The organism is Solibacillus daqui (assembly GCF_028747805.1).
Classification (GTDB): domain Bacteria; phylum Bacillota; class Bacilli; order Bacillales_A; family Planococcaceae; genus Solibacillus; species Solibacillus daqui.
On record NZ_CP114887.1, the window covers coordinates 636,544 to 751,886 of the forward strand.

A 115,343-nucleotide genomic window follows, 5' to 3' on the forward strand; every position below is an offset into this window, starting at 1 on the left:
AAGAGGCACAGCTTAATATTGATGAAACCAACGTAGTGATTAATTTAATCGGTTCGTTAACAAGTACATCAAGCTCTTATATGGACGATGTAGCAAAAGCAGCCGCGGCATATAAAGCACTCCCTTCTAGCATACGTAAGCAGGTGACTAATTACGATGTGCTAAAGCAGGCAGAGAAAAATATTAATGAGGCACAAAAGGTAATAAAACAAATTGGCGCGTTAGACCTGAATGCCAAAAATGCAGAATCCAAAGTGAAATCTGCAAAAAAAGCATTTGAAAAACTATCGAAGGAACAACAGTCATTAGTAAGTAACTACAATATTCTACAAGCTGCGATTTTAGAGTTTGAGCTATAGCTTTTTCGTTGAATATATGTAAAAATTTGATATTATTGAAAGAGCGTCCTTCTATTGATGAAGAGACGTTCTTTCTTTTTATAATATAATTGTATAAGATAGTTATTTGAAAAGGAGTGGTTAAGTGAAAAAAATATTATTAGCTAGCTCATTTGCGGTATTATTTTGGGGGAGTGTGCAAACACAGAGTTTAGCAGCGACAACCTCTTTTAGTGATGTACCTGCAAAGCATTGGGCGGCTACTACTATATATGATTTTGTCGCAAAAGGGTATATGCAGGGCTACGAAGATGGCACATTCAAGCCAAATCAAACAACTACACGTGGGGAAGCGGCTGTTATCATTGCACGAACGATGGGCATTGATTTAACGACGGACTTTAAGCCAAGCTTTCAAGATGTTCCAGAAACGCATCCATATTATAAACAAATAAGTAAATTAACTGAATTAGGCGTGTTACAGGATAGTTACTTTTTTTATCCAAATGCCCAATTAAAGCGTTCAGAAATATCGAAAATGATTGCACTTGCATATGGGATCGAAGTGGACAATCAAAACAAATCGGGATTCAAAGATTTGTCTAAAAATTTTTGGGCAAAAGATTATATTGAATCATTAGCTGATGTGTCAATCGTTCAGGGGATAACTGCCAGTAAATTTGAACCAAATCAATATGTAACACGTGCACAAATCGCATTACTGACAAAGCGCGGCATGGCATTTAAAGGACAGCTCGAAAAGAAAGACGTAATCTATGATTTTTTACAAAAAGATTATATTTCAACGGTTAACCATTATAAAAATTGGGAAACTAAAATTTTTTCTCTCATAAATGATATTCGTTTAAAGAATAATTTGTCGAAGCTATCAATCGATCAGGACTTAACACAGATTTCGATTATAAAAGCAAAGGATATGGTGAAACGCAATTATTTTGAGCATTATTCACCATTCTATGGGAACCCATGGGATTTAGCGACGTTATTTGATTATGAATATATTAGTTTTGGGGAAAATATTGCTCGGAATTTTACGTCAGCACAAGCAACTGTCGATGCGTGGATGAAATCACCAAAGCACCGTGCCAATATATTAAATAGTCAATATGAGTATATGGGCATCGGAATCGAGAAAACAAAAAGTGGAAAATATTACATAGTTCAACATTTTTCTGCTAAATAATTTCCCAAATATTAGACTGTTATATTACAAAAACATTACACAGGATAATTGCGTGTTGATTATTTTCTGGTTTAATCAATAAATTTCTGCTTCGTGTTATAAATTTCTTCGGTTGTGTTATCGGAGTATATCTGATGAACTGTTACAGAAGTGAAAAATTATAGCATAAAATTATGTGTTACTCTATTTGTAGGTTAAATAAACCTTATTTTTCGGAGGGAGTAACATTTAACGTGAAGAAAAAAATTTTACTGCCGATTTTCGCAGCATTTATGATTTTTGCTGGAACGGCTACTACAACAAACAATTCTGCAGAGGCAGCATCAATTTCAGAATTAACAGCAACAGCTTCTAAATATATCGGTGTACCATATGTATACGGAGGAACAACAGCTCAAGGGCTAGATTGTTCAGGTTATACAAAACTAGTATTTAAACAATTAGGCTATACATTAAACCGTACAGCTGCGATGCAATATAAACAAGGTACTTCAGTTTCAAAGGCAAACTTACAAGCAGGGGATTTAGTATTCTTTAATACATCTGGTGGCGTTTCACATGTAGGTATTTCATTAGGTGGAACTAAATTTATCCATGCTGGTGTAAGTACAGGCGTTACAGAGGCTGACATTAACACAGCATACTGGAGCAAGCGCTATGTTGGTGCCAAGCGTGTAACAACTTTTGGTGAAAATACAACTGTAGCAGCTGGTGAATCGAAAAAAGAGGAAGTAAAAGACGCTGCAATTGATTTTACTGTATATGCTTCACGTGGTGAAGTAGCATTACAATTAGCTGAAGCATTAGGTCTTGATACATCAGATACAACTTCTGTATTCCCAGATGTAAAATCGTCTTCAAAATTTGCAGGGGCAGCGAAGGCATTATATGAGTTAGGTGTTTTCACTGGTGATGAAAACGGTAAATTTAATCCTGGTTCACCATTTACACGAGCTCAAATGGCAAAAGTCTTAGTTGCTGCATATAAGTTAGAGTTACAAGAACAACAATTAAGCTTTACAGACGTACCAGCTTCACACTGGGCTTCAAATGATATCTCGATTTTAGCTTCAAATGGCATTACAAAAGGTTTAGGTGATGGCACATTCGGTGTGAGTAATAATGTAAAACTAGTAGACTTAGCTGCATTTATCGAGCGCGCTCAAAATAAATAACCAACATAAGTTTTATTATGATAGCTACATAGCTAGATGAAAATAATAAAGTAAAAGGGACATACTAGTTAATTGCTAGTATGTTTTTTTGTTTAGATATAGAGTATATGACGATTAAGTTATCAAATCTATTATACTCACATTGAGCAGATTCCCTTCTGTATTAAGTGCAGTGCTACTTATTTTGGCGGTCTACTGCATGGTGGCATATAGCATGTTAGGTCCACCGAAATAACTTTTTGCTTTTTGAGATTTATAAAACGCCCGACGGATTTCCTGTCGGGCGTTTTATCGTGGGTAGTATTAATTTGCTTGGAATTTTGTTACTAAGTCTGAGCGTACCCATACGTAGCGGCTTGGTGGATTGGCATCTGAAATAATTTTGTACCATACATAGCCATCAGCAGCTTGTGTTTCATCAACGATTACTACAGGATAACCGAAAGTCTTCGTTTCCCCAACATTTTTTGCTTTATATGTAAATACTTTTTCAGAGTCAGTTGTAGCCTCCGCACGTGTATTAACTAAATCACCATTATTAACAACGAATGCTAGTTGAGATGATTGGGAATCTTTTTTACCTAAACGATTGTCGATACGATACATATGGCCAGCAATTTTACTACCCCAGAATGGATCTGAAGCATAGCGGACATTCATGCCAGAAGTCTTATTTCCTGGAGATGCTCCGTTTGCATAACCACCAGACTGTGGCACATAGTTTAGATTTGTATATTGATTGATAAAGGCACGTACACTATCGTCGCGTGAGGCAAATGTTGTACCTAGTGCAGTGTTAGAATCATACACTTTGATACCGAAAATATTATTCTTTTTCAATGCATTTTCACTTATTCCATAGTTACTTTCATGGATAGCAGTTGCTAGGATGAAAAGGGCATTAATGTTATATGTTGCTTCAACTTCTTTTAATAAGGTACCTAGACCGATTAGTCGTGAATCGGTTAGTACATTTTCATAGCCTGGTAGAACTTGGCGTTCAGTTAATAGCGTCATAATAATGTTATCAAGCTCTTCTGCCGTGTAATTTGTATGTTGGCGAATTGAGGCAAATTGGAAATACGGGTAGTATGTTCCGACTTTTGCCGTTAATAAAAAGTCACTATAGAAATTGACACCGTCTTGGCTATAATAATTCACGCCTGTTTTCATAAAGCTTGGTGCAGGTCCTATTGTATAGGCACCATAATATTTTTGTGTAATATGGTTGAATGTGTTGTGATGTAAGATCCCATCTAAAACAAAGTAATACGAAGATTTTCCATTTAACAAGCTAGAAGGAGTTAATGTAATCTCGTCCATTTTAGCATAGCCCTTTGTATCGGCTAAGCGGACAACGGCGTATTTATCGGTACTAGCGTAATATTTAAACTCGCTTCCTTCAACAGCACCAGTTAGTACAGTTTTAAAGTTTGGGTCTGAGTAAATTGTAACCGTATTGGCTGTTGTATCAGCTGCTGATGCAATACCAGCGGGCATGTTAATGATTTTTTCGCCTTTAAAGATTAGGTTTAAGTTAGCTGCCTTTTGAGCTTCAACTGCTTGTTCGTAGGAATAATAGCTTGTTGGGTTTTTTGTCACAACACCATTGTTAATTTTACCGATATAGTAATTTGATGCATCCACAGGTGGTGTTACAGGTGGTTCTTCACTATTTTCACTATACTGGTCAATTATTGTTTGCATACGATATAAAAACGCTGCAGCTTGAGCAATTGTAGCGGAACCCTTAGGCTCGAAGTAAATCCCTTTAGCCGTTTGTGACCCACGAATAATATTGTAGTATACGTTTGTGGCAACAGCTGGTTTAAATTCATTTCGGATTTTATCATTGTCTTTAAACGTAAGAGGTGCCCCATTTAGTGGGACCTTTCCGTACGTTAGTGTACGTAATAATAGTGCTGACATTTGTTCGCGTGTAATTTTGTCATTCGGGCGGAAAGTTCCATCAGGATAGCCGCTTAAAATACCTGCCCCAGCAGCTGCTTGAATTTCATTTGTTAATGTTTGACCGGCCTTTAAATCTTTAAATGTATGCGTGGATGATTCTGGTAAATTAAGTGCGCGTGTAATATATGAAGCGAATTCGCCACGAGTTACAGCACGATTCGGATTGTAATTTCCATTAGCGTCAGGTCGAATAACATTTAAATTAGACCAATATGTCAATTCATGTACCATGGGATGGTTGTCAATATCATTAGCATTAGCAAATGAAGGTGACAGAATTGAAAATGATATGATCATTAATAATGTTATACCGAAGCTAAATATTTTTTTTATCACAAATCAACACTCCTTTCGATACTATAATTTTAACAAATTATGAATCCATATAATAGCAACAAATAGACCTATAGGACTCTTTCAAGTATATACGATAAGAATTTGTCAATATTGCAAAATAATTATTATTAGCTAATAATATAAAAATACTACTAAAAATGAGATAAAATGTTATTTTTATGCCGTAATCCTTTATTTTGAAAGATAATTATTATATAATAAATGTGAAATTATTGGAAATTATTCAGTACTAAACATCTGAAAAAGAGATAAGGTGGGGAAGTATGGCTAGAGGACGTCGAGTAAATTCAAGCGGAGAAAAAAGTAAAAAATTATTATTAGAAAAAGCAATTGAGCTTTTTTCTACACATGGGTATCATCAAACAAAAATTAGTGATATCGTAAAAGCGGCTAGTTTAACACAGCCAACGTTTTATTTATATTTCCAAAGTAAAGAATCATTGTTCAATGACCTCAATGAAAAATTTCGAAATGATTTAGTTGAGATTTTTTCTAACACTGGTGAGGCTGTTAGCACCGAAAAAGAGGTTACTATGGTAATTGAACAGAACTTAAAATGCATCTTTGATTATTTTATTGAAAATCCAAGTTTAACAAAGATAGGTTTTTATGAAGGTGATCAATCAGCGGTAGTGAAGCAAATACTTGTTTCAAAACTAGAAAATATGATTAATGAAGACCTTAAAGATTATACAATTGTAAAGAGCGTGAATTCCAATATACTTGCACAAAGCATAGTTGGATCAATGGAGCGTTTAACATTAACGAATCTGTTAACAAATAAATCGAATCCTGAAAAGCTTGCTGAAGAAATTAGTAAGATTTATTTTGTAAACGAACATAAGCTTGTACACCAATAATTACATATGAAATAAAAAGAGTTTGTTAAAAGTTGAAAAACTTTTGACAAACTCTTTTTCACTATTTCGTTGTTGTTACATGTAAATAAACACCTGTTTTTAAGCTTTGGCCATTGTCCGTTTTCACTTTAGGATGAATGATCAGCATATATTCTTTGCCTGCATCTAACGGTTTTTTTGGCGTCACTACTAATTGCTCGTTGGATACGTTAACTGTTGATTCTATTGAACCGCCACCAAGGGCCACTAATTCAACGGCAGTTGGATCGAGCTTAGTAGTAATAGATTTCGAGAATTTCACGGTAAACGATTTGTTTAAAGGAACATTTTTTTTGGCTTTCATTTCTTTATAGTTTATTAAACCACTAGCAATTGTATCGAAATGAGCTTTATAGATGGCATTACCAGTTGTTTTGACGTGTGGCTTTACACCAGTGTGGTTAATGACTGTACCTTTTGGACCGAAAAAATGCCCGACTGTAAGCTTTAGGAAACTGCCATCTTCAAGTTCAAAGAATCCTTGCATTGCCCCTTTTCCATAAGTTGTTTGTCCGTATAGCTTTGCCGCATTTTGATCTAATAGGGCAGCTGCTGTCATTTCAGAAGCACTTGCACTATGGGCGTTAATTAGTACTTTTGTATTTTCAGGGAATTGTGTTGTTTGCTTTAATGCTCGAACGTTAGAAGTGACTGATGCCTCTTGTAGCTTGTAGGCATAGGTTGCGTTAGGGAACATACCTATTAATTGTTCGGCCGCTGATACGTAGCCACCACCATTATTTTGTAAGTCGAAAATAAACGCTTTAGCCCCTTTGTTTTTCAAATCACGAATCGATTTTGCTATTAAACTAGCCGTGTCATTTGAAAATGAATTTAATGAAATATACCCTACATTTCCGTAAAGCATTTCAGCTGCTACGTTTGGTAATGAAAAAGCTTTACGCACAAGATCTTTCGTTAAAATTGTGCCATCCTCACGTAAAATTGTTAGGGAAACACTTGTATTGGCAGCTCCTTTAATGCGCGCAGAAGCTTGCTCGATCGTTAATGCAGCTGTAGGGGTACCATCGATGGTCGTAATAATATCGCCAACTTTTAAACCTGCAAATTTTGCACTACCACCATCAATTACCTGTGTAATGTTAATCCCATTATCCACTTTTTCAATAACAACGCCAATTCCAACGGATGTTAGTTCAACACCACTTATAAAACTTTCAAATTCTTCAGCTGTAAAATAAGTCGAATATGGATCAAGCATATCCATCATTTCATGGATGCTTGTTGCTTGGTCAAGATTGCCATCAATATCCCCGACGTAGTTGTCTTTTACGATATCGCGTACTTCATCGATAGAAGCACCAAATGCTGTAACAGGGATTGAGATGCATAGTACAAATAGCAATAATGCTGTTAGCTGTTTTTTAAGCATAATTTAGCCCGCCTTATAATGTTATTTAAGGAAAAATTCCTTGTTTCTACTATTATATATACTTATTTTATAGAAATTACCTAGTTAAGTCCAATTCGAATAGGGAAATGTTTGGAGGATAGTTTTGAGGTGTTGAGTAGTAGCGTGGCAACTACGAAATTGAATATATAACTCAAATAAGCGTTTGATGGAGTAAAAAAAGCATAGCGAAATTTCCGCTACGCCTTTTATCTTCTAATTTTATTTACGCTTTACAATATACATAATATAACCAATTACGCCACCGATTAATGCTGGAACAACCCATGCAATGCCTTGCTCGTAGAATGGGAAGATGGATAAGAAATTGTCATAAGCCTCAATTTCAAAACCAGCTTGCTTAATGCCATCATATAGGGCAACGACACCTGTGAAAATTAATGCAACGCCATAAACGCTAGGTGCATGATTGAATAAATTGCCGAATAATGCAAATACCATCAATACAATTGCAATTGGGTAAATTGCTACTAGCACTGGTAAAGAAATTTGAATTAAATCCGCTAAACCGAAGTTAGAAACGGCGAATGAAAATACCGTGAAAATGACTAAGTACACTTTATATGAAATTTTCGGGAAAATCTTATGGAAGAATGTCGCATTGGCCGACAGTAAACCAACAGAAGTTGTTAAACAAGCTAAAATAATAACTGCTGATAAGATAATATTACCCGCTTGCCCGAAAAGCTGTTGCGCTGCCAGTGAAATAATCGTACCGCCATCATCGTGAAAGCCAATTGCCGAAGTACTTGTTACCCCGATATAACCTAAAGATACATAAACAAACGCTAAGCCCGCAGCGGCAATAATACCTGCGAAAATGGTAATTTTAATTTGTGCTGCTTTTTCTGTTACACCACGTGCAACTAATGATTGAACAATAACAATCCCGAATACTAACGAGGCTAGTACGTCCATAGTTAAATAGCCTTGAATGAATGATTCACCAAATGCGTTATCAATATAAGTGCCTTGTGCTTGGCCAATTTCACCCATAGGCGTAATGAGGGATTTAATTGCTAGTAAGCAAATAATGATTAATAATGCTGGTGTTAATATTTTACCTACACGGTCAACGATTTTTGATGGATTGAACGCTAAGTAGAATGTAAGTCCAAAAAATAATAAAGTTGTAATAAATAGTGGAATCCAACTTTCTTTCATTCCTTCAGATAAAAATGGTGCAATACCAATTGAAAATGAAACGGCACCTGTACGGGGAATCGCAAAGAATGGTCCAACTGATAAATAAACAATCGAAGTGAAGATAATTCCGAAATAAGGATTAACACGACCTGCTAAAACTTCTAAATCGCCACCGTTTTTTGCTACTGCAATGATACCTAAAAGAGGTAAACCTACCCCAGTAATTAAAAATCCAATCATTGATATCGCAATATTTTCCCCTGCCATTTGACCTAACTGTGGTGGAAATATGATATTACCTGCACCAAGAAACAGTGCAAATAACATGAAACCTACCGCGATATTTTCGCGGAAAAAACTTTTGCTACCCATGTTAAGAAAAAACTCCTTTAAAATTGAAAATACAAAACTTTCTAAAAATTTAAACCTTGCAACAAGACGTAATTCTATCATAAAAAAGTTGGAATGAAAAATGAAAAAATTGTAAAAAATACGAAATCGTCAGAATTTATGTAATTTCGATAGAATTAAACTCTATTATACTAGAAAGATGGTATGGGAAATTTTTGTTTATATAAGAATATTAATAGTAAATAATCTATCTAATGGCATGTTGTGAACATGATAGTAAATTAAGTAAAATGGATTTGAGAGTATAAGTTTCACAGAGAAGGAGGAGTTTTCAATATGAAGAAAGCTATAAAAGTAGCGCTAACAGGAGCGGTACTTTCAGGTGTATTATGTTCGGCGTCATTAGTAGAAGCATCATCTTATATCGTACAAAAAGGGGATACTCTATCAAAAATTGCGAAAGCTCACAACACGACAATTCAGCAGTTGAAACAATGGAATCAATTATCAGGGGATCAAATATACATAGCACAGTCCTTAGTTGTTACTAAATTAGGAAGTTCAAACAATGGTGGGACTTCTAATACTGCTTCTGAAGAAATCAAGCAAGATGTGCAAAAGTCCCTTTCTCACAAGGTGATAAAAGGGGATACACTATCAAAAATTGCAAAGAAATATAGCACAACTGTTGAAAATATTATACTATGGAACAATTTAAAATCCGATTCTATTAAAGTAGGGCAGAAGCTTATGATTAATAAAGATACGGATATAATTGATGAAGCACCGACAGCAAATGAAGTCGAGGCGGAGATTAATTTTAAAGAAACAGCTGATGAAGCAATTGAAAAACAACTAAATAGTGAAAAAACAGCAGCACTTTCTATATCAAAGGCCAATACAGAGTTGTATACAAAAGCGCTTGAAATTGCCATGCTAGCTATTGATATACCATATAAATACGGTGGTAATACAATAGAAGGTTTTGATTGCAGCGGTTTTATAAGCTATGTATATAACAATGCTGGGCTTAAGTTAGAGCGCAAATCAAGCCTACAATATTTTGAACAAGATACACAAAAGGTACAACAACCATTACCGGGGGATATCGTATTTTTCAAAAATACTTATATTCCAACGATTTCACATATGGGAATCTATATTGGTGGTGACCAATTTATTCATGCTGGTACAAAGGGAATTAACATTAGTAATGTCAATGAAAAATACTGGAATGAGCGTTTTGTAGCGTACAAACGTTTAACTACCGTAAAATAATGTGAAACTTTGCTCGGTGGGGGTTTTCCTCATCCATAAACGGGCATTAGCTTTCACCAATCGGGCTTTTAGGGGCAGTGGATAGCCCTATTAACGGTCTCATGACAATTGCCAGTTTGAAGTGGGCGTCTGCTGTCCCTTAATGCGAGATAAACGAGTTTGTGCCATAAGCTTTTAGTGGGACAAGCAAAAGTAGGTCGACTATGTTTTGAGTAAAAAGACATAGTCGATTTTTTTGTAGTAAGGAAAAGAAAAGTTTTTCAATGTAATCTATATAAGAAAAGATAGCAACTCGTGCATTTTTTGTGTGATTTGTTATTTTTTTACATTGGTACTTACGACTTATGTTACAAATGTTACAAGAGATACTTTGTAGTAGGGTTAAATTGTAATTTATTAGATTATATTTTAATTGATAGAGCATACAAATGTTGATATATCGGGGTTTTTAAGTGTTGTTTAATAATTACAGTTAAGGATAAGTGTAACTATAATGTTACATAACTGTAATGTTATAAAGTGGAATCTCGTGTTAACCTAATATCAATCAAGTTTTCAGAAAATTTATTGGAATGGTTGGAGGAACACGATGAACTACATTAAATTAATACGTAATACGGTACTAACTTTGGCAGCGGCATTCGTCATCTTCTTCTCACCAGTGCATGAAAACGAAGCTTCTGCTGCATCATATTCTATAGAGGAATTAGATAAAATATCTTCAAAATATATGGGTGTGCGTTATTCATATGGTGGAACAACTTCAAATGGCTTTGACTGTTCAGGTTATGTTCGCCAAGTGTTTAAAGAGTTAGGTATTACTTCACTAGATCGTACATCTGCAGATATGTATGCCCAAGGTACAGCAGTGAAGAAAAGCGACTTACAACCAGGTGATTTAGTATTCTTCAACACTTCTGGTAATCGCGTATCACATGTAGGAATTTACATTGGCTCAGGCAAGTTTGCCCACGCTTCAACTAGTAAGGGTGTTATTAAAACGAGCATTAATGACAAATATTATTGGGCTAACAAATATGTTGGCGCTAAACGCATCGCAAATTTCCAAACAAATAGTCAAATCGCTGCTTTAGAAGATGATTCTGACGTAGATAACACACCAGAAACTGACACAGAATAATAAATTTTTCTTACAGATAATATATCAAATCTCTCGTCCTTTTAATTAAAAGGAGCGAGGGATTTTTTGTTGTGAGATTTTACATAATTTTTTTTATCAAAAGAAAGTAGGTAAGTCATTAACCTGTAGTGAAGATACTCGATCAAAAGAGTATCTTTACTACAAGTATTTTTTTATGGATATAGACTACAAAAAAACAGCAATCCAAATATTGGAGTGCTGTCAAAATAACTATTGAGGTACGCGTGCTGTCCAGCGAGATAGGTCTGCGCCTTCAGCTGTAACAAGCTGTGCTGGGAAGATGAACGTCCAAGGTTTTGTAGTATTTGGTTGAACGGATAATACAGGATCTAAATTGAACGAACCCTTTGCTACAACGACTCCGCGTGCATCCACGATTTCAAGTGGCAATTGCTCTAAGTTAATCGCTTTATCATGACCGTTACGGATGAAGATTGAAGCGTGTAAACTATTGTCATCATTTAATTTTGTTTGTAAACCTGTAAAGTTAACTTCTGTTTTACCTAGCTTCGGTAACGTTTTGACGATTTCAGCTAATTTTTCTTGCTCTTTTTCTGGTAGCTGCTTTTTCCAAGTGTCATCTAAATCTAATTGATGACCGCGTAATGAAAGTAAGTTAAATGAAATTTTCCAGCCTTCTTTAGGAATTTCCTCACTCGTAATTGTTGATTTAGGGAAGTTGAAAATCCAAGGGCGCGCACTTTCAGCTGGAATGACACCAAGCTTTTTGAAATCAAAGTAGTGAGACGCTATACGGTTGTCATCTTTGTCTAAAACTAATAGCTCGATATCACCAAGCTCGATCGCTTCTGGTAATGAAGAACGGAAGAATGCTTTAACATTCCAAGAGCCATTTGCTGATACAGGCTCAATGTTAATTGCCGAAAGTGAAAGTTGATTTGGTTTTAATGGTGCTAAATCGTTTGCTAAGAAGTTGAACACGTATTTTTGTTCTTGTGGCACATTCCACTCTGGATGGAATGATAATTTCGTTACAACATCACGATTTGCGTCCTTTTTTGCTGTTTTTGCTGTTGATTTTACGACTGATGATGAATCAACTGCACTGTCTTGACCGACTTTATCGCCTTTTTTAAATAAATCGAATAAACCCATTTTTTATTCCTCCACGTTCATCGTAATGTTTTTCATAAATGTTACAAGCTCTTCAACAATTTTGCGACGTAGCTCTTGATAGTTTTTCCCGAATAGTTCTAAGCCTTCACGTTGGTAAATGCGCATCGGGTCTTCTTGTTGGTAATGACGTAAGCCGATACCTTCTTTTAAATGCGCCATCTGCTCTAAGTGACGAACCCACATATGGTCGATGAAGCTAAGCATTACTTTAGGAATAATGGCCATCATTTGCTCGTTTTGCTCGAAGCTCTCGATAACGGTCTTTAGTTCTTTAACGGATGAATCTAGAGAATCTAAAATTTTCGTTACTTTTGTTTCATCGCGGTTTACTGAAACCGATGTGATAAACAATGAATTGACCGTGCGCTCGATTTTATCGAAGTCCCACTCAATAACATCTTTATCCTCTGGAGCATTTTCACGAACGGCAAAATCAACTGTTTCGTACATCATTGTTATTAAATGTTCTAAGATGCCTTCGTTTTTTAGCACTTTATCACGTAAACCATAAATAACACGACGTTGATCATTAATCACGTCGTCGAGCTTTAAATTGTATTCACGCATCGAGTAGTGAGCGCCTTCAACAATACGCTGTGTACGGTCAATGAGCTCAATAACATCTTTGTTTTGAACGCAACCAATTTCGTTTGTTGTCAATTTTTTGCGGAACTTTTCGACATCGTCTTTTGCAAAGCGTTTGAACATATCGTCTTCAATCGACAGGATAAATTGACTTTCGCCAGGGTCACCTTGACGACCAGAACGACCGCGTAATTGATTGTCGACACGGCGAGATTCATGTTTTTCTGTACCAATAACGAAAAGACCGCCAAGTGACTCAACACCCTCACCTAATACGATATCTGTACCACGACCTGCCATGTTTGTTGCAACAGTAATACGTTTCTTTTGACCGGCTTCAGATATTAATTCAACTTCTTGCTCCACTGTTTTGGCATTTAGAAGTTGGAATTGGAGGCCATATTTTTTTAAATAGCTCGCTACTTTTTCGGATTGTAGAATAGAAGTGGTTCCGACTAAAACCGGTTGACCTAGTTCATGGCGACGTAATACTTCCTGTGCCACATATTCGTATTTTTGCTCGATCGTCTCGAATACGATATCGGTTTGGTCCATACGTTTGCGCGGACGGTTCGTTGGGATTTGAATCACGTGCATGCCGTAAACTTCTAGAATCTCCTTTTCTTGCGTTTTCGCAGTACCAGTCATCCCTGATAATTTCGGGTACATACGGAAGTAGTTTTGAATCGTTACTTGAGCTTGTGCTTTGTTTTCTTCAGTGATTGTCACGCCTTCTTTCGCTTCAATCGCCTGGTGTAAGCCATCTGAAAGTGAACGTCCTTCCATAATGCGGCCAGTAAACATATCGACAAGTTCGATTTTATCTTCACGCACGATGTAATCAACGTCGCGCTCAAACATGACATGCGCACGAACGGCTTGGATTACATAGTGGTACAGTGTTTGGTGCTCAAGATCGTATAAGTTATCAACACCAAACGCGGCTTCAACTTTTTCAATCCCTTGATCTGTTAATGAAGTTGCCTTCGTTTCATCATCAAAGTCATAATCTTCATCTACTTTGAAGCGTTTTGCTAACATGGCAGCGATGCGGTGCAATTCTTCATTTGCCCCCATTTTACCAGCAATGATTAATGGTGTTTTCGCTTCATCGATTAATACCGAATCCACCTCATCGATAATAGCGAAATGGTATGGACGCTGAACTTTGTCGCCAATTGTATGCGCCATATTATCACGTAAATAGTCAAAACCAAATTCCGTACCAACACCATATGTGATATCTGCATTGTACGCTAGTTTTTTATCGGCAGGCTCCATCATTGGTACGTTCAGACCAACTGTTAAGCCAAGGAAGCGGTGAATTTGTCCGATTAATTCGAAGTCACGCTTTGCTAAGTAATCATTAACTGTGATCACGTGAACTCCTTTGCCTTCTAATGCACGAACGTAAGAAGGGAGTGAGGCAACTAAAGTTTTACCTTCACCTGTAGGCATTTCAGCAATATTTCCTTCTGTTAATACAAGACCACCAATTAATTGCACATCAAAATGGCGCATGTTTAAAACACGTTTAGATGCTTCACGCACGACAGCGAAGGCATCAGGGATGATGTTAACTAGCGCTTCGCCGTTCTCTAAACGTTCTTTGAATGTAAATGTCATATTGCGGAGCTCGTCGTCCGTCATTGGACTATAAGTTGCTTCAAGCTTGTTAATTTGGTCTACAGTTTTGTAGTATTTTTTTAGCTCTCGGGCACTTGTTTGCTCCGTATTGCGTTTAAAAATTGAGAACATATTTTTACTCTCCTTTAAAATTGGCTACTTCAATATAGTAGACACTCCATTATTTTATCAAATTTTGAGCATAATGACTACTAGACAATAGGTGATTCATAGGTTAATCTCCATTTGTTGGGTATTATTTGGATTTTATTGAAACGATTGCATAGTAAATATAGCTATATTTTATAATTTGTCCGTGCTATAATTACTTTGAATAAAAATGTATATTTTTTTATGAAACATCAACTTACACTAAAACGTTGTAGTAGTTGAGACTACAAATATTAAGGAGGAGCGACATGATTTACGTGTCTTTAATCGTGGCCTTTGTTGCTGCTATTTTACTTACTCCGCTTGTGAAGCGTTTAGCGTTTCGCCTTGGCGCTGTAGATGCCCCAAACTATCGAAAAGTACATGCACGCATTATGCCACGTCTAGGTGGATTAGCGATTTACCTTGCATTTATGATAGGAATTTTATTTTTAAAATTTGTTACAAACTTCGCAAGTGACTATTTATATGCAATCTTAATCGCCGCTACAATTATTGTCATTACAGGTATTGTTGATGATATGCGCGAAATTTCAGCAAAAGCAAAGTTAGTAGGGCAGTTTGCTGCTGCGTGTATCGTAGTATTTGTTGGCGATATTCAAATTAATAATATTAACTTACCATTCGGTGGTGAGCTTGACTTTGGTTGGTTAGGGATTCCACTTACGATTATGTGGATTGTAGGGATTACAAATGCGATCAACTTAATTGATGGTCTTGACGGTCTTGCTGCAGGTGTTTCAACAATTGCACTTATGACATTAGCTGTAATGGCGATGATTATGGGGAATGGTATTGTTATTGCAATGGCGGCCATTTTGGCTGCTGCTACAATTGGTTTCTTATTCTTTAATTTCCACCCTGCGAAAATCTTCATGGGGGATACGGGTGCGCTGTTTTTAGGTTTCATGATTTCGGTATTAGCACTCCTAGGGTTTAAAAACGTAGCGGTCATTTCGTTTGTTATTCCTGTAATTATGCTAGGAGTTCCGGTTTCAGATACATTCTTTGCGATTGTACGTCGTTTACGTAGTGGGAAAAAATGGTCGGATCCTGATAAATCCCACTTACACCATCGTTTATTAGATTTAGGATTCTCACATCGCCAAACAGTGTTGATAATCTATGCAATGGCGGCTATGTTTGGGGTTGCAGCGGTTATTTTCTCAATGGCAAAAGTATGGGGTGCGATTTTATTAATCACGGTCATTCTAGTAGCAATTGAGTTATTCGTAGAAGTTATCGGACTTGCTGGTAAAAACTATAAACCACTGTTGAATTTAGTGAAGATATTTAATAAATGAAAAGATCGAAACAAGTAATTAGTTGCACTAATTACTTGTTTTTTTATATGCATAAAGAAGCCCAATCTCACATTTTCGAGAGATTGGGCTTTCGTTTGTTTATTGTGTTAGTGAATCTGAATCATCTTCTGTATAAGCAGAATCAGATTGTGTGCCGGTACCTGAATAGTTTGTTGATTCAGGGTTTAAACCTAAATGGCTTTGTAAGATATTGCTGATTTCATCTACGCTTTCATCGTCTAATTTGTAATAGTAAGTACCTGTAGACATATCATCATAGCCTTCTAATGTTAATGTGTCGATACGTGGCATACCAGCTGTTAAATAGCTGAAGAACGATCGCATTTCATCGAAGGTCATGTCTGTTTTCATATTTGAACCAACAGCAGATAGGATATCATCGTATTTTGAGATAGATGTGAAAGATGCTGATTTTTTAGCAATGGCTTTAATAATTTCTTGTTGGCGTTTTCCACGCTCGATGTCACTATCTTGCTTACGAGTACGTGCCAATGCTAATGCTTCGCGGCCATCTAATGTTTGAAGGCCTGCTTCTAAGTCGACTGTCTTTTTGTCGAACTCATCCATTTCAAGCATATCGTATGGTACTTCGACTTCGATACCGCCTAAAGCATCGACAATATCGATAAATGCATTGAAGTTCATGCGTACATAGTAGTCGATTGGAATATCAAATAGTTCTTCCACCGTTTCGATTGAAGCAAGTGTTCCACCAAAAGCATGGGCATGAGTGATTTTATCTCGATAGCCAACATGTGGTATATAAACATAAGAATCACGTGGAATACTTAATAGTTTTACAGTTTTTGTTTTGTTGTTTAATGTTGCTAATAATAGGGCGTCTGAACGAGAGTTTTCTGCACCTTGATCGCGCTTTTCGCTATCATCGACCCCTAAAATTAAAATAGAGACATTGTCTTGCTTTGGCTCGACTTTTACATCTCGCTGCTCGGATTGTTCACGATTTTCAAGCTCCTCGTAGGCACCATTAGCTGCGTGTTTTGCTTGCTTTGTTAAATAAACGCCATATGCTGTGGCACAAATTGTTAGCGAAAACGCAACGAGAATAGCTACTTTTAAAAATAACTTGAATTTCGAAGAGCCGCTCTTTTTGTTTTGCCTGTTTCTCATAAAGATTCTCCTCTTAAAATATGAATAGTTTTCTATATACATAGAGTATTTTGAATTTAAATAATAGTAAGAATAAAGGGTTTAATATAAGGAATAATAGTTTCAAATCCTTTTTATTATACTACTATCCACTTATGCAGTAAAGTTTTCGACAAAAAAGAATGACATAAAGACCTATTATTTTTAAAATTCGATAAATAGTGATTCCTCTTTTGTGATAACGGCTTGTCCATTTGTTAATTCGGTAATCCACTCCATAAATGTTGCTTCAACCTCTTTTAACACGTGAACAAAAATTTCTACATTGTCTGTGTAGTCGATATCGCGAAGTGTGTAGTCGGAATTACGAATTTCATTTTCCAATTTACCTAGCCAAACATAGTCAATTGCAATTTTCATGACATAGTGTAATTTGCGCTCGACAACTTGAGCTGCCACAATACCTTCTGTTGTGGCATTGCCATAAGCACGAATTAACCCACCGCCGCCGAGTTTAATCCCCCCGAAATAACGGGTAACGACTACAACTGTGTCTTTTAGTCCTTGCTTTTTTAAAACTTCTAACATAGGGACGCCAGCTGTTCCACTCGGTTCCCCATCATCATTTGCTTTTTGAATTTGATCATGCTCCCCGATTAAATAGCAGGAGCAATTATGCGTAGCGCTAGCATGCAGTTTTTTTATTTTTTCGATGAACAGTAGGGCTTCTTGTTCGGTTTCGACACGTTCAACGTATGTTATAAACCGAGATTTTGAAATTATAATTTCAGATTCGCCATAACCTTTGACAGTAAAATAGTTATTTCTCATTAAAAATTCTCCTTAAAATTACAATAAATTACTTTTTTTGTAGTTACAATATATCTTAAAAAATGATTTAATAATGCTATAATAGTAGTGAAACAAATAGATAGCAGTAGTTATTATTTTGGTCGAGTAGGGTGGGGATAGTATGTTTCAAGATGATCAGATAGATATAGCCTCGCTTGATATGATTTTTAATCGAATGTTAGAAACAATTACAAATTCTAAGGACGATATATTTATTATAAGCGAACAGAGCCGAAGAAGCTTTGAAGATATGCAACAAGAGCTCGAAATCGTTCGTCAAGAGATTAAAATTATGATTGATGAAACCGATAGTTCAGAGAAACTACTTCAATTATCGAAGCATCGATTAGTTATTGTTAGCAAAAGCTTTAACGATCATTCGGAAGAACAGATTCGTGCAGCTTATGAAAATACAAATAATTTACAACTTAAAGTGTCGTTATGCAAGGAAAAAGAAAAACAATTACGTGACAAGCGAGATGATTTAGAAAGACGACTACGTGCACTTTATGATACGATTGAAAGAGCAGATCACATTGTCAATCAGGTAAATGTCGTTATTAGCTTTTTGACAACTGATTTAAAAAATGTGGGTGCTGCACTCGAGCAAGCTAAAATCAAGCAAGACTTTGGAATTCGTATTATAAAAGCTCAGGAAGAAGAGCGTAAACGATTATCACGTGAAATTCACGATGGGCCAGCTCAAATGATGGCTAACGTTTTAATGCGCTCAAATTTAATTGATCGTATTTTTCGTGAGAAGGGCGCCGACAAAGCACTGCAAGAAATTCAAGATTTAAAAATAAACGTCCGCAACGCACTGTCAGAAGTCCGTCGAATAATTTACGATTTACGCCCAATGGCACTTGATGATTTAGGCATAACACCAACATTAAAAAAATATTTATCAACCGTTATGGAATATAACCCAGGCGTTGATATACAATTTATGTCCTACAATAATGAACGCCGTATTTCGTCGGATTATGAGGTAGCGATTTTCCGTTTAGTGCAAGAATGTGCCAATAATGCAATAAAACATGGCAAATCTTCATTAATACATGTAAAAATCGAGTGGCTACGTGACGAAATAAATGTTGTGGTAAAAGATAATGGTAAAGGCTTTGATACGGAAAACGTTCGAGAAGGCTCATTTGGTATTATAGGCATGAAAGAAAGAATTGATTTATTAAGAGGTAACATGAATATTAGCAGCGTTGTAGGTAAAGGCACGACTGTTTTAATAAAGATTCCTTTACCAATCGAAGAGGAAGAAACAATATAAGTAGACTTAGGGGGTATTACCATGACAAAAATTATTATTATTGATGACCACCAATTATTCCGTGAAGGCGTTAAACGTATTTTAGATTTTGAAGATACGTTTGAAGTTGTCGCTGAGGGCGATGACGGTACAGATGTAGTGAGTCTATACGAAAGAAACCAGCCAGATGTTGTGTTAATGGACATTAACATGCCGGGGAAAAACGGTGTAGAAGCAACAGCAGACTTAATCGCGGAATATCCAGATGCAAAAGTAATGGTGTTATCAATTCACGATGACGAATCTTATGTTACACATGCATTAAAATCAGGTGCATTAGGGTATATGCTAAAAGAAATGGATGCAGATGAAATCGTAGAAGCGATCAAAGTTGTATCAAACGGTGGCTCTTACCTACATCCGAAAGTAACGAAAAACCTAGTAGCAGAATTCCGTCGTCTATCTGAGCATGAAAACAAAGGGAATTTCCACCAAACAGAAATTCGCCGCCCATTCCACTTATTAACGAAGCGTGAATGCGAAGTGCTACAGTTATTAACAGATGGTCAATCGAACCGTACAATCGGCGAAACATTATACATCTCAGAAAAAACAGTAAAAAACCATGTTTCAAGCATTTTACAAAAAATGAACGTAAACGACCGTACTCAAGCAGTAGTAACTGCCATCAAAAACGGGTGGGTAGAAGTTCGATAATTGAATTATTTACAAATAAAGGGTTTGTCTGGAAAATGATTTCTGGACAAGCCCTTTGCGCCGAGGATGATGAGAATTTATTCTGAACACCTCGCCTACAGCGGATAATTAACATATGAGTGGAGGACTGTCCTAAAAGTGATCACTTTTAGGACTGTCCTTTTTTCTTTTCAAAAATTGTGCTACATAAATAGGTTTTATTTTGCCATTCTATTACATACGCATAAATCCCCAGAAATCGTCTCTATTTTGCATGTATGAAACATCTGTGAACTTCTGGCGTCTTATTGTGTGGTAAGTATGTTTTGACAATTCGAGATATCGAATTTTTAATATTTGTGTGCTAAAATGTTGTGCGGGAGGTTAGTAAATATATGAAAAATTGGTTAATGGCTGTCATGGCAATGTTCCTGTTGACGGCTTGCGGCGATGAACAAGAGGCATCACCAGAACAATTACAAAAAAAGATTGAAGATGGAACGGTAGGCTTTGAGGTTACGGGAGATTCGATTCAAGAAGCCGAAAATATTCCAGCAGATGAAAAAGAAAAGATAATTTATGCGTTTAATGAATACATCAAAGCCTTTAATGACAAAGATTTAGACCGTTATAAAAATATTATTTCCAAAAATGCAGAAGGCTTTAATTATGATGAGGATGTAAAGGCGGTTTCGGAAGTATTTCAGCAATATGACGTCAATCGTACTGCTGAAGATATAACGATTGTGAAATATAGCAAAGAAGATGCGCAAGTATTTTCGAATTTAACGACAAATACAAAAGAGCTTGAAACTGGAGCAGAACTATCGGGTACAGGTCGACAAGTAACGGTATTTGTAAAAGAAGATAGCTGGAAAGTTTCGAGTATTTATTATATTGGAAATGAATGATCGATGAGCAATTTCTAAAACATCCTAATCGAGTTTTCGGTGGGATGTTTTTTTGCGATAATTTCCCTGTAGAATTAAGCTTTGTTGGATATGACAAATGTCATTTTTTCATTCACATTTACATACAGATACGGTAATATAGTGGACATAGGAGAGTGGGGAAGCGATGAAAACAGCAATTGTTACAGATAGTACAGCCTATTTGACGCTTGAAGAACGTCAGCGTCTTAATGTTTATATGATTCCTTTAAGCGTTAATATAGAAGGAACAATTTATGATGAAGAAATCGATATCACAGCTTCTGAATTTTATGATCGTGTACGTGGAGCTAAGGAATTCCCTAAAACAACACAGCCACCGATTGGAAAATTTGTAGAGCTTTATGAAACATTAGCAAAAGAGTATGATGAAATTGTAACAATCCATTTATCAAGTGGCATTAGTGGTACTTTCCAAGGTGCGGTACAAGCAAGTGATATGGTAGAAGATGTAAATGTTTATGCATTTGACTCGGAAGTTGCGGCTTATTTACAAGGTTTTTTTGTAATAGAAGCGGCGAAAAAAGCAGCGGAGGGCGCTTCTGGTGAAGAAATTATTGCGCATTTAGAACTTTTACGTCCAACACGCGAGGAATATATTGTTGTGGATGACCTGCAGCATTTACAGCGTGGAGGTCGTTTATCGGCAGCGGCGGCATTAATTGGTGGGCTACTACAAGTAAAACCGGTATTAACCTTCCAAAACAAAGTCATCGTTCCATTTGAAAAAATTCGTACGCGTAAAAAAGCATTACGTCGTGTAGAAGATCAACTTGCAGTAGCAGTTGAAAAGCACGGTGCACTGCGAGCTACGGTTATACATGGAAACTGCGAAGAAGAAGCGGTTGAATTGATGAATAGCTTAGCTGAAAAATATCCAACTGTAGAGTTTACATTAAGCTACTTCGGCCCAGTTATCGGTACGCACTTAGGTGAAGGTGCGATGGCAATGGGCTGGATCAAAAAAATATAGCACTCACACAACAGTCACTACGGAAGTTTTGTAGCGGCTGTTTTTTGGTTTAGAAAAATGGATTTACTGGAAAAGTTCATGCAAACTAGGTGATTTCGCACGCAAAGTCAGAAAAACGCACTTAAGTTAGGTGATTTCGCACGCAAATTTAGAAAAACGCACGCAAGTTAGAGAATATCGCACGCAAAATCGGAAAAACGAACACAAGTTAGGGAATTTCGCACGTAAAGTCAGAAAAGCGCACGCAACCCCGGTAAATTGCCCATTTCGACCCTTTTCATTTGGTAAAAAGAAATTTTATCGCAAAGGATTCCCTGAAATGGATTTCTATTTTATGCTTTAAGTGAGGTGATGTACATGCAGAAATCTAAGCATTACTTATTTATGGAAGCGCTTGTTCATAGAATTCATGCGCATGACGAGGAAGCGTTGCGATTTCAAGAAGAATTCTATCGATTACAAGCAGGACTAGCCGGTGAAATGAAGTTAAAAACGACACTCGCAGACTATTTTATTAAATCGGATTACGAGATTTTGTATAATTTTGAATGTATTAATCCACGAGGTTTTACGCATCAAATCGATGCGCTACTGATTACACCACATTTTATTATCATTTTCGAGGTAAAACAAATATCGGGTGGTCTTTTTTATAAGCCTGCAGTTCACGAATTTTATCGTGTTACCGAAAAGGGAGTCGAAGAAAATTTCCCCAATCCATTCGATCAAGCGTATCGCCATCGATTGTTTATTGAACAATTTTTGCAGCAACATGCACTTAAGCCGCCCGTGCTATATTTAGTCGTCATCGCAAATTATCGCGCAAAACTCGATATCGCATTTGAATCGATGCCAATTATCCATTTGAGTAGCCTACCTAAATATCTTGAATCCTTATTCGAACGTTATCCAACCACTACGCTCGTCCCTCACCAAATTAGCAAGCTTTTTAAAAGTATCCAACAGCATCTCCCAGCCCGCCGTCAAATTGAATTAAGTCGTTTGAAAACAGGTGTATTTTGCCGACATTGTGAAGCACTTGGTCCGATGATTTTTTACCATGGCTCCTGGCATTGAAAGTATTGTAAAACAAAGTCTACCGATGGCATCCTCGATGCGCTACAGCATTATCGTATTTTAATTGGTCCGCATATTACGAATCACGCATTTCGAAACTTCTTAGGTATTAAAAGCAGATATGCAGCTATTCGATTGCTTTCTAAATTAAATGTGGAAGCAGTTGGACAAGGGAAAAGTCGCTATTATGTCATTCCAGAGGATTTGCTTTATGGGGATTAAGGGATGGTAAACCGCACGCAGATTGAGAAGATCGCACATAAACAGTCGGAAACCGCACGCAAATTGAGAAAATCGCACGCAAATTCAAAAAACCGCACATAAACATCTATAATTCGCACGTATTCATCCGAAAACCGCACATATCCCCTGCCACTGCCATACAAGCACCCCCAAACCACTCAAAAGGAGGATTCACTTGAAGCATAAAAAAATTCATTCAATCCACCTCAAAAAGGAGATATCTCCTCGCTTTATTACCTACTACGGCGTGATTCCTGAGCCAAAAATCGAAAATTTCTTCACTGGTCGTATATGGTCACGTCATAATACACCGTTCCCCCAAGCGATAATCAATACTTATATTACCCACAATTACTTCGCAAAAATACCAGCCGTCACTACAACCCCAAAGTTAAAGTGCAACCGCTGTTTAAATGAAACTCAACATAAATTTATTTCCTTCCACTGTGCAAAGTGCCAGCAAATTTGTCATTATTGCCGTCATTGTATTACGATGGGACGCATGTGTAGCTGTGAAGAACTCATTACGTGGGCTGGGCCAAGCTATTCTGTTAAAAAAGCTGCGCCACATTTTACATGGACTGGAAAGCTAACACCACAGCAACAAAAAGCAGCACATGCATTAAATGAAAGCCTTCAGCAAAAACGTAATCATCTTATCCATGCGGTCTGTGGCGCGGGGAAAACCGAAATTCTATTTGCGGCAATCCACAAAGCGCTCCAACAAAACAAAAGAGTTTGTGTTGCGACGCCACGGACAGATGTTGTGCTCGAATTATACCCTCGTTTTCTACAAGTTTTTCAAAATATTACGATTCACGCGCTATATGGGGGAGCTGAGCCAAATAGCCAATTTGCGCAGCTTGTTCTAGCAACAACGCATCAGCTGTGCCGTTTTGAACAGGCATTTGATGTGATGATTGTTGACGAAGCAGATGCCTTCCCGTATACGTATGACCAGGCATTGCAAAGTGCAGTGTTAAAAGCTAAAAAGCTAGATGCACCAACTGCTTTTGTGACAGCCACGCCATCAACTAAATTACTCAACCAACGACAAAAGGAAGGCTGGGGATACTCATTTATCGCGCGCCGCTTCCACAGTTTTTTATTGCCTGTCCCACAATATCAGCCTCTTTGGAACTACGAAAAAGCATTCAAGAAAAATCGAATCCCGCAAAAACTTCTTCATTGGGTAAACAAGCGTCTCGAAAACAACGAGCCATTTCTTATTTTCTTTCCAACAATCGATTTAATGGAACGAGCAGTATTGCTATTTCAGGCGATTGAACAGACAATCGAGAGTGTCCATTCAGAAGACCCAATGCGAAAAGAGAAGTTACTTCAGTTGCGTAACGAACAGCGTAAAGGATTACTAACAACTACGATTTTAGAACGTGGCATTACAATCAAAAATGTACAGGTAGCGGTAGTAGGTAGTGAAAGTCCAATTTTTACTGCAAGTGCACTCATTCAAATTAGTGGGCGTGTTGGACGTAATCCTCAGTTTCCAGATGGTCAAATTGTCTTTTTTCATCATGGCATCACGTTGGAGATGGATCGTGCGTGTAAAAAAATACGGGAGATGAATTGCTATGAATAAACCGATTACGCACTGCTTATTATGTGAACGTGAATTACAAGGGAATGTTGGATGGAAAGAGCTATTAAAAAAATCGCTACCAAAAACAATATGTCATCGCTGCGAGCAACGTTTCGAAAAAGTCGAAGAGCAAACAAATCCAAACATCACCACATTATTTCATTACAATGACGCCATGAAAGATTATGTACACCGCTATAAATTTCTCCATGATGTTGTACTTGCACATGTATTTAACACAGCACTCCACGAACATTTGAAAAGTGAAAGACGCCTCATCATTCCAATTCCGATGCATGAAGAAAGTTTAAAAATCCGCAGCTTTGCACAAGTAGATGAACTATTAAAAGCAGTTCATATCCCATTTCAGCATCATCTCACTAAACAAACTGATGAACAGCAGTCAAAGAAAACAAGAGCACAACGGTTAGAAACAGTTCAGTTGTTTAGTGTAAATAATCCAAGTCTAATAAAACATAAAGATATTTTATTAATTGACGATATTTACACTACAGGTACTACATTACAGCATGCCAAAAATGCATTGCTAGAAGCAGGCGCAAATACAGTAACCGGATTTGCATTAATCCACAGTTAAAATTTGTGGGATTACTCATATCAAATAAGTTTGAAAAGTTGTCAATGTAAATGAAGTAATATTATGTATAATAATAAGTAAAAAGGTTCGACTTTTTATTAAGGTGGGGTTGGAATGGCAGAGTTAAGAAATTGTCCGATGTGCCAAGAATTCTTTAATTACACAGGCTTACGTGAAGTATGTCATAAATGTGCACAAAAAGAAGAGGATATGTATCAAGTCGTCTATCGTTTTTTACGGAAGCGTGAAAATCGCGCGGCCAATATTGATCGCATTGTAGAAGCAACAGGTGTAGAACGTGATTTGCTATACAAGTGGGTGCGTAAAGGGAGATTACATCCAGCGACTTTCCCAAGCTTAGGCTATCCATGTGATAACTGCGGGCATTTAACGACAAAGGGTAAGTTATGCGATAAATGCCAAGGGGAATTAAAGGCTGATTTACGCACGTTTGAAGCAGCAAAAGAATTCCGTGAAGATGTAGTGCGCCGAGATCGCGGTACTTATCACGCAGATAAACGATAAAAAAGTGCTAAAGCGGAGTCTTATTTATGGGACTTCGTTTTTCTTTTTAGTAAAATGGGAGGAGAAGTAAGTTATAAGAATTTGCTTTAAAAACTTTTGGTCCGTAAATTAGGAAATTTTTTAGAAGGCATAAACAATTTTATGCCGCAGTCGAAATATATAGTAGAAAGAGCATTTGAGGGGAGGCATACACATGAAGATCAATCCATTAGGTTTGCAGGCGATTAATTCATATAAAAAGCAAGCACGCACAGAAAAAACAGAGAACGTGCAAAAATCATTCGCCGATCATATCGAAATTTCATCAAAGGCAAAAGTAATGCAAGCGACGAACACGTATGCAAATGAACGTGCAGAGCGCATTAAACAACTAAAAGCCGATATCGATTCAGGCGAGTACAAGGTAGATGCAAAGCAAGTCGCAGCAGACATGCTAAAATACTACCGCCGCTAATCTTCAAATTTTTATTGTAAGGGAGCATAAAAATACATGTCAATTGCCACAATTGTTGCGACGCTAGAAAAGCTTGAAAAAATGCACAAGAGCCTACTTGAACTAGCGCTAGCAAAAACAGAATATATTAAGCAAGGTGATATGGAAAAGCTTGATCAGCTCATTAAAAATGAACAAGCACATGTAGCGGCTATTGATACGATTGAGCAACAGCGTCAAGTGATGGTAACGGATTACCTACGAGCAAAAGGAATTGCTCTCACTGATACACCATCTGTTGCCGAGGTGATTGAAGTTGCTCAAGCAAGCGAGCCGACAGAAGCGTTAGTAGCTGTACGTGAACGTTTAGTAGAGCTACTAGGTAAATTAAAAGCTCAAAATGATTTGAATCAAAAAATGGTGCTGAACTCATTGCAGATTATCAATATTACACTAGATGCGATGCGCCCACAGCCACGTTCAGAACAGTTCAACTATTCTGGTGCAGAAGTGCGCGGTCAATCCGATATTTCACGCCGCTCATTTAATGAATTTAAAGCCTAATCGCATGTTCTTTCCTGCGAATGTAGCAGGGAGGGCATGCGATATTTTTGTGAGTAAAAAGACGGGAATTTGTCCTATTTTCGGGCAAATTCCAATTTTTTAACGAAATTTTATTCAAAGCATTACATAAATTGTCGAAATAAATACTAACGAAGAACGAAAGACAAGAAGGAGGCTATTTTCATGCGCTCAACTTTCATGGGACTTGAAGCAAGTAAACGTGGGCTTTTCACGCAGCAATCAGCCCTTTATACAACAGGCCACAACATTTCAAATGCCAACACATTAGGCTATACACGCCAACGCGTAAATTTTGAAACAACACCAGGATTCCCAGGGTCAGGACTAAATTCACCAACAACAGCGGGTCATATCGGTACAGGTGTCCAAGCCCATTCTGTACAACGTATGCGTGATGAATTCGTAGACCGCCAATTCCGCCAAGAAACAAATAAGTTAGGTTACTGGCAATCGACTACAAAGGCAATTTCTCAAATGGAAGATATTATGTCAGAGCCATCTGAATTCGGTCTGAACCAAGCGTACACTGAGTTTTGGAAGTCAATGGAAGATGTTGTTGATAACCCAAAGGACACAGCAGCTCGCCAAGTAATGCTTTCGAAAGGGCAAGGTTTAGCAGATTCATTTAACTATATTGATAAGCAATTAAAGCTGATTCAAGGAAATCTCGGAAATGAAATTAACGTTAATACCAAAAACGTCAACTCAATATTAAAGCAAATTGCCGATTTGAATAAACAAATTCAAGCAGTTGAGCCAAATGGATATATGCCGAATGACCTTTATGATGAACGAGACGTTTTATTAGATAAATTAAACGAATTAATTCCGGTTTCCATTTCATTCGAAAAATCAGGTGGTAATGCTCTGGACATCGCAGAAGGAAGCATGACGATTAAGTTTAAGCCTGAAAATGGTCAAGAAATCGTCCTTGTACAAGGGAGAGATTATGCCCATTTAAATGCAATGGACTCAAAAGGGAAAGAGATTAATGGCGATGTTGATGACGCAACAACTGACGGCTATAACGAATTCCAAGGCTTTGCAATTTCGGGCATTGGTCACCCACCAACACCAACAACAACAGTAAATGTGACGTATGCCAATTTAGAGCCAAGTAAAGGGAAATTAGCCGCTTTAATTGATTCATTTGGTCATAGTGGTGGCAAGGGGACTTACCCAGAAATGTTTGAAAAGCTAGATCTATTAGCAAAGACATTTGTTGAAGAATTTAATAAAGTCCACAATAACGGTGTTGGATTAGATGGTTCAAAAGGCGATTTCTTCTCTGGTACAACAGCAAAAGATATTAAAGTTGTGATTACAGATCCAAAGCAAATCGCTGCATCTGATACGAATGGCGAAGAAGGTAACAATAAAAATATTTTAGAGCTATCAAAGCTCCAAGCGGCAGTACAAGGGAGTTTACAGGGCGGTACATTCCAAACATACTATAAATCATTAGTAGGGGATTTAGGTGTTAAAGGGGAGCAAGCGACTACGTTAGAATTTAACTCGGGAACGCTCCAATTACAAATCGCAAATAATCGAGCTGCTCATAATTCAGTTTCACTTGATGAAGAAATGACGAATATGATCACATTCCAGCAAGCCTATAATGCCAATGCACGTATGATTACAGTAATCGATGAAACATTAGATAAAATTATTAACGGCATGGGTCGAGTAGGACTATAATAAGTAACTAAAACTAAATAACTTCTAATTTTTCTTTGAAAGGGGAATAACAATGCGCGTCACACAATCAATGTTATCGAGCAATATGCTTCGTAACTTAAATGTAAGCTATGGAAAAATGTCGAAATACCAAGAACAATTGACTTCAGGGAAAAAAGTTAATCGTCCATCCGATGACCCAGTAATTGCAGTAAAAGGAATGGGCTACCGCGTAGATTTAGATAAAAATGCACAATTCCAACGTAATATTGGTGAAGCGCATAGTTGGCTAGACTCTACGGATGAATCTCTTGGTCAAGTTGGCGAGGCACTGAAGCGTGTGAAGGAATTAATCGTTCAAGCTGCGAATGATACGAATACACCTGAAGACCGTCAAAAAATTAATGCAGAAATTTCGCAAATTAAAAATCAAATCCAAGATATCGCAAATTCAAAGGTTGGCGAGAATTATATTTTCTCAGGAACACATACAAACCAACCTTTATATAAAGATGGTGCACCCAATCCGGACGCTACATTAACAGCGAAGGGTCTGGGTGAAAAGATTGAAATTAATGTGTTTGACGGCATTAAAATGCAGATTAATACATCAGGTATTGATTATTTTAAAGAAATAGATGGCTTCATGGGGACAGTGGAAAAGATATTAAATGACCCGACGATGACTGGAGACAAAATTGGGGATGCATTGGGTGCAGAGATTACAGATGGCACGAGTAAGATTCCTGGTTTAGATGCAATAACTGAAAAAACACTAACATTACGTGCTGACGTCGGTGCACGCCAAAACCGTGTTGAACTTATGGAAAATCGCTTATCACTTCAAGAAGTAAACGTAACAAAACAAATGTCTCAAAATGAAGATACGGATTATGCTAAAACGATTACCGAAATGGTAACAACTGAATCAATTCACCAAGCATCATTATCAGTAGGCGCGAAGATTATTCAACAAACGCTAGTAGATTTCATCCGTTAAATTTCATAATTCACAAAGCGTTTGGATCATTTCCAAGCGCTTTTATTAAAAGGGAGGGACAAGGATGCGATTCCCGCAAATACAAATTTCAAAAACTGATATTCAGATGGATTATTCGATCACGAAGCCGCAGCAGCGAATCCAGCAGCCACAAGCCGATTTGAAAATATCCCAGCCCGCTGCAACATTGGAAATCAACACGACTAATGCGAAATTAGACATCAATCAAGACCAGCTCTGGCGTGATTTAGGAATGAAGCCGACAGGGGAACTCATAAAAGAATATGCGCAAATGGGCCGACAAGAAATGCTAAAAGGGATTTCGAGACGTGTCGGTGAGGGCAATCAAATGATGGGAAGTGCCGGGAAAGATCAAGGACGAGCAACAATCCAAGGTATTGCCAAGCAAAATCATGGTCCGAAGCGTGCCGGTCCGTACAATATCAAATTTATCCCTTCGTTTAATGCGGTAAAAGTGAATATTACACCGGGGACAACAGACGTAAATATTACACGAAATGCTCCAAAAATTGACGTTCAAGTGAACAAGCCAAAAATGGACTTCACGTATGGTGATGTTCGTGGCAGAATGATGGTAAGACCAGATATAGAAATTGACGTTATCGGTTAATAAAAGGAGACCTGTATATGATTATTGAGACAAAGCTTTTAGGCGAAGTTGAAATTAATGAATCTGAAATTATTACATTTGAACAAGGTTTACTAGGCTTACCTGAATACAAAAACTATATTTTACTTTCTTTAGATATAGATTTACCGCTTGCGCTATTACAATCTACAGAAGTAGCATCAATTGGCTTTGTAATAGCATTCCCATATGCGTTTAAAAAGGATTTTGAATTCGATTTATCAGAAGAAGATATTCAAGATTTAAAAATTGCTTCAGTCGAAGATGTTATCACGTATGCAATTGTAACACTAAAAGAATCCTTTAAAGACTCAACAATCAATTTATTAGCTCCTTTAGTTATCAACACAAAAACAAATACAGCAAAGCAAATTGTATTACAAGACAACAGTCAATATTCTTTACAATTTCCGTTGCAATTAGAAATAGGAAGTGCTATATAGTGTTAGTTTTGTCGAGAAAAAAAGGCGAATCAATTATGATTGGTGACCAGATTGAAATAAAAGTGCTAGCAATTGATGGCGATCAAGTAAAATTAGGAATTGTCGCACCAAAATCAATTAAAGTACACCGCTCTGAAATATTTGAAGCGATTCAGGAGCAGAATAAGGAAGCGCTTGGTAATGATAATGTACTTACAATTTTAAATAACATGAAATGATAATAAAACCATTTAACCATATCTTCAAAGGTTGAGTGGTTTTTTGTGTAAAAATGGGTGGGGAACTAAAACTATGAAGAATTTGATGGTTACATTAATATCAAGTACAAATATTTTAAATCTTAGGGGAACAACTGTGCCGATATGAAACCACAGTTTATGAAGTAAAGAAAGTGTTGGATCTCACTAATTAAAAATATTAAAATGCGAGTAACCAAAGGTATATTGGATCAAGGGAATTATGAAACAAAAGGAATTTTATAGCTGAAATATTAGTAAGATAGAAAACCTTACATAATAAATTTGAAAGACTTATTATTGAAGTGTAACAGTAAAATGTTAATTGAATGAAGTAATGTTTTAGATATAGGGGGAACAGATGGGAAATATAAAAATAGAACTTGCTAAAAGCGGAGAAAAAAATTTAATTGTAAATAACATAAATTATTATAGTACATATAATCCGAAAAAAGATGTAAGTAAATATATTGCAAGTAAAATCGATAAAAATTGTGTTAGATATATAGTGATTGGTTTAGGATTAGGCTACCATATAGATGAATTATTAATTCAAGATGATAAGGAGATTATTGTTTTAGAAACAAATCAAGACATAATGAATTATTTAAATGAAAACAAGATTCTGGACAAATACAGAAATAATAAAAGAATTAAATTTGTAGCAAATTTTAAGGACCTTCATTTAACTATCAAGGACTGTTTAATTATCATACCTGCATGGAAAAAACATCTGCAGGATGAAAAGGTTAAATTAGTTATCGAACAATTAGAGTTCGAATTTGCAAAGGGACAAAATCGAGATTTAATGCTTGAAAATTTTTCGCGAAATATTGTAACTAATTGGAAAACGATAAAGCCTCTAGAAAATCAGTTACACTTAAAAACTGCTATATTGGTTGCAGCTGGCCCAGATTTGGATAACCAAATCGATTTCTTAAATAGGGCTCAAAATAAGGCATATATCCTTTGTGTCAGTGCAGCTTATCAAACGCTTAAAGAACATAATATTAGACCAAATGGAATTGTAGCAATTGATCAAAGAGTAGAGTATTTACTCCAATTAGGAGACAGTAATATACCTGTTCCACTTTTTGCATTATCAACAGTTCATCCGAGTTTCACTTCAACTAATAATGAACTATTTTTATTATTCCAAAGAGGGTTAGACTTTGTTGAACAGTATGCAATTGAATTTGATACTCCATTAATTGAATCGCACGGTTCGGTTGCAACAGCAGGGCTTAGTTTATTGCAATATTTAGGGGCAGAACAAATTATATTCGTTGGGCAAGATCTAGCAATGCATGCTAATAAATCACATTCGGCTTATTCAACTTCAAATTATGTAGTTCCTATAGCTTCACGTTATAAAACCAAAAGTAATAGCGAGAAAGATGTAGAAACTCAATTACAATGGCTTATTTTTAAAAGACATTTAGAAAAAATGATAGAAAATACACCATCAATACAATACTTTAATACATCGTACAATGGGGCAAAAATTCGAGGGGCTGAATATAAAAATTCAGCTGAAATCATAATATAAAAAATTTTTAAAAAAACTATTAAACATTTCAAATTGCTAACGATATAAATATTGTAAGGCAGAGGTAAACTCTCGCCAAGCTTTCCCACAAGGATGTGGGTTATATAAAAACAAATTCAAGGAGGAATTCTATCATGAGAATTCAACACAACATTTCAGCTTTAAACACACACCGTAACCTTACTTTCAACAACACTCAAGCGTCTAAAAACCTTGAGAAGTTATCTTCAGGTTACAAAATCAACCGTGCTGGCGATGACGCTGCAGGTTTAGCAATCTCTGAAAAAATGCGCGGACAAATTCGTGGTCTTGATATGGCATCTAAAAATGCTCAAGATGGTATTTCTTTAATTCAAACTGCTGAGGGTGCATTAAATGAAACACACTCTATTTTACAACGTATGCGTGAGTTAGCAGTACAAGCTTCAACTGACACAAATGAATCAGTTGACCGTGATAAATTACAAGCAGAAGTTGCACAATTAATCGAAGAAATTGACCGTATTGCTTCTACAACTCAGTTCAACAACATGAACTTATTAGATGGTTCATTCACTGGTAAAGCAATCCACATCGGTGCAAACGAAGGACAAAAACTAGACATTTCAATCGGAAATATGAATTCTACTGACTTATCTGTTAGTGGTGTTGATATTAGTACTTCACGTTCAGATGCAGATGCAGCAATTACAACAATTAACGATGCATTAAATACAGTATCTGAACAACGTTCTAAACTTGGTGCATGGCAAAACCGCCTAGAGCACACTATCAACAACTTAGGTGCTTCTAGCGAAAACTTAACTGCTGCTGAATCTCGTATCCGTGATACAGATATGGCAAAAGAGATGATGGGCTTCACAAAGAACAATATCTTAATGCAAGCTGCACAATCTATGTTAGCGCAAGCTAACCAACAGCCACAAGGTGTATTACAATTATTAGGTTAATATCTAATATGGAAACGACTTCCCATTGGGAAGTCGTTTTTTTATAGTTAAATTACTGGAATCATATGCGATAATACAAGAGAGGTGAATCTTTCATATGAATATAGAAATAGAACAAACAAAATCGGGTGTAATGACTATGAAAGTGAATAATTTTTACTTACACAGTAAATACAATCCTTTAAAAGAAGCAAAGACTTTTGTAGAAAAAAATTATAAGGTTGGAAAAACTATAATATTATACGGATATGGTTTAGGGTATATTGAAGATTTTTATAAGAAAGTAAGAAAACTAAATGAAAAAATAATTGTTATCGATCCATTTTTGAAAATTGATAAGATAAATGAAATGAATGTGTTTTATATAGATTGTGAAAAGGTTAACCACCTATCAAGCTATTTAGAGAATGCATTAACAGATACAGATTCGGGGCTAGTAGAAATAATTTATTCACCTAATTATCGAAATATCGATAAGGATAAATATGATGAAACGATGGAGATAGTTTCAAATAGTTTGAAAGCGAAAATAATAAATTATAACACCATTCAATCTTTAGCTTGGGTGTGGTATGAAAATTTCATTGATAATCTAAAATTTGTAATGCAAGATACTACAATTACAGAACAGTTTGGCAAGTATTCTTGCCCTGTAGTAGTAGTAGCGGGAGGTCCCTCATTAACAAAACAATTGCCATTATTAAAAAGTATAAAAGGAAAATGTCTAATCCTTAGTGCGGGGTCGACTATTAGAACATTATTAAAGCATGGTATTGAACCAGATTTTATTGTAAATGTTGATGGCGGAGAAAAAAACTTGGAACATTTTGAACAACTGGAGGATAGTAAAATTAATTATTTGTATGGATTGCAATCAACTGCAAAAATACGAGGAAAATTTTCTGGAGAATGTTTTTATTTTTCTCCTATGTCTGAGCCATTAAGCAATAAATTTATAAAGCGATATATCCCAAATATAAAAAAAATTGAGGGTGGCGTGTCAGTTGCTACTTATACAACAGCAATTGCAGCATATTTATCAAGCGGTCCTATTGCATTGATTGGACAAGACTTGGCCTATACAAATAACCAATCTCATGCAGATGGGAACGCCCAACAAGTAATAAAATATTATGAAGAAGATCATTTTTACAAGAAAATTACAGGGTATTATGGAGATGAAGTATTTTCAGATGCAACACTTATCTCGATGAAAGATAATCTTGAAAAAGTATTAAGTACATTTAGTGAGAAAAGAAATAATTTCTATAATTGCACAGAAGGGGGAGCAAAAATTAATTTTATCGAGCAAATTCCGTTTGCAACGTTTATAGAAAAATATATTCAAGAAAATATACCTTTAATAGAGGGAGATTTTTATAAAGAAGAATCTATAGATAATTATAAGAATTTCCTTCAGAAGGGGATACAACTTATTAATACTAGAGAATTAGGAGTTAATAAATGTATTGTATCGCTAGAAAATAATAATAATCGAACAGACCTTTTAAAAAGCGAATTAAATAAATGTAATAAAGTAATTGAGGAATTAAATTTACAGGGAATTGTAAATCAAATACAACTAAAAATAAATAAAGAATTTAGACCAATTTCACACGAGACAATAGAAGAGCAAATAGAATTGTTTATTCGTAAAAATAAGTTTATGTTTAAAGAATTATTAGAAATGCTAAAGAAGACTAGAGAAATCTTCAACCAACAACTAGAAAAATTATAAAGGTTAACCCTCTAAATTATTTAGAGGGTTTTTAGATTGATAAAAATATTGAAAATAGATAGGGCGTTATAGCTTTACTAAACCACATAAATGGACACTATATTTCTTACACTATTTGCCGATATAATAAAAGAAACTTATACATATTACAGATAGAAGGGTGCCATAAATATGCAAGAACTTATTTTTGAAACAATGGAAAGCTATAATAATTATATTAACGCCGTTACTAAGGGATCATTAGAAATAGCTGATAAATTGCGAGCTGAAAATTTAGAGGAAGCGTTACCAATGATTAAAGATTTTTCCGAAGGATTATTGTGGTTAATCGATGTTAATCAAAAGCTTTTTAATTTAGGCTACTCCGCACAATTAGAAATGGATGATGTACAAGAATATTTAATTGAAATTAATGATGGTTTACAAAATAAGGACTACGTATTAGTAGCCGATATGTTTGAATATGAAATTTTACCTTATTTTGAACAATTAGAGCAGTACACTTTCTAGTGTGATAAAAGTTATACGGAGTTTTTTGTTTTTGAAACCGAGATATATTGAAAAGCATTATATAACTAATTTATAAGACAATTACGATAGCTTAGTAGTTTTAAACGAACTGTAAAAGGGATTGTTGCTAAAAGTCATAGTTTTTGGCACAGCCCTTCTTTTAATACTGTCCAGACAAGCCAAATAATAAAAAAGAGTATTTAACATAAAAGGATATTTGGAGGAAATGCAAATTGACAGAGGTTTTAGCAATTATTCCTGCTAGATCAGGTTCAAAAGGGATACCACATAAAAATATACGTGATTTAGATGGGCAGCCGCTAATAGCCTATTCTATTCAGCATGCATTAAATTCAAAATTAATAACACGTGTAATTGTAAGTACAGATAGCCCTGAATATGCTGCGATAGCAAAGAGCTTTGGGGCAGAAGTTCCATTTATAAGACCGAAAAATATATCGGGAGATTTAGCACTAGATATCGAAGTGTTTGAGCATGCACTAGAATATTTAAAACAAAAGGAAAATTATGTTCCAGAGCTTGTTGTTCAGTTACGTCCAACATATCCTATTAGACAGGTTCAAGATATCGATAAGATGATTGAGTTACTAATAGATAACCCTAATGGAGATTCTATTCGTTGTATTTCACAAGTAAATGAAACGCCGTATAAAATGTGGTTTAAAAAGGAAAACGGGGAAATACAACCAATACTCCGGGATTTAAATGAAGCCTACAATATGCCGAGACAAAGCTTACCTGTTGTATATTATCAAAATGCCTGTATTGATGTAATCTGGGCATCCGTTATTATGGAGAAGCATTCTATGACTGGGGAAGTTATCTTAGGATATGAAATGGATGAAAATTTTGATATTGACAGTGAAGAAGATTTCTTTAAAGCAGAGCAATATTTAAAGCTTAATAAAGACAAAAAAAGATTTGTATTTGATATTGACGGTGTAATCGCACAATTTAACAAGGAATTAGCTTATGAAAACTGTCTACCAAATAAAAAGATGGTTGATGTTATTAATATGCTTTATAAAGAAGGACATGAAATTATATTATTTACTGCAAGAGGTTATGTGACAAATAAGGATTGGCGAGATGTAACGGAAAAGCAAATGAAGGAATGGGGACTTCAATATCATGAACTTCATTTTGGAAAGCCAAATGCTGATTTTTATATTGATGACAAAATGTTAAATATGTTTGATTTAATGAATAAATATTTAAAAAGATAGGATGAAACTAATGAATGTATTTAAAGATTTAATCATTTTTGAAATGGCGAATAGTCATCAAGGTAGTGTAGAGCATGGCATTAATATTATAAAGGAAATGGGTAAAATTGCGCGCAAATATAATGTGAAAGCGGCGGTGAAATTACAATATCGCGATATTGATAGTTTTATCCACCCAGATTTTAAAGAAAGAACAGATGTAAACCATATCCCTCGCTTTATGAACACAAAATTAACATTTGAACAATTTTGTGAGCTGGTTGAAGCTGTGCGTGAAGAAGGTTTAATTTCTATGAGTACGCCATTTGATGAGCAAGGTGTTAAATGGTGCATCGAGCAGGGGTTAGATATTATTAAAATAGCTAGTTGTAGCGCAATGGATTGGCCACTACTTGAGGAAGTTGCTAAATCTGGAAAGCCATTAATTATTTCTACTGGTGGAAAAACACTTTCTGATATTGATAAAATTTATAACTTCTTCACACATAGAAATTGTGAATTTGCGTTACTACATTGCGTGGCAGAATACCCAGCGCCAAATGATCGTCTACAATTAGATTTTATAGATCGCATGAAAAAGAGGTATCGTAATGTCCCAATCGGCTATTCAGGACATGAAAATCCAGATGACAATATTGTTTCTATGCTAGCAACAGCAAAAGGCGCAACAATTTTTGAACGTCATGTAGGTCTACCAACAGCTGAAATCAAGTTAAATGCTTATTCAATGAATCCAGAGCAGGCAGATCGTTGGGTGAAATCTATTGTCGATGCAAAAGAAATTTGTTCTTTAAAAAAAGAGGATACAAAATATATTAGTCAAGAAGAGTTAGATTCTTTGAATTCTTTAATGCGTGGTGTATATATTAAAAATCCTATTAAAATAGGTGAAGCTATCTCGAAAGAAGATGTCTACTTTGCAATGCCTATACAAGAAGGACAAATGAGTAGCGGAGATTTTTATGAAAGAATAATTGCAACGAAGGATTATGTTGTTAATGCCCCACTAAAAGAAAAAAAGTATATATCTGATATAAAAAGTGCACGTAGTGTTATTCATGATGCAAAGGGTATGCTTTTCGAAGCTGGAATTGCATTAGGGAATGATTTTGAAGTAGAGCTTTCTCATCATTATGGAATGAAAAATTTTAGACAAACAGGTGCTGTCATTATAAATATTGTAAATCGTGAATATTGTAAAAAGCTCATTATTGTTCTTCCAGGGCAAAAGCACCCTCGCCATTTACATAAGGTAAAAGAAGAAACATTTCAGCTATTATATGGTGACTTAGATGTTGAAATAAATGGAACACAAACTTTAATGCAGCCAGGTGATATGAAGACGGTTTTACGTGGCCAAATCCATTCTTTTTCGTCCAAGTCAGGAGCGATTTTTGAAGAAATTTCTACAACACATGTAAAAGGTGATTCATATTATCAGGATAAAGCTATTGCTAAATTAGATTTGATGGAACGTAAAACAATAATTAAAGAATGGTAAGCATATTTTTGAAATGCAGCTTTTAGTGAAATTAAAAAGAGGGATGTTAATATGAAAGAAATTTCAATCGATAGAATTTTTGCTATGAAGGAAACTTGTAATGAAATTTCAAAGCTGATTTCCCAAAATAAATTGGAACAGGCACTCAATGAGCTTCAAATGACCAATGAATCAGAAAAAACAGAAAAATATTATGAACTATTAAGTACAGTGTTCATTAAGACTAAACAACCTAGTCAAGCAGTAGCATGTTTAAAAATAGGTCAGCAACAATTTCTAAATTCAAAAACACTTTACTATAAATTATATGAAGCTTTTTGGTCTTTAGGAGATTATGAAGAAGCTACATTTTCTTTGGCAAGGGTGGTTCGCATATCATTTGATGAGGAAGAAAGACTTAAAGAAACAGAGAAACTAAAAAAGATTATACCTCAACTGTATCGATTGTTGGGTGATGATAAAACCAAACAAATTATCGCTGAGGCAACTTTAATCATGGGTGAGGGTGACGAGCGGGCATTCCCTATTGATAAAGATGCAAAAAGTTGGGTTAATAGGACGCTTATAGATAGTAAAGGGAAAAAATATTTAGTGAATATTTACAAAGGATATATGGCGAATGATTTAAATTTAAATGTCCGATATTTTTTGAAAACAGAAATAATCCAAGGGACAAATCATCGTTACGCTAAATTGAAGTTAAATAAGAGAAGTATTTTGCCAATTTCAAGTGATTTAAATGAAGCTTCTATTGAAATTACAAAAACTGGTGGCGAGCCATCTATTATAAACGCTTCGAATATGCAAAGTAATCGACTGAACTATCTTCAACTTGACGTAGGAGAGTATAAATTAAAGAGTAAGCAAGAATTTTTTGTCGGAAAGCCGATTCAAAATGAGTTTACAGAAAAAAATAAGTTAGTGATTGTTTTATATATTGATGGTCTATCTCAAAGATTTTTAGAAGAGTATGGGCTGGATGCATTGATGCCTAATACCGCACAATATTTTAAAGAAGGCTATTGGAATAAAAATTGTTATACAACAAGTGATTGGACCTTTCCAAGCGTGGCAAGTATCTTTACAGGACAATCGGTAATAAGGCATAAAGTATATCACCCAAATACGAATATTGATATACATAAAAGAGGAGAGATGTACACAGGGAAATTCAAAGTGCATGGTCTATTTACAACACAAATAAATAATAATTGGCGTATTACACCGAGTAGTGGATATATGGAAGATTTCGATCGAATCATTTTTCAACATTTCCGTGGAGGATTTGCAATTGCCGAAGTGTTAGGTGAAGCAATAGAACATCTATCATCCCTCCCGAATAACGACCATTTTTTATGGCTTGGAATTGAAGATTTGCATGATATTGCGGATGGATTCAATCAAGATTTATATCAGCAAACGCATTTAACCTTGGAAGAACGGCTAATGAATGAAATGGCGGAAGTCTCAGTAAATGCAGAATATAGTGCAGATAAGTTGATAAAATATAAAAATCAATTAAACCGAATTGATTTATATTTAGAGAGTTTTTATCATTATTTGAACAAAAATCACGAAAAAGATGATGTATATATTTCAATTATTTCAGATCATGGGCAAGGATATATTGAAAATAATGAAGAGTTTTTAAATGAGGGTAGAAGAAAGGTACCGTTTCTATTTAAAGGACCAAATGTTCCGAATAAAATTAGTGATGAATTAATGGCAATTACAGATTACTTCCCAAACATGCTAACAGCTATTGGTGCTAATGCGGAGCTAACACATGAAAATGATGCCGTTATATTAAAGGATTTTGGTGGAACTGGTCGAGATATGGCTATAACTGAAACCATTCATCCTGATAATCCATATCGCATTGCTATCACAGACGGAAATAGTATTTTCCGGTTACATACAGTTGAAAAAGCTGAAAAAGACGGGCTAATACATTTAGAAAAGGTAAAAGTAGAGCTAGTGGACAAAGAAACTGAACAAAATATTATGAATAAATATCCTGAAAAGGTTGAAGCGTATATTGAGTTTGTAATTAATCGTGTGAAGCATTTCCAATATATATAATAGAGGTAAAATACTAATGAAAAAAACGACAAAGCTAAAGCAAATGCTTCATTCAAATGAGTTAGGTTTTTTAATGGAAGCACATAATGGATTATCAGCTAAAATTGTTGAAAATACAGGATTTAAAGGGATATGGGCGAGTGGATTGTCTATTTCTGCTGCACTGGGTGTACGAGACAATAATGAGGCATCGTGGACACAAGTATTAGAAGTGATTGAATTTATGAGTGATGCTACTAATATCCCGATTCTTTTAGACGGGGATACAGGATATGGGAACTTTAATAATATGAGGCGCTTAGTGCGTAAGCTTGAACAGCGCGGCATCGCAGGGGTATGCATTGAGGATAAATTATTCCCAAAAACTAATTCCTTTATTAATGGTGAGGCACAGCCTTTAGCTGATATCGATGAATTTTGTGGGAAGATTAAAGCAGCTAAAGATGCAGCAACAGATCCTGATTTTATTGTAGTAGCCCGAGTTGAGGCATTTATTGCTGGATGGGGACTAGAGGAAGCCGTAAAGCGTGCAGAGGCTTATCGTCAAGCTGGTGCTGATGCTATTTTAATGCATAGTAAACGAGCGGATGCAACAGAAATTAAAGCGTTCATGGAAGTTTGGGACAATCGTCATCCTGTTATTATTGTACCGACAAAGTATTATTCAACACCGACAGAGCAATTTAGCGAGTGGGGTGTAAGTACTGTAATTTGGGCGAATCATAATGTTCGTGCAGCGATTAAAGCAATGGAGCAAGTAACACAAAAAATCTTTACTGATCAAAGCTTAATAAATGTAGAGGGAAATATTGCTTCAGTGAGTCATATTTTTGAGTTGCAAGGAGCAGAGGAGCTAAAAGAGGCAGAGAAAAAATACTTACCTGCATATGGACAGCAAATTTCGGCTGTTATATTAGCTGCATCGCAAGGTGAAGATTTTGATACTTTAACAACACAGCTCCCTAAAACATTACTATCTGTAAATAATAAGTCTATTTTTGATTCGCAAGTAGAGTTATTTAATGAGGCAGGTGTGAAGGATATAATAGCTGTTCGTGGCTTTGGTAAAGAGCATTTTAAACAATCAAATATTACATTTATTGATAATGATTGTTTTAATGAATCAAAAGAGCTATATTCCTTAAACTTAGCCTTAAATAATGTGAAGGACAGTATGATTGTATCGTACGGAGATATTTTATTTAAACCATTTATTTTAAATGAGCTATTAACATCTGAATCAGCTATAACAATCATCGTTGATTCGGATGTAGATTATACTAAAACTGGATATAAAGATTATATATTGGCAACTGAAAAATATGATAGAAGAAAGTTTAATCAAAAAGCGTTTTTGAAAAATATGTCAAATGGAATTAATTCTGAGAACGTTGATGGGGAATTTATAGGACTGTGTAAATTTACAGCAACAGGTTTAACATACTTAAAAAATGCTATCCGTATTTTAAGTGAAATAAAGCCGTTAGAAGAAATTCGCTTTAGTGAAGTACTTACTTATTTAGCTAAAGAACATGCTGTGTCTATAAAATATATTCGTGGTTCTTGGATTGATGTAGATAATGTAATCGAACTTCAAAAAGCAGGAGAAATTTAAATGTTATCAATGGAGAATTTTGGAGATAAGTTAGAGCAGCTTGGTTTTAATTTTTATAGTGGTGTTCCATGCTCTTTTTTAAAGCCAATGATTAATTATTCAATAAACAAAGGCCAGTTTGTAATGGCTGCAAATGAGGGAGACGCTGTAGCGATTGCTGCTGGAGCAACTTTAGGTGGGGCTAAGAGTATCTTTTTATGCCAAAATTCCGGTCTTACAAATGCGGTATCTCCTTTGACATCTTTAAATTATACATTTGAAATTCCTGTACTGGGCTTTGTAAGTTTACGTGGGGAAGCTGGGGTAGCAGATGAACCACAGCACGAGCTAATGGGAACGATAACAGATAAGCTATTAACGATAATGAATGTACAAAACGCCATTTTATCGACGGACGAAACAGAAGCGCTTTTACAATTAGAAGAAGCGAACAAAATAATTGAAAATGGACAGTCCTTTTTCTTTATCGTAAAAAAGGATACATTTTCTTCCGTAAAATTACTACAGCAGGAGCAAGGAAATGGTTCGAAGCCAAATATAAAAAGAAGTAATCGTTCGTGCCAAAGTGTAAAGCGCATTGAAGCATTAGAAGCTTTACAGCAAAATATTGATGCTCGAACAGTTTTGTTAGCTACTACTGGGGTAACAGGGCGAGAGTTATTTGAACTAGGACATAAAGAGAATCAATTATATATGGTAGGTTCAATGGGGTGTATTAGTTCGCTTGGATTAGGATTAGCGTTAATGAAGCCGAATTTGAATGTCATTGCGATTGACGGAGATGGCTCACTTTTAATGCGCATGGGCTCATTAGCTACGAATGCATACTATAAACCAAAAAACTTATATCACTTATTACTAGATAATGGGCTACATGAATCCACAGGTGGACAAAAAACAGTTTCTACTAATATTGATTTTCTACAAATTGCTTCTGGTGCAAACTATGATGTAGTAGAAGAAATAAATACTTTAGTAGATTTAGAACAATCTTTAACTAATTGGTCTACAGATTCGAAATTAACATTTGCCTATATGAAAACAGAAAAGGGCATAAAAGAAAATTTGGGCAGACCAACTGTAACGCCAAAAGAGGTAAAGGAGAGCTTTATGAAATTTGTGGAGGGATATACAAATTGAAAACAGCCGTTATTGTAGCCGCGGGTTTATCAAGTCGACTTTATCCATTAACTAAAACAACGCCTAAATGTTTATTGCAGGTAGGAAAAGAGAAGATTTTACGCCGTAACTTACGCTTACTTAAGCAACATGGAATCGAAGAAATTATTATTGTTACAGGTTATTTAAAGCATTTAATTGAAGATGAAGTAAAGAACGAGGCTTTAACTGTTTATAATCCGTTTTATAAGCATTGTAATAATATGGGGTCTTTATATTGTACGAAAAATTATTTGAATAACGAGCCATTTCTATATTTACATGGAGATGTTGTATTTTCAGAGACATTATTACAAACATTTTTAGAAAATATAGATGCTAATCATTTTATGGATTTAGCGGTGGATTTTAAAGAAACAGATGAAGAAGCGATGAAGGTAGAATTAAATAAACATAACTGTTTAATTCGTTCAAGCAAAGAAATTTTATCGCATGACAGCAAAGGCGAATGGATTGGTTTAGCTGCTATTCATCAACCTAAAGTATTATTTGATGAAGTCGAACAAGTTTTGGTTGAGGAGCATTTAACAGTTTATGATACTTATGCCTTTACGAGACTTGCCCAAAAAGGAAGGGTAATAAAGTGTCATTCTATACATGAGGAGCCATGGATGGAAATTGACTTTGTTGAAGATTACGAAAAAGCGAGGGAATTATTTCAATGAACAAACCATTTTATAATCCGGTAAAGATAGAATTTGGTAGAAACTCACTTGAATTTTTACCTCGATATATTGAGGGAAGAAAAGCGCTTTTGCTTACCTCTAAAGGTTTTGAAGAACGTGGTGTGGTAGCCAGTTTGGAAGAAAAAAATCCAAATATTATATTTACTATTTCAACAGTACAACCTAATCCTACAATTATCCAGGTCGAGGAAATTCGAAAACAAGTAGAGTATGAACAGATCGAAGTAATTGTAGCATTAGGTGGGGGAAGTGTAATTGATGTGGCAAAAGCTGTGGCCCCTTTTGCTAACAATAAAAGCCTGATGGAGCTTCTGATAAATGGTGTACCAAATGATATACATATTTTGCCTATTATAGCAATACCGACAACGGCTGGGACTGGCTCTGAAGTAACAATGTGGGGAACCATTTGGGACGATGTTAACAAAAAGAAATATTCGATAATGGATGAGCGTTTATACTGTGAGGCGGCTATTCTAGATCCAATGCTGCATATAACGATTCCATATGATATAACAATTCAAACAGGTCTAGACGCACTTTCACATAGTTTGGAAAGTATTTGGAATAAAAATAATAAACCAATCTCTACAATATATGCGAAAAGAGCGATAACAGAAATACTAGAAGTTTTACCCTTAGTAGCGGATGATTTAAATAATATTGCATTTAGAGAAAGAATGCTACTGGCTTCTTATCATGCAGGGCTTGCATTTTCTAACACTCAGACAGCGATTGCTCATGCAATTTCATATTATTTAACGCTCGAAAAAGGCATCCCCCATGGTATTGCTGCGAGTATAACGCTGCCGACGATATTAGATGTATATTTAAAGGATTCTTCTATAAAAAACAACTATGACTTTATAAATGAAGCATTAAAAGAAAAGGTAGAAAGGTTATTTTTAGAACTTAATATTTCATTGGATTTAAATACTTATAAGATTAATGAAGTAGATATTGATTATATAGAACATTCTTTGAGGTCTATTAGTAGAGCTCAAAATAGCGTACTCAACCAATTACTACTCTTCTCGGAAATAAAGTTACTTCTTAAAAATGAACAGGAGAATAAGTAATGAAGAAAAAGAATATTATTATAAATTTATTAACAGATACATTGCAGGAAAAGGATTTTGAATATATATCAAAACCATTTCAAAAGAATTTCGATATCTTCAATTTTCAATTTTCAATTAATGGAATTTTCCCGGATATTCTTTATGCCATATTAGAAGAGCTAAAGAAAGAAATAAATATTAATGTAAAAAGGGATACGATTATTTTCCAATCAAATATCCCGGATTTAGCACATTTTACAACTAAATTTTATTCTGAATATGTAGATGCTGTAATTATTTACCCTATAAAAACAGCTTATATTTATACAGATAATATCATGATGTCGCCTATAATGAAGGCAGACTCTAATAAGTTAAGATTGAAGCATGTCTATATGCATTTCATACCTACAATCGATCAGGAATATTTAAAGTTTTTAAATGAATTTGATTTATTTAATGATGTTGAAACTATTGAAAAGTTTGAATTACCGTTGGCTAAGAAGTTAATCAATAATTTAGCCTTCAATTTAGAGGAATCGATATATGCTAGCCAAGTACCACAGCCTAAAAATACAATAAATCTTATTTGTAGTTTACAGGAGCCTTCTTTACAAAAATCGTATGAATATTTAATTACGCCATTTGCATTTTTCTTAGCATTTCTATATGTAGAAAAAGCGATTGAAAATGTAAAAATTAGAAGGGAATTATTTGGGGAATTATTAAATGAATTGATATCTAATAGTGAATTACTCCAGGAATTTAGAGGGGATTTATTATTGTATTTAGAGAATTACAAAAATCAACTTGCTTTGAGTGAGTTTGCAACATTAAATTACTTGAGTATTTTGTTAAAAGATACAAGAGCGTATATGCGTCAATATGAGTATTTAAAGGGAAATATAAATAAAATTGAATTAGGACAGGCCCATGCATTAATTACAAATAGTTATTTTTATGAAACAAGGTTAAATGTACAAAGGTACAATACTCTATTTAAAGATAGATTAGAGGTACGGGCGGAGATTGTAAAAAAAACGCAAGATATTATAGAACTTCCACGACAAGTACAAAGAGAATCAAATAATATTGCAATAGTTGCTGGACAATTATTGAGTTTAAACCATTCGCCAACAAAATGGGCATTAGATTATGCAAATAATTTAAGAAAATTTAATCCAGCATTAAACATCAAGATTTTTGTTGAGGATTGGGCGAACTATTCTCCTGATGAATTAGTATGGAATGTTTCTTTTTCTTCAGCGTTTTCCTCATCTGCTTCACAGATTCATAGAGAATATTTAAACGATTCTATTGAAGTTTACTATTCAGATGCAACGTTAGCTAGAAAAGAAAGAATAGAAAAGGATATAGATGCAATTTGTAATTTTAAGCCAAGTGTAATTTATAAAATGGGTTCAAAATATAATTTAGCCACAGATTTGTTGTTTGATTATTATCCAATTATTAGTCATACGATGGGTGGTCCCGAAGATTCAGACTTTGTAGATATATTTACAGGTGGTTATACAGAAACTGACATGCAAGAACTATATACAAATTTAAATATAACAAATCAGTTTTATTTAAGTCATAATATTGGGATTGAAACTCCAAAGAAAAATATACTTAAATCACGTATAGAATATAAATTAAAAGAAACTGACTTTGTTTTAATAACGGTGGGTAATAGATTAAATGAAGAGATGACTTTAGAATTTGTAAGAGAAATTGAGAGAGTTATAGAGTCCATTGAGAATTACAAATGGTTAATAGTTGGAGCTAAAGATAATCACTTTATAAAAAATAAAAAACTAATTTCTAATAAAATAATATTTGTTCCGTATGAACAAAACTTATTTGATCTATATCATATTTGTGATGTATACGTTAACCCTATAAGAAAAGCAGGAGGAAATAGTGCTGCGATGGCAATGAAAGCTAAAATACCTATTATTACAGCTAATGAAGTATCGGATGTTGGAGCATTTGTAGGGGGAGAAAATTGTGTTTCTTTAGAGTTGTTTGGAAGCGAAATTGAAAAATTGAAAAATGATAAAGAATATTATTTGGAAAAATCTGGGGAAATGTATACAAGGATTGAAAGTGAATTTTCATTTGAGAAAACAGCCCATGATTTAGAAAAAATATTTGAGCGAGCTATCAAAAAATTTGAAATAAGAAAGAGAGTATTAAATTGAAGGGAATTATTTTAGCTGGTGGAACAGGAACTAGATTGTACCCAATTACGAAATCTGTAACGAAGCATTTACTACCCATATATGACAAGCCAATGATCTATTACCCTCTTTCTGTTTTAATGTTGGCTAAAATTAAAGAGGTTTTAATTATTACCACAGAAGAAGATTTAGCGTTGTATAAAAAAATACTGTCGGATGGTAGTCAATGGGGATTAAATATTGAATATAAGCTTCAAAAAGAGCCTAACGGAATTGCGGAAGCTTTCATTATTGGAGAGGAATTTATCGGAAAAGATTCAGTGTGTTTGATACTTGGAGATAACATTTTTTATGGACAGGGTTTCACACCGAAGTTAGTTGAATCGACTAAATTGGAAAAAGGGGCAACGGTATTTGGCTATGCCGTAAAGGATCCAGAACGATTTGGTGTAGTAGAGTTTGATCAAAATTTTAAAGCATTATCAATTGAAGAAAAGCCAATATCCCCTAAATCAAATTACGCAGTAACAGGATTATATTTTTATGATAATGATGTAGTTAAAATTGCAAAAGAAATTAAACCATCTAACCGTGGAGAACTCGAAATCACTGATATAAATAAGAGATACTTAGAAGAAGGAAAACTTAATGTAAAGCTTTTAGGTCGTGGATTTGCTTGGCTAGATACAGGGACTTTTGAAAGTCTTCTTGAAGCAGGACAATTTGTAGAAACCGTTCAAAAAAGACAAGGGTATTATATTGCTTGTTTGGAAGAAATCGCTTATAACAATAGTTGGATTACATCTGAAAAAGTTGAAATTTTAGCAGAGCAATATAGTAAAAATACTTATGGACAGTATCTATTAAATTTAATTAAGTAGAAAAGAGATTATGTACATGATTCCGTTTAATAAACCTCCAATAACAGGGCAAGAATTAGAATATATTAAAGACGTAATTGAAAGTGGCCATTTATGCGGAGATGGAAAGTATACAAAGTTTTGTCATGAATGGCTAGAAGAGAATACAGGCACAAAAAAAGCTCTCTTAACAACAAGTTGTACACATGCATTAGAAATGGCGGCTCTTTTATTGGATATCCAGCCTGGTGATGAGGTAATCATGCCATCTTATACATTTGTATCAACGGCAAATGCCTTTGTGTTACGTGGTGCTAAAATAGTATTTGTAGATATTCGTCCAGATACAATGAATATTGATGAAAAACTAGTAGAAGCTGCGGTTACTGAAAAAACAAAGGTAATCGTTCCAGTCCACTATGCTGGTGTGGGGTGTGAAATGGATACTATTATGGAAATTGCGCAACGTCATAATTTATTTGTTGTAGAAGATGCTGCACAAGGCTTAATGGCAAAATATAAAGGAAAAATGTTAGGAACAATCGGGCACTTAGGAACGTATAGTTTCCATGAAACAAAAAATTTTGTTTCAGGTGAAGGTGGTGCCTTATTAATAAATGATGAACGTTTTATAGAACGTGCAGAAATTATTCGAGAAAAGGGGACTAATCGTTCGCAATTTTTTAGAGGGCAAGTTGATAAATATACATGGCAAGATATTGGGTCTTCATATTTGCCAAGTGAATTGAATGCCGCTTATTTATATGCACAATTGTTACAAATTAAACAATTGCATCAGAATCGTTTGAACAAATGGAATACATATAATAATGGCTTAAAAAGCATTAGAAATATTGAATTACCACAAATACCCGAAGAATGTAAACATAATGGTCATATTTTTTACATTAAGGTAAAAGATTTGAATGAACGTACTAGTTTAATTAAATTTCTAAAAGAGAACGAAATACAAAGCACCTTCCATTATGTTCCACTTCATTCTTCACCAGCAGGTTTAAAGTATGGAAATTTAATTAACGATGAACATACTACTAAAGAAAGTAATCGTTTAGTAAGACTACCCTTATATAATGACTTAAATAAAATTCAAGAAATAATTAATAGATTGGAGAAATATTGTCGTGGAGAATAAAAATGTATTAGACAGCTTCTCTAAAGCATATGAGGATGATTTTGCATACGCGTTAGATAATGAATTAATGTTAAATTGGTATCCTAAAAGAATTATAGAAAAAGTATCAGGTGGTTCGCTATTAGAATTAGGAATTGGTCATGGGTATACTTCGATTTTATTCTCTGAAAATTTTAATCATCATGTAGTAGTTGATGGTTCTGAAGAAATTATATCTAATTTTAAAAAAAATAATGATGTGGGTCAGATTGAAATAATTCATTCTTATTTTGAAGATTTTCATACCGATGAAAAATTTGATGTGATTGTGATGGGCTTTATCTTAGAGCATGTTGATAATCCAGACTTGATTTTAGAAAAGTATAGACATTATTTAAAACCAAACGGAACAATATATATTGCTGTGCCGAATAGCGATTGTTTAAATAAGCGAATAGGGTTAGAAGCAGGTCTAATTGATAACATGAAGAATCTAACAGAAGCAGATTTGGCTTTAGGTCACCAAAGGATTTTTGATGTAGATTCGTTAAAAGATTTATGTGTTAAAAATGGTTTTAAAGTAAATAATATCGAAGGTATCTTTTTGAAACCAATTACAACGCAACAAATAAAAAGTTTAGAGCTATCAAAGGAAATACTGAATGCAATGTTGACGGTAGGGGTTAATTATCCAGAATTATGTGCAAGTATTTTAATGGAAATTAAAAATATTGATTAACTAGCTATACATAGCGATGTAAACAAGATCAATTAATGGAAATGTTAAAAGTTAAATCTAAAGGAAAATTAAATGAAAATATTAATTATAGGAAATACATCCATAGTAGGTAAGAAACTTATTAATCAATTAGAAAGTAAAAAAGAGATAGAGATTTTTACGACAGGTAGATCAAAGAATCCAGATATTTTATTAGATTTTGATAATCATTTTTTACCAGGAAATATCGAAAAGTATAGGTTTGATTTAATCATTCATTGTGTTGCTAATTTTGAAGAAACATCTGTTGAAGGGAGTTTTAATAATATAAAAGTTAACACCTTAGGAGCAGTGAAAGTTGTAGATATAGCAATAAAAACACAATGCAAAAGAATAATTTCTTTATCTAGTATTTCTACAATTTCACATCCTAGAAATGAATATTATAATTCTTATGGTATTTCAAAAAAAGCAGCAAGTGAGATTTTTCAACTATTAAGTAAAGAATATGGTATTGAATACTTAGAGTTATCTCCAAGTCAAATTTATGATGATACTGGTGAAGAAAAAAAACATCAAAGTTTGCTTTATTTTATAATTGATAAGGCTAGTAGAGGGCAAAGTATTACATTTTTTGGAGAACGGGATGTAGAAAGAAATTATATTTTTTTAAGTGATTTAGTAAATATTATAGAAAAAGCAGCATTTTCTAAAATTACAGGTGTATATTATTGTTGCCACCCCAAAAACTACAAAATCAGTGAGATTGCTAAAATAGCATTCAAAACATTTGAAAATCCGATACAATATAATTTTGATTATAATCAAAAAAATTTAAAGACTGTCTTTATTCCAAATAATAATGAGCTATATGAGTTGATTAATTATACTCCGAAAGTTGATTTAAAAGAAGGAATGAAGTTAATTAAACAAAAATTATATTAGAAAGGATGAAAAATACTTGTATAATATTTTAGTAACGGGTGTAGGAGCTATTATAGGGTATGGAATTGTACATTCATTAAGACAATCACAGTACAATGTAACAATAATAGGCACGGATATTTATGAAGATGCAGTTGGTAAAGAATGGTGCGACTTTTTTGAACAAGGGAAAATTGCCAGTTCCTTAGACTATCCTCAATTTCTTACTGATTTAATAGTGAAATATGATATTGATTTAGTTATACCAGGCATTGAGCAAGATATTGATCGAATAACAAAAGAGTATGAATATTTTACAAAGTTAAATGTGAAATTTGCAATAAATGATATGCAACTAATTGATATCGCAAATGATAAGTGGTTAACACACTTAGCGTTGATTAAAAATAAATTAAATGTAATACCTACGTTCATTGAAGGCAGTTATATTGAAATAGAAAAAAAACTTGGAATACCCATGTTATTAAAACCAAGAAAATCATATGCATCAAAAGGAATCTATAAAATTCAAAATATAGAAGATTACAATTATTGGAAATTTAAGTTATGTAATGAATTTATGGTTCAAAAAATTGTAGGCGACATTGATTCTGAATATACGGTAGCGGCATTTGGGTTAGGCGATGGTACTAGCTCACAGAAAATTTCATTAAAACGTAAGTTGGGACCAGATGGAGCAACTGCAAAAGCAAAGGTTGTTGATATTGTACAATTAAATAATACTGTAGATAAATTAGTTTCTATTTTTAAACCAGTGGGCCCTACTAATTTTCAATTTCGATATCATGAAGGTGAATTTTTATTATTAGAAATTAATCCTAGGATTTCATCGTCCACATCTATTAGAAATTCATTCGGTTACAATGAAGCAGAGATGTGTATAGATTTTTATTTGAAAAATAAAACACCAAAAATCTATGAAATAAAAAACGGTTCAGCAATAAGATATGTTAAGGAAAAAATATATTATGATAGCGATAATATCTGATATTCATGGAAATTACCCAGCTTTAAAGGCAGTTCTAGATGATATTGATAATCGAAATATAAAAAATATCATCTGTTTAGGAGATACGTCTGGATATTATTGTATGATAAATGAATGTATAGATGCATTAGTTGAAAGAAATATATTTTCACTCAAAGGAAATCATGATTACTATTTAATAAGTGGAGAAGGTTGTCCACGTTCAAATTCTGCAAATAGCTGTTTAGAGTATCAAATGAGTATACTTAAACCTAATAATAAAATATGGCTAGAAAACTTAAGAAGTAGTTCATTAATTATAGATGATAAACATTTTGTACATGGTGGATGGAATGATGAACTAGATGAATATTTATATGAAGTTTCAAAGGACTATTTCCAAAATAGAAATGGAAAATATTTCTTCTCAGGTCATACTCATGTTCCAATAATATTTAATATGAAAAATAAAATTTATTGTAATCCAGGATCGGTTGGACAACCTCGTGACGGTAATCCCAAGTCTTCATATGCAATTTTTAATAATGGAAAAGTAGAAAATGTAAGAGTAAATTATGATATTGATGTGATTGCATTTTATATGAAGAAAAGTGGTTTTGATAAGTATTTTTATGAAAATCTTTATTTAGGGAGTAAGATTGGCGGAGAGATAGCTGCAACTTTTGTTATGAGATAAATTTGAAAGGAATTTTAAAATGAAAAAAATAGCGATTTCTCAATCGAATTATTTACCTTGGAAAGGCTATTTTGATTTAATTAATTCGGTAGATGAATTTATTATTTTGGATACGGTTCAGTTTACTAAGCGAGATTGGAGAAATAGAAATAAAATTAAAACATATCAAGGATTGAAATGGATAACCTTGCCTGTTATGCAAAAAGGGAACTATTTTAATAATATAATAGATATGGAAATATCAGATTCAGATTGGATTGTAAATCATCTTAATATAATAGAGAACTCTTACAGAAAATCACCATATTTTAAAGAGGTTTATGAGTTTATTAAAAATATGTTTTCAAAATGTGAAAACCTAAAGAAATTAAGTCAAATTAATAAAGTACTAATAACAGAAATTTGTTTTGTTTTACAGATTAGAACTAAGATAGTCAGTTCTGAAGATTTTAAAGTAACTGGAGAACCAAATTTTCGATTAATTGATATATGTAAAGCTGTTAATGCAACCCATTATTTATCAGGACCTGCTGCTAAATCTTATTTAGATGAAAAATTATTTAAAGAAAATGGGCTATACGTAGAGTGGATGAATTACGATGGTTACCCAGAGTACAATCAACAATTTGGTGAATTTATACATCAAGTAAGTGTCATAGATCTACTATTTAATGTCGGTTTAGAAAATGCCAAAAATTATATAAATACTAATAATAGATAGAGAAATGTTTTATAGGCTTTATAAGTTCAAATAAAAGTATCTTTTAATTAGAGTAGGGTATTCGACAGTGTTGCGAGATAAAACTAAAAAAATACGTTGAATATAAATGGTGAAAAAGAGCGTATTTAAAGTATAACCTCTTTTTCTATTTTGTATATTTCGTTAAAAATACAAGGAGATGGAAAGGTGGATATTCTAATAACTGGCGGCGCTGGCTTCATAGGCGCAAACTTCATCCATTATATATTAGAAAAATATCCTTCTTATAAGGTTGTTAATTTAGATTTGCTTACATACGCAGGTGACTTGCAAAAGCTAAGCGGTATAGAAGACCATCCAAATTATACCTTTATAAAGGGTGATATTCGGGATCGTGAATTAGTGGAACAGCTTTTCGAACAATATCAGTTTGACGGTGTTATTCATTTTGCGGCAGAGTCACATGTAGATAATTCAATCAAAAATCCAGGAGCTTTTGTAGAAACGAATGTCAATGGTACGTTTACGCTGTTAGATGTAGCTAGACATTATTGGATAGAGGCACCGTTTAAAATGAAAAAGCAGTTTAAACATGCTAGATTCCACCATATTTCGACGGATGAAGTATACGGTACGTTAGGAAAGACGGGCTACTTTAACGAGGAAACACCATATGCACCGAATAGTCCGTATTCTGCTAGTAAAGCGTCCTCAGATATGCTAGTCCGCAGTTATTATCATACATATGACATGAATGTTGTAACGACAAATTGCTCGAATAACTACGGACCGCTGCAGCATGACGAAAAACTAATACCGACAGTTATTCGAAAAGCTTTAACGGGGCAAAGTATTCCGATATATGGTACGGGGCAAAATATTCGTGATTGGTTGTTTGTTGAGGATCATTGTAAAGCGATTGATATGGTTTTCCATAAGGGGATAGCTGGTGAAACTTATTTAGTTGGTGGGAATAATGAATTAACAAATGTTGAAATAGCTACAGTTATTTGTGGAATATTGGATCAACATTGTTCAAAGATTTTAAAAAAGCTACAGTTACATTCGTTTAAACAGCTGATTACTTATGTGGAGGACCGAGCAGGCCATGATTTTAGATATGCAATAGATGCGACTAAAATTAAAACAACATTAGGATGGGGACCTGATACGACGTTTGAAAAAGGTATAAATATTACAATACGTAGTTATTTTGAAAAATATCTTAAGTAGCGTATAAAATCTCCGAAAAAAATAGTAATACCAATACTCTACTACGCTCCGTGGTAGAGTATTTTTTAGGAGCTGTGATTTTGTTAAACTATAAAGGAATTACAAAAAATACTTTAATTTCTGACCTAAATATACCAAATTTAAAGTCATATATTCACTCTAATAGTGAAATTCTATTGGAAATGGATAAATTGAAAAATGAAATACAAGATAGCGCTAACACGCTTCTAGTAATCGGTGTCGGCGGTTCCTTTCTAGGCGCACGTGCAGTAATTGACGCACTTACCCCTTATTTCCGTACGCAAAATAATATGGAAATTATCTATGCTGGCAATAATATGAGCGGTGCCTACTTACAGCAACTGTTAGCTTACTTAGATTCAAAAGAAGTATATGTGAACGTCATTTCTAAATCAGGTTCAACAATGGAGCCAGCACTTGCCTTTCGTATCGTAAAACAATATATGGAACAACGCTACGGCTTTGAAGCACGGCAGCGAATTATTGTGACGACGGATGCCAAGATGGGAATCTTAAAACAAATTGCAGATCAAGAAGGATATCGTCAATTTGATGTACCTGAAAATGTCGGTGGTCGTTATTCTGTATTTACACCAGTAGGGTTATTACCAATAGCGGTGGCGGGTATTGATATTGAACAGTTTTTAAAAGGGGCTGAAGTGGCAGAACAGGATTTTTCAACTGTTGCTGTTGAGCAGAATGCCGCTGCGCATTATGCATTAACACGCTATGAACTTTATAAAAAGGGCTATGCGGTGGAACTACTTGCGTCTTTTGAGCCGCGTTTAAATAAGTTGCATGAATGGTGGAAGCAATTGTTTGGTGAAAGTGAGGGGAAAGAGCATAAAGGTCTTTACCCTTCCACTGTTAATTATTCCACAGACTTGCATGCTATCGGTCAATTTATTCAAGAGGGTAGCCCTATCATGTTCGAAACGCTCATACATTTTAGTGATATTGAAGAAGATATTGCAGTCCCGTATATTGAAGAAGATTTAGACGGGTTAAATTATTTAGCAGGACACACATTAAACCAAATTAATGCGACATCAAAGGATGGTGTTGCACTTGCCCATGAGGAGGGCGGTGTACCTGTTATGAAATTAGAACTGCCAAAGTTAGATGCGTACCATATTGGCTATTTAATGATGTTTTTTATGAAAGCTTGTGTCATAAGTGCCTCACTACTTGAAGTAAATCCATTTGATCAACCAGGAGTAGAGGCGTATAAGGTGAAAATGGTGAAACTTTTGCAGAAAGATGCAAGTAAGTTACCTAATTTTTGAGGAATAAATTACGAAAGGATGTTAATTGTGAGGTCTATTCTAGTTCCAGACTATTTATCTGAATTCAATTGTATTGATGGAGTATGAAGGGTTAGGTTTCATTGAAACAGAGGAATCTAAAAATACTCGAGGATTGATGAATAAAGAATTACTTTTAGAAAAACACCCACATTTTTGGGATTTACGTATATTTATTATTCAATTGATGCAAAATCGTCAGCATTCTATAGAAATTTTTAAAGTTTATTGAATCCTTACAACATATTGAGGGGAATTTGAAATTCCAAATTAATTTAGCTTGTGAACTAATTCAATATAAGGTTTCATATGGTGCATCGTCAGAAAAATATATCGCTATTCTAAAGCAACTATTAGATGGATTAAATCTTGATGAGGCCAAAAATGAATTTGATATTGACGTGACTTTATCAAAGTATGAAGAATCTATGGTGAAATATTATGAGCCATTTATGAAAGAAAATGAATTTATGCTCGAAAACTACATCGTCAATTATGTCTTTAAAAATTTAGTTCCTTATGAACTTATATTTATCAGATGAGTGAGAAAAAATGACGAAATCTGGTTATACGACAATGGCTCATATGTTTGTTCTAATCAAAAGCTAATTTCATGAATTTCAGTTATATGTCATTTAATGACGGAAAAACTGAAATTCTTTTTATTTTGTCCGATATTAAAACTAACAACGCTTGTATTTATTTCAAGGAGGATGGAAAACATGCGTATTTCAGGAAATGCAAGTCTTGAAGCAGTATCGGTTGCTAAGACTGCAAGTAATGTTGCATCAAAGGAAATTGTAGAGAAGCAAGGAAGCAAACCTACAATTGAAACACCAATGATACCTGCTGAACAAGTAAAACCTATTGATAATAGTGAAGAAACAAAAGTGAAAGTCCAAGATGCAGTAAATAAAATGAATGAAATGCTTGATGTGAATAATAGTTCTTCAAAGTTTATGTATCATGAGGGCTTAGAACGTTATTATGTGACAGTGGTGGATCGTGAAACAGAAGAGGTAGTCAAGGAAATTCCACCGAAGAGATTACTGGATGCTTTTTATGAAATGCAAAAAATGCTTGGCATGGTTGTAGATGAAAAAATATAATTTAGCTTTAATTACAAGGAGGAAATGATTATGGTAATGCGAGTTGGCGGATTAGCGTCTGGGATGGATATTGATGAGTTAGTAAAAAAACTGATGCAGGCAGAGAGAGCACCATTAGATAAGTTATTTCAAAAGAAAACAACGTATGAATGGCAACGTGACGCGTATCGAGGTGTTAATACAAAGTTAAAAACATTTGATACGTATGTTAGAGATAACTTATCTTTAAAAACTTTGAATTCTAAAACAGCGACAAGCTCGAATTCAAGCTTAGTATCTGCTACGGCGACAGGCAAAGCTTCTGGAACACTTTCGATTGAGGGTGTATCGCAATTAGCAGAGGCATCACGTATTACAAGTGGTCAGGTAAACGCGACAGGCTCTACTAAAATGAAGGATTTAGCATCAGGACCAATTGAATTTACTGCAGTTAAAGCTGACGGAACACCAGGGGAACCGACATCAATTGAAATTACAGATGATATGACAGTAGATGACTTTGTGAAAAAAGTTAATGAAAGCGGTGCTGGTGTATCAGCAGTGTTTGAAAATGGTCGATTCTCATTTACCGCAAAGAATACAGGTAAAGGCAGTATTCAGATTACTGGGGGAACACCTGATATGAAGCTTACTAAAGATGAAGGAGCTTCAATTCGCGAAGGTAAAAATGCAATTTTCCAAGTGAACGGCATTGCTACGGAACGTGCATCAAACTCGTTCTCAATAAATGGTTACAATGTTACTTTAAAATCAACATTTAACGGGGAACAAGCAACTGCCGAGCGCTATAATGGAGCTTATACGGAATGGAAATTTACAACTACACCTGATTATATTAATAAAATTGCAGAGGCTCTTAACTCATCAAACACAGCGTCAGATAAATATACAGAAGCTTATAATAAATTTTTAGCAGCGAAAGAAGATTTATTCGGTAGTGATGTTTCAGCTGAAGATCAGACTAACTTTTCTAAAATTAAAAATCCAGAATTTGCACGTAGCTTAACTGAAGGTGAGGTTAATACTTTAAAGGCACAAAGTTTTGCTGATGATGCTGCCTATCAAACATGGTTAAATGACGACACAACGGATGCGGATTTAAAAGCGAAATTAAAATCTGAAAATATTACTTTGGATCAAGCAAAAGGTGTACAAGCATTAGATTACAATAAGATTCAAAAACTTTCCGCTCACTCGATTTATAACTCAATTGGCAGTAAAGCAATGAATCAACTTACTACTGCTGATTTATCTACTCTGAGATTAAAAGGATTTAGTGATGAAGAAGCCTATCAAACATGGTTAAACGATGACACAACAGATCCAGATTTAAAAGCAAAGTTAAAAGAAGGCAATGTAAATTTAGAGCAGTTTAATTCTTTAAAAACAGTAAAAGACAATGAACTTACGGCGATGCAAAATCAATCAAAATATAGCACGCTTGGTGCAGGATTCTTAAGTGGTTTAAGCGCTGCTGAACAAGGGTTATTAAACGGAGCGCAAAAAGGAACAGTAGAAGATTTTAATAAGCAAATTGATACATGGAAAAACTCTACTAATGCAGAAGAAAAGGCACTAGGAGAAAAGCTATCCAAATTATCGGATTCACAAAAAAATGCACTTCGTGAAATGGACAGCACACAATTAACAGATTTCAGTGATTTAGCAAACAAACAAGTTGATGCTCAAGCTAAACTTGCAGATAAAACAGCAAAAGAGGCGGAATACAAAGCATTAGAGGATCGTCAAACAAAAGCGAAAGCAGATTTTAAGGACGCCTATAAACAACAATTTAAAAAAGATTATGTAGATGGTGATGATCCAGGTTTAATTGATGAAAATAATATTCCAACAGGTACAACCCCACCTGTAACAATGACTTCTACTACTAATGTAGACGACATGATGCAAAAGATTGAGGATTTTGTAAATACGTATAACGGATTAATAAAAGACCTTACAAACCAAACGAAGGAATCTAAATATCGAGACTATAAACCGTTATCAGATGAGCAAAAAAAGGACATGTCTGAGAACGAAATCAAGCTTTGGGAAGAAAAAGCGAAGAGTGGCTTATTGCGAAGTGATGCCCTTCTTCAAAAAGGCTTAGCCGATATGCGTTCTTTAGTGTATGAAACGAACCCAGGTTTAAGTGATTCTAAGTTTAATTCACTATTTAGTGTTGGTATTACGACAACGAAGAATTTTACTGAAGGCGGCATATTGGAAATTGATAAAGATAAGCTACGTAAAGCAATTGAGGAAGATCCAGATGCAGTTGAAAAGCTATTTAAAAATAGTGATGGGAAAAAGGATGCTGTAGTCGATGGTGAAACGGTTGATACACGCGGTTATGTAGATAAATTACGTGATTCATTGAAATCATTTGAAGTTTCTATCGAGAAAAAAGCAGGCCGTTCAACAATGACGGATGCACAATATTCAATTGGTAAGAGCTTAGTAGATACAGAGAAGCGTATTTCTACTTGGCAGGACAAGTTAAAAATGATCGAAGCCCGCTACTGGAAGCAATTTGGTGCAATGGAATCTGCTATTAATAAGGCGAATTCACAAGCATCAATGTTCATGCAAGGCTAAGAATTAGGTGAATTTAATGGAACAACTACAGCAGCTTTTACAAGCATCAGCGAAACTTTATCAGCACTTGACGAATTTGCCGAAAGACGAAGAGCGTGAGGATTATATTGAAAAGGTGCACACGTTGCTAGATGACCGTGGTATACTCATTGAAGAGATGCGCAAAAACGGCTTTCGTGTCGATTCTACGAATAAATCCCATCAAATGCTTATTGAACTCGACAAAGGCATTCGAGAACGTTTAGATAAAGTCATGAAGCTGATTCAAGCCGATTTAAAGGACCTACAAAACGCTAAGAAAAACGAGCAGCAATATATGAATCCTTATTCCAGTGTTCAGGTAATGGATGGTCGTTACTACGACAAAAAGAATTAATTATGAGCTTCAGAGGAGTGTAATTTGTGACAACAAATACAAATGCATTTAACGCATACAAACAAAACAGTGTTACGACGGCTTCGCCAGGTGAACTGACATTAATGCTCTATAATGGGTGTTTGAAATTTTTGGGGAAAGCAAAAGTGGCAATTGAGCAAAAGAATATTGAGGAGAAAAATTACAATATTCAACGTTCACAAGCAATAATTGCTGAACTGATGTCTACGTTAAATATGGATATTGACATCTCTAAACAAATGCTACCATTATACGAATATATGAACCGTCGCCTTGTGGAAGCCAACATGAAAAACGACCCGGCCATTATTGAGGAAGTCGAAGGTTTAGTGACAGAATTCCGTGATACATGGAAGGAAGTTATTAAAATCACGCGCCAGCAGCAATATGGTGGGGTTGAGCAAATATAAAAATTAATATTCATGTGGAAACAACTAACTTCCACTGATTGAAGAACCGAACTGTGTCATGAATAACTTATTATTTTAAAATATGATATATCGAGCGTGACGGCGGATTGGCCGGTAAAAGGGTCAATCGACAAGTCAGGAAAAAGGGGATACGTAACGTATCTCCTTTTTTCTTTTTAAATTCCATATACCCCTAAAACCTCTTTTTTACCACTGTGGTTACTTGAATGAAACCTCTAATATAGTCCTTAGCAGTCTCAATCTCTTTTATTTGCAAATAAATTTATTTGTCAAGTACACAACAATCTGTTCAGAAACAGAAATAAATCAAAAAATGTAAAATAGCTATAAAACATAAAAACAGATTTATCTGAAAATTAATGTTGCATACTTCGACAAGACACTCTATATTAGAATCAATAGGAAAAATATTGTAAAAATGGAGGTTGTTTCCTGTGGCTAAAGTATATTTAGATGGAATAGCATATAGGCAATTTGGCCATGAAGTTTTTTTTACAACGCTGCGATTGAAAACATTGCTTGCTATTTTCGAAGTCGATGCCAATGTACAAAGGGAATTAGATCCCCAACGAAAGCTAGAAATTCGCACATTTATTTTAAATAATGTAGAAAGAGAATGTGCATTTCATTTTACTCCCTTTTTATTCAGTGGGAGAAAGCAGCTCCAAAAAGATGAGCAAGGCTACTTTTTATCACCAGGGGCCAAGCTGTATACAATCGATGGTCAGCACAGAAGCTACGCCTTAGAAGCGGCAATTATTATGCTAAAAAGTGCATTAAATGCAATTGAATTTATTAAGCATGAAGAGAAAATAGCTAAGCTAAAGGCACAAATCGAATTTCTCGAAAATTTCCCGATTACACTACAAATTTATATGAATCTTAATGAAAAACAGGAACGGCAGATGTTCTCAGATGTCAATACCGAGCGAAAAGAAGCGCACCCTGGGCAATTATTACAGTATGATCATCGTGATGCTTATAGTATTATGACGAGAGAATTAGCACAGCGTTTGCAGAAGCATATGGATATCGAGTTATATGCATCGAGAGTAGTGAATAGCTCAACTGCACTAACAACACTTGTAATGATGAAGCGCTGTTTGGTTGCTTTATTCGACGGTTTATATGTTCAAAAAGCGGGTAAAGTCACATTTCAATATCCCCAACAGGAAGTGGAACAGATTGCAGAAGCCTTCTTTTTAAAATGGTTAGAAATTTTTCCGAAACATGCCCATCGACGTACAGAATATGTAACGGGCCTTACAGGAATACAAATCGCACTTGCCCTCACAGTTCATAGCCTCACGAAAGAGCGAAATATATCGCATCTTGAAGCCATTAATCTTTTATTACATTTGAAAAAAATTAGTTGGCAGCATACAGATCCTATCTTTGAATTTTTATACTCCGATGAAAAGAACTACATTATTGGTCATTCCAGCACACATGCTATCCGAAAAATTAAAAATGAATTTATGCAAATTATTAAAGATGAAATGATGGTGAAAATATGACGCAGCATTTGGCCATATATACAATCCATGAAATTGCGCAACAAATCGAGCAACAAACCATTATTTTGCGCAAAACCGAGGCGCGCCATACGAGAAAAATAAGGCAATATGTCATGGAGCAATTCGTTACAGGGGATGTTTTTATTCCACCGATTGTAGCAACTGAAAATAATGGTGTGCTCTATATTATCGATGGTAGCAGCAGACTTCGTAGCATGGTGGACATTTTACCAATGGCGAATCGAATGTTATTAAGTGAAGATATTGAAGAACAAAAGAAAGCAGCACAATTATGCGCAAGTATTGGTGATATAAAACTAGCATTTCAAGTATTTCATGATTTTACAGAGGAACAGCAGGACCAACTCTACTTGGATGCCAATACAAAAGGGAAAAAGGTGGCGTTGTCTAAACGCATTGCCTATGATTCGAGAAATACGATTAACACCGTAACGAACGAGCTGTTATTGCAGCATGAGGCGCTGAGATTTGCAGGAATTGAGCAAGAAAAGGTAAGCATTAACCGACCAGCGAATAAAAATTTCCTGTCTTTAAGTCAGCTACGTGCAATTGTCTCTCTTTTTTTAGTCGGCAAGGAAATCGAATCAGGAGTGCATACACAGCAGGTAGATCAAGTGTTAATTGAGCAACGTATGCCGATATTGAATGCATGGTTAGATGAGTTATTCATACTGGAAAGCCCTGATAAAATTGGTGATTATAATATTTCCATTTTGGCTAGTTTTTTATTTGTGAGGGGGTTAGCGTATTATGCATTAAAGGGCGAACAATTTATTGGACAGGCGAAGAAGACTGACTATGTGCGCAATCGAATGAAAGCGCTTAACCATGTGAGCTGGGAATCACGTCAATCACTTTGGCATCGTTTTGATGGGAGGTACAGAGGTCCAAGTGGGCTTTACTTTGTTACGAACAATAAAAAAACATTGGCAGCCATAATCAATTGGCTGTGCAATGAAGGGGGTGATGTTGTATTAAAAAAGTAGGAAATCAATAGAAAAACCTCTGTATACAGTCGGGCAAGACTTATCGTATACAAAGGTTTCTAGATCAGGAGTATCCTGACTATTGTTAGTATACTCCTTTTTTTATTATTTGAACATGGATAAAGAGCGAAAGGGAGTAGAACTCATGGAAAAGAACAAAAAGTATATTTTAACGTATGCAACACAAGTATTATTTGAAACAGTGGAGAATGGAAAACAAGGAATTGTAGTAATTGAAAATGGTGAAAGTTATTTTATAGAAGGATCATTAAATCGAATTATTGCCCACAATGAAATGTATTATATAACGAATCTAGAAGTAGCAAAACGCATTGCAAAAGAAATACTTGGTTCATCCTATGGGGCACCATATATTTTTATGGATATGGTATGGGTACCAGTAGAAATATATAATCGCAATGTAATTATTTATGTCGCCTTGCATCATATTGAAAGAATAAGCTGCCTTTCTAATTCAAAAACGTTATTGCAACTAACACAATGTGTAAATATAACACTTAGTATTAGTAAAAATAAGCTATACAGTCGTTTGCTAGTTGCTTGTTTACTAAAATTACTTATTGATTTAAAGAAAAAGAATATTTATAAAAAAGGTAATACGCTAAGTAAGCCGTGTGAGATTATAAAAGAACAGGGGAATGTTTATTATACGAAAAAAGACGATTTAGATAACAATTAAACTTAGAAAAATGGTGATGTTGAAAGTTAAATAACTTTTAATATCACCCTTTTTGTTGTAGTGGGAGGGATTTACGCAATGACTGCCAGTGAAATGTTACAGGTATCACGGTGTTTCAAAAATTTAGGTGACCAAATTCAAAGAATATGAAACAATAATGGGACAACGATTTACATATTTGAGAAATATTTTATCATCCTAGGTGAATTAATAAAGATCTTTAAGGAGACAACAATATGGATTATCAATTGATTTACGAAGATTGGATTCAAAAATCTTTGTATGAAAACGATTTACATCAAATCAAGGCAAATAAATCAGAAATCCAAGACAGCTTCCACCAACAACTACAATTCGGCACGGGCGGTCTACGTGGCAAACTAGGACCAGGCACAAATCGTATGAACACACATACAATCCGTCTTGTAGCGGAAGGATTGGCTCGCCAAATTGAACAGCAGGGTGAAGTAGCGAAAATGCGCGGAGTGGTCATTGCTTACGATACGCGCCATTTTTCACAAGAATTTGCATACGAAACAGCTGGCGTTTTGGCCGCGCATGGTATTCAAAGCTATGTATTCAAAGAAAGTAGGCCGACACCGGAGTTAAGCTTTGCAGTACGATACTTGGCTGCTTATGCAGGTGTTGTTATTACGGCCAGTCATAATCCGAAACAATATAACGGTTTTAAAGTGTATGGCGAGGACGGCGCACAGCTTACACCACAATTTGCAAATGACATTATGGCTCATATGCATGCGGTAGATTCGATTTTTGATATTCCGAATTCGTCAAGGTCTCAACTACAAAACTCAGATTTGTGTGTAGAAATACTAGAAAAATTGGATGATGCATATTTACAGGCGATTTCACATATTCAACTTAGCGAAAATGTAAAAGAAGATATGGCAATTGTTTATACACCTATACATGGGGCAGGGCTTGAGCCGACGATTCGAGGATTACAAAACTTTGGTTTTACGAATGTGCATCTGGTGCAACAACAGGCAGTTCAAGATGGCGATTTTCCAACCGTTATTTATCCAAATCCTGAGGAAGCCGATGCGTTTAAACTAGCGATGAAGCTTGGTGAGGAAGTAAGCGCACAATTATTGCTAGCAACAGATCCTGATGCCGATCGTCTAGGTGTGGCAGTGCTCGTTGACGGTGCTTATAAGCTATTAACGGGTAATCAATTAGGCGCTCTATTACTCGATTATATTTTGTCAAAACAGCCAGCTCAGCCAAATGCGGCGATGATTAAAACAATCGTGACATCGGAATTTGGTGCGGCTGTGGCTCAGAAATACGGTGTGGCAACTGTGAACACGTTAACGGGTTTTAAATATATCGCGGAAAAAATAGCAGAATGGGAGCTAACAAAAGAGCACAAATTTATTTTTGGCTACGAAGAAAGCTATGGCTATTTAGTGAGCGATGTTGTACGCGATAAAGATGCGGTGCAAATTGCGTTACTAACTGCAGAAATGGCTGCGTATTATGCTGCAAATGGCCAAACATTGTATGATGTGTTAAACGAGTTATACGAGGAGCACGGGTTTTATCAAGAGGCATTAATCTCACTGACATTTGAAGGTATGGAAGGACAGCAAAAAATCACTTCAATTATGGAGGCATTTCGAAAACAACCACCAAAACGATTTGCTGATATAGCCGTTAGGAAAATGGAAGATTATTTGACAGAGTCGATTAACGGTTTACCTCAAGCCGATGTAATAAAATTTATATTAGAGGATGATTCGTGGATTTGCGTACGACCTTCAGGAACAGAGCCGAAGTGTAAATTTTATATTGGGGTGAAAACAGAGAGCTTGTTAGAAAGTGAACAAAAAATTGAACAGTTAAAGTCTGCATTACAGCAGTGGGCTTAATAAAATGAGTATCTCGCGAAATGAGATACTCATTTTAATTTCAACTTTTGAAACAGATTTTTGAGGAATGCTACTTAAATTAAAAAGGTGAATATTATACAAATTATGTAATGTTAAAGGTATAATGTGGGTATGTAAAGAATTAATGTAATCGCTAGGAGGATTAAAATGACTTTTAAACGGACAGAGGGATTTCGTTTTAGTTTTGGAGAGCCAATTCCAGCAAAATATATCATCTTAGTTGACGGTAAACCAGAAGACCAAAAATTGACAAAATATAGCTGTGAAATATTAGATATTAGCCCACATGGAATGAAAATGTTTGCCTTTCATGATATTGGTGAAAATAGTAGTGAGCTATTGCAGCTTGAAGTTCAATTTATTTTAGACGAAATTTTAATTAAAGCCATCGGAGAAATCGTATGGAAAAAAGATTTCGGTAGCAAAATTCAATATGGGTTAATTTTTGTAGGACAACCCCAAGTTGAAGCATTAATTATAAGCGAATTAAAACTTCGCCGAAAAAAAGAAGTAGGTCAACGGTAAAGATTAAACCTTCCATCAAGATATGACGAAATGTCGAAATTTGAAAAACATTTTTAAAATCTAGAAGGGATTTTACCAACTGTGTAGAATTAGTAATTATAGCCGTAATGAAGGAGGAGTTCACATGCTAAACTTTAACATTCGTGGTGAGAACATTGAGGTAACTCCAGCGATTCGCGATTATGTTGAATCAAAAATTGAAAAGGTAGAGCGTTATTTTAATGACGACTTAAACGCGAACGCTAATGTTAATTTAAAGGTGTACAACGACAAACAAACTAAGGTAGAAGTAACAATTCCGATGAAGAATTTAACGCTTCGTGCTGAGGAACGTCACAATGACATGTATGCAGCAGTTGACTTAATCGTTGATAAATTAGAGCGCCAAATTCGTAAACATAAAACAAAAGTAAATCGCAAATTCCGTGATCGTGAAGGCGCTGGGCTATATTTTGCAGCGGTAACGCAAGCAGGAGCAATAACAGAGTCGTCTGAAGAAGAGTACACAATTGTTCGTACAAAACAATTCGACTTAAAGCCAATGGATCAAGAAGAAGCAATTTTACAAATGAACATGCTAGGTCACGATTTCTACATCTACACAGACGCAGAGTCAGACGGCACAAGCATCGTTTACAAACGAAAAGACGGCAAATACGGCTTAATTGAAACAAACTAACATTCCAAACGAACTGCCTGTAATGGGTAGTTCGTTTTTTAAATGGTGACTGTTGCTATCCTTTTTACACAGAATGAACATCCTAATTATACAGAGAAGTGGTGCTGATTTGCGCCGTACCTATAACTAATGGTAAAATGTAGTTTGAGACTATTTATTGGGAAGTGACCAATTCGATGGCAAATTTATTAAATAAATTATTTGATTTCAATAAAAAAGAAGTAAAGCGTTTAGAAAAAACGGCAGATAAGGTGGAGGCATTAGCAGGACAGTTTGAAAGCCTATCTGACGAAGCATTGAAAGCAAAAACAGAAGAATATAAAAATCGTTTCCAAAACGGTGAAACAGTAGAGCAATTATTACCAGAAGCCTTCGCAACAATTCGTGAAGCATCTTGTCGTGTATTAGGGATGTTCCCATTCCGCGTACAAATTATGGGTGCTGCAGCGTTAAACGAAGGTAACATCGCAGAGATGAAAACCGGTGAAGGTAAAACGTTAACAGCTACAATGTCTGTATACTTAAACGCCATTACTGGGAAGGGTGTACATGTTGTAACAGTCAACGAATATTTAGCAAGCCGTGACGCGCGTGAAATGGGTGAGCTATATGAGTGGTTAGGCTTAACAGTCGGCTTAAACTTAAACAGCTTATCGAAAGAAGAAAAACGAGAAGCCTATGCTGCGGATATTACGTATTCAACGAACAACGAGCTAGGGTTCGACTATTTACGTGACAACATGGTGCTTTATAAAGAAGACCGTGTACAACGTAAATTACATTATGCGGTAATCGATGAGGTAGACTCGATTTTAATCGACGAAGCACGTACACCGTTAATTATTTCTGGACAAGCTGGTAAAACAGCACAGCTTTATGTACAATCAAATGCCTTTGTGCGTATGCTAAAGCAAGATGAAGATTACAACTACGAGGAATCGACAAAAGGTGTAACGTTAACAGAAGCAGGTATCGAAAAAGCCGAGCGTTCGTTTGGTATTGATAACTTATTCGATTTAGCACATGTTCGTTTAAACCATGCGATTAACCAAAGCTTAAAAGCACATGCATCAATGCATTTAGATGTTGATTATGTTGTGCAGGATGGTGAAATCGTTATCGTTGACGGCTTCACAGGTCGCTTAATGAAAGGGCGTCGTTATTCAGACGGCTTACACCAAGCAATTGAAGCAAAAGAAGGCTTAGATATTCAAAACGAATCAATGACAATGGCAACCGTTACATTCCAAAACTACTTCCGTATGTACGAAAAACTGTCTGGTATGACAGGTACAGCGAAAACAGAAGAAGAGGAATTCCGTAACATTTACAATATGCAAGTTGTCGCAATTCCAACGAATAAACCGATTGCACGTGATGACCGTGCGGATTTAATTTATGCAACGATAGATGGTAAATTTAAAGCAGTTGCTGAAGATATTGCTGAGCGTCACCGAGCTGGCCAACCAGTTTTAGTTGGTACCGTTGCGATCGAAACGTCCGAGATTATTTCAAAATACTTAACGAAATTTAAAATTCCACATAACGTATTAAACGCGAAAAACCACGAAAAAGAAGCGGAAATTATTTTAAACGCGGGTCAAAAAGGTGCGGTAACAATCGCAACTAACATGGCCGGTCGTGGTACGGATATTAAACCGGGTGAAGGCGTACTAGAAGTTGGTGGTTTAGCGGTAATTGGTACAGAGCGTCACGAGTCACGTCGTATCGATAATCAGCTGCGCGGTCGTTCTGGTCGTCAAGGGAACCCAGGGGTAACGCAATTCTATCTTTCTTTAGAAGATGAATTGATGCGCCGTTTCGGTTCGGACAAAATGAAAGCAATGATGACACGACTTGGTATGGACGATTCTCAACCAATTCAATCAGGCATGGTTTCAAAGGCGGTAGAATCTGCGCAAAAACGTGTAGAGGGTAATAACTTTGATGCGCGTAAACGATTATTACAATATGATGATGTATTACGTCAGCAACGTGAAGTAATCTACAAAGAGCGTGAAGATGTACTGGATTCTGAAAATATGCGTGAGTTAGTAGAGTCAATGATTGCGCAAGCCATTGAAAATGCAGTAGCTGTTCATACGCAAGGCGAAAAGGATGCTTGGACACTTGATGCACTAGAAGATTACATCGCAGCCAACCTTTTAGATGAAGGCGATCTGACAAAAGCAGATTTAGAAACAAAATCACCTGAAGAGATGATGGCGTTTATTTCTGAAAAAGTAACAGCGCGCTACAATGAAAAAGAAGAAGCAATGACAGCAGAGCGTATGCGTGAGTTCGAAAAAGTTATTTTACTTCGTTCAATTGATACGAAATGGATTGACCATATCGACGCGATGGATCAATTACGTCAAGGGATTCATCTGCGAGCATACGGTCAAAACGATCCTTTACGTGAATACCAACAAGAAGGTTTCGCAATGTTCGAGGAAATGGTAGCAGCAGTGCGTGAAGACGTGGCGAAATATGCGTTAAAAGCAGAAATTCGTAGCAACTTACAACGTGAAGAGGTAGCAAAAGGTCAAGCAGTGAACCCAAAAGAAGAGGGCGCAGCAAAGCCAAAAAAATTACCAACACGTAAAGCCGAAAACATCGGACGCAACGACCCATGCCCATGCGGTAGCGGCAAAAAATACAAATCATGCCACGGCGTAGGACAATAGAGTAAGTAAACCAAACAAGGTCATTGAAACCAAACTCAATGACCTAGTTTGTTTTTTAGGTTGTAATAAAATTTAATCGTAGTTTAATGATGTGTGATTTTTTTGAAATAGTAGTTAGACGTAGTGAAAGGGAGGCAGACTCCACCGGGAAAAGCGTCCTCACTGTAGCCTAGGCTAACGGATAAAAAAGCCACACTCTAAAACACTATACAACGGAGGAAAATAAATGATGGAATTAGCAGACGTGCGGAATGCGCTCGAAAATACAGCTACAAAACTAGCGGACTTCAGGGGGTCTCTTTGACTTAGAAAACAAAGAGGCACGTATCCAAGAATTAGATGAGTTAATGTTAGAGCCAAATTTTTGGAACGACCAGCAAGGTGCACAGACAATTATTAACGAATCAAATGGCATTAAAGCTGTTGTTAACGAATACAACGATTTAATCTCAACACAAGAAAACCTAGAAATGACATTAGAACTGCTACGTGAAGAGCCGGACGAAGAATTACAAGAAGAGCTTGGCAATGAGCTAACAGAGTACCGAGAAAAAGTGGAAGCGTTCGAATTACAAATGTTATTATCTGAGCCATATGATAAAAACAATGCGATTTTAGAGCTTCATCCGGGTGCAGGTGGTACTGAGTCTCAAGACTGGGGTTCGATGCTTTTACGAATGTACCAACGTTGGGCAGATAAGCGCGGCTTTAAAGTCGAAACATTGGACTATTTACCGGGCGATGAAGCAGGGATCAAATCGGTTACATTAAAAATCTCTGGTCATAATGCTTACGGTTATTTAAAGGCAGAAAAAGGTGTTCACCGTTTAGTACGTATTTCGCCGTTTGATTCCTCAGGTCGTCGCCATACGTCATTCGTTTCATGTGATGTGATGCCAGAATTTAATGATGAAATTGAAATCGAGGTTCGTGCAGAAGATTTAAAAATTGATACGTATCGTGCAACAGGTGCAGGTGGTCAGCACATTAATACGACGGACTCTGCTGTTCGAATTACGCATGCGCCTACAGGGGTTGTTGTACAATGTCAGGCAGAGCGTTCACAAATTAAAAACCGTGAAGCTGCGATGAAGATGTTAAAATCGAAACTATATCAATTAGAAATAGAAAAGCAACAAGCACAACTAGATGAAATCCGTGGTGAGCAAAAAGAAATTGGCTGGGGTTCACAAATTCGTTCGTATGTATTCCACCCATATTCAATGGTTAAAGATCACCGTACAAGCGCAGAAACAGGTAATGTTGGCGCGGTGATGGATGGCGATTTAGATTTATTCATAACAGTGTATTTACGTTCAAAAATTTCATACTGATTTATGATTGGGAATGTCCTAGAAGTTATTCAGGGGCATTCCCTTTTTTATAGTGAAAATTTTAGTTAGATGTAGTTGGGACTTGTCAAATAGATGAGGATATGTGATAATAAATACGAACAAACGTTCTTAAAATAAGGAGGCATTTTATGCTACAAATCCCTTCTGGAACGATTCCGTATTATGAATCAGGCATTTATTTGCCGTTATTGTTAATTATTCTTGAAAAAGATCAACGAATTATTGAGCAAAGTCCGTTCAAGTTTAAAACGCCATATTTACAATTAATTGATGCTACACGAATAAAAATTGAGCAAGAGTTAAAAGAAACGAAGGACTATTTTACACTTCATCAGATGCGCTTAGTTAGAGGGAAAACGGATGATTTGTTTACCGAGTATCAATTTTATTTTGGTGGGGTCATGGAGTGTAGAAGATATTCGAATATTCGCCTTCGTAATCAAAGTGAGTTACTTCTTGCTGAATATATTGGAAAGTCTTAAGCTCATATTAAAGCTTTGCGTTGTAATATGAGGTTTTTATAGTAAAGAACGGCTCTTACGTATTGCTGATTAAATGATTTTAAGTGCACAGGGAAAATTTGCTCTGTACCATCGACAAATGTCACCAATGTCGATTCGTTCATTTCTTCAATATTAATAATGGCATTGACCGTCACCCAAATATTTTGTTTTGAATGAGGGGAAAATAAAGGGAATACAACACAAGGATCACCAAAGTTATAGGCAACCATAATCGGTACTTTATGTCGATTATGTCCCAAAAATTCTCTTGCTTGCTGTGTAGTTGCTTCAAATGTTGAACCATTTAAGGTGCAAGTATGTCGAATTACTCTCAACGGTGGGAATGACATTGTAGTTTTTCCGTGCTTGTCTAATATTACTGTGAAAACTTTATCGGAATTTGGTTGTGAAATTAAGCAATAGGTCGAATTAGTAATATAGTACTTAGATATTTGTTCGCGATTTCGATTCATTGTAGACTCCTTTCTTATGAAAAAATACTTAAATTTTCACTATATATCTAAATTAATGCATAAAAAGTCAAAAATCAACACTATTTTTAGAAAATTCTGTAAAAAGATAATTATTCAGAATATATTGCAAATTAAATATGGTTTATCTTATAATGGAAAAAAGAGATCGAGGTGATATCGATGGATAAATATTATTCATATACAGACTTTTTAAAAGCAGTAGGCCATCAGCCAACGGAAAATCAAGCAGAAAAGTTGTTAAGTGAAATTTATTTAGATTTATTTATTAGTCGAATACAACGTATATATCGTATCGAACAATTAAAAACGCTAATCGATAATTCATTAGATCAGAAGAACCAGCGAGATTTTTATACCTATGCTTCCGAACTAAAAATGCTAATGGAAGCACCGATTTCTTAAACAGAGAAAGCTACCTAACTATTTAGGTAGCTTTTTGTGTGTGGAAAATTAGTCTACTCTTAGAGATATTCGGCGAGAATATTAGAAGGCATGCACTATATTATCGAGACGATTTCGAATATATGTTCGCAAAATAATCGTCAATTAAAAATGCGTATGGTAAAATGTAGTTATGAACAAAACGATAGAAAGGATAGCAACTATGACAGAGACTTTTACAATTCAATCAGCGTACAAGCCTGCTGGCGATCAACCCGAAGCGATCAAAGAACTTGTACATGGCATAAAAGAAGGCAAACGTCATCAAACGTTACTTGGTGCTACAGGGACAGGGAAAACGTTTACGATTTCAAACGTAATTAAGGAAGTCAATAAACCAACGCTAGTAATGGCCCATAATAAAACACTGGCAGGTCAATTATATAGTGAGTTTAAAGAATTTTTTCCAGACAATGCGGTTGAATATTTTGTGAGTTACTATGATTATTTCCAACCGGAAGCATATGTACCACAAACCGATACGTATATCGAAAAGGATTCGAGTATTAATGATGAAATTGATAAGCTGCGACACTCGGCTACGTCAGCGTTATTTGAGCGTAAGGATGTTATTATCATTGCTTCGGTATCGTGTATTTATGGTTTAGGGAATCCTGAAGAATACCGTGAGATGGTTGTATCGATTCGAACAGGAATGGAAATTGAACGCAATCAATTACTGCGAAAATTAGTAGATATTCAATATGAACGTAACGATATCAACTTTACGCGCGGAACATTTCGTGTGCGAGGAGATGTTGTTGAAATATTCCCAGCGTCTAAGGATGAACACTGCATTCGAATTGAATTTTTCGGAGATGAGGTAGACCGTATCCGAGAAGTGGATGCACTAACAGGTGAAATTCTAGGTGAGCGTCAGCACGTGGCCATTTTCCCTGCATCCCACTTCGTAACGCGTGAAGAAAAGATGAAAATCGCTATTGAAAATATTGAAAAAGAGCTACAAGTGCGACTTGATCTGTTGCGCTCGGAGGATCGTTTACTAGAGGCACAGCGCTTAGAGCAACGTACAAATTACGATTTAGAAATGATGAAAGAAATGGGTTTTTGCTCAGGAATCGAAAACTATTCACGTCATTTAACATTAAGAGAATCGGGAGCAACACCATATACATTGCTTGATTATTTCCCGGAAGATTTCTTACTTGTTGTCGATGAAAGTCACGTAACATTGCCTCAGGTGCGCGGTATGTATAATGGTGACCAGGCGCGTAAAAATGTATTAGTAGAGCATGGTTTCCGTCTGCCATCCGCGCTAGATAACCGTCCATTAATGTTCGATGAATTTCAGTCGAAGGTCGGTCAGGCGATTTATGTTTCGGCAACACCAGGACCTTTTGAATTAGAGCATACACCAGAAATGGTACAGCAAATTATTCGTCCGACCGGCTTACTTGATCCAAATATTGATGTTCGCCCAATTGAAGGGCAAATTGATGATTTAATCGATGAAATTCATGAACGAATTCGTCGTAATGAGCGTGTTTTAATTACAACTTTGACGAAAAAAATGTCTGAGGATTTAACAAATTACTTGAAGGAAATGGGCTTAAAGGTTGAATATTTACACTCAGAGATTAAAACACTAGAGCGAATTGAGATTATTCGTGAGCTGCGTAAAGGAATACATGATGTGTTGGTTGGTATTAACTTACTTCGAGAAGGGTTAGACATTCCGGAAGTGTCCCTTGTCGCAATTTTAGATGCTGATAAGGAAGGGTTCTTGCGTTCGGAGCGTTCGCTTATTCAAACCATTGGACGTGCTGCGCGTAATGCGAACGGTCATGTTATTATGTATGCAAATAATATGACGGATTCAATGACGAAGGCGATTTCCGAAACGAAACGTCGTCGTGAAATTCAAATGGCGTACAATGAACAGCATGGAATCGTACCACAGACAATTATCAAAAAAATACCAGACATCATTCGTGCAACGCAAGCGGCTGAGCAGGAAGAAAAGTATATTACAAAAGTAACGGGCGGCAAAAAGCTAACGAAAAAAGAGCTGCAAAAGCTAGTTGAAACATTGCAAGTTGAAATGAAAGAAGCTGCAAAAGCATTAGACTTTGAACGTGCAGCAGAATTACGAGATATGATTTTTGAATTGAAGGCAGAAGGGTGACTTACGTGAAAAATACAGAAATCGTTGTACAAGGCGCACGCGCACATAACTTAAAAAATATTGATGTCACAATTCCGCGCGATAAAATCGTTGTTGTGACAGGTCTTTCAGGTTCAGGGAAATCTTCATTAGCATTTGATACGATTTATGCAGAAGGGCAGCGTCGTTATGTCGAGTCACTTTCTGCGTATGCACGCCAATTTTTAGGGCAAATGGATAAGCCCGATGTTGATACGATTGAAGGGCTGTCACCAGCGATTTCAATTGACCAAAAAACAACAAGCCGTAACCCGCGCTCAACTGTTGGTACAGTTACGGAAATTTACGATTACTTACGTTTACTATTTGCGCGTATTGGTAAGGCGTATTGTCCAACGCACGGAATTGAAATTACGTCGCAGACGGTCGAGCAAATGGTGGATCGTTTAATGGAATATCCAGAGCGCACAAAAATTCAATTGTTAGCGCCGGTCATTGAAGGAAAAAAGGGAACGCATGTCAAGTTATTAGAAGACTTGAAAAAGCAAGGCTATGTGCGTATTCGATTAAATGGTGAACTTCGTGATTTAGACGATCATATCGAGCTTGATAAAAATAAAAAGCATACAATTGAAGTCGTTATTGACCGTGTTGTGATGAAAGAAGGCATTGAATCGCGTTTAAGTGATTCTATTGAAGCTGCTCTAAAAATCGCAGAAGGTCGTGTGTTAGTGGATGTTATGGAGCATGAGGAGTTACTTTTTAGTGAGCACCATGCTTGTCCGCACTGTGGCTTCTCAATTGGCGAGCTTGAGCCACGTATGTTCTCTTTTAATAGTCCGTTTGGTGCGTGTCCATCATGTGATGGATTAGGGAGCACAGTAAAAGCGGATATTGAATTAGTTGTGCCCGATTGGAATTTATCACTTCTTGATAATGCGATTGCTCCGTGGGAATCTGTATCATCAATGTATTATCCGCAGCTACTAGCATCGGTATGTCGTCATTACGATATTCCGATGGACGTGCCAGTGAAGGATATTCCAAAGGCGAAAATGGATAAAATTTTATACGGATCTGGCAAGGAAAAAGTCCATTTTGAATATACAAATGATTACGGCAGTATGCATAAGAAGGACATCGAATTCGAGGGGGTAATTCCAAATATCGAGCGCCGCTTCAAGGATTCTTCTTCTGACTATGTACGTGATTCTATGCAAAAATTTATGACGGAGCAGCCATGTAGGTCTTGTAAAGGGCATCGTCTAAAACAGGAAACATTAGCCGTGAAAATTAAAGGGCAAAACATTTCAGAGGCAACGCGTCATTCTATCATAGAAATGTATGATTTCTTTAGTTCGGTGGAATTATCAGAAAAAGAAAAGCAAATTGCTAATTTAATTATTCGAGAAGTAATTGAGCGTTTGAGATTTTTACTTGATGTTGGTTTGAACTATTTAACGTTGGCGCGTTCTGCAGGTACATTGTCAGGTGGGGAAGCGCAGCGAATTCGTTTGGCAACGCAAATTGGCTCACGTTTAACAGGTGTTCTTTATATTTTAGATGAACCTTCGATTGGTCTGCATCAGCGTGATAATGACCGATTGATTGCTACACTTGAAAGCATGCGTGATTTAGGAAATACGCTAATTATCGTAGAGCATGATGAAGATACAATGATGGCAGCAGACCATTTAATTGATATTGGGCCTGGTGCTGGTGTCCATGGTGGGCAAATTATTGCGCAGGGTACGCCAAAGCAAGTGATGAAAAATAAAGACTCCATTACAGGGCAGTATTTAAGTGGGAGAAAGTTCATTCCACTACCTCAGGAGCGCCGAGAATCAGATGGTCGTAAAATTACGATTAAAGGGGCTTCGGAAAATAACTTAAAAAATGTTAATGTAGAAATTCCACTTGGGCAATTTATTGCGGTAACAGGAGTATCAGGTTCGGGGAAATCTACATTAGTAAATGAAATTTTATATAAGGCACTTGCATCGAAATTAAATCGTGCCAAAGTAAAGCCGGGCGCACACAAATCAATTGAAGGGCTAGAGCAGCTTGAAAAAGTAATTGATGTAGACCAATCACCAATTGGTCGCACGCCACGTTCAAATCCTGCAACGTATATTGGTGTATTTGATGATGTACGCGATGTATTTGCGATGACGAATGAGGCAAAGGTGCGCGGCTATAAAAAAGGTCGTTTTTCGTTTAATGTGAAGGGTGGCCGCTGTGAAGCTTGTCGCGGCGATGGCATTATTAAAATAGAAATGCACTTCTTGCCAGATGTTTATGTACCATGTGAAATCTGTCACGGTAAACGCTACAACCGTGAGACGTTAGAAGTGAAATACAAAGAGAAAAATATTGCTGACATTTTAGAAATGACAGTGGAAGATGCTCTAGAGTTTTTCGGTAACTTACCAAAAATACAGCGTAAACTGCAAACGATTGTCGATGTAGGGCTTGGCTATGTTAAACTTGGTCAACCAGCAACAACATTATCTGGTGGTGAGGCACAGCGTGTAAAATTAGCATCTGAATTGCATCGTCGTTCAAACGGAAAGTCATTCTACATTTTAGACGAACCAACAACAGGTCTTCATGTCGATGATATTGCGCGCCTATTAAAGGTGTTACATCGTTTAGTAGAAAACGGTGAAACGGTGCTGGTTATTGAACACAATTTAGACGTGATTAAAACGGTCGATCATATTATCGATTTAGGTCCAGAAGGTGGCGATGGCGGCGGTACAATTTTAGCGACTGGCACCCCTGAACAGATTTCGGAAGTGAAGGAGAGCTATACAGGTTATTATTTAAAGCCAATTTTAGAGCGCGATCGTGAACGCATGGCTGACAAAATTGAAATGGCGAAAAGTAAATAGTCTAAATTGCAAGTGTGTCAATGAAACTTTTTGTCCTCCCTCCTCGTATAATAAAATAGATACGATGAGAGGGAGGAATTTTTTTATGCAAGAACAACGAAAACGCATTTTACAATTAGTAGAAAACGGTACAATTACAGCTGAAGAGGCCATTGTTTTATTAGAAAAGTTATCAGGCAAAAACGAATCCACTCCGCTTCCAGTTCAACCGGTCGTGCCTCCAAATGAGCCAAAAGAGAACGAGCCTGTTTTTAAAGCAGAGCCGGTTGATGAAGCGAAAGAACAACGAAAAACGACAGGATTTGAAGATATTTTTGGCAAATCATTTAATGATAAAGAATTCAATAAAAAAATGGATGACTTCATGGGCGATATTAAAAAGGATTTATCTCAATTAAGCACGCGTATGACAGGGTTAGTTGGTGCAGCATTATCAAAATTAAAAGACTTAGATATTGAAACGCCTTTTGGTGAAAAAGTAGAGTTTTCCAAAACTTATGCTTATCCAGCTATTGATGTGAGAAGTATTGAACTGGATATAGCCAATGGAAAAATTGATGTAGTGCAAGCGACGGATGAATTAATAACTATTCAGGTGAATGGTAAAACAACACTTAAAGGCACTGAAGAAGAAACAATTACGCACATTACCGAATCATTAGTTACAAAGACGGATGATAAAATATATATGAAGTCAGAAAATAAATTTACCCAGTTGAAAGTGCAAATCGCTATTCCCAAAAAACATTATGACGTATTTATTGCCCGCTTAATGAATGGCGGTATTTCAGTAGAAAACTTAGATGCGAAATTAATAAAAGCCCGTACTTATAATGGGGCAATTCGAGTAAACCATACACAATTTGACCATGCCGAGCTGCAAACGAGCAATGGAGCTGTAGAAGCACGTACTGTAAAGGGTACCGACTTAGAAATTGAAACTGCAAATGGCCGAATTTATGTCGATGGTGATTTAAAAGAAGTCGATGCTGAATCTATGAACGGTCATGTTGTCGTAACTACTTCAAGTGCAGAAGCGAATAAAGTAAAAGCGCGTGCGTTGGCTGGTTCGGTCGAAATCTATGTACCAAAAACAGTGGCGCTAGAAGGACAAATTTTCTCAAACTTAGGGAAAGCAGATGTCGGCTTAAACGATGTGAAGCTGTATGAGGAAGAGGAGCAATTCCTGTTAAAATCCGTGCGCTTTACAAAAGAGCTAGAAGGCGCAAAATTATTGAAATTGACAGGTGAATCACGTACGGGTACAGTGCTAGTTCGTTACACATTACAATAAAATGATATGTTCAGCCCACATACAAGAAAGTAAACTTGTATGTGGGCTTTTAGTGTGCTTTAAATCGTTAAAAAGGTTGAATATTTGTTATATTAATAAAATTTCTAACTATAACAAAGTAATTACGAGGAGTATGAAATATCACAGATGTAATGCAAAAAATATTAGAAATTTGGTTTACTAATCTAGCTAAATTCAGTTGGGAACTAGCAAAAAAAGGAGCATTTTAATATTGAAAAGAAACTGTAATAAATTTATAGCTTGAAAGTGCTATAATGAATAGGAAAATTTATTTTATAAAGACATAGAACTTAGGTGGTTTCGTTAATGATTCAAATGAATAATGTAGTGAAAAAGTATCCTAATGGCGTTGTCGCAGTAAACGGGATTACAATTGATATAAAAACAGGTGAGTTCGTGTATGTAGTAGGCCCAAGTGGTGCCGGAAAATCGACGTTTATTAAGTTGATGTACCGAGAAGAAAAGCCTACGTCAGGTGATGTAATGATTAATAACATTAACTTGCGTACCTTGAAAAATAGCCGTGTGCCGTTTTTACGACGTCAGTTAGGGGTTGTATTCCAAGACTTTAAATTGCTGCCACGACTAACAGTGTATGAAAACGTGGCCTTTGCGTTGGAAGTAATTGAAGAACAGCCAAAAGTAATTCGCAAACGTGTAATGGAAGTATTAGAACTTGTTGGTTTGAAACATAAAGTACGCATGTTCCCAAGCGAATTATCTGGTGGAGAGCAGCAACGTGTGGCGATTGCCCGTTCAATTGTGAATCGTCCGAAAGTAATGATTGCGGACGAGCCAACGGGGAACCTAGATCCTGATACGTCTTGGGAAATTATGAATATTTTTGAAGAAATTAATCGTCAAGGTACGACGATTGTAATGGCGACACATAACCGTGAAATCGTAAACACAATTCGTAAGCGTGTTATAGCAATTGAAGGCGGTATGATTGTACGCGATGAGTACGGGGGTGACTATGGCTATGAAAGCTAGAACGCTCGTACGCCATTTTAGAGAAAGCTTTAAATCATTAGGACGTAATAGCTGGATGACAATTGCATCAGTCAGTGCGGTAACGGTAACATTACTATTAGTCGGTGTTTTTTCAGTTATTATGATGAACTTAAATAAAGTAGCATCAGATTTAGAAAACGATGTTGAAATTCGAGTGATGATTGATATTATTTCAGATGAAAAACAAATAGATATAGTAGAAAATGAGCTCATAGATAAGATTCAAGGAATGCCAGATGTTGAGGAAGTTACATATTCTTCAAAAGAAGATGAATTAAATAAATTGATAAAAGATTTTGGTGATGAATTAAGCCTTTTCGAACAAAATAACCCACTTTACAACGTGTTATATGTAAAGGCGGTTGACCCATTAAAAACAGCAGAAGTGGCGAAGCAAATTGATAGTTTCGACAATACACAGGAAGTTGTATATGGAGAAGGAAAAGTTGAAAAGCTTTTTAACGTTTTAGCGATTGCTCGTAATGTAGGGCTTGTATTAATTTTAGGGTTATTATTTACAGCGATGTTCTTAATTTCGAATACAATTCGTATTACGATCATTGCACGTAAAGATGAAATTGAAATTATGAAATTAGTAGGGGCGACAAATTCATTTGTGCGCATTCCATTTGTATTAGAAGGTATGTTTCTAGGTATTATCGGCTCGATTATTCCAATTACTGTCGTATCCTTGGCTTACTATAAAATACATGAATTATTAGCACCACGCTTAAAAGGTGAGTTATTCCAAATTTTAGACACAATGCCATTACTGTTCCAAGTGAACGGCCTGATTTTATTAATCGGTATTTTCATCGGTATATGGGGTAGCTTTATGTCGGTACGCAAGTTTTTAAAGATTTAACTTACTTTAGCAAATTCTTTGTGTACCAGAAGCAAAGCGACAGGTACAGAAGACCTTTACTCCTATAAGTGAGAGATACATGCAACATGAAAGCAGTAATTCTACTAGGGAATATCACAAATACTGTACAAGCTCAAAAAACGCATCTAAGACAATCTTAAAAAAATAATTAGGCGTTTAGGGGGAATATAAGTTTTGAAGAAGCAAAATACACGTTCATTTAAACTACTGGCTGTATTATTCGCATGCGTATTATTCATTCAAATGCCAGCAGCCTATGCAGCAAGTTTAAGTGATTTGAAAAAAGAACGTAGCGAGCTTGAAGCTCAGAAAAAAGCATTAAATAATTCGTTACAGCAAAAAGCAAGTGAGTTAAATTCCAATCAAAATAAACAGCAGCAATTGATTAGTCAATTAGAACAAATTGGTGCGGAAATCAATAATAAGAACCATGAAATTGCGATAGTAAAGTTTGATATTGAAATCGCGAATCAAGAAATTGCTGCGTTAGAACAAAGTATTGCAGAGCTACAGGAAAAAATCGATCAACGTGATGCGCTATTACGTGAGCGTGCACGTGCGATTCAAACAGGTGGTACAGTAAGTTATATTGATGTATTACTAGGAGCAAACAGCTTCGTAGATTTCATCGACCGTTTCTCAGCGGTAAGTACGTTAATGGATGCCGACCGCCAAATTATGCGTGAGCAAAAAGAAGACCAAGAAAAGCTAGAAGTTCAAAAGGCTGAATTACTCGAGAAGAAGAAAAACTTAGAGGCGAATAAAGCACAGCTAGAAAAACTAAGAGCAGATCTTGAGCAGCAAAAGAAAGAGAAAAATAAGGTAGTAGACGAGCTTGAAAAAGAGGAAGCGCGTTTACATGAACAAAAAGAATCAATCGAAACACATCTTGAAGAAAACATTGAGCTAAGTAAAGACTTAGAAAATCAAATTATGGCAGAGCAACGTCGTATAGCAGAAATTGCGCGTAAAAAGGCGTTAGAGGATGCAGCGAAAAAGAAACAGGAGAATAATGCATATTCTGGGAATTTACCAACTGTTTCAGCGGGGACATGGACAAGACCTGCTGCTGGGCGCTTTACTTCCGGTTTTGGAGGACGTGATATTGGTCCAATCGGCAGTAAGAATCACTTAGGTGTTGATATCGCGAACTCAATCGGTACACCAGTAGTAGCAGCAGCCGATGGGGTAGTATCCTATGTCGGTACAATGAATGGCTATGGTAAAGTAGTGATGGTGACACACTCATTAGATGGAAAACCTTTTACGTCGGTTTATGGACACTTAAGTGGCTTTACATCGAGTGTGGGTGATGCTGTATCAAAAGGGGAACAAATTGCGAAAATGGGGAACACGGGTAACTCAACTGGGCCACACGTGCACTTCGAAATTCACGTAGGTGAGTGGAACGGAAAACGATCAAACGCTGTTAACCCGTTACGTTATATTTCTTTATAAGAATAAACAAAAGGCTAAACTTCGAATTTTTGGAGTTTTGCCTTTTTCTTTTGAATAATTTGTTAAAAGTTATGATATGGTACTACTAGAAACAGAGGACGGGGTGTAAAACATGAAAAAGAATATCGGCATCCTCATCGTTTTAGTGCTAGTTATAACGATGATGGGTACTTATATAAAAAAAGAGTTAGATGAAGGCAAGAAGATTAGTGAGCAAGTGATTGGTAAAGAAGTCGCGTTAGATGAAACAATTGGCTTAGAAAAAGGAAACATTGCACCAGATTTTACATTGTATAATTTGGATGGAAAGCCTCTTACATTATCAGATTTAAAAGGCAAGCGTGTCGTGTTAAATTTCTGGACAACATGGTGTCCACCGTGTAAGGCCGAGATGCCGCATATGCAGGAATATTACGAAAAATATAAAGAAGAGGACAATGTCGAAATTGTTGGCGTGAATTTAACCTATGACAGAGAAAAGGTTGAACGTGTTGAACAGTTTTTAAAAAGCTACAACATTACCTTTCCAATTTTGTTAGAGCCAGACGGGTCAGTTGCCTCACAATTTAAAATTATTACGATTCCAACGACGTTTATAATTGATACAGAAGGACGCATCCAAAAGAAAATTGTTGGTCCGCTTGATTTAGAAACATTGCGTGATAATGTGACACAGTTAGATTAACTTTTGGGAAATAGTAATTCTGCAAAACAGAAATAGTTGTAATGTGATTAAAATTTGATTCGACTTAAGTAGTATGAAATGATTCTTTGCTTCATAAGTTTTTATGGAGTGGAGGGAAGTTCGTGCGAAAAAGTCGAATTTTTTTATTGTTGGTTGCTATGCTCATTGTTGTCGGCACTGTATATGGTTATAGCGAGTTGCAAAAAAAGGATCAAAAAAAGGTACAGGCAGATTTTGCGGTGGTAAATGAGTTACATGACCTAATTACAACTGAAACGGTGTATGACATTACGTCAGAAAAATTAGTCGAAGGTGCGCTGCGGGGAATGGCGGATGCAATAAATGATCCATATAGCACGTACTATACGGAACAAGAAGCTGCGTTTCATAAGCAAACATTGGCAAGTGAACGGGTTGGTATCGGGTTGGAGTTATCAGAAGTGAACGGGAAATTCATTGTTGTAGCGCCAGTGAAAGCTTCACCGGCAGAGAAAGCAGGAATTCGTCCGCTAGATGAGCTTGTTCAAGTGAATGAAACTAGACTAGAAGGAATGACATTCAGTGAAGTGATGAAACTAATGCAAGGGAAAGAAGGGGAAACACTAGAGCTTGTATTGTTTCGACCAGAGTTAGATAGTCATGTGAAGCTATTAGTAAAGCGTGAGAAGCTAAAAAATACAACTGTCCAAACACAATTACTTGATGTTGAAGGCGTAAAAATTGGGTATGTGATTGTTTCACTATTTGCTGAAAAAACGGCTGAAGAATGGAAAAATGCATTGGACATATTGTTCACTAAGGATATTGAAGGCTTAATCATTGATGTGCGCGATAACCCAGGTGGCTATTTACATAGCGTTGCACAAATGATGAGTATGTTTGAACAAAAAGAAACTATTTTTGCTTATATGCAAAATCATGATGGAGCAACAGAGCCGTTGAAAACAAAAGCAAATGAAGCATTTGAGCCATATGCAAAGCAGTTAAAGTCAATGCCAATTACGATTTTACAAAATGAAGGCAGTGCTTCAGCGAGTGAAGTGTTTGCTGGCGCATTGCAAGATTGGAAACGTGCAATGCTAATTGGTGTGACAAGCTTCGGAAAAGGAACTGTACAACAAACTTGGGAACTACAAAATGGTGGAGAAGTCAAGCTCTCAACAAATAAATGGCTGACACCTTCTAAGCGTTGGATACATCAAGTAGGGATTGAACCAGATCTTGAAGTGAAGCAGCACCCGCTTTATAAAATGGAAATGAAAGTGCTCAAAGGCCGTTTTGATGTGGGGGAGTATGGTGAAGAAGTGGCATATACTCAACGAGTGCTAAGTGAATTAGGCTACAATATTGAACGTTCAGATGGTTTTTATGATATGGATATGGCAAATGAAGTTGAAAAGTTCCGTAAGAAATATGATTTACAAGATGGTAGGCATTTAGATGAGGTATTTTTCCGAGAGCTCACTATGCAGATTCAAAAATTTAAACATGACCCAGTGAATGATATGCAATTGCAAATGGGTGTGAGCTATATCATGCATCAATTGGAGTAAAAGGACTATCGTGTAAGTGAAATGCAAAGAAATAGAAATACAAATAGGACTACGCAATATGAAAAGGATTTGATACAATTAGTCGTACGGTAGGTGAGAGCATGAACGAAACAATTATTATCGAAATTTTAAAAGGTATTGGTCGCTTTTTTATTAATCCACTATTTTATATAGCACTCATTTCAGCAGTTTTTTTAGGCTATCGTCGTGTGAAACGAGAACGTCGCTTTTTTCATATTAGAATTTTAGACGGTTGGTCGGAGCTTAAAAATATGTTATTGATGGGCTTTGTTTTATCGTTGATTATTTCATTATTTAGTGTCGTAATTGGGTTGACGATCTCACTAGAATTATTAGTGGCGGTATTCTTAATTAGCTTTATTGGCTTAATTGTATTTATGTATCATTTACTTTCGCCAATTATACTGATGACGCTCGCATTTTTTGTGATTGTGTGGATGGATTGGCAAAATTGGTCTTATTCTATTTGGGGCTTTGATTTAGCGGCGCGTAATGTTGTCGATGGCTTAGTGATAACGGTACCAGTGCTTGCGGGGCTATTGTTAATGGCGGAAGGTATTTTAATTCGTCGTAACGGGGCAAAGTTTGCATCGCCGATTGTTGAAACGACAAAGCGCGGTCTAAATGGTATTGGGTATTATAGTAAGCAGCTTTGGTTATTGCCACTTGTGACGATTATTCCGGGTGACGGCATTCAAAGTTTTGCTCCATATTGGCCACAGTTTACGATTGGTGCAGAGCAATTTTCAATTATTGTGTTTCCATTTGTGATTGGATTCCAGCAAATGGTCCGTCAAAAACTACCAATTTATGTGTATCCGAAAATGGGAGAAAGCATTATTTTGACGGGTGAATTGGTATTGATTGTAGGCTTACTTGCTTACTTCATGCCGGTGCTTGGTGCGGCTGCATTAGTATTGGGTGCCATTTCACGTACGGTAATAGGTATTTACTATAGTCATTTAGAGGATCGTAATAGCTATGCGGTCATTCGTAGCGATAAAGGGGTCATGATTGCAGGCGTATTACCGAATTCGCCAGCGCAAAAAATGGGCCTAGTTGCTGGTGAAATTATTAAACGAGTGAATGGGCAGCATGTGTTGACTGAAGATGAGTTGTATAAAGCATTACAAATTAATGCAGCACATTGTCGGTTAGAAGTGCTCGATCATTCAGGCGAGCTACGTTTAACGCAGCACGTCGTTCACCGTGAAGATAATCATACGATAGGATTGCTAATTGTAAAATAAACAACTAGGATTTGTCCGAGAAGTATTTCTGGGACAAATCCTTGAGCCGAGGCTGGAGGCTAGCACGAAGCTAGTCATGAATGCGTTGTCACAGGACGTGACGCTTTTAGCATTCGCTCTTTCCTTCTGACCACCGCAGAAGCACCGCTCTCAAGCGGTTAATTAACACATGAACGAGGGGCTGCCCGAAAAGTATATACTTTTCGGGCAGCCCCTTTTTGACAAGAAATGTGTTTTTCTAATTTATTATGTTTATCACTGTTGAGTATTGTGAAGTATGTTACTATAAATGTATCACTAGTTGTTTGAATTATTTGAAAGCGTATTAAAAGTTTGCCGTTCATAGCAGGAGTTGGGTTTTGTGTTTGATTGGATTAGTATTGATAATGTCGAATTATTGATTGAAAAATATAAATTGCTTGGGCCTTGGTTTAGTGTGTTATTAACGTCTATTGAAGCATTTTTACCGTTTCTTCCGCTGTTTGTCATAGTTGTTGCCAATGCTGGTGCATATGGATTGTTTTGGGGCTTTCTGTTATCGTGGCTTGCAACTGTGGTGGGTTCATATTTATTTTTTTTAATGATTCGTTATTTTGGTAATCATCGACTTTTACAAAAACTTAAAGCGCAAAAGCAAGTAAAACAGCTGATTCACTGGGTCGATGTACGCGGCTTTACACCGCTATTTGTGCTGTTATGTTTACCGTTTACCCCTATTGTTGTTGTCAATACGGTAGCGGGATTATCACATTTAAAAAAGAAATACTATTTTTTAACGTTACTCATTTCAAAGCCAGTCATGATTTTTTTTATTAGTTATTTAGGTAGTGACTTACGTGCCATTTTGAGTTCACCTATGAAAATTGTTGTATCCTGTTTGATTATTGCCGTGATTTGGGCACTCGGTAAATGGATTGAACGGTATTTAACTAAACGGGTTGAACGTGATTTACGCAATATTAAGTCCCGTAAATAACAAGTGTAAGCGCTGCTAATGTAAAAAATAGCAGCGTTTTTTCAATGGGCGCAGTATTAGATGCGCGAACGTGTATTCTTATAATATAATGAGTGTATAAAAAAGTGAGGTGTAGGCGATGACATTGCGTGTAATATCTGGTCGAGCAGGTACTGGGAAATCTACTTTAATTCATAAGGAAATTGTCGAGGACCTAAAGACAAATGTACTTGGCTACCCGATTTTTATTTTAGTACCAGACCAAATGACGTTTTCGACAGAGTATGAGCTGACGAATAATTATGATATTGAAGGTATGATGCGTGCGCAAGTAATGACATTTAAACGACTTGCGTGGTTTGTGTTACAAAATGAGGGTGGTATTGCTCGCGAACGTATAGATAATACCGGCTACCGCATGCTATTACGTCGTATTTTAGAAGAGCATCAAGAAGAGTTTTTACTATTTAAACAGGTTGCAGGAAAACGAGGCTTTACAAAAGAAGTCGAACAAATTTTAAAGGAATTTAGTCAGTACAACATCGATGTGGCCTCAATTCAACCGCTAATTGAAGCATTACGTTTAAATGGAGCGAGTGAAGTACTGCTCCATAAAATGCATGATATCGAAATTATTTTACAGCAATTACAACTGCGCATTGGTGCAGAATATGTCGATGGTGACGGTGATTTTCCTTTATTGCTAGAGCGTATGCCGAAAATGGAAAGTCTACGCGAAACGCATGTTTATCTAGATGGCTTCGTGTCATTTAATGGTCAGGAGTTTGCAATTTTAAAAGAATTACTCATTTATGCGAAGCGTGTAACGTTAGTGCTACCAATGGATGATCCACAGGTAGATAAATTAGATGGTTCAACGTTTTATCGTGCGGCAATGACCTATGATAAATTAAAGCACGAATTGGCCAAATTGCAATTTGAGCGCAGCATTGTTATAGAAGAAGAGCCACGCGTGCATTTAGAAATAAATTATCGCAGCAATAACCGTGATTTACAGCAAATTGAACGAAACTTTAATGAACCATTTATGACATCTGTCGAATCATTAGGGAATGTGCAAATTATCGAGGGAGTAAATCCACGCGCAGAGGTACAAGGTATTGCCCAGGAAATAAAAAAGCTCATTGTTGAGCAGGGGCTTCGTTATAAGGATATTGGGATTATGTATCGACAAGCGGATGTCTATGATCCAATAATTGGTACAACATTCACGCAATATGAGATTCCTTATTTCTCAAACGAAAAGCGCGCGATGTTGTACCATCCTCTCATTGAATTTAGTCGTTCCGTTTTAGAGATTATTACGTCGAATTGGAAATATGAGCCGGTATTTCGAAGTGTGAAAACTGACCTCTATTTTCCGTACAATGCAAATTTAGCAGCAATGCGCGACCGTGCTGATATTTTAGAGAATTTTGTCATAGCCAAAGGGATTGTGCATGATCGCTGGTTCGATGAAAAGGTTTGGCATTACCGCCGTTTTAAATCATTGGAAAAAGTAAATGCAGTGCAAACAAAAGATGAGCAGGAACACGAAACACTATTAAAATCGGTGCGTGATTTAATTGTTGAGCCGGTTAAAAACTTGCAGCGAAAGTTAAAAGGCAACGTAACTGGTCGTAACATTGTCGTTGCTTTGTACGAGTTTATGGAAACGCTCGATGTGTATAAAAAGCTTGTTAAAATGCAGGAGCAAGAGGAAAAAGCACATACACTGCAAAAATCATTAGAGCATGAGCAAGCATGGAACGGCTGGGTGCATATTTTAGAGCAATTTGATTTGATGTTTGGCGACAAGGAAATGACCTTAGATGATGCGGCACAAATTTTAGATGAAGGTTTTGAATCCCTACAGTTTTCTAGTGTGCCACCGACATTAGATGAAGTAACGGTTTCGACATTAGAATTTGCCCGCTTTGATAATAAAAAGGCGATTTTCATTATTGGCGTCAATGATGGGGTCTATCCAATGCGTATGGATGCCGGTGGACTTTTATCGGATGCAGAGCGTGAAGTGTTTGAAAAGGCGGATGTCGAGCTAGCCCCTGGTATTAAAAGCCGACTGTTACAGGAAAGCTTTCTATTTTACCGTGCAATCGCTTCACCAACAGATTATTTGTTTGTTACATATGCGAGCGCTGATGAGGAAAGTAAGGGGAAGCTTCCATCAATTTATATAAATCGTCTGCATAAAATGTTTGAAGTGAATTCGGATGAAAAAACGGAACCAATCCGCACATTACGACAGCGTCAAGTGGTGGCCGACCCGCTTGATGAGCAAAATGCAGAGAATATGCTTGATTATTTGCAGCATCCGTCACCGGCAATTGGATTTTTAATGACACAGATAAAGCAGGCACAATTTGAGCGTCGGGAAATACCTGAACAGTGGCAAGCATTAAAAGCGTTTTATGAGAGGGAAGGCAATTGGCAACATGTGCTCAGTATTGTAACAAAGCCACTTTATGAAACAAATGAAGCGCAAAGCCTGACTGAAGAAACCGCAACCAAACTATATGGCGATAACTTTTTAGCGAGTGTTTCACGTATTGAAAAATTTTATAGCTGTCCATATTCGCATTTTGCCTCATATGGCTTGAAGTTACAGGAACGCACGGAATTTAAGCTAGAATCATTTGCGATGGGCGATCTATTCCATGAAGCGATTCGTACGATTTTGTCGGAAAAAGAGCAAACGATTGTACTTGATACGTATGTTGCTTGTTATAAAAAAGCCGATGATACGATTTCGAAGCTAATAGATTATTTTTCATACAACATTTTAAAAAGTAGCCATCGCTTTGAGTATATTAAAACTAAGCTGGTAAAAATAGTTGCTCGTACGATTTATGCTTTAGTAAATCAAAGTGAACTATCCAAATTCAAGGCGATTGCGCATGAAAAGCCGTTTGGTAAGCGTGATGATAAAAATACGGAACAAGATGACCGTAATCCACTTGATGCATTGGAAATTGAGCTAGACCATAACCGAAAAATGTACGTACGCGGCCAAATTGACCGAATAGATGCTTATAAAGATGCGCAAAATCTGTATTTACGTGTCATTGACTATAAATCAAGTGGGCGTAAATTAGATTTCACCGAAGTATATAACGGCATTTCACTACAGTTGTTAACGTATTTAGATGTAGCGATGCAAAACTTCCCAATCATTGCGCAGGAAGGGAAGTTCATTAAGAATTTATCGGAGCTTGAAAACATTATTGTACAAGCGGCTGGTATGTTCTATTTACATGTGCATAACCCACTAATTCCTACTGAGGATTATGAGCAACTTGATCAAGTAGAGAATTTGCGCCAAGAAAAGTTCAAACTAAGTGGTTATATGCTAAAGGATACAGAAGTTGCAAATTTAATGGATACATCGCTTGAGCCGAGTAAAGCTTCTATCATTGTCCCAGCAAAGTTTAAAAGTGGTAATGATTTAGAATTTGATAGTCGTTCATCGAAAGTCATTGAACCAGATGAAATGAAAAACCTTCAGCAATTTGTGCACCATAAATTCCGTCAAGCTGGCAATGAGATTTACAAAGGCAATACCGAAATTAAACCGTATAGCTTAGGTAGTCAAAAAGCATGTACGTTTTGTAATTTTAAATCGGTTTGTCAATTTGACGAAACAGAAACAGGAAATAGCTTCAATGAACTGAAGAAGCAAAAAGAGGAAGTCGTATTTGACAATATTAAAAAGGCGGTGTGTGAACATGGCGATTCCAACGAAGCCGATTGATGTGCAATGGACCGATGTGCAATGGAAGGCTATTTACGCAGCAGGGCATGATGTATTAGTATCCGCCGCGGCAGGCTCGGGAAAAACGGCGGTGTTAATCGAACGTTTAATTCAAAAGATTTTAGCACCAGAAAAAGAGCGTATTGATGTTGATGAATTACTCGTTGTAACCTTTACAAATGCGTCAGCCGCAGAAATGCGCAATCGAATGGCGGAAGCGTTAGAAAAAGCATTGTCAAAGGACCCGAGTAATGCCTTTTTACGCCGCCAATTAAGCTTATTAAATAAAGCGCAAATTTCAACACTGCACTCATTTTGCTTATCCATTTGTCGGGAGTATGCGTACACGATCGATTTAGATCCAGGTTTCCGATTGGCGAGTACGGAGGAAACATCACTTTTACAGGATGATGTGTTAATGGACGTGCTAGAAAAGGCGTATCGCGGCGATATGGATGCGTTGTTTTCGAAGGATGAGCTCTACGCATTAGTCGATAGCTTTGCGTCAGATCGTAGCGACCAAGCTATTGAGTTTTTACTACAGGAAATGTATAAAGTATCGCGCGTACAGCCAAAGCCATATGAGTGGTTACGAGAATTGCCAACGAAATATGACATTGATCCAGACGCACCGATTGATACATTAGCTGTTGCACAGGAAATTCGCCCATTTATCATTGCAAGCTTACAGGAAGCAGCAAGTCGATTAGAAAAGGGCTTGCAAATTGTATCGGTGGAGCCAGCACTTGAAAAAAATGTGCCGTTATTTGGGGCAGAATATACGGCGGTAAAGGCTGTTTATGAAGCGCTAATACAAGGAACATGGGAACAGGCATATGAATTAATGCCGGTAATTGAATTTGGTCGTATAAAAGCGGCAACCAAAAAGGATACGGAAGAAGACCGAGCAAAGTATGCAGTAGCAAAGGAGCATCGTGATCAAGCGAAGGCAATGATTACGGGTTTAAAAGAGACATTTTTCGCGCGCCATCCGAAGCTGTATGTACAGGAAATGGCAGCAACAAAGCCCATTTTGGAAACATTAGTGAAGCTCACAATTGAATATAGCGAGGCGTTTAAAAAGGCTAAGCAAGAGCGTGGGTTACTTGATTTTTCTGATTTGGAGCATTACGCACTTGAAATTTTAACAGCACCAAATAGTGATACAACACCACCAACCCCTTCTGAAGTAGCGATTGGCTTTAAACAACGCTTTAAAGAAGTGCTTGTTGATGAGTATCAAGATGTGAATTTTTTACAAGAAACGATTTTACAGTTTGTGAAAAGTGGCGATGAAGCAAGTGGCAATATGTTCATGGTCGGTGATGTGAAGCAGTCCATATACGCGTTTCGACTGGCAGAACCACGCCTATTTCTTGATAAATATAAGCGTTTTGATGTCGATCCTACGCACAATGGTATGAAAATTGATTTAAATGCCAACTTTCGGAGCCGTTCTGAAGTGCTTGAAGGGACGAATTATGTATTTGAGCAAATTATGGATGAGGAAGTCGGCGAAATCGAATATGACGAGCAAGCAAAGCTCAAATTTGGTGCGAGCTATGATGCGCAACAAGTGCCGATTGAGCTTGTATTATTAGAGGGAGATTCGAAAACACAAATCGTACCAGGGGCAGAAGATGATACGGAGGAGGAAAGCATTAGCGCAGCGCAACAGGAAGCACGCTATATTATTGAACGTATCCGTGGATTGGTTGAAAATGGTGGACAAGTTTACAATCCAAAAACGAAATCGATGCGTCCTGTAAATTACCGAGACATAGTTGTATTAATGCGCTCGCGTTCTTGGTATACAACATTTGCTGAGGAATTTAAAATGGCGGGCTTACCCTTATATGCTGAAACGGACGGGGGCTATTTCGAATCGCTCGAAGTGATGATTATGATCAACACACTAAAAGTGATCGACAACCCCTATCAAGATATCCCACTCGCATCTGTGCTACGAGCGCCATTTATTGGGCTAACGGAAAATGAACTCGCAGCGATTCGCTTAGTCAATGAAAAAGTGCCATTTTATGACGCGTTAAAGCTATACCGTGAAAAGGGAAGTAACGCGATTTCAAACGCTACGGAACAAAAGTTAGATAAATTCTTTAGCTTACATGAAAAGTGGCGAAATTTCTCACGTCACGGAGCGTTAGCTGATTTAGTGTGGCAAGTGTATTTAGATACGAATTACATTGAAATGGTTGGCGCAATGGCGAATGGCAAGCAGCGTCAGGCTAATTTACGTGCACTGCATGACCGCGCATTAAGCTATGAAAAGTCATCGTTCCGCGGCTTATTCCGTTTCTTACGCTTCATCGACCGTATGCACGCGCGCGGAGATGATTTAGGCATTGCAAAATCAATTAGTGAAGCCGATGATGTCGTAACTCTGTTAACGATACACAAATCAAAGGGGTTAGAATATCCAATTGTATTTGTGGCAGGTATGAGTAAAAATTTTAATACGAAAGATTTAGGAAGCCGTTATATTTTTGATCAGGAGTTTGGGTTAGCGATTAAATCAGTAAACCCAGATTTGAATATTATTTCAACATCACTTCCACATTTATATGTAAAAGAAAAGAAGCTTGCAAAATTAAAGGCCGAAGAAATGCGTATTTTATATGTAGCGATGACGCGTGCTAAAGAGCGATTAATATTGGTTGGCTCAATTAAAGATTGGGAAAAGCAAAAGGAAGAATGGCAGTTTTATCAGGACTTACAAGAAAAGGTACTGCCGAAATATGTACGTTCAAAAGCGAATAACTATTTAAGTTGGGTTGGTCCAGCGGTTGCACGTCATGACGATTTCCTATTTGCCAATTACCGCTCAGATAATGCGACAAAAACAGAAAAATGGACGATTTCAGTAGTGCCAAATAGTGATTATTTAGCAGCAAATGAGTTGACAGAAGTAAGTGAGGACCATACAAAACAAGTGGTGAACGAGGAATTAGTAACATTGCTAACGAATCGTTTTTCAGCCGTCTATCCATATGAACAGGCGGTAACAAAAAAATCGAAAACGTCTGTGTCTGAGCTAAAGCGTTTAGAAAGCTTGCAGCAAATGGATGAAGAACAGCTGTACAATACCGATGCAAAGCGTTACGTAAAGGCGAATGTTCCGAGCTTTATGCTGAAAGGAAAAAAGAACGAACGTGAACTTTCAGCAACAGAGATCGGAACTGTGGTACACGCAGTCATGCAGCATGCCCCTCAACAAGGCTTTACAACGCTTGAACAAGTAGAACAATTTATTCAATCTTTAGTCGAGCGTCAATTATTACAGCAAATAGAAGCCGAGGCAGTACAGGCTGATAAAGTGCTCGCATTTTTCCAAACAGAAATTGGACATCGCTTTACAAAAGCCTCGCAAATATTACGTGAAATGCCGTTCACACTCAGCCTAAAAGATAAGGACGGGGATGCCCAAATTATCCAAGGGGTAATTGACTGCTTATTTGAGGACGCTAACGGTCAGTGGGTGCTTCTAGATTATAAAACGGATTTTATTGCACCATCGATTTTAGACGATTTTGAGAAAGTTAAACAAAAAATGACCAAATCCTACCAAATTCAATTAAACTATTATAAACATGCTGTTCAATCGATTAAACGAATTGAAATTAGCGAGAAATATTTATATTTGTATAGCATTGGTCAACAGCTGAAAATGGATTAGGAGGACGAGTTGTGGAGTTTCGCCCAGTAGGTTCAAAGGAGCGTATTGTAACGCTTGATATACTTCGAGGTTTTAGTTTGCTTGGTATTTTACTAGTGAATATGTTTGGATTTTATTTACCGATGCCTCATATAGCAGATTTAAGTAATTGGTTTAGTGAAGCACAGGATATAATTTTGCAGCAACTTTTAGATATTTATGTGCAAAGTAGTTTTTATCCGTTATTTTCAATGCTGTTCGGGTATGGTTTAGCAATGCAGTTTTTAAAGGCAAAACAAACGGGGGCTAACTTTTATCGTTTTGCACCTAAGCGAATGGTTATTTTATTTGCAGTGGGGATGCTACATGCCATTTTCATTTGGTGGGGCGATATTTTGGCAACGTATGCATTTTGTGGTGTCTTTTTGATTGCATTGATGCGTCTTCCAGCAAAATGGCTATTAACAATAGCCATTGTCGTGAATGGATTGTATCACGCGTTTATCTTAAGTTTGTACAAGGTCAGTGATATGTTTACTATGACAACAGATAGCATGTCTGTTGATATTGAAGCAATTCAAAGCGCCATTGCGGCATATGGTGTGGGGACTTGGGTAGATGCATTTTCGCAGCGCTTAGTTGATTTGTCGATTCAAATGAGCGTATTTATGTGGATTTCGTCGCTGTTTACGATTTTACCCTATCTGTTAATCGGTGCGGCACTTGCAAAATGGCAATTGATTGAACGTGCGAAAGAAAAACTAGTGATATGGTTTGTACTAGCGCTCGTTGGAATCGGCGTAGGCATTTATGTAAAAAGCTTGCCGATTGTAGGTGCGCAAACATTTGGTAATGAATATTTACAAGTGTATATTGGTGGTCCGATTTTAGCATTAGGCTATATTGCGGTTGTGACGTTAATAACGCAGCTACCAGTCGTTGCAAAAATTTTAACACCGGTCGCTAAAGCTGGTCGTATGTCGATGACACTTTACATTATGCAGTCCATCGTATGTACAGCACTATTTTATAATTGGGGCTTTAGCTTGTATGGTGAGGTTAATGTACAAATGGGGATCTTTATTGCGCTCGCGATTTATGTCAGCCAGTTACTAATCGCAGAGCTTTATTTTACAAAGTTTAAGCAAGGTCCACTCGAAGCAACGATGAAACGATTAACCTATGGTAATAAGATTTCGGAAAAGTAAGGTAATTTCGAAAGATTTGATGTATGATGTAAAAAAACATTAAGGAGCGCTCTACATTATGAAATTGTTATCATTTAAAGTTAATGACCAAATAAAGTTTGGACCAAAAGTGAAAAAAGAAGAGGCAGTTTGGGATGTTATTGAAATTCAAAAACAACTAAACGTTTTAAAAGCCTTCCCTGAAACAATTATTGATGGTATTGCGTTAGGCTATGAATTTGTTGAGCAAGTTCGTAAGTTAGTAGATGCCGCACAAAAACATGAAGACAGTGCGCAATTTAAATTAGCGTATTCAGATATTGAATGGTTATCACCAATTCCTCGTACACCAAAAAATATTTTATGTGTAGGAAAGAATTACAACGATCACGCAGTTGAAATGGGTGCCGACAAAGCGCCAGAAGATATTATGATTTTCACGAAATCTCCAACAGCTATAGCAGCTGATGAGTCAACATTACCGGTACATGCAGACTTAACGGATTCACTTGATTATGAAGGTGAGTTGGCGATTGTTATCGGGAAGCGTGGTAAAAATATTGCTAAGGGAATGGCAATTGACTATGTGTTTGGTTATACAATTGCAAATGATCTTACAGCGCGTGACCTTCAACAAAAACATAAACAGTTCTTCTTAGGAAAGAGCTTAGATGGCAGCTGTCCGATGGGACCGTACTTAGTGACAAAAGACGAAATTCCTGATCCACATGCACTTTCAATCGTAACGAAAGTAAATGGAGAAGTACGTCAAAACGGTTCAACGAAAGATATGATGTTTACGGTGTCAGATATAATTGCAATCGTATCAAAATACGTAACGCTTGAGCCAGGCGATGTGATTTTAACGGGTACCCCAGCTGGAGTGGGTAAGGGCATGAATCCACCACAATTTTTAAAAGCAGGCGATGAAGTGAAAATTTCGATTGAAGGAATTGGAACGCTAGCAAATCGCTTCGCCTAACATTGTAAAATTTTCTTATAATGCTAGTTAAGTTAGTCGAATTCATTGAATCTATTTGAGCTCTCATGGTAGGATAAAACATGTAGGGAAAAATAGAAGAGGTGGAAAATCATGAGTTTTTTATCAAGCACAACGCATTTACACATCACAACTTGGGTAATTGCATTAGTTTTATTCTTCATCGCAGCATTAGCTAGCAAAAAGTTAACAGGTGTGCATATGGCATTACGCGTTATGTACATTTTAATCATTATTTCAGGTGGCGCATTATTCTTAGAATGGCGCGACAAAATTTCTGAAAGCGGCATGAACTATGATATGAAGGTGCTATTCGGTATTTTAGTAATCGGCTTCATGGAAATGGTTTTAGTACGTAAAGGTAAAGGCAAATCAGTTAATTTATTCTGGATTTTATTTGCTGTTGCATTATTAGTAACATTATACCTAGGCTTAAGCATGGGTATCGGTATGAACTTCTAATCTTAAAATGAAACCACTTTAGCGAATAAGCTAGAGTGGTTTTTTCTTTGTTAAGGAAACTATAAATTATCGCATAGTGTATAACTTTTGCAAAAAGCCATCTTCCGTCTAGGCTAAAGCGCCAGCCCCTCGGCCATTTCGATCCCTCCTGCAAAAGTGGTGGATCGTTTACTTTTGCGTCGGGCCCTCCAATGTTTCTCGGGGCTGAACGGGCACTTTAGCGCTTTTGTTCTAGAATACACATTTTTGTCACTTATTTGTTTTATTTACTATTAATAACTACTGTTTCCATAGCTTGTCATATGCTTTTTTTGGTAAAATGACGATGGACTGTATGTGAAGGAGAGGAAAAAGTTGAAACTGAAAAAGTGGTTGAGTGTATTAACTGCGGTTGTGCTGCTTTCGACGACTTTTGCATTTGGAAGTATCGCAAATGCCGAAAACAAAGCAAGTACAATAGCAGATGAAAGTATATACGATTTATTAGTAGACCGTTTCTTTAATGGTACAGGTAAAAATGATGATGAACAAGTAAATACAAAAGACCCAGAGATGTTTGCAGGTGGGGATTTTGATGGACTTGTTAAAAAAGTAGATTATATTGCCGATATGGGCTATACAATATTATCAATTGGTTCAGTATTCGAGACAAAAAAATATGATGGCTCGATGGTGACGAGTTATTCAGCGTTAGAATCACATTTCGGTACAGAAGAAGAATTTCAAAATATGCTACATACATATCAAAATCAAGATATTAAAATAATGGTCGATTTCCCGCTTTCAAATGTAAGCCCGAATCATGAATGGGCTTCAGAAGCTGGGTTTGTAACAAGTGCGAATGACGGTAAAATTCAATGGGATTTAACGAATACAGCAGTACAAGACAAGTTAATAGAAAGCGCGTCCCAATTCGTATCAAAGTTTGGTATTAATGGTGTGCGCTTAACGAATATTGAGTCGGCGGATACGGCATTTTTAAATCGTATGATTGATACGTTAAAGGCTGGTAATAGCAATGTTTATGTCATCACAAATAGTGAAAGTGATGCGAACTTTGATGCAAAGTTTTATGAGGATACAGCGAACCTATTTACGAATGCTTTTAAAAATGTTGATTTAGACACTGGCGTATTGGAAACACATATCAATGAAGCTACTTCTGGTACACCTGTTCTATCAATGACAGATACAATTTGGTCGGATCGTTTTACATTGTCTTCAACAGAAGAGGAGATGTATCAACCAACTCGAAGTAAAATGTCGATTGCGAGCACATTATTATTACCAGGTGTTCCAGTTGTTACATACGGTTCTGAAATTGCGATGAATGGTACAGCTGGTGCAGAAGCACATCAATACTACAATTTTAAAACTGACTCAGAATTAGTCGATTACATTGGGAATTTACAGACTTTACTGAATGATTCAGATACATTACGTTCAGGGGAATTTAAATGGATTGAAAATGATAATGGCTTTATGGCATTTGAGCGTAAATCTGATAAAGAAGATTGGATTGTAGTCATTAATAATAGTAGTAAGACAAAGCGCGTTAATCTTCCTGTCGCTGAAATTGGGGAAGGAAAAGAAATTCGCGGAATGTTCGATAGTGAAATAATTCGTGCCAATAAAGATGGTAACTATACAATCATTTTAGATCGTGAAATGGTTGAGGTTTATCAAATAATCGATGCACGCGGAATTAATATGTCGTACATTATTGCACTTGGTTTAGTAGTCGTTATTTATACAACTTTCATGATCGTAGTGATGAAGCGCGGGAAAAAACGTCGAACAGAGCAAGTGAATAACGGATAAAAAAAGGGAGCTGCCAAAATTAACTGGCTGCTCCTTTTAAGCGTTAAAGCTTTAAACGTTCTAGTAGAAATTTCGCGATACCGTCCTCATTATTGGATAATGTAATTTCATTAGCAATGTTTTTCAGCTCAGAAATACCGTTATTCATTGCTACACCAACACCTGCATATTCGATCATCTCTAAATCATTGTCCTCATCGCCAAATGCGATAATGCGATCGCGGGGAATCCCCATTTCTTTCGCGATATGGTCAATCCCCACAGCTTTGCTTAAGCCTTTTCGTACGATTTCGATAATTGGGAATGGTGCGCCCCAACGACGATGCTCGATTAATTCAGCATGGACATCATGTAAGTGTTTGCGAATAATCGGGGTATTCGCATCGTCGGCATGGACTAATAAACTCGTAGGATTTTGTAATAATGTTTGTGTTAAATTACCAAGTAAAATGTTTGGGCTACCCATATGGAACATTTCTAACATGCCATCATCTTCGCGGTGAATGTACACGTCGTCCATCACTTCTGCAATTAAATTTTCGTACTCGTATTTGTGTATCGACTCTACAACATCATGAACTACATGCAAGTCGACTGTAGTATGAATGGTTTTCCACATTGGATTTTTGGGATGGTGGATTAATGCACCGTTAAAGTTTACGATTGGTGTTGTTAAAACGAGTTCATTATAGTAAAGCTGGCTTGCGCGGTATGGACGTCCTGTTGCGATCATTACTTGGTGACCAGCTTGTTTTGCTTTTAAGAGTGTATCTTTTGTTAAGGCGGAAATGACTTTTTCGTCAGTTAAAAGTGTGCCATCTAAGTCCAAAACGATTAGGTGTTCTTTCATAAAGGTAAATCCTCCTTTTGCGTGGGTTAATTGTAACGATAAAATTAGTGTTCGTCAAAGTTTTGAAACAGAGGTAAAGTTTTGATAAAGTAAGTAATGAGGTGAAAGTGATGATCGTAAAACGTGAGCTTTGGAGCGATATTCCGTTATTACATGTATATAATGAAGAAATGAATGAACAATCGCCCGTTGTAATTTTTTTACATGGGTTTTTAAGTGCGAAAGAGCATAATCTGCATTATGCCTATCAGCTTGTGCAGCAAGGAATTCGTGTAATTTTACCAGATGCCTATTTACATGGTGAGCGTTCGGAAACATCGTCAGAAGTAATGATGAATGCGCATTTTTGGAAGATTGTTTTAACATCTGTGAAAGAAGTACATACTATTTATGAGCAATTAAAGGCAAAAAATTATGTAACGAATGGTAAAATCGGCATAGCAGGGACTTCAATGGGAGGTATTGTGACGTCGGGTTGCTTAGCTGTATATCCTTGGGTTCAAACGGCGGGTATTTGTATGGGAACAACAAGCTTTACAAATTTGGCACTGCATCAAGTAGAAGACATGAAGCAGCGTGAAATCGATTTCCCGATGTCAGAACAAGAACAGTCAGACTTATTGACACTACTAAGTCAATTTAATCTGGAAGACCATGTAGCAATGTGGAGTGGGAAACCAATTATTTTCTGGCATGGCATGCGCGATACGGTAGTACCTTATCAAATGAGCCGTGATTTTTATGATGGGCTAACAGATAAGCTACTGAAATCTATCACTTATTTATCAGAAGAGAAGGCTGGTCATGCAGTTTCACGAGATGGTGTATTACAAGTGACGCAATTTATTGCACAACGTTTGGCATAAATCGTAAGTTCTGATAAGATTAACGTTAACACCATTTCGAAAGGGGAAATACAAAATGGCGATTGATCAAGATATGAAAGACAGCATGTTAGGTGCATTAGAAAATGTAATTGACCCTGAGTTAGGTATTGATATCGTAAACTTAGGTTTAGTATATGATGTTGATTTAACGGACGAAGGTTTAGCAATCGTTACAATGACTCTTACGTCAATGGGTTGCCCATTAGGTCCTGTTATTGTAGATCAAGTAAACACAGCGTTAAACGAGCTTCCTGAAGTAAAGGAAGTAAAAGTTGATATTGTATGGCAGCCAGCATGGTCAAAGGACAATATGTCGCGCTACGCAAAAATGGCATTAGGGATTCGCTAATGTACAAGACCCCGATTTTTTCTATTTTACTATAGAAGAAATCGGGGTCTTTTTTTAATCAATGCGACAAACGGCAAGCGGGCAGTTCTCACATTCAATTTCGCGTTTTAAAAACGATAAATTATGAATTGTGATGTAACCTTTTTCGGTGGATAGCACATGCTGTTTACGTAATTCACTAAACATGCGATTTATCATTTCGCGGCTTGTCGCACATAAATTGGCGATTTCGGTATTTGTTAAAGCGAGTCGGATTGTCACTTCATTAGGCGATTGAAACTCACCATACGTATTCGCTAGACGTATGAGTGTAGAATAAAGCGCCCCTTTTTTGCCATGAAGCACTAAATCACGTAAACGACTTTGATCTTTTATATGCTCAATTTGAAGCCATTTTAAATAGTCGGTCATTATAGTAGGTTCATGATGTAAATAGTTTTCAAATAAGTCACGTGAAATAGCATAAAGTTCGGTATTCATGATGGCCTTAGCTGTTGTTGTATGAAAGGTGCTACAACAAAAAACCGTCGTTTCGCCAATTAAATTATGCTCCCCACAAATACGAATGGCTAATTCTTTCCCGCTTTCAGTTTCTTTGCTAATTTGTACAGTCCCTTTTTTTATAAGATAAAGTTGATCTGCTAGGCTTCCTTCTTGAAAAATATGCATGCCCTTTTCTACTTTTAATAATATGCCTTTAGTTTGAAAGAAAGTAGTGATTGTAATGGGCAAAATAATTGCCGTTTCGATTGTACTCACACCTTTCGGGAAATTACAGTTTACAAATAATACCTAATTTATCGTAACACATAAAACGAAAAATGTTGTTGAACATTGAGTGTATTTTATTGAACTTTGACTAACTTTGACCTATACTTAAATTAGTCAATAAAGGTCAAATTATTAAAGGGGTGCAGTTTATGCAATTTAATCAAACACAAGATAATCGTCCGCCATTAGAACAATTTGGGCGCAATTTAATTGAACAAGTTAAAAACGGCAAAATGGATCCAGTTATTGGCCGTGATGAAGAAATTCGTAATGTAATTCGTATTTTATCGCGTAAAACGAAAAATAATCCGGTATTAATTGGGGAGCCTGGTGTTGGTAAAACAGCAATCGTTGAAGGATTAGCACAGCGTATAGTGCGTCGCGATGTTCCGGAAGGATTAAAAGATGCAGAACTCTATGAGTTAGATATGAGTGCGTTAATTGCAGGAGCTTCATACCGAGGGCAATTTGAGGAACGTTTAAAAGCGGTGTTAAAGCAAGTAAAGGAATCAGAAGGACGCATTATTTTATTCATCGATGAAATTCATACAATTGTTGGTGCGGGAAAAACAGATGGTGCAATGGATGCTGGGAATATGCTGAAGCCAATGCTTGCGCGTGGGGAGCTGCACTGTATCGGCGCAACAACACTAGATGAGTACCGTATGTATATTGAAAAGGACCCTGCGTTAGAGCGTCGTTTCCAACAAGTATTAGTGCGTGAACCATCTATTGAAGATACGGTGTCAATTTTACGTGGAATTAAGGATCGCTTTGAAGAGCATCACCGCGGTGTTCGTATTCACGATCGTGCCATTATTGCAGCGGCACAATTGGCAGACCGTTATATTACGGACCGTTTCTTACCAGACAAAGCCATTGATTTAGTCGATGAAGCATGTGCAATGATTCGTATTGAGATTGATTCCATGCCACAGGAGCTAGACCAATCAATGCGTCGTTTAACGCAATTAAAAATTGAACAGCAAGCGCTGAAAAAAGAAAAGGACGACGCAAGTAAAAAACGTCTAGAAGTTTTATCAAGTGAAATTGGTCAACTTGAAGCAACGATGAAAGCAATGAAAGAGCAATGGGAGCTAGAGAAAAACGGCTTACAAATGGTGCGTGATAAAAAAGATGAGTTGAAAAAATTTGAAGCCGAGCGCGATGACCTCTATCTTTCTGGCAGTAACTTTGCACGTGCTTCTGAGCTGCAATATAGTGAAATTCCAAAACTTGAACAAGAAGTTGCACAGCTTGAGGCGCAGTTAAAAGAAACTGAAGATAATCGTATGCTACGAGAAGAAGTAACAGAAGAGGAAATTGCAAAAATTATTTCGCGTTGGACAGGCATTCCGGTTACGAAATTAGTGGAAGGGGAGCGCGAAAAATTATTGCGCTTAAAAGACACATTGCATGAACGTGTAGTAGGCCAAGAGACGGCAGTAACGTATGTGACAGAAGCGGTGTGGCGCGCACGTTCAGGTATTAAAGATCCGAACAAACCGATTGGTAGCTTCTTATTCTTAGGACCAACTGGTGTTGGTAAAACAGAATTAGCAAAAGCATTAGCCGAGCAGCTATTTGATTCTGAGGAGCATTTCATTCGTATTGATATGAGTGAATACATGGAAAAACATTCCGTATCTCGCTTAGTCGGTGCGCCTCCAGGATATATCGGTTATGAAGAGGGCGGGCAGTTAACTGAGGCCGTACGTCGTAATCCGTATTCAGTTGTGCTTTTAGACGAAATCGAAAAAGCGCACCCAGATGTAGCGAATATTTTACTGCAAGTGTTAGATGATGGACGCATTACCGATAGCCAAGGGCGTATGGTGAATTTCACGAATACGGTAATTATTTTAACGTCTAATATTGGTTCTCAATATTTATTAGAGCAAACCGAACAATCAGAAGAGCTTGTGCAAATCGCGTTACGTCAGCACTTCAAGCCAGAGTTACTAAACCGTATGGACGATATAATTATGTTCCATGCGTTATCAAATGAACACTTCCACGCAATTGCTTGGAAATATGTCCACCAATTACAAGCGCGTGTGGCTGAGCAAGAAATTACTTTAAAAGTAGAGGATGTGGTAGTCGACTGGATTGTCAAACACGGTATTGACCCACAATTCGGTGCACGCCCATTAAAACGCTTTGTGCAGCGCCATTTAGAAACGGTAGTTGCACGTGAATTGTTGAAGGGCGATGTTGTCGTGGGTGGTACGTTAGAACTTGCGTTAGAGAACGATTCGTTAGTAATTCGAAAAGGGTAGAGTAGTGTAGTTTTAAGTGGGCATTGCAGCAAATTCTATTTAGTTGAAAGTATATATGCAAAATTTTATGCGATTTTAGAGAAGGTTTTATGGTATAAGAAGTGGCATTAGTCATTAGTATCAGGGCACTTTAAATGAAATGTATAAAATGCTATAAATGAATAAGAAAATGTAAAAGCCATTAAATGCTGAAAAATCAATGTTTAATGGCTTTTGTTTTGCATACTCTATAAAACCTTATTGAACTAAAGCACCCCGTTTGTTTATTAAAAAAAGCTACCAAAAAGGCAGCTCTTTGTAATTTTTGAATTTTTAATTGAAATCTTTTTTGTATAGTCTGAAAGCACTTATTGCACCTACAAGGAATACAATCGCTTGGAATAATAATAAGAACTGGCGGAAATGTTGGATATCATTGTCAACTAATGAAATAAACACACCCGTCATTATCAATTGGGTAGAAAACATACTAGAAATGATTTTTAAATATATAGCATTTGTTCTTTCGTCTGGTTTACCAAACTTCTTGCCCACAAAAAATAGAACCAGCAAAGAACCAATATAAATAAATGTCATAATTCCTACAAAAATATTAAAATTTACTACGCTTTCAAGCATCCATCTGTCTAATACATCAATCATTGTTATCTCCCTCTCCTACATATGAAAATATTTCATTAATATCTACTTCAAAAAAATTGGCAATTCTATAGGCTAACACTAAAGATGGTGAGTAATTATTCTTTTCCATAACAAAAATAGTTTGTTTGGAGACCCCAACTGCATCTGCCAGATCCTTTTGAGACATCCGCTTTAACACTCTAAACTCATATACCTTGTTTACGATTGAATCACCAAAGCTCTCTTTCACAAGACCGCCTCCCTATATTTAACATAATAAAACATAAATAGAAAAAAGTAAAGTTTAATTATATTTTATATAAAAAAATTTTTATAAAGTTATAATTTGTATTTATAATTTATAACTAACACTTACTTTCTTATCAAAAAAGAGCCCCCATTCAATTGTATGGGGGCTCTAAAGTTATAGTATTTCGTGAATTTGAGTGTTGTTGAATATATTTTTTAGCGGACCATAGTATTATTTGAATCATAGTGTATGTTCGACTTAATTTTGCTCAACTCTTTATCAATTTTGGAAATTAACATATGTAACTCTTCATTTTCTGAAACGGTAAAGGTTTCTCCTCTTTGTTTGCTTAAAATCACAGTTTGATTAATCAGCCTCAAACAAGATTTAATCAATGCCAAATCAATATTTATTGCTTCTTTACTTGTGTCTATTCCCTCCATTTATACCACTCCCTTACACTAATTATATATCGGTGATATTTAATTTACTACCAAATAAAGGGATATATTAACTGGATGAAAAAACATACTAGCATTAGCCTACAATGAGCCCTATTAGAATAGGTAATTAATAAAGTTCTTCTATTGAGTTATTCTTTACTTATTATTGTTAACCCGAAAAATTTAACCGTGTCTCAAACATACATATATAATATTCGAAATAAAAAAATGATTTAATGCCTTCATTTATAAACTTATATCACAATGATACACAGTCAAAAACCCTATTAAAACTAACAAGGGGCTGCCCAGTAATGTTTACTGGACAGCCCCTTATTACAATTAGTGGTGTTCTGCTTCTGCGTCTGGAGTAGATTCGTTTGGAATTACTGCAGCGATAATAAATACTAATACACTGAATACTAAAGAAATAATAACGCCATTCATAAAGTTAAAATCTACGTTTAATACTGAGCTTACTACGTAGTTTAACATTGAAATTAATAAGAATGACCAAAAGAATGTAACGATATATTGCATTAAATTCACCTCATTGAACTTATTTAAAACGTTTTTATGAAATTACATCTTCAATATCATACCATAAGCCAATATAAAAATAAAAGAGGGAATACAACATTTAAAGAAGTTGTCAAAATATATTACACTACGGTTATAATACAAGAAATATCGTTGAAAGTTTAGTACTAATGACTTTGCAAAAGGCAGAATTAAAAAGCAATTTCGTGGTCATATAACATTTTCTGCTACACCATAAAAAAATCAACAGTTGAGTTTCTGTTTATTATCATCTATAATTAGCACCAACTACTAATAATTAGTGATGATAAACAAGGGATTTTTTACAAAGGGGGCGTTTGAATGAACGCAGGATTTATTGGGATTAGTAAATATATTCCATCAAAAAGTATGAGTAATGCAGATTTAGAAAAAATATTAGATACATCAGATGAATGGATTCGTACCCGTACAGGTATTGAAAATCGATTTATCGCGGAGACTGAAGAAACATCAGATATGGCAGTTAAAGCTGCAGAAAAAGCGCTTGAAAATGCAAATATACAGGCAGACCAAATTGGTATGATCATTGTGGCGACAGTTACACAAGATCAAAATTTTCCAAGCGTAGCGTGCCAAGTTCAAGAGCGTTTAGGAATTTCGGGTTGCGCGGCCTTAGATATTTCAGCAGCGTGTTCGGGCTTTATTTATGCGACGACGATTGCCAAACAATTTATCGAGAGCAATAGCTATGATTATGTATTAGTAGTAGGTGTTGAAAAATTATCGAAAGTTGTTGACTGGGATGATCGAAATACTGCGGTATTGTTCGGGGATGGTGCAAGTGCGGCGGTTATTGGTAAAGTTTCAGAAGGACGCGGTATTTTAGCATTTGAACTTGGTGCAGATGGAACAGGTGGTAAACACTTGTTATTAAATCAAGAATCACGTATCAACATGAATGGTCGTGAAGTGTTTAAATTTGCTGTACGTCAAATGGGCGAATCTGCAATTAGTGTACTTGAAAAAGCAGGTTTATCGAAGGATGATGTCGATTATTTAGTGCCACATCAAGCGAATATTCGCATTATGGAGTCTGCACGTGAACGTCTTGGCTTACCAGAAGAAAAAATGTCGAAAACGATTCATAAGTACGGAAATACCTCAGCGGCATCAATTGGAATTTCAATCGTCGATGATTTAGAAGAAGGCAAGATTAAAGACGATGATCTAGTTGTATTAGTTGGCTTTGGTGGCGGGCTCACTTGGGGCGCGATTGCACTAAGATGGGGCAAATAAATTCAATTTAAACAAGAGAGAAGGGTGTCATACAATGGAAAAACGTAGAGTAGTTGTAACTGGAATTGGGGCAGTAACACCTGTTGGAAACAGCGCTGAAGCATCTTGGGAAAATGTCATAGCAGGAAAATCAGGAATTGGTCCAATGACACGTGTTGATACAAGTAAGTTTACAGTATCCGTAGCAGCAGAAGTAAAGGACTTTAATATAGAAGATTATATTGAGAAAAAAGAAGCACGCAAAATGGATCGCTTTACGCATTATGCGCTTGCTGCATCAATGATGGCTACAAAGGATGCAAACTTAACAATTACAGAAGAAATGGCGCCGCGTGTTGGCGTTTGGATTGGCTCGGGTATTGGCGGAATGGAGACGCATGAACAGCAATTTTTAACATTCCAAGAGCGTGGGGTACGTCGTGTGAGCCCATTCTTTGTACCGATGATGATTCCTGATATGGCTTCGGGTCAAGTGTCGATTTATTTAGGCGCAAAAGGAGTTAACTCTTGCTCGGTAACGGCTTGTGCTTCGGGGACGAACTCAATTGGTGATGCATTTAAGGTTATTGAGCGCGGCGATGCAGATGTGATGATTACAGGTGGTGCAGAGGCGCCGATTGTTACAATGGCTGTTGCAGGATTTAGCGCTAATACAGCGTTATCATTAAACCCAGATGTAAACAGTGCTTCTCGTCCATTTGATAAAAATCGTGATGGCTTTGTTATTGGTGAAGGCGCAGGGATTTTGATTTTAGAGGAATACGAACATGCGATACAGCGCGGTGCAAAAATTTACGCAGAAATCGTTGGTTATGGGGCAACGGCTGATGCGCACCATATTACAGCACCTGCTCCAAATGGTGAAGGGGCTGCACGTGCGATGCAGATGGCGTTAAATGATGCAAATGTAGCACCAGAACAAGTAGGCTACATCAATGCACATGGCACAAGTACACCATACAATGATTTATTCGAAACTCAAGCTGTCAAAACAGTATTTGGTGACCATGCTTACAAATTAGCGATGAGCTCAACGAAAAGTATGACAGGACATTTATTAGGTGCAGCGGGTGGAATTGAAGCAATCTTTTCAGCGCTTGCATTAAAAGAAGGTATTTTACCACCTACAATGAACTTAGTAGAGCCTGATCCGGATTGTGATTTAGACTATGTACCAAATGTAGCGCGTAAAGCGGATATTGAATATGCGCTTAGTAATTCACTTGGTTTTGGTGGTCACAACGCATGTTTATTATTTAAAAAATATAGCGAATAAAAATGGAGCTGACCAAAAAGTGTTTACTATTTGGTCAGTTTTTTCTTATGTATTAATTATCCGCATAAAGTAGTGCTTTTGCGGTAGTCAGAATAAGAAAAGTGGTCACATTGTGTGACAACGTATTAATAGCCAGTGTTTTACTGGATGTACAAAGGGGGTGTCCTGACATGAATTTCAGGACACCCCCTTTCATATTGTGTACAAAGGATGGTGCGTTGACTCGATTTGTACTTTTTTTAGTCTGTTACGGCTTATGTGTAATGTCGCTAAGCAATATCATTTTGTATCTCAATTATCGTACGCTCGGTTATTCTTGGCATGCGGTACTATCATACATTGTCAACGGAGTAGAGCTATATTTAGCACTCGCTGCACTCATTGGCATGTTTAGCGTCGTTTACGTCCAAGGCCCATCGCGTTCTCCATTTTCTTAAGCGTTTTAGAAGCGATGGCATTTGCTTTCACTGCTCCTTCGTCTAATATGTCGTCTAATTCTGGAGAGTCGATTAAAGCGTAGTAGCGCTCTTGAATTGGTGTTAAATGCTCGATAACAGCTTGAGCGACACCTGCTTTGAAATCGCCATAGCCCTTGCCAACATATTTCTTTTCAAGATCCGCAATCGATACACCTGATAATGCCGATTCAATTATTAATAGGTTAGATACACCTGGCTTGTTTTCAACGTCATATTTTACAATGCCCTCAGAATCGGTTACTGCTGATTTAATTTTCTTTTCAATTTCTTTTGTTGTATCTAATAAACGGATAGTTGCTTTTGTGTTTGGATCTGATTTTGACATTTTTTTCGTTGGCTCTTGTAATGATTTAATACGAGCGCCTTCTTTTGGTAATTGAATGTCTGGAACCGTTAAAATGTCATTAAAACGCTTGTTAAAACGCTCTGCCAAGTCACGTGTTAATTCGATATGTTGCTTTTGGTCTTCACCTACAGGCACAATGTCAGTATTGTATAAAAGAATGTCAGCTGCCATAAGTGGAGGGTATGTTAATAAAGCGGCTAAAACGGTTTCTTTACCATTTGATTTGTCTTTAAATTGCGTCATACGCTCTAATTCACCAATTGTCGCAACACATTGTAATAACCACCCTGCCTGTGCATGTGCTGGTACTTCTGATTGGATGAATAATGTTGATTTATTCGGGTCAATGCCACATGCAATGTACATAGCTGCTAATGAACGAATGCTTTTTCGTAGTTCTAAACGATCTTGTGGCACGGTAATCGCGTGTTGGTCCACGATGCAGTAAATTGCATCGCCCTGTTCTTGTAGTTCTGGGAATTGTTTAATCGCGCCGATATAGTTCCCTAACGTAATCGTACCTGTTGGCTGTACGCCTGAAAAAATGGTTGTCATTGGTAAGTCCCTCCGCTAAATGAGATATAATTCAATTTCGCCTTGGCGTAGTTATGTTCAGATTTTTTCGGGAGTGCTCGAAATGTCCTTTGAAAATCTGTAACAACTGCCAGAGGCTTTTTTATTTAGCTTAGCTAAATAAAAATAAAAATAAAAAACATCATGCGTCCTCTATTAAAAAATAGAAGGGACGAATGATGTTTAAATCCGCGGTACCACCCAGCTTGCCAATATTGGCCACTCTTCTTCGTAACGTGAAGGCAACGAGCAAAACTACTGGAACCACATATTAGTGTCCGTTCGTAAAGCTAACTCAGAAGTCCATTCCATTTAACGAATGGTCTGTTCTCACCAACCACAGACTCTCTAAACATTCGATTTAAATGTACTACTCTTCGTCAACGTTTTTTTATAATCTTGAAAGTGATTATAACGCACCGCGCGAAAAAAAGGCAATCATTTCACATAAAAATTTTTGTATAAGAAGCTAGGGAATTGGAAATAGTAGGATTACGTATAGAAATCACAAGGAAAAGGCTTGAATTGTCAAACTATTTTCTCAATTAATGCATATAAATGAGAAATTTTATCCGCTTGACTGACGTTTGATACTCACTATTTTTGGGTATAAAATCATTGTTCCTAAAAATGATGAAATATATGATCTTTAGAGAGAAAATCGTCATAAAAATTTACGTTAAGCCTCACTTTTTTGTTGACAAGGTGTATTCAAACATGCGTATTTCATGTATAATAAGAACGTAATTTTAAATTAAATTAATTCTAAACTAAGTATTTTTCTACAATTTGCTTCTTTTGAAAGAAGACACTTATAGCAATTGAATTGAATCAATTAGAGAGGAAGTGAGACAATGTTAGTAACATTATTTACTTCACCAAGTTGTACTTCATGTCGCAAAGCGAAAGCATGGTTAGAGGAACACGACATTCCATATACTGAGCGAAATATCTTCTCAGAGCCTTTAACAATTAGCGAAATTAAAGAAATTTTACGAATGACAGAAGATGGCACCGATGAAATCATCTCAACACGTTCGAAAATTTTCCAAAAATTAAACGTTGATGTTGAAACATTACCATTACAACGTTTATACGAGTTAATTCAAGAATATCCAGGACTTTTACGTCGTCCGATCATTTTAGATGAAAAACGACTACAAGTTGGTTATAACGAAGATGAAATTCGTCGATTCTTACCTCGAAAAGTAAGAGCTTATCAATTACAAGAAGCACAACGTATGGTTAACTAAATAAACGCAATACACGATGTTACGGTTGCAAATTAGCGATTGTAACATCTTTTTTTGTCCGAAAAAGTCCAAAAGCTTTGCTAACAATTGCGTATAATAATGTAAGGTAAGTTGTCACTTGCTTTACAACGGTAAGTGCAATACAATTGCAAGTATTCAAATTATTTAGTGAGGGTAATGTTTTTCCTTTTCATTTTAAGGCAATCCATCATACAATAGATTTATAGATACTTTAGTGTATGAAAAGTATCGAAGTTCTGATGCAATAGATAGCCATGTTGTATAATATTGTAAGAAAGCATGACGTTCTATACAATGACTGTGAAGGGAGTTGAGGTCTAATGGACATCGAACGCATTAATGAAAATACGCTAAAATTATTTATTACGTATAGTGATATTGAGGACCGCGGATATACGCGCGAAGAAATTTGGTACAATCGCGCAAAAGGGGAAGAGTTATTCTGGGATGTCATTGGCGAAGTGAACACCGAAGATTACTTCGATTTAGATGGACCAATTTGGATCCATATAAATGCATCAGAAAGTGGTTTGGAAGTTGTAGTAACACGTGCAGCATTGAACAATGATTCTGAGACTTCATCGATGGTTGGTTCGTTTGAAGACGACCTTCATATAGCAGATCAGTTAAATGAGATGGAAGACTCGATTTTCAATTCAATTGGTGGCAAAGGGAATAGGGAAGTAGAGTCACTTGAAAACGCACGCTTCCGTTTTAAAGATATTGATGAATTAGTTCCACTTGCCGAACGCGCAGTGCAACTTGGCGTTCCATCGGCATTGTACAAATGGGAAAGTTATTACTATTTATTTGTTGATTTACAACATTTAGAGCAGGCAGATGCACGAAATGTTATCGCATTATGCAGCGAATATTTATCAGTTTCTAAAATGACAATTCACCGTTTAGAAGAATATGCGGAGAAAATCATTCCAGAAGACTGTTTTGAAACGATTATTAGTTACTTTTAATATACAGGGCCACCTACGATTTATGTAGGTGGTCTTTTTGATATCTAAGGTATAGCGCCAAGGCTTCTCATCATTAGCTCCCTCCTTCGAAAATGGTGAACGTTTCCTTTGAAGGAGATTTTTCCAATATGTGTCGGGATTGGTCGAGCATATTAACACGTTTCTGACTATACATGAAATCGACAGTTTTCCATTAGTTACTTGTTGTAAGTTGAAACTGCGGTCAATACTCGTTACGATTGGGAAAAGGGGTGATTCTATGCTAGTTGCGCACAATGAAAATAAGCAGCTATTTGTTTTACATCGACAATTTTCAAGAGATGAATTGCAGTTGCTGAAGAAGCAACAACAATTTTTTTGCCCACAATGTAACGAGCCACTGCAATTAAAAATTGGCCAAATTCGAATTCCACACTTTGCCCATTTTCATAATAGTGAATGTGACAATTTGTTTTCCGAACGTGAATCAGAGGCTCATTTACTTGGTAAGCAACATCTATATGAACTATTTGAAAAACTTCAGCTATCCCCAATTTTAGAGCCATTTCTTCCACAAATACAGCAAAGGCCTGACATTTTAATCGAACATCATAACCGCTTGTTTGCGATTGAATTTCAATGCAGCCAACTAGCACTGGGGCTATTTACATCGCGAACGAAAGGCTATCTGGAAGTAAATGTTACGCCTATTTGGATTGTCCATACACCTTTTGAAAAGTTAAAGGGGCTTGGTATTCAAAAAATCAAAATTAATCAAACGATGAGCCAATATCTTTTACAAAACAACGGGCAGCGTTATTTAATGACCTATGATGTGAAACAGGAATTGTTTTACTATATAAGTAACATAACGCATTTAAAAAAGACGCAATATATAGGGCAAGTTCACCGTATACCACTCAAGCAACAGCAGTTTCCATTTCTGATTCCATCTAAAATTTCCCTAGAAAAATTTGACCAATTATTTTCGCTAATACTAAATTTTCGAGATGACTATATGCTCTCAAGACTTTTGTTGAGTAAGCGAGGTGTGAACGACCAATTTTTACGTGCGATATATGAGCTACGTTTAACGGGAAATCGTTTACCGATTTTTATTGGAATTCCTGTCCGAAATACGAATGCCTTCGAAGAATTTTACGTAGAATGGCAAGTACAGTTATTTTATTTTTTGAAATGTCATGAACTTACGCCACAAACGATGAACGCAAATGCGGTTCCTTATTTTTTTGAGTGGGCAAGTTTTGCTATGACAATAGAGCGAAAGATAGAAGTGACGTACTATTTAAGTTTGTTAAAACGATTAAATGTCCAATCTGCTGATGATCATTTGGAAAAAAGAAACTTAATTGAAGTACTTTACGACGAATTGGTTGCAATTGGATAGCGAAATTGTTTAAATAGACTTATAATTTCGAATTTCGTAATAGTGGGAGGTAATTATTAATGGCAAAACAAATTTTAACTCGTTCAGAAGTACCGGAGCAATTAACGTGGGACTTAACATCAATTTTTGAATCAGATGCAGCCTGGGAAGCAGAACTAAAAGAGGTAGAAAAGCTATCTGTACAAGCAACAAACTATAAAGGGAAAGTTGCTGATAGCGCGGAAAGCTTATACAATACATTACAATTTAGCGACGCATTATATGAGCGTTTGCAAAAGTTATATGTCTATTCTCATTTAAAGCATGACCAAGATACAACAAACGCAACGTATCAAGATTTAGATGGTCGCGTGCGTTCAGTATTTGCAAAAACAGGAGCAGCATGGTCATTCATTACACCAGAAATTTTAGCGTTAGATGAAGAAACGCTTAACAGCTATGTAGCAAGCTACGAGCCACTGGAGTTATACAAACAAAGCTTAAAGGAAATTAATCTAGGTCGTCCGCATGTACTATCAGCAGACAAAGAAGAACTATTAGCACAATTGTCTGAAGTGGCTTCTACAGCGAGCAAAACGTTCAGCGCACTAAACAATGCCGATTTAGAATTCCCAACAATTACTGGGGAAGACGGCGAAGAGGTGCAAATTACGCACGGTAACTACATTCTAATGCTTGAAAGCGATAACCGTAACGTACGTGAAGCAGCATTTAAAGCAGTTTATTCTACTTATGGCCAATTCAAAAACACATTTGCTGCAACAATTTCAGGTAATGTAAAAGCGCAAAATGCTAATGCAAAAATTCGCAATTACGAATCAGCTCGTCATGCGGCTCTAAGCAACAACTTTATTCCTGAAAAAGTATACGATCAATTAATTTCGACAATTCACGACTACTTACCAGCACTTCATCGTTACGTAGCGCTACGTAAACAAGTGTTAGGTGTTGACGAGCTACACATGTATGACCTATTCACACCACTTGTTAAAGAAGTGAAAATGGAAGTAACGTATGATGAAGCGAAGAAAACAATGGTAGAAAGCTTTGCACCACTTGGGCAAGAGTATCAAAATACCGTTCAGCAAGGTCTAGATAGCCGTTGGGTAGATGTGTTAGAAAACAAAGGAAAACGTAGCGGTGCTTACTCATCGGGTACATTTGGTACAAACCCATATGTATTAATGAACTGGCAAGATAATGTGAACAACTTATACACATTAGCACATGAATTTGGTCACTCAATGCATAGCTATTATTCACGTGCAAATCAGCCTTACCAATATGCGGATTACTCTATATTCGTTGCAGAAGTGGCTTCAACATGTAACGAGGAATTATTATTTGATCACTTAATGAATACATTAGATGATGAAAAGCAAAAAATCTATTTATTAAATCAATGGTTAGATGGCTTCCGTGGTACAGTATTCCGTCAAACAATGTTTGCTGAATTTGAGCATATGATTCACGAAATCGATGCAAAAGGCGAAGCGATTACAGCAGATAAATTAACGGCAATGTACTACGATTTAAATAAAAAATACTTTGGTGATGCCATGACAGTAGACGAGGAAATTGGCCTTGAATGGGCACGTATCCCACACTTCTATTACAACTATTACGTATATCAATATGCGACTGGTCAATCTGCTGCAACGGCATTATCAAAACAAATTTTAGAAGAGGGCCAACCAGCTGTAGAACGTTATATTAACAACTTCTTAAAAGCAGGCTGCTCGAATTTCCCAATCGAAGTATTAAAAGCGGCGGGTGTTGATATGGAATCTCCAGAGCCAATCGCACTAGCTTGCCAAGTATTCGAAGAAAAATTAACTGAGCTTGAAAAGTTATTATTAAATAATTAATTGTTTGTGAAAACGCATCTGTTTTAGGTGCGTTTTTTATTTTTTAAATTCAAGTTTTGCAAGTTTTAATACTGTTTATTTGATATAGACACGATAGAGAAGAAAATGGGCTACTTTAAGAAACGTTTTATATCAAGAGTTTTAAGAGTTTTCGAAGTTTTGAATGTTTAATACCTTAATAAAACGCTTATATTTTGATGGAAACGCTTTCTATTTGACGAATTTGTGAAATAAAGCTTGTTTCGTTGCAACAATAATTATTCCATGATAGAGTAATAGACGTGAAATAAATCACATAACAAACATACACCCCTTTGTTTGAACGTGAACATTTCTCCCATCCCCTTTGTGAAAAAGAGGCGTCCTATCTGTCGAGGATAGGGGCGCCTCTTTTGTTTTTTTACGAGAAAAGCATAAGTTTTTATGTGAGCAAGAGAGTTTCCTCCAAACATGCTTAAACGTAAAAGCGTTTTTCATTAAAATACCTCATAAACTACAATTCAATATAAAAAAACCAACCTACAAAAA

General features: G+C 36.2%; 99 protein-coding genes and 1 other annotated feature (1 of these 100 running past the window's edge). Of the genes, 84 read left to right on the forward strand and 15 right to left on the reverse strand.

What is annotated here, in order from left to right:
• The 3 genes from O7776_RS02955 to O7776_RS02965 all read left to right on the forward strand — a co-directional run.
• Positions 1-359, forward strand: partial view of a hypothetical protein gene (locus tag O7776_RS02955; RefSeq protein WP_274309160.1) — the 3' portion only. It extends 3,058 nt beyond the left edge of the window; 359 of the gene's 3,417 nt are visible here — the last part of the coding sequence; its start codon lies off the left edge, out of view; the stop codon is at positions 357-359.
• 124 nt (positions 360-483) lie between these two features.
• Complete coding sequence (locus O7776_RS02960) at positions 484-1,542, forward strand: CAP and S-layer homology domain-containing protein (protein WP_274309161.1); 1,059 nt, start codon at positions 484-486, stop codon at positions 1,540-1,542.
• Positions 1,543-1,775: 233 nt separating this feature from the next.
• Positions 1,776-2,717 (forward strand): C40 family peptidase, encoded by a 942-nt coding sequence (locus O7776_RS02965; RefSeq protein WP_274309162.1) that lies wholly within the window; start codon positions 1,776-1,778, stop codon positions 2,715-2,717.
• A 303-nt stretch (positions 2,718-3,020) separates the two neighbouring features.
• Here O7776_RS02965 and O7776_RS02970 read toward each other — a convergent pair whose 3' ends face one another.
• Positions 3,021-5,024: an S-layer homology domain-containing protein gene (locus O7776_RS02970; protein WP_274309163.1), complete on the reverse strand. Its 2,004-nt coding sequence runs from the start codon at positions 5,022-5,024 to the stop codon at positions 3,021-3,023.
• 284 nt (positions 5,025-5,308) lie between these two features.
• On the opposite strand from O7776_RS02970, the gene O7776_RS02975 reads away from it, so the two are divergent.
• Entirely contained in the window at positions 5,309-5,905 is a 597-nt protein-coding gene (locus tag O7776_RS02975; protein ID WP_274309164.1) for a TetR/AcrR family transcriptional regulator, read from the forward strand.
• A 61-nt stretch (positions 5,906-5,966) separates the two neighbouring features.
• On the opposite strand, the gene O7776_RS02980 is transcribed toward O7776_RS02975, so the two are convergent.
• Positions 5,967-7,337, reverse strand: a complete 1,371-nt coding sequence (locus O7776_RS02980) for a S41 family peptidase (protein WP_274309165.1) — start codon at positions 7,335-7,337, stop codon at positions 5,967-5,969.
• Positions 7,338-7,577: 240 nt separating this feature from the next.
• Positions 7,578-8,894: a branched-chain amino acid transport system II carrier protein gene (brnQ, locus tag O7776_RS02985; protein WP_274309166.1), complete on the reverse strand. Its 1,317-nt coding sequence runs from the start codon at positions 8,892-8,894 to the stop codon at positions 7,578-7,580.
• A gap of 315 nt (positions 8,895-9,209) precedes the next feature.
• On the opposite strand from brnQ, the gene O7776_RS02990 reads away from it, so the two are divergent.
• Positions 9,210-10,151 (forward strand): C40 family peptidase, encoded by a 942-nt coding sequence (locus O7776_RS02990; RefSeq protein ID WP_274309167.1) that lies wholly within the window; start codon positions 9,210-9,212, stop codon positions 10,149-10,151.
• A 589-nt stretch (positions 10,152-10,740) separates the two neighbouring features.
• Entirely contained in the window at positions 10,741-11,292 is a 552-nt protein-coding gene (locus O7776_RS02995) for a C40 family peptidase (RefSeq protein ID WP_274309168.1), read from the forward strand.
• Positions 11,293-11,523: 231 nt separating this feature from the next.
• Here O7776_RS02995 and O7776_RS03000 read toward each other — a convergent pair whose 3' ends face one another.
• Complete coding sequence (locus O7776_RS03000) at positions 11,524-12,429, reverse strand: accessory Sec system S-layer assembly protein (protein ID WP_274309169.1); 906 nt, start codon at positions 12,427-12,429, stop codon at positions 11,524-11,526.
• A gap of 3 nt (positions 12,430-12,432) precedes the next feature.
• Positions 12,433-14,793: an accessory Sec system translocase SecA2 gene (gene secA2, locus O7776_RS03005; RefSeq protein WP_274309170.1), complete on the reverse strand. Its 2,361-nt coding sequence runs from the start codon at positions 14,791-14,793 to the stop codon at positions 12,433-12,435.
• Between the two features lie 287 nt (positions 14,794-15,080).
• Between secA2 and O7776_RS03010 the strand changes: the two genes are divergently transcribed.
• Positions 15,081-16,136 carry a glycosyltransferase family 4 protein gene (locus tag O7776_RS03010; RefSeq protein ID WP_274309171.1) on the forward strand — a complete coding sequence of 352 codons (1,056 nt, stop codon included), beginning with the start codon at positions 15,081-15,083 and terminating at the stop codon, positions 16,134-16,136.
• A 99-nt stretch (positions 16,137-16,235) separates the two neighbouring features.
• On the opposite strand, the gene O7776_RS03015 is transcribed toward O7776_RS03010, so the two are convergent.
• Both O7776_RS03015 and O7776_RS03020 read right to left on the reverse strand, forming a co-directional pair.
• Positions 16,236-17,288 carry an LCP family protein gene (locus O7776_RS03015; RefSeq protein WP_274309172.1) on the reverse strand — a complete coding sequence of 351 codons (1,053 nt, stop codon included), beginning with the start codon at positions 17,286-17,288 and terminating at the stop codon, positions 16,236-16,238.
• Between the two features lie 183 nt (positions 17,289-17,471).
• A complete protein-coding gene (locus O7776_RS03020) occupies positions 17,472-18,098 on the reverse strand; it encodes a YigZ family protein (RefSeq protein WP_274309173.1) in 627 nt (208 codons plus the stop codon).
• A gap of 142 nt (positions 18,099-18,240) precedes the next feature.
• Between O7776_RS03020 and O7776_RS03025 the strand changes: the two genes are divergently transcribed.
• The 50 genes from O7776_RS03025 to O7776_RS03270 all read left to right on the forward strand — a co-directional run bounded on the left by O7776_RS03025 (position 18,241) and on the right by O7776_RS03270 (position 71,346).
• Positions 18,241-19,404, forward strand: coding sequence for a sensor histidine kinase (locus O7776_RS03025; protein ID WP_274309174.1), 1,164 nt, complete (start codon positions 18,241-18,243; stop codon positions 19,402-19,404).
• A 21-nt stretch (positions 19,405-19,425) separates the two neighbouring features.
• Positions 19,426-20,100, forward strand: a complete 675-nt coding sequence (locus tag O7776_RS03030) for a response regulator transcription factor (RefSeq protein ID WP_274309175.1) — start codon at positions 19,426-19,428, stop codon at positions 20,098-20,100.
• Between the two features lie 374 nt (positions 20,101-20,474).
• A complete protein-coding gene (locus O7776_RS03035) occupies positions 20,475-20,990 on the forward strand; it encodes a nuclear transport factor 2 family protein (RefSeq protein WP_274309176.1) in 516 nt (171 codons plus the stop codon).
• Between the two features lie 166 nt (positions 20,991-21,156).
• Positions 21,157-22,002 carry a DegV family protein gene (locus tag O7776_RS03040; RefSeq protein WP_274309177.1) on the forward strand — a complete coding sequence of 282 codons (846 nt, stop codon included), beginning with the start codon at positions 21,157-21,159 and terminating at the stop codon, positions 22,000-22,002.
• Positions 22,003-22,359: 357 nt separating this feature from the next.
• Positions 22,360-23,079, forward strand: a complete 720-nt coding sequence (locus tag O7776_RS03045; RefSeq protein ID WP_274309178.1) for a nuclease-related domain-containing protein — start codon at positions 22,360-22,362, stop codon at positions 23,077-23,079.
• Positions 23,080-23,497: 418 nt separating this feature from the next.
• On the forward strand, positions 23,498-24,922 hold the full coding sequence (locus O7776_RS03050; protein WP_337999453.1) for an ATP-dependent helicase ComFA: 1,425 nt from the start codon (positions 23,498-23,500) through the stop codon (positions 24,920-24,922).
• The gene (locus tag O7776_RS03055; protein ID WP_274309179.1) at positions 24,915-25,520 is read left to right on the forward strand and encodes a ComF family protein; all 606 of its coding nucleotides are present in this window, start codon (positions 24,915-24,917) and stop codon (positions 25,518-25,520) included. The genes O7776_RS03050 and O7776_RS03055 overlap by 8 nt, the downstream gene beginning before the upstream one ends.
• Positions 25,521-25,634: 114 nt before the next feature.
• Positions 25,635-26,045, forward strand: a complete 411-nt coding sequence (locus tag O7776_RS03060) for a TIGR03826 family flagellar region protein (protein WP_274309180.1) — start codon at positions 25,635-25,637, stop codon at positions 26,043-26,045.
• Between the two features lie 193 nt (positions 26,046-26,238).
• Positions 26,239-26,499, forward strand: coding sequence for a flagellar biosynthesis anti-sigma factor FlgM (gene flgM, locus O7776_RS03065; RefSeq protein ID WP_274309181.1), 261 nt, complete (start codon positions 26,239-26,241; stop codon positions 26,497-26,499).
• A gap of 36 nt (positions 26,500-26,535) precedes the next feature.
• Positions 26,536-27,042, forward strand: a complete 507-nt coding sequence (locus O7776_RS03070; RefSeq protein WP_274309182.1) for a flagellar protein FlgN — start codon at positions 26,536-26,538, stop codon at positions 27,040-27,042.
• A gap of 183 nt (positions 27,043-27,225) precedes the next feature.
• Positions 27,226-28,761, forward strand: a complete 1,536-nt coding sequence (gene flgK, locus O7776_RS03075; RefSeq protein WP_274309183.1) for a flagellar hook-associated protein FlgK — start codon at positions 27,226-27,228, stop codon at positions 28,759-28,761.
• A gap of 52 nt (positions 28,762-28,813) precedes the next feature.
• Entirely contained in the window at positions 28,814-29,740 is a 927-nt protein-coding gene (gene flgL, locus O7776_RS03080) for a flagellar hook-associated protein FlgL (protein ID WP_274309184.1), read from the forward strand.
• Between the two features lie 64 nt (positions 29,741-29,804).
• Positions 29,805-30,371, forward strand: a complete 567-nt coding sequence (locus O7776_RS03085) for a DUF6470 family protein (RefSeq protein ID WP_274309185.1) — start codon at positions 29,805-29,807, stop codon at positions 30,369-30,371.
• A 17-nt stretch (positions 30,372-30,388) separates the two neighbouring features.
• Complete coding sequence (gene fliW, locus O7776_RS03090) at positions 30,389-30,832, forward strand: flagellar assembly protein FliW (RefSeq protein ID WP_274309186.1); 444 nt, start codon at positions 30,389-30,391, stop codon at positions 30,830-30,832.
• Positions 30,832-31,050 (forward strand): carbon storage regulator CsrA, encoded by a 219-nt coding sequence (gene csrA, locus O7776_RS03095; RefSeq protein ID WP_274309187.1) that lies wholly within the window; start codon positions 30,832-30,834, stop codon positions 31,048-31,050. The genes fliW and csrA overlap by 1 nt, the downstream gene beginning before the upstream one ends.
• A 379-nt stretch (positions 31,051-31,429) precedes the next feature.
• Positions 31,430-32,617, forward strand: coding sequence for a motility associated factor glycosyltransferase family protein (locus O7776_RS03100; protein WP_274309188.1), 1,188 nt, complete (start codon positions 31,430-31,432; stop codon positions 32,615-32,617).
• A gap of 134 nt (positions 32,618-32,751) precedes the next feature.
• Entirely contained in the window at positions 32,752-33,567 is an 816-nt protein-coding gene (hag, locus tag O7776_RS03105) for a flagellin Hag (RefSeq protein ID WP_274309189.1), read from the forward strand.
• A gap of 97 nt (positions 33,568-33,664) precedes the next feature.
• Positions 33,665-35,305, forward strand: a complete 1,641-nt coding sequence (locus O7776_RS03110) for a motility associated factor glycosyltransferase family protein (protein WP_274309190.1) — start codon at positions 33,665-33,667, stop codon at positions 35,303-35,305.
• A gap of 171 nt (positions 35,306-35,476) precedes the next feature.
• A complete protein-coding gene (locus O7776_RS03115; RefSeq protein WP_274309191.1) occupies positions 35,477-35,815 on the forward strand; it encodes a DUF8042 domain-containing protein in 339 nt (112 codons plus the stop codon).
• 233 nt (positions 35,816-36,048) lie between these two features.
• Positions 36,049-37,062 carry an acylneuraminate cytidylyltransferase family protein gene (locus O7776_RS03120; RefSeq protein WP_274309192.1) on the forward strand — a complete coding sequence of 338 codons (1,014 nt, stop codon included), beginning with the start codon at positions 36,049-36,051 and terminating at the stop codon, positions 37,060-37,062.
• A gap of 10 nt (positions 37,063-37,072) precedes the next feature.
• Positions 37,073-38,563: an N-acetylneuraminate synthase family protein gene (locus O7776_RS03125; RefSeq protein WP_274309193.1), complete on the forward strand. Its 1,491-nt coding sequence runs from the start codon at positions 37,073-37,075 to the stop codon at positions 38,561-38,563.
• Between the two features lie 51 nt (positions 38,564-38,614).
• A complete protein-coding gene (locus O7776_RS03130) occupies positions 38,615-40,645 on the forward strand; it encodes a sulfatase-like hydrolase/transferase (protein ID WP_274309194.1) in 2,031 nt (676 codons plus the stop codon).
• A gap of 16 nt (positions 40,646-40,661) precedes the next feature.
• The gene (gene aepX / locus O7776_RS03135) at positions 40,662-42,260 is read left to right on the forward strand and encodes a phosphoenolpyruvate mutase (RefSeq protein WP_274309195.1); all 1,599 of its coding nucleotides are present in this window, start codon (positions 40,662-40,664) and stop codon (positions 42,258-42,260) included.
• On the forward strand, positions 42,261-43,400 hold the full coding sequence (gene aepY, locus O7776_RS03140) for a phosphonopyruvate decarboxylase (protein ID WP_274309196.1): 1,140 nt from the start codon (positions 42,261-42,263) through the stop codon (positions 43,398-43,400).
• Positions 43,397-44,104 carry a phosphocholine cytidylyltransferase family protein gene (locus O7776_RS03145; RefSeq protein WP_274309197.1) on the forward strand — a complete coding sequence of 236 codons (708 nt, stop codon included), beginning with the start codon at positions 43,397-43,399 and terminating at the stop codon, positions 44,102-44,104. Before aepY ends, O7776_RS03145 begins: the two co-directional genes overlap by 4 nt.
• Positions 44,101-45,204: a phosphonoacetaldehyde reductase gene (locus tag O7776_RS03150; RefSeq protein WP_274309198.1), complete on the forward strand. Its 1,104-nt coding sequence runs from the start codon at positions 44,101-44,103 to the stop codon at positions 45,202-45,204. Before O7776_RS03145 ends, O7776_RS03150 begins: the two co-directional genes overlap by 4 nt.
• A complete protein-coding gene (locus tag O7776_RS03155; RefSeq protein WP_274309199.1) occupies positions 45,204-47,390 on the forward strand; it encodes a glycosyltransferase in 2,187 nt (728 codons plus the stop codon). Before O7776_RS03150 ends, O7776_RS03155 begins: the two co-directional genes overlap by 1 nt.
• Positions 47,387-48,250, forward strand: coding sequence for a glucose-1-phosphate thymidylyltransferase RfbA (gene rfbA, locus O7776_RS03160; RefSeq protein ID WP_274309200.1), 864 nt, complete (start codon positions 47,387-47,389; stop codon positions 48,248-48,250). The genes O7776_RS03155 and rfbA overlap by 4 nt, the downstream gene beginning before the upstream one ends.
• A 16-nt stretch (positions 48,251-48,266) precedes the next feature.
• Positions 48,267-49,382: a dTDP-4-amino-4,6-dideoxygalactose transaminase gene (gene rffA / locus O7776_RS03165; protein ID WP_274309202.1), complete on the forward strand. Its 1,116-nt coding sequence runs from the start codon at positions 48,267-48,269 to the stop codon at positions 49,380-49,382.
• On the forward strand, positions 49,372-50,100 hold the full coding sequence (locus O7776_RS03170) for a class I SAM-dependent methyltransferase (RefSeq protein ID WP_274309203.1): 729 nt from the start codon (positions 49,372-49,374) through the stop codon (positions 50,098-50,100). The genes rffA and O7776_RS03170 overlap by 11 nt, the downstream gene beginning before the upstream one ends.
• A gap of 72 nt (positions 50,101-50,172) precedes the next feature.
• A complete protein-coding gene (locus O7776_RS03175) occupies positions 50,173-51,024 on the forward strand; it encodes an NAD-dependent epimerase/dehydratase family protein (RefSeq protein ID WP_274309204.1) in 852 nt (283 codons plus the stop codon).
• 16 nt (positions 51,025-51,040) lie between these two features.
• Positions 51,041-52,012, forward strand: a complete 972-nt coding sequence (locus O7776_RS03180; protein WP_274309205.1) for an ATP-grasp domain-containing protein — start codon at positions 51,041-51,043, stop codon at positions 52,010-52,012.
• Positions 51,993-52,688, forward strand: coding sequence for a metallophosphoesterase family protein (locus tag O7776_RS03185; RefSeq protein WP_274309206.1), 696 nt, complete (start codon positions 51,993-51,995; stop codon positions 52,686-52,688). Before O7776_RS03180 ends, O7776_RS03185 begins: the two co-directional genes overlap by 20 nt.
• 19 nt (positions 52,689-52,707) lie before the next feature.
• On the forward strand, positions 52,708-53,409 hold the full coding sequence (locus O7776_RS03190) for a WbqC family protein (RefSeq protein WP_274309207.1): 702 nt from the start codon (positions 52,708-52,710) through the stop codon (positions 53,407-53,409).
• 186 nt (positions 53,410-53,595) lie between these two features.
• Entirely contained in the window at positions 53,596-54,621 is a 1,026-nt protein-coding gene (rfbB, locus tag O7776_RS03195) for a dTDP-glucose 4,6-dehydratase (RefSeq protein ID WP_274309208.1), read from the forward strand.
• Positions 54,622-54,701: 80 nt separating this feature from the next.
• A complete protein-coding gene (locus O7776_RS03200) occupies positions 54,702-55,928 on the forward strand; it encodes a glucose-6-phosphate isomerase (RefSeq protein WP_274309209.1) in 1,227 nt (408 codons plus the stop codon).
• 275 nt (positions 55,929-56,203) lie between these two features.
• Entirely contained in the window at positions 56,204-56,488 is a 285-nt protein-coding gene (locus tag O7776_RS03205; protein WP_274309210.1) for a hypothetical protein, read from the forward strand.
• 180 nt (positions 56,489-56,668) lie between these two features.
• Positions 56,669-57,055 (forward strand): flagellar protein FlaG, encoded by a 387-nt coding sequence (locus O7776_RS03210; RefSeq protein ID WP_274309211.1) that lies wholly within the window; start codon positions 56,669-56,671, stop codon positions 57,053-57,055.
• 30 nt (positions 57,056-57,085) lie between these two features.
• Positions 57,086-59,653, forward strand: coding sequence for a flagellar filament capping protein FliD (gene fliD, locus O7776_RS03215; RefSeq protein ID WP_274309212.1), 2,568 nt, complete (start codon positions 57,086-57,088; stop codon positions 59,651-59,653).
• A 16-nt stretch (positions 59,654-59,669) separates the two neighbouring features.
• A complete protein-coding gene (gene fliT, locus O7776_RS03220) occupies positions 59,670-60,029 on the forward strand; it encodes a flagellar protein FliT (protein WP_274309213.1) in 360 nt (119 codons plus the stop codon).
• 26 nt (positions 60,030-60,055) lie between these two features.
• Positions 60,056-60,460, forward strand: coding sequence for a flagellar export chaperone FliS (gene fliS, locus O7776_RS03225; protein WP_274309214.1), 405 nt, complete (start codon positions 60,056-60,058; stop codon positions 60,458-60,460).
• A gap of 455 nt (positions 60,461-60,915) precedes the next feature.
• Positions 60,916-61,998 (forward strand): DNA sulfur modification protein DndB, encoded by a 1,083-nt coding sequence (locus O7776_RS03230; protein WP_274309215.1) that lies wholly within the window; start codon positions 60,916-60,918, stop codon positions 61,996-61,998.
• Positions 61,995-63,005, forward strand: a complete 1,011-nt coding sequence (locus O7776_RS03235) for a DNA sulfur modification protein DndB (RefSeq protein ID WP_274309216.1) — start codon at positions 61,995-61,997, stop codon at positions 63,003-63,005. Before O7776_RS03230 ends, O7776_RS03235 begins: the two co-directional genes overlap by 4 nt.
• Before the next feature lie 145 nt (positions 63,006-63,150).
• A complete protein-coding gene (locus O7776_RS03240; RefSeq protein WP_274309217.1) occupies positions 63,151-63,705 on the forward strand; it encodes a competence protein ComK in 555 nt (184 codons plus the stop codon).
• A gap of 236 nt (positions 63,706-63,941) precedes the next feature.
• Complete coding sequence (locus O7776_RS03245) at positions 63,942-65,597, forward strand: phospho-sugar mutase (RefSeq protein WP_274309218.1); 1,656 nt, start codon at positions 63,942-63,944, stop codon at positions 65,595-65,597.
• A 168-nt stretch (positions 65,598-65,765) separates the two neighbouring features.
• A complete protein-coding gene (locus O7776_RS03250) occupies positions 65,766-66,143 on the forward strand; it encodes a PilZ domain-containing protein (protein ID WP_274309219.1) in 378 nt (125 codons plus the stop codon).
• 124 nt (positions 66,144-66,267) lie between these two features.
• Positions 66,268-66,822, forward strand: coding sequence for a ribosome hibernation-promoting factor, HPF/YfiA family (gene hpf / locus O7776_RS03255; RefSeq protein WP_274309220.1), 555 nt, complete (start codon positions 66,268-66,270; stop codon positions 66,820-66,822).
• A gap of 176 nt (positions 66,823-66,998) precedes the next feature.
• Positions 66,999-69,509 (forward strand): preprotein translocase subunit SecA, encoded by a 2,511-nt coding sequence (gene secA, locus O7776_RS03260; RefSeq protein ID WP_274309221.1) that lies wholly within the window; start codon positions 66,999-67,001, stop codon positions 69,507-69,509.
• Between the two features lie 229 nt (positions 69,510-69,738).
• Positions 69,739-70,843 (forward strand): peptide chain release factor 2 gene (gene prfB, locus O7776_RS03265; RefSeq protein WP_274310437.1). Its coding sequence is split into 2 segments (ribosomal slippage): positions 69,739-69,810 and positions 69,812-70,843, totalling 1,104 coding nucleotides; the frame shifts between segments, so codons are not numbered across the junction.
• Between the two features lie 149 nt (positions 70,844-70,992).
• Complete coding sequence (locus tag O7776_RS03270) at positions 70,993-71,346, forward strand: YhjD family protein (RefSeq protein ID WP_274309222.1); 354 nt, start codon at positions 70,993-70,995, stop codon at positions 71,344-71,346.
• A 2-nt stretch (positions 71,347-71,348) separates the two neighbouring features.
• On the opposite strand, the gene O7776_RS03275 is transcribed toward O7776_RS03270, so the two are convergent.
• Positions 71,349-71,840, reverse strand: coding sequence for a competence protein ComK (locus O7776_RS03275; protein WP_274309223.1), 492 nt, complete (start codon positions 71,838-71,840; stop codon positions 71,349-71,351).
• 180 nt (positions 71,841-72,020) lie between these two features.
• On the opposite strand from O7776_RS03275, the gene O7776_RS03280 reads away from it, so the two are divergent.
• From O7776_RS03280 to O7776_RS03360, 17 genes are all read left to right on the forward strand, one after another.
• Positions 72,021-72,263: an IDEAL domain-containing protein gene (locus O7776_RS03280; RefSeq protein ID WP_274309224.1), complete on the forward strand. Its 243-nt coding sequence runs from the start codon at positions 72,021-72,023 to the stop codon at positions 72,261-72,263.
• Between the two features lie 202 nt (positions 72,264-72,465).
• Positions 72,466-74,448 (forward strand): excinuclease ABC subunit UvrB, encoded by a 1,983-nt coding sequence (gene uvrB, locus O7776_RS03285; protein WP_274309225.1) that lies wholly within the window; start codon positions 72,466-72,468, stop codon positions 74,446-74,448.
• A 5-nt stretch (positions 74,449-74,453) separates the two neighbouring features.
• On the forward strand, positions 74,454-77,321 hold the full coding sequence (uvrA, locus tag O7776_RS03290) for an excinuclease ABC subunit UvrA (RefSeq protein WP_274309226.1): 2,868 nt from the start codon (positions 74,454-74,456) through the stop codon (positions 77,319-77,321).
• Positions 77,322-77,406: 85 nt separating this feature from the next.
• A complete protein-coding gene (locus tag O7776_RS03295; RefSeq protein WP_274309227.1) occupies positions 77,407-78,615 on the forward strand; it encodes a DUF4097 family beta strand repeat-containing protein in 1,209 nt (402 codons plus the stop codon).
• A gap of 327 nt (positions 78,616-78,942) precedes the next feature.
• Positions 78,943-79,629, forward strand: a complete 687-nt coding sequence (gene ftsE, locus O7776_RS03300; RefSeq protein ID WP_274309228.1) for a cell division ATP-binding protein FtsE — start codon at positions 78,943-78,945, stop codon at positions 79,627-79,629.
• Complete coding sequence (ftsX, locus tag O7776_RS03305; RefSeq protein WP_274309229.1) at positions 79,619-80,515, forward strand: permease-like cell division protein FtsX; 897 nt, start codon at positions 79,619-79,621, stop codon at positions 80,513-80,515. Before ftsE ends, ftsX begins: the two co-directional genes overlap by 11 nt.
• 195 nt (positions 80,516-80,710) lie before the next feature.
• The gene (locus O7776_RS03310) at positions 80,711-81,994 is read left to right on the forward strand and encodes a murein hydrolase activator EnvC family protein (RefSeq protein WP_274309230.1); all 1,284 of its coding nucleotides are present in this window, start codon (positions 80,711-80,713) and stop codon (positions 81,992-81,994) included.
• Positions 81,995-82,106: 112 nt separating this feature from the next.
• A complete protein-coding gene (locus O7776_RS03315; RefSeq protein WP_274309231.1) occupies positions 82,107-82,679 on the forward strand; it encodes a peroxiredoxin family protein in 573 nt (190 codons plus the stop codon).
• A 122-nt stretch (positions 82,680-82,801) separates the two neighbouring features.
• Entirely contained in the window at positions 82,802-84,232 is a 1,431-nt protein-coding gene (locus O7776_RS03320; RefSeq protein ID WP_274309232.1) for a S41 family peptidase, read from the forward strand.
• Positions 84,233-84,333: 101 nt separating this feature from the next.
• Positions 84,334-85,503: a PDZ domain-containing protein gene (locus tag O7776_RS03325; protein WP_274309233.1), complete on the forward strand. Its 1,170-nt coding sequence runs from the start codon at positions 84,334-84,336 to the stop codon at positions 85,501-85,503.
• A gap of 361 nt (positions 85,504-85,864) precedes the next feature.
• Positions 85,865-86,479: a TVP38/TMEM64 family protein gene (locus O7776_RS03330; protein ID WP_274309234.1), complete on the forward strand. Its 615-nt coding sequence runs from the start codon at positions 85,865-85,867 to the stop codon at positions 86,477-86,479.
• A gap of 118 nt (positions 86,480-86,597) precedes the next feature.
• Positions 86,598-90,230 (forward strand): helicase-exonuclease AddAB subunit AddB, encoded by a 3,633-nt coding sequence (gene addB, locus O7776_RS03335; RefSeq protein WP_274309235.1) that lies wholly within the window; start codon positions 86,598-86,600, stop codon positions 90,228-90,230.
• The gene (gene addA / locus O7776_RS03340) at positions 90,205-93,924 is read left to right on the forward strand and encodes a helicase-exonuclease AddAB subunit AddA (RefSeq protein WP_274309236.1); all 3,720 of its coding nucleotides are present in this window, start codon (positions 90,205-90,207) and stop codon (positions 93,922-93,924) included. Before addB ends, addA begins: the two co-directional genes overlap by 26 nt.
• 11 nt (positions 93,925-93,935) lie before the next feature.
• Complete coding sequence (locus O7776_RS03345; RefSeq protein WP_274309237.1) at positions 93,936-95,111, forward strand: DUF418 domain-containing protein; 1,176 nt, start codon at positions 93,936-93,938, stop codon at positions 95,109-95,111.
• Between the two features lie 58 nt (positions 95,112-95,169).
• The gene (locus O7776_RS03350) at positions 95,170-96,072 is read left to right on the forward strand and encodes a fumarylacetoacetate hydrolase family protein (RefSeq protein WP_274309238.1); all 903 of its coding nucleotides are present in this window, start codon (positions 95,170-95,172) and stop codon (positions 96,070-96,072) included.
• 111 nt (positions 96,073-96,183) lie between these two features.
• Positions 96,184-96,552 (forward strand): YisL family protein, encoded by a 369-nt coding sequence (locus O7776_RS03355; RefSeq protein ID WP_274309239.1) that lies wholly within the window; start codon positions 96,184-96,186, stop codon positions 96,550-96,552.
• A 354-nt stretch (positions 96,553-96,906) separates the two neighbouring features.
• Positions 96,907-98,373, forward strand: a complete 1,467-nt coding sequence (locus O7776_RS03360; protein ID WP_274309240.1) for an alpha-amylase family glycosyl hydrolase — start codon at positions 96,907-96,909, stop codon at positions 98,371-98,373.
• A gap of 43 nt (positions 98,374-98,416) precedes the next feature.
• Here the strand turns inward: O7776_RS03360 and O7776_RS03365 are convergent, their stop codons facing one another.
• The gene (locus O7776_RS03365; RefSeq protein WP_274309241.1) at positions 98,417-99,223 is read right to left on the reverse strand and encodes a Cof-type HAD-IIB family hydrolase; all 807 of its coding nucleotides are present in this window, start codon (positions 99,221-99,223) and stop codon (positions 98,417-98,419) included.
• A 110-nt stretch (positions 99,224-99,333) separates the two neighbouring features.
• Here O7776_RS03365 and O7776_RS03370 point away from each other — a divergent pair, with 110 nt between their 5' ends.
• Together O7776_RS03370 and O7776_RS03375 are read left to right on the forward strand one after the other, a co-directional pair.
• Positions 99,334-100,089, forward strand: a complete 756-nt coding sequence (locus O7776_RS03370; RefSeq protein WP_274309242.1) for a serine aminopeptidase domain-containing protein — start codon at positions 99,334-99,336, stop codon at positions 100,087-100,089.
• A 55-nt stretch (positions 100,090-100,144) separates the two neighbouring features.
• The gene (locus O7776_RS03375) at positions 100,145-100,459 is read left to right on the forward strand and encodes a metal-sulfur cluster assembly factor (RefSeq protein ID WP_274309243.1); all 315 of its coding nucleotides are present in this window, start codon (positions 100,145-100,147) and stop codon (positions 100,457-100,459) included.
• A 54-nt stretch (positions 100,460-100,513) separates the two neighbouring features.
• Here the strand turns inward: O7776_RS03375 and O7776_RS03380 are convergent, their stop codons facing one another.
• Positions 100,514-101,218 carry a Crp/Fnr family transcriptional regulator gene (locus O7776_RS03380; protein ID WP_274309244.1) on the reverse strand — a complete coding sequence of 235 codons (705 nt, stop codon included), beginning with the start codon at positions 101,216-101,218 and terminating at the stop codon, positions 100,514-100,516.
• Between the two features lie 161 nt (positions 101,219-101,379).
• On the opposite strand from O7776_RS03380, the gene O7776_RS03385 reads away from it, so the two are divergent.
• Positions 101,380-103,509, forward strand: coding sequence for an ATP-dependent Clp protease ATP-binding subunit (locus tag O7776_RS03385; RefSeq protein WP_274309245.1), 2,130 nt, complete (start codon positions 101,380-101,382; stop codon positions 103,507-103,509).
• A gap of 312 nt (positions 103,510-103,821) precedes the next feature.
• Here the strand turns inward: O7776_RS03385 and O7776_RS03390 are convergent, their stop codons facing one another.
• The 4 genes from O7776_RS03390 to O7776_RS03405 all read right to left on the reverse strand — a co-directional run bounded on the left by O7776_RS03390 (position 103,822) and on the right by O7776_RS03405 (position 105,363).
• Positions 103,822-104,151 carry a 6-aminohexanoate hydrolase gene (locus tag O7776_RS03390; RefSeq protein ID WP_274309246.1) on the reverse strand — a complete coding sequence of 110 codons (330 nt, stop codon included), beginning with the start codon at positions 104,149-104,151 and terminating at the stop codon, positions 103,822-103,824.
• Positions 104,144-104,380 carry a helix-turn-helix transcriptional regulator gene (locus tag O7776_RS03395; RefSeq protein WP_274309247.1) on the reverse strand — a complete coding sequence of 79 codons (237 nt, stop codon included), beginning with the start codon at positions 104,378-104,380 and terminating at the stop codon, positions 104,144-104,146. Before O7776_RS03395 ends, O7776_RS03390 begins: the two co-directional genes overlap by 8 nt.
• Positions 104,381-104,595: 215 nt before the next feature.
• The gene (locus O7776_RS03400) at positions 104,596-104,823 is read right to left on the reverse strand and encodes a phosphoglycerate mutase (protein WP_274309248.1); all 228 of its coding nucleotides are present in this window, start codon (positions 104,821-104,823) and stop codon (positions 104,596-104,598) included.
• A gap of 342 nt (positions 104,824-105,165) precedes the next feature.
• Positions 105,166-105,363 carry a YjzD family protein gene (locus O7776_RS03405; RefSeq protein WP_274309249.1) on the reverse strand — a complete coding sequence of 66 codons (198 nt, stop codon included), beginning with the start codon at positions 105,361-105,363 and terminating at the stop codon, positions 105,166-105,168.
• A 342-nt stretch (positions 105,364-105,705) separates the two neighbouring features.
• On the opposite strand from O7776_RS03405, the gene O7776_RS03410 reads away from it, so the two are divergent.
• The 3 genes from O7776_RS03410 to O7776_RS20400 all read left to right on the forward strand — a co-directional run bounded on the left by O7776_RS03410 (position 105,706) and on the right by O7776_RS20400 (position 108,354).
• Positions 105,706-106,641 (forward strand): beta-ketoacyl-ACP synthase III, encoded by a 936-nt coding sequence (locus tag O7776_RS03410; RefSeq protein ID WP_274309250.1) that lies wholly within the window; start codon positions 105,706-105,708, stop codon positions 106,639-106,641.
• 34 nt (positions 106,642-106,675) lie between these two features.
• Positions 106,676-107,917 (forward strand): beta-ketoacyl-ACP synthase II, encoded by a 1,242-nt coding sequence (fabF, locus tag O7776_RS03415; RefSeq protein WP_274309251.1) that lies wholly within the window; start codon positions 106,676-106,678, stop codon positions 107,915-107,917.
• A gap of 170 nt (positions 107,918-108,087) precedes the next feature.
• Positions 108,088-108,354 carry a YuzI family membrane protein gene (locus O7776_RS20400; RefSeq protein WP_476661788.1) on the forward strand — a complete coding sequence of 89 codons (267 nt, stop codon included), beginning with the start codon at positions 108,088-108,090 and terminating at the stop codon, positions 108,352-108,354.
• Here the strand turns inward: O7776_RS20400 and trpS are convergent.
• Entirely contained in the window at positions 108,308-109,297 is a 990-nt protein-coding gene (gene trpS / locus O7776_RS03420) for a tryptophan--tRNA ligase (RefSeq protein WP_274309252.1), read from the reverse strand. The two genes, O7776_RS20400 and trpS, sit on opposite strands and share 47 nt — an antisense overlap.
• A gap of 183 nt (positions 109,298-109,480) precedes the next feature.
• Positions 109,481-109,708, reverse strand: a binding site (T-box leader).
• Between the two features lie 461 nt (positions 109,709-110,169).
• Here trpS and spxA point away from each other — a divergent pair.
• The 4 genes from spxA (at position 110,170) to pepF (ending at position 114,815) form a co-directional block, all read left to right on the forward strand.
• Positions 110,170-110,568 carry a transcriptional regulator SpxA gene (gene spxA, locus O7776_RS03425; RefSeq protein ID WP_008403575.1) on the forward strand — a complete coding sequence of 133 codons (399 nt, stop codon included), beginning with the start codon at positions 110,170-110,172 and terminating at the stop codon, positions 110,566-110,568.
• Positions 110,569-110,909: 341 nt separating this feature from the next.
• The gene (mecA, locus tag O7776_RS03430; protein ID WP_274309253.1) at positions 110,910-111,560 is read left to right on the forward strand and encodes an adaptor protein MecA; all 651 of its coding nucleotides are present in this window, start codon (positions 110,910-110,912) and stop codon (positions 111,558-111,560) included.
• 259 nt (positions 111,561-111,819) lie between these two features.
• Positions 111,820-112,947 carry a competence protein CoiA gene (locus tag O7776_RS03435; protein WP_274309254.1) on the forward strand — a complete coding sequence of 376 codons (1,128 nt, stop codon included), beginning with the start codon at positions 111,820-111,822 and terminating at the stop codon, positions 112,945-112,947.
• A gap of 59 nt (positions 112,948-113,006) precedes the next feature.
• Positions 113,007-114,815: an oligoendopeptidase F gene (gene pepF / locus O7776_RS03440; protein WP_274309255.1), complete on the forward strand. Its 1,809-nt coding sequence runs from the start codon at positions 113,007-113,009 to the stop codon at positions 114,813-114,815.
• Positions 114,816-115,343: the final 528 nt, after the last annotated feature.

Coding starts and splice junctions, on each gene's coding strand:
- O7776_RS02975 (WP_274309164.1), top strand. CDS start 5,309: ATGGCTAGAGGACGTCGAGTAAATTCAAGCGGAGAAAAAAGTAAAAAA.
- O7776_RS02980 (WP_274309165.1), bottom strand. CDS start 7,337: ATGCTTAAAAAACAGCTAACAGCATTATTGCTATTTGTACTATGCATC.
- brnQ (WP_274309166.1), bottom strand. CDS start 8,894: ATGGGTAGCAAAAGTTTTTTCCGCGAAAATATCGCGGTAGGTTTCATG.
- O7776_RS02990 (WP_274309167.1), top strand. CDS start 9,210: ATGAAGAAAGCTATAAAAGTAGCGCTAACAGGAGCGGTACTTTCAGGT.
- O7776_RS02995 (WP_274309168.1), top strand. CDS start 10,741: ATGAACTACATTAAATTAATACGTAATACGGTACTAACTTTGGCAGCG.
- O7776_RS03000 (WP_274309169.1), bottom strand. CDS start 12,429: ATGGGTTTATTCGATTTATTTAAAAAAGGCGATAAAGTCGGTCAAGAC.
- secA2 (WP_274309170.1), bottom strand. CDS start 14,793: ATGTTCTCAATTTTTAAACGCAATACGGAGCAAACAAGTGCCCGAGAG.
- O7776_RS03010 (WP_274309171.1), top strand. CDS start 15,081: ATGATTTACGTGTCTTTAATCGTGGCCTTTGTTGCTGCTATTTTACTT.
- O7776_RS03015 (WP_274309172.1), bottom strand. CDS start 17,288: ATGAGAAACAGGCAAAACAAAAAGAGCGGCTCTTCGAAATTCAAGTTA.
- O7776_RS03020 (WP_274309173.1), bottom strand. CDS start 18,098: ATGAGAAATAACTATTTTACTGTCAAAGGTTATGGCGAATCTGAAATT.
- O7776_RS03025 (WP_274309174.1), top strand. CDS start 18,241: ATGTTTCAAGATGATCAGATAGATATAGCCTCGCTTGATATGATTTTT.
- O7776_RS03030 (WP_274309175.1), top strand. CDS start 19,426: ATGACAAAAATTATTATTATTGATGACCACCAATTATTCCGTGAAGGC.
- O7776_RS03035 (WP_274309176.1), top strand. CDS start 20,475: ATGAAAAATTGGTTAATGGCTGTCATGGCAATGTTCCTGTTGACGGCT.
- O7776_RS03040 (WP_274309177.1), top strand. CDS start 21,157: ATGAAAACAGCAATTGTTACAGATAGTACAGCCTATTTGACGCTTGAA.
- O7776_RS03045 (WP_274309178.1), top strand. CDS start 22,360: ATGCAGAAATCTAAGCATTACTTATTTATGGAAGCGCTTGTTCATAGA.
- O7776_RS03055 (WP_274309179.1), top strand. CDS start 24,915: ATGAATAAACCGATTACGCACTGCTTATTATGTGAACGTGAATTACAA.
- O7776_RS03060 (WP_274309180.1), top strand. CDS start 25,635: ATGGCAGAGTTAAGAAATTGTCCGATGTGCCAAGAATTCTTTAATTAC.
- flgM (WP_274309181.1), top strand. CDS start 26,239: ATGAAGATCAATCCATTAGGTTTGCAGGCGATTAATTCATATAAAAAG.
- O7776_RS03070 (WP_274309182.1), top strand. CDS start 26,536: ATGTCAATTGCCACAATTGTTGCGACGCTAGAAAAGCTTGAAAAAATG.
- flgK (WP_274309183.1), top strand. CDS start 27,226: ATGCGCTCAACTTTCATGGGACTTGAAGCAAGTAAACGTGGGCTTTTC.
- flgL (WP_274309184.1), top strand. CDS start 28,814: ATGCGCGTCACACAATCAATGTTATCGAGCAATATGCTTCGTAACTTA.
- O7776_RS03085 (WP_274309185.1), top strand. CDS start 29,805: ATGCGATTCCCGCAAATACAAATTTCAAAAACTGATATTCAGATGGAT.
- fliW (WP_274309186.1), top strand. CDS start 30,389: ATGATTATTGAGACAAAGCTTTTAGGCGAAGTTGAAATTAATGAATCT.
- O7776_RS03100 (WP_274309188.1), top strand. CDS start 31,430: ATGGGAAATATAAAAATAGAACTTGCTAAAAGCGGAGAAAAAAATTTA.
- hag (WP_274309189.1), top strand. CDS start 32,752: ATGAGAATTCAACACAACATTTCAGCTTTAAACACACACCGTAACCTT.
- O7776_RS03110 (WP_274309190.1), top strand. CDS start 33,665: ATGAATATAGAAATAGAACAAACAAAATCGGGTGTAATGACTATGAAA.
- O7776_RS03115 (WP_274309191.1), top strand. CDS start 35,477: ATGCAAGAACTTATTTTTGAAACAATGGAAAGCTATAATAATTATATT.
- O7776_RS03125 (WP_274309193.1), top strand. CDS start 37,073: ATGAATGTATTTAAAGATTTAATCATTTTTGAAATGGCGAATAGTCAT.
- O7776_RS03130 (WP_274309194.1), top strand. CDS start 38,615: ATGAAAGAAATTTCAATCGATAGAATTTTTGCTATGAAGGAAACTTGT.
- aepX (WP_274309195.1), top strand. CDS start 40,662: ATGAAAAAAACGACAAAGCTAAAGCAAATGCTTCATTCAAATGAGTTA.
- aepY (WP_274309196.1), top strand. CDS start 42,261: ATGTTATCAATGGAGAATTTTGGAGATAAGTTAGAGCAGCTTGGTTTT.
- O7776_RS03150 (WP_274309198.1), top strand. CDS start 44,101: ATGAACAAACCATTTTATAATCCGGTAAAGATAGAATTTGGTAGAAAC.
- O7776_RS03155 (WP_274309199.1), top strand. CDS start 45,204: ATGAAGAAAAAGAATATTATTATAAATTTATTAACAGATACATTGCAG.
- rffA (WP_274309202.1), top strand. CDS start 48,267: ATGATTCCGTTTAATAAACCTCCAATAACAGGGCAAGAATTAGAATAT.
- O7776_RS03175 (WP_274309204.1), top strand. CDS start 50,173: ATGAAAATATTAATTATAGGAAATACATCCATAGTAGGTAAGAAACTT.
- O7776_RS03185 (WP_274309206.1), top strand. CDS start 51,993: ATGATAGCGATAATATCTGATATTCATGGAAATTACCCAGCTTTAAAG.
- O7776_RS03190 (WP_274309207.1), top strand. CDS start 52,708: ATGAAAAAAATAGCGATTTCTCAATCGAATTATTTACCTTGGAAAGGC.
- O7776_RS03210 (WP_274309211.1), top strand. CDS start 56,669: ATGCGTATTTCAGGAAATGCAAGTCTTGAAGCAGTATCGGTTGCTAAG.
- fliD (WP_274309212.1), top strand. CDS start 57,086: ATGGTAATGCGAGTTGGCGGATTAGCGTCTGGGATGGATATTGATGAG.
- fliT (WP_274309213.1), top strand. CDS start 59,670: ATGGAACAACTACAGCAGCTTTTACAAGCATCAGCGAAACTTTATCAG.
- O7776_RS03235 (WP_274309216.1), top strand. CDS start 61,995: ATGACGCAGCATTTGGCCATATATACAATCCATGAAATTGCGCAACAA.
- O7776_RS03240 (WP_274309217.1), top strand. CDS start 63,151: ATGGAAAAGAACAAAAAGTATATTTTAACGTATGCAACACAAGTATTA.
- O7776_RS03245 (WP_274309218.1), top strand. CDS start 63,942: ATGGATTATCAATTGATTTACGAAGATTGGATTCAAAAATCTTTGTAT.
- O7776_RS03250 (WP_274309219.1), top strand. CDS start 65,766: ATGACTTTTAAACGGACAGAGGGATTTCGTTTTAGTTTTGGAGAGCCA.
- hpf (WP_274309220.1), top strand. CDS start 66,268: ATGCTAAACTTTAACATTCGTGGTGAGAACATTGAGGTAACTCCAGCG.
- secA (WP_274309221.1), top strand. CDS start 66,999: ATGGCAAATTTATTAAATAAATTATTTGATTTCAATAAAAAAGAAGTA.
- O7776_RS03270 (WP_274309222.1), top strand. CDS start 70,993: ATGCTACAAATCCCTTCTGGAACGATTCCGTATTATGAATCAGGCATT.
- O7776_RS03275 (WP_274309223.1), bottom strand. CDS start 71,840: ATGAATCGAAATCGCGAACAAATATCTAAGTACTATATTACTAATTCG.
- O7776_RS03280 (WP_274309224.1), top strand. CDS start 72,021: ATGGATAAATATTATTCATATACAGACTTTTTAAAAGCAGTAGGCCAT.
- uvrB (WP_274309225.1), top strand. CDS start 72,466: ATGACAGAGACTTTTACAATTCAATCAGCGTACAAGCCTGCTGGCGAT.
- O7776_RS03295 (WP_274309227.1), top strand. CDS start 77,407: ATGCAAGAACAACGAAAACGCATTTTACAATTAGTAGAAAACGGTACA.
- ftsE (WP_274309228.1), top strand. CDS start 78,943: ATGATTCAAATGAATAATGTAGTGAAAAAGTATCCTAATGGCGTTGTC.
- ftsX (WP_274309229.1), top strand. CDS start 79,619: ATGAAAGCTAGAACGCTCGTACGCCATTTTAGAGAAAGCTTTAAATCA.
- O7776_RS03315 (WP_274309231.1), top strand. CDS start 82,107: ATGAAAAAGAATATCGGCATCCTCATCGTTTTAGTGCTAGTTATAACG.
- O7776_RS03325 (WP_274309233.1), top strand. CDS start 84,334: ATGAACGAAACAATTATTATCGAAATTTTAAAAGGTATTGGTCGCTTT.
- addB (WP_274309235.1), top strand. CDS start 86,598: ATGACATTGCGTGTAATATCTGGTCGAGCAGGTACTGGGAAATCTACT.
- addA (WP_274309236.1), top strand. CDS start 90,205: ATGGCGATTCCAACGAAGCCGATTGATGTGCAATGGACCGATGTGCAA.
- O7776_RS03350 (WP_274309238.1), top strand. CDS start 95,170: ATGAAATTGTTATCATTTAAAGTTAATGACCAAATAAAGTTTGGACCA.
- O7776_RS03355 (WP_274309239.1), top strand. CDS start 96,184: ATGAGTTTTTTATCAAGCACAACGCATTTACACATCACAACTTGGGTA.
- O7776_RS03365 (WP_274309241.1), bottom strand. CDS start 99,223: ATGAAAGAACACCTAATCGTTTTGGACTTAGATGGCACACTTTTAACT.
- O7776_RS03370 (WP_274309242.1), top strand. CDS start 99,334: ATGATCGTAAAACGTGAGCTTTGGAGCGATATTCCGTTATTACATGTA.
- O7776_RS03375 (WP_274309243.1), top strand. CDS start 100,145: ATGGCGATTGATCAAGATATGAAAGACAGCATGTTAGGTGCATTAGAA.
- O7776_RS03385 (WP_274309245.1), top strand. CDS start 101,380: ATGCAATTTAATCAAACACAAGATAATCGTCCGCCATTAGAACAATTT.
- O7776_RS03390 (WP_274309246.1), bottom strand. CDS start 104,151: ATGATTGATGTATTAGACAGATGGATGCTTGAAAGCGTAGTAAATTTT.
- O7776_RS03400 (WP_274309248.1), bottom strand. CDS start 104,823: ATGGAGGGAATAGACACAAGTAAAGAAGCAATAAATATTGATTTGGCA.
- O7776_RS03405 (WP_274309249.1), bottom strand. CDS start 105,363: ATGCAATATATCGTTACATTCTTTTGGTCATTCTTATTAATTTCAATG.
- O7776_RS03410 (WP_274309250.1), top strand. CDS start 105,706: ATGAACGCAGGATTTATTGGGATTAGTAAATATATTCCATCAAAAAGT.
- fabF (WP_274309251.1), top strand. CDS start 106,676: ATGGAAAAACGTAGAGTAGTTGTAACTGGAATTGGGGCAGTAACACCT.
- O7776_RS20400 (WP_476661788.1), top strand. CDS start 108,088: ATGAATTTCAGGACACCCCCTTTCATATTGTGTACAAAGGATGGTGCG.
- trpS (WP_274309252.1), bottom strand. CDS start 109,297: ATGACAACCATTTTTTCAGGCGTACAGCCAACAGGTACGATTACGTTA.
- spxA (WP_008403575.1), top strand. CDS start 110,170: ATGTTAGTAACATTATTTACTTCACCAAGTTGTACTTCATGTCGCAAA.
- mecA (WP_274309253.1), top strand. CDS start 110,910: ATGGACATCGAACGCATTAATGAAAATACGCTAAAATTATTTATTACG.
- O7776_RS03435 (WP_274309254.1), top strand. CDS start 111,820: ATGCTAGTTGCGCACAATGAAAATAAGCAGCTATTTGTTTTACATCGA.
- pepF (WP_274309255.1), top strand. CDS start 113,007: ATGGCAAAACAAATTTTAACTCGTTCAGAAGTACCGGAGCAATTAACG.